107 protein-coding genes, 2 tRNA genes and 5 pseudogenes (1 of these 114 only partly in view) are annotated in these 111,262 nt (G+C 66.2%); 50 read left to right on the top strand and 64 right to left on the bottom strand.

The features are described 5' to 3' along the window. A protein-coding gene (locus BMY25_RS09270; RefSeq protein ID WP_092496379.1) for a DUF1674 domain-containing protein crosses the window boundary here: on the bottom strand, nt 1-61 show its start. 206 nt of this gene lie to the left of the window's left edge; only the first 61 of its 267 coding nucleotides appear in the window; it begins with the start codon at nt 59-61; the stop codon falls past the left edge of the window. 196 nt (nt 62-257) lie between these two features. On the opposite strand from BMY25_RS09270, the gene htpX reads away from it, so the two are divergent. The 4 genes from htpX (at nt 258) to purH (ending at nt 6,184) form a co-directional block, all read left to right on the top strand. Then, nucleotides 258-1,241 carry a zinc metalloprotease HtpX gene (gene htpX, locus BMY25_RS09265; protein ID WP_092496346.1) on the top strand — a complete coding sequence of 328 codons (984 nt, stop codon included), beginning with the start codon at nt 258-260 and terminating at the stop codon, nt 1,239-1,241. Continuing rightward, a complete protein-coding gene (gene rsmB / locus BMY25_RS09260; protein ID WP_428976950.1) occupies nt 1,238-2,713 on the top strand; it encodes a 16S rRNA (cytosine(967)-C(5))-methyltransferase RsmB in 1,476 nt (491 codons plus the stop codon). Before htpX ends, rsmB begins: the two co-directional genes overlap by 4 nt. A gap of 166 nt (nt 2,714-2,879) precedes the next feature. Continuing rightward, a complete protein-coding gene (locus tag BMY25_RS09255) occupies nt 2,880-4,472 on the top strand; it encodes a heparinase II/III family protein (protein WP_177176796.1) in 1,593 nt (530 codons plus the stop codon). A 98-nt stretch (nt 4,473-4,570) separates the two neighbouring features. Beyond that, nucleotides 4,571-6,184 (top strand): bifunctional phosphoribosylaminoimidazolecarboxamide formyltransferase/IMP cyclohydrolase, encoded by a 1,614-nt coding sequence (gene purH / locus BMY25_RS09250; RefSeq protein WP_092496344.1) that lies wholly within the window; start codon nt 4,571-4,573, stop codon nt 6,182-6,184. A 38-nt stretch (nt 6,185-6,222) separates the two neighbouring features. On the opposite strand, the gene BMY25_RS09245 is transcribed toward purH, so the two are convergent. The 10 genes from BMY25_RS09245 to BMY25_RS21125 form a co-directional block, all read right to left on the bottom strand. Further along, a complete protein-coding gene (locus BMY25_RS09245) occupies nt 6,223-6,852 on the bottom strand; it encodes a TPM domain-containing protein (RefSeq protein ID WP_092496343.1) in 630 nt (209 codons plus the stop codon). 18 nt (nt 6,853-6,870) lie between these two features. After that, nucleotides 6,871-7,686 carry a TPM domain-containing protein gene (locus BMY25_RS09240; protein ID WP_092496342.1) on the bottom strand — a complete coding sequence of 272 codons (816 nt, stop codon included), beginning with the start codon at nt 7,684-7,686 and terminating at the stop codon, nt 6,871-6,873. A gap of 37 nt (nt 7,687-7,723) precedes the next feature. After that, the gene (locus BMY25_RS09235; RefSeq protein ID WP_092496377.1) at nt 7,724-8,320 is read right to left on the bottom strand and encodes a LemA family protein; all 597 of its coding nucleotides are present in this window, start codon (nt 8,318-8,320) and stop codon (nt 7,724-7,726) included. Nucleotides 8,321-8,404: 84 nt separating this feature from the next. After that, nucleotides 8,405-8,839, bottom strand: coding sequence for a hypothetical protein (locus BMY25_RS09230; RefSeq protein WP_092496341.1), 435 nt, complete (start codon nt 8,837-8,839; stop codon nt 8,405-8,407). Between the two features lie 19 nt (nt 8,840-8,858). Continuing rightward, nucleotides 8,859-10,094, bottom strand: coding sequence for a dual-specificity RNA methyltransferase RlmN (gene rlmN, locus BMY25_RS09225; protein ID WP_092496340.1), 1,236 nt, complete (start codon nt 10,092-10,094; stop codon nt 8,859-8,861). A 131-nt stretch (nt 10,095-10,225) separates the two neighbouring features. Beyond that, nucleotides 10,226-10,729, bottom strand: a complete 504-nt coding sequence (locus BMY25_RS09220; protein ID WP_092496339.1) for an invasion associated locus B family protein — start codon at nt 10,727-10,729, stop codon at nt 10,226-10,228. 202 nt (nt 10,730-10,931) lie between these two features. Further along, nucleotides 10,932-11,312: a YkvA family protein gene (locus BMY25_RS09215; protein ID WP_092496338.1), complete on the bottom strand. Its 381-nt coding sequence runs from the start codon at nt 11,310-11,312 to the stop codon at nt 10,932-10,934. A gap of 125 nt (nt 11,313-11,437) precedes the next feature. Next, the gene (gene panS / locus BMY25_RS09210) at nt 11,438-12,391 is read right to left on the bottom strand and encodes a ketopantoate/pantoate/pantothenate transporter PanS (RefSeq protein ID WP_092496337.1); all 954 of its coding nucleotides are present in this window, start codon (nt 12,389-12,391) and stop codon (nt 11,438-11,440) included. A gap of 172 nt (nt 12,392-12,563) precedes the next feature. After that, entirely contained in the window at nt 12,564-13,970 is a 1,407-nt protein-coding gene (locus BMY25_RS09205; RefSeq protein WP_177176795.1) for an MATE family efflux transporter, read from the bottom strand. 114 nt (nt 13,971-14,084) lie between these two features. After that, nucleotides 14,085-14,534 (bottom strand): class I SAM-dependent methyltransferase, encoded by a 450-nt coding sequence (locus tag BMY25_RS21125; RefSeq protein WP_428976949.1) that lies wholly within the window; start codon nt 14,532-14,534, stop codon nt 14,085-14,087. Between the two features lie 22 nt (nt 14,535-14,556). Here BMY25_RS21125 and BMY25_RS21120 point away from each other — a divergent pair. The 3 genes and pseudogenes from BMY25_RS21120 to BMY25_RS09185 all read left to right on the top strand — a co-directional run. Then, nucleotides 14,557-15,098: pseudogene (locus BMY25_RS21120) on the top strand (SDR family NAD(P)-dependent oxidoreductase); the annotation flags it as partial. A gap of 21 nt (nt 15,099-15,119) precedes the next feature. Continuing rightward, nucleotides 15,120-15,233, top strand: a pseudogene (locus BMY25_RS09190) (tautomerase family protein); the annotation flags it as partial. Nucleotides 15,234-15,358: 125 nt separating this feature from the next. Next, nucleotides 15,359-16,354, top strand: coding sequence for an MBL fold metallo-hydrolase (locus BMY25_RS09185; RefSeq protein ID WP_092496334.1), 996 nt, complete (start codon nt 15,359-15,361; stop codon nt 16,352-16,354). A gap of 320 nt (nt 16,355-16,674) precedes the next feature. Here the strand turns inward: BMY25_RS09185 and BMY25_RS09180 are convergent, their stop codons facing one another. The 6 genes from BMY25_RS09180 to BMY25_RS09155 all read right to left on the bottom strand — a co-directional run bounded on the left by BMY25_RS09180 (nt 16,675) and on the right by BMY25_RS09155 (nt 23,653). After that, entirely contained in the window at nt 16,675-18,729 is a 2,055-nt protein-coding gene (locus BMY25_RS09180) for an alpha-amylase family protein (RefSeq protein WP_238858240.1), read from the bottom strand. Between the two features lie 42 nt (nt 18,730-18,771). Then, a complete protein-coding gene (locus BMY25_RS09175) occupies nt 18,772-19,635 on the bottom strand; it encodes a carbohydrate ABC transporter permease (RefSeq protein WP_092496332.1) in 864 nt (287 codons plus the stop codon). Beyond that, nucleotides 19,632-20,636: a carbohydrate ABC transporter permease gene (locus BMY25_RS09170; RefSeq protein ID WP_092496331.1), complete on the bottom strand. Its 1,005-nt coding sequence runs from the start codon at nt 20,634-20,636 to the stop codon at nt 19,632-19,634. The genes BMY25_RS09175 and BMY25_RS09170 overlap by 4 nt, the downstream gene beginning before the upstream one ends. Before the next feature lie 6 nt (nt 20,637-20,642). Further along, a complete protein-coding gene (locus BMY25_RS09165; protein WP_238858239.1) occupies nt 20,643-21,860 on the bottom strand; it encodes an ABC transporter substrate-binding protein in 1,218 nt (405 codons plus the stop codon). Between the two features lie 131 nt (nt 21,861-21,991). After that, complete coding sequence (locus tag BMY25_RS09160; protein WP_238858238.1) at nt 21,992-22,972, bottom strand: LacI family DNA-binding transcriptional regulator; 981 nt, start codon at nt 22,970-22,972, stop codon at nt 21,992-21,994. A 606-nt stretch (nt 22,973-23,578) separates the two neighbouring features. After that, nucleotides 23,579-23,653, bottom strand: a tRNA-Thr gene (locus tag BMY25_RS09155). A 308-nt stretch (nt 23,654-23,961) separates the two neighbouring features. On the opposite strand from BMY25_RS09155, the gene rpmI reads away from it, so the two are divergent. Next, a complete protein-coding gene (gene rpmI, locus BMY25_RS09150) occupies nt 23,962-24,159 on the top strand; it encodes a 50S ribosomal protein L35 (RefSeq protein ID WP_092496328.1) in 198 nt (65 codons plus the stop codon). Nucleotides 24,160-24,177: 18 nt separating this feature from the next. Then, nucleotides 24,178-24,579, top strand: a complete 402-nt coding sequence (gene rplT, locus BMY25_RS09145) for a 50S ribosomal protein L20 (RefSeq protein WP_092496327.1) — start codon at nt 24,178-24,180, stop codon at nt 24,577-24,579. Nucleotides 24,580-24,657: 78 nt separating this feature from the next. Here the strand turns inward: rplT and BMY25_RS09140 are convergent, their stop codons facing one another. Continuing rightward, entirely contained in the window at nt 24,658-25,530 is an 873-nt protein-coding gene (locus BMY25_RS09140; RefSeq protein WP_092496326.1) for an alpha/beta hydrolase, read from the bottom strand. Between the two features lie 224 nt (nt 25,531-25,754). Between BMY25_RS09140 and BMY25_RS09135 the strand changes: the two genes are divergently transcribed. Further along, nucleotides 25,755-26,816 carry an aromatic ring-hydroxylating oxygenase subunit alpha gene (locus BMY25_RS09135; protein ID WP_092496325.1) on the top strand — a complete coding sequence of 354 codons (1,062 nt, stop codon included), beginning with the start codon at nt 25,755-25,757 and terminating at the stop codon, nt 26,814-26,816. A 54-nt stretch (nt 26,817-26,870) separates the two neighbouring features. Here BMY25_RS09135 and BMY25_RS09130 read toward each other — a convergent pair whose 3' ends face one another. Continuing rightward, nucleotides 26,871-28,058, bottom strand: coding sequence for a glycosyltransferase family 61 protein (locus BMY25_RS09130; protein ID WP_177176794.1), 1,188 nt, complete (start codon nt 28,056-28,058; stop codon nt 26,871-26,873). Nucleotides 28,059-28,250: 192 nt separating this feature from the next. Between BMY25_RS09130 and pheS the strand changes: the two genes are divergently transcribed. Together pheS and pheT are read left to right on the top strand one after the other, a co-directional pair. Continuing rightward, nucleotides 28,251-29,327, top strand: coding sequence for a phenylalanine--tRNA ligase subunit alpha (pheS, locus tag BMY25_RS09125; RefSeq protein WP_092496323.1), 1,077 nt, complete (start codon nt 28,251-28,253; stop codon nt 29,325-29,327). Beyond that, a complete protein-coding gene (pheT, locus tag BMY25_RS09120; protein ID WP_092496322.1) occupies nt 29,324-31,738 on the top strand; it encodes a phenylalanine--tRNA ligase subunit beta in 2,415 nt (804 codons plus the stop codon). Before pheS ends, pheT begins: the two co-directional genes overlap by 4 nt. A 192-nt stretch (nt 31,739-31,930) precedes the next feature. Here pheT and grpE read toward each other — a convergent pair whose 3' ends face one another. Further along, nucleotides 31,931-32,605, bottom strand: a complete 675-nt coding sequence (grpE, locus tag BMY25_RS09115; RefSeq protein WP_092496321.1) for a nucleotide exchange factor GrpE — start codon at nt 32,603-32,605, stop codon at nt 31,931-31,933. Nucleotides 32,606-32,692: 87 nt separating this feature from the next. Beyond that, complete coding sequence (hrcA, locus tag BMY25_RS09110) at nt 32,693-33,760, bottom strand: heat-inducible transcriptional repressor HrcA (protein WP_092496320.1); 1,068 nt, start codon at nt 33,758-33,760, stop codon at nt 32,693-32,695. Between the two features lie 126 nt (nt 33,761-33,886). Between hrcA and rph the strand changes: the two genes are divergently transcribed. The 5 genes from rph (at nt 33,887) to BMY25_RS09085 (ending at nt 37,670) form a co-directional block, all read left to right on the top strand. Beyond that, complete coding sequence (rph, locus tag BMY25_RS09105; RefSeq protein WP_092496319.1) at nt 33,887-34,600, top strand: ribonuclease PH; 714 nt, start codon at nt 33,887-33,889, stop codon at nt 34,598-34,600. 4 nt (nt 34,601-34,604) lie between these two features. Then, nucleotides 34,605-35,273: an RdgB/HAM1 family non-canonical purine NTP pyrophosphatase gene (rdgB, locus tag BMY25_RS09100; protein WP_092496318.1), complete on the top strand. Its 669-nt coding sequence runs from the start codon at nt 34,605-34,607 to the stop codon at nt 35,271-35,273. Further along, the gene (gene hemW / locus BMY25_RS09095; protein WP_092496317.1) at nt 35,270-36,442 is read left to right on the top strand and encodes a radical SAM family heme chaperone HemW; all 1,173 of its coding nucleotides are present in this window, start codon (nt 35,270-35,272) and stop codon (nt 36,440-36,442) included. Before rdgB ends, hemW begins: the two co-directional genes overlap by 4 nt. Before the next feature lie 74 nt (nt 36,443-36,516). Further along, nucleotides 36,517-36,939 (top strand): hypothetical protein, encoded by a 423-nt coding sequence (locus BMY25_RS09090; protein WP_177176793.1) that lies wholly within the window; start codon nt 36,517-36,519, stop codon nt 36,937-36,939. Nucleotides 36,940-36,951: 12 nt separating this feature from the next. After that, nucleotides 36,952-37,670, top strand: a protein-coding gene (locus BMY25_RS09085; protein ID WP_238858237.1) for an IS5 family transposase whose coding sequence is annotated in 2 segments (ribosomal slippage) — nt 36,952-37,248 and nt 37,251-37,670 — 717 coding nt in all. Because the reading frame shifts where the segments join, the coding sequence is not laid out codon by codon here. Between the two features lie 22 nt (nt 37,671-37,692). Here BMY25_RS09085 and BMY25_RS09080 read toward each other — a convergent pair. Then, complete coding sequence (locus BMY25_RS09080; RefSeq protein ID WP_092496315.1) at nt 37,693-38,913, bottom strand: penicillin-binding protein activator; 1,221 nt, start codon at nt 38,911-38,913, stop codon at nt 37,693-37,695. Nucleotides 38,914-39,008: 95 nt separating this feature from the next. Here BMY25_RS09080 and rsmI point away from each other — a divergent pair, with 95 nt between their 5' ends. The 5 genes from rsmI to olsB all read left to right on the top strand — a co-directional run bounded on the left by rsmI (nt 39,009) and on the right by olsB (nt 44,067). Then, nucleotides 39,009-39,938 carry a 16S rRNA (cytidine(1402)-2'-O)-methyltransferase gene (gene rsmI / locus BMY25_RS09075; protein WP_092496314.1) on the top strand — a complete coding sequence of 310 codons (930 nt, stop codon included), beginning with the start codon at nt 39,009-39,011 and terminating at the stop codon, nt 39,936-39,938. Beyond that, nucleotides 39,931-40,299: a YraN family protein gene (locus tag BMY25_RS09070; RefSeq protein ID WP_092496313.1), complete on the top strand. Its 369-nt coding sequence runs from the start codon at nt 39,931-39,933 to the stop codon at nt 40,297-40,299. The genes rsmI and BMY25_RS09070 overlap by 8 nt, the downstream gene beginning before the upstream one ends. Nucleotides 40,300-40,480: 181 nt before the next feature. Then, a complete protein-coding gene (gene gshB, locus BMY25_RS09065) occupies nt 40,481-41,425 on the top strand; it encodes a glutathione synthase (protein WP_092496312.1) in 945 nt (314 codons plus the stop codon). Between the two features lie 82 nt (nt 41,426-41,507). Further along, nucleotides 41,508-43,037: a YifB family Mg chelatase-like AAA ATPase gene (locus tag BMY25_RS09060; RefSeq protein WP_092496311.1), complete on the top strand. Its 1,530-nt coding sequence runs from the start codon at nt 41,508-41,510 to the stop codon at nt 43,035-43,037. Nucleotides 43,038-43,125: 88 nt separating this feature from the next. Then, nucleotides 43,126-44,067 (top strand): l-ornithine N(alpha)-acyltransferase, encoded by a 942-nt coding sequence (gene olsB / locus BMY25_RS09055; protein ID WP_238858236.1) that lies wholly within the window; start codon nt 43,126-43,128, stop codon nt 44,065-44,067. Here olsB and BMY25_RS09050 read toward each other — a convergent pair. From BMY25_RS09050 to BMY25_RS09040, 3 genes are read right to left on the bottom strand one after another with little or no spacing between them, the layout of a single operon-like run. Beyond that, nucleotides 44,064-44,633 (bottom strand): Smr/MutS family protein, encoded by a 570-nt coding sequence (locus tag BMY25_RS09050; RefSeq protein WP_092496309.1) that lies wholly within the window; start codon nt 44,631-44,633, stop codon nt 44,064-44,066. The genes olsB and BMY25_RS09050 overlap by 4 nt on opposite strands. Beyond that, a complete protein-coding gene (gene mltA, locus BMY25_RS09045; RefSeq protein ID WP_092496308.1) occupies nt 44,630-45,754 on the bottom strand; it encodes a murein transglycosylase A in 1,125 nt (374 codons plus the stop codon). The genes BMY25_RS09050 and mltA overlap by 4 nt, the downstream gene beginning before the upstream one ends. 23 nt (nt 45,755-45,777) lie before the next feature. Then, nucleotides 45,778-46,509 (bottom strand): Tim44/TimA family putative adaptor protein, encoded by a 732-nt coding sequence (locus BMY25_RS09040; RefSeq protein ID WP_092496307.1) that lies wholly within the window; start codon nt 46,507-46,509, stop codon nt 45,778-45,780. A 128-nt stretch (nt 46,510-46,637) separates the two neighbouring features. On the opposite strand from BMY25_RS09040, the gene BMY25_RS09035 reads away from it, so the two are divergent. Beyond that, nucleotides 46,638-47,150: an FxsA family protein gene (locus tag BMY25_RS09035; protein WP_092496306.1), complete on the top strand. Its 513-nt coding sequence runs from the start codon at nt 46,638-46,640 to the stop codon at nt 47,148-47,150. 111 nt (nt 47,151-47,261) lie between these two features. Continuing rightward, a complete protein-coding gene (secB, locus tag BMY25_RS09030; protein WP_092496305.1) occupies nt 47,262-47,756 on the top strand; it encodes a protein-export chaperone SecB in 495 nt (164 codons plus the stop codon). A gap of 25 nt (nt 47,757-47,781) precedes the next feature. Here secB and dnaQ read toward each other — a convergent pair whose 3' ends face one another. The 5 genes from dnaQ to BMY25_RS09005 are packed head-to-tail and all read right to left on the bottom strand — an operon-like array spanning nt 47,782 to nt 51,407. After that, nucleotides 47,782-48,495: a DNA polymerase III subunit epsilon gene (gene dnaQ, locus BMY25_RS09025; protein WP_092496304.1), complete on the bottom strand. Its 714-nt coding sequence runs from the start codon at nt 48,493-48,495 to the stop codon at nt 47,782-47,784. Between the two features lie 48 nt (nt 48,496-48,543). Continuing rightward, nucleotides 48,544-49,134: a dephospho-CoA kinase gene (gene coaE / locus BMY25_RS09020; RefSeq protein WP_092496303.1), complete on the bottom strand. Its 591-nt coding sequence runs from the start codon at nt 49,132-49,134 to the stop codon at nt 48,544-48,546. Nucleotides 49,135-49,144: 10 nt separating this feature from the next. After that, on the bottom strand, nt 49,145-49,981 hold the full coding sequence (locus BMY25_RS09015) for a shikimate dehydrogenase (protein WP_092496302.1): 837 nt from the start codon (nt 49,979-49,981) through the stop codon (nt 49,145-49,147). Beyond that, the gene (locus BMY25_RS09010) at nt 49,978-50,568 is read right to left on the bottom strand and encodes a Maf family protein (protein ID WP_092496301.1); all 591 of its coding nucleotides are present in this window, start codon (nt 50,566-50,568) and stop codon (nt 49,978-49,980) included. Before BMY25_RS09010 ends, BMY25_RS09015 begins: the two co-directional genes overlap by 4 nt. Further along, a complete protein-coding gene (locus tag BMY25_RS09005; RefSeq protein WP_092496300.1) occupies nt 50,565-51,407 on the bottom strand; it encodes a pyruvate, water dikinase regulatory protein in 843 nt (280 codons plus the stop codon). Before BMY25_RS09005 ends, BMY25_RS09010 begins: the two co-directional genes overlap by 4 nt. Before the next feature lie 442 nt (nt 51,408-51,849). Here BMY25_RS09005 and hemE point away from each other — a divergent pair, with 442 nt between their 5' ends. The 3 genes from hemE to rho all read left to right on the top strand — a co-directional run bounded on the left by hemE (nt 51,850) and on the right by rho (nt 54,779). Beyond that, nucleotides 51,850-52,881, top strand: coding sequence for a uroporphyrinogen decarboxylase (gene hemE / locus BMY25_RS09000; RefSeq protein ID WP_092496299.1), 1,032 nt, complete (start codon nt 51,850-51,852; stop codon nt 52,879-52,881). Continuing rightward, complete coding sequence (gene hemJ, locus BMY25_RS08995) at nt 52,881-53,300, top strand: protoporphyrinogen oxidase HemJ (RefSeq protein WP_092496298.1); 420 nt, start codon at nt 52,881-52,883, stop codon at nt 53,298-53,300. The genes hemE and hemJ overlap by 1 nt, the downstream gene beginning before the upstream one ends. A gap of 213 nt (nt 53,301-53,513) precedes the next feature. Continuing rightward, entirely contained in the window at nt 53,514-54,779 is a 1,266-nt protein-coding gene (rho, locus tag BMY25_RS08990; protein WP_092496297.1) for a transcription termination factor Rho, read from the top strand. Between the two features lie 5 nt (nt 54,780-54,784). Here the strand turns inward: rho and BMY25_RS08985 are convergent, their stop codons facing one another. After that, entirely contained in the window at nt 54,785-56,809 is a 2,025-nt protein-coding gene (locus tag BMY25_RS08985; RefSeq protein WP_092496296.1) for a thioredoxin domain-containing protein, read from the bottom strand. Nucleotides 56,810-56,826: 17 nt separating this feature from the next. On the opposite strand from BMY25_RS08985, the gene mnmE reads away from it, so the two are divergent. From mnmE to BMY25_RS20420, 6 genes are all read left to right on the top strand, one after another. Next, on the top strand, nt 56,827-58,131 hold the full coding sequence (gene mnmE, locus BMY25_RS08980) for a tRNA uridine-5-carboxymethylaminomethyl(34) synthesis GTPase MnmE (RefSeq protein WP_092496295.1): 1,305 nt from the start codon (nt 56,827-56,829) through the stop codon (nt 58,129-58,131). Between the two features lie 33 nt (nt 58,132-58,164). Next, complete coding sequence (gene mnmG, locus BMY25_RS08975; RefSeq protein ID WP_092496294.1) at nt 58,165-60,045, top strand: tRNA uridine-5-carboxymethylaminomethyl(34) synthesis enzyme MnmG; 1,881 nt, start codon at nt 58,165-58,167, stop codon at nt 60,043-60,045. Next, on the top strand, nt 60,035-60,691 hold the full coding sequence (gene rsmG / locus BMY25_RS08970) for a 16S rRNA (guanine(527)-N(7))-methyltransferase RsmG (RefSeq protein ID WP_092496293.1): 657 nt from the start codon (nt 60,035-60,037) through the stop codon (nt 60,689-60,691). The genes mnmG and rsmG overlap by 11 nt, the downstream gene beginning before the upstream one ends. Then, entirely contained in the window at nt 60,688-61,512 is an 825-nt protein-coding gene (locus BMY25_RS08965; RefSeq protein WP_092496292.1) for a ParA family protein, read from the top strand. The genes rsmG and BMY25_RS08965 overlap by 4 nt, the downstream gene beginning before the upstream one ends. A gap of 25 nt (nt 61,513-61,537) precedes the next feature. Continuing rightward, nucleotides 61,538-62,416, top strand: coding sequence for a ParB/RepB/Spo0J family partition protein (locus tag BMY25_RS08960; protein WP_092496291.1), 879 nt, complete (start codon nt 61,538-61,540; stop codon nt 62,414-62,416). 405 nt (nt 62,417-62,821) lie between these two features. Then, entirely contained in the window at nt 62,822-63,007 is a 186-nt protein-coding gene (locus BMY25_RS20420; protein WP_143061921.1) for a transposase, read from the top strand. A 500-nt stretch (nt 63,008-63,507) separates the two neighbouring features. Here the strand turns inward: BMY25_RS20420 and BMY25_RS21115 are convergent. From BMY25_RS21115 to leuS, 4 genes and pseudogenes are all read right to left on the bottom strand, one after another. After that, a pseudogene (locus BMY25_RS21115) lies at nt 63,508-63,615 on the bottom strand (IS5-like element ISNeu3 family transposase); the annotation flags it as partial. Nucleotides 63,616-64,013: 398 nt separating this feature from the next. Further along, nucleotides 64,014-65,057, bottom strand: coding sequence for a DNA polymerase III subunit delta (gene holA / locus BMY25_RS08950; protein ID WP_092496290.1), 1,044 nt, complete (start codon nt 65,055-65,057; stop codon nt 64,014-64,016). After that, nucleotides 65,054-65,575: a hypothetical protein gene (locus BMY25_RS08945; RefSeq protein WP_143061920.1), complete on the bottom strand. Its 522-nt coding sequence runs from the start codon at nt 65,573-65,575 to the stop codon at nt 65,054-65,056. The genes holA and BMY25_RS08945 overlap by 4 nt, the downstream gene beginning before the upstream one ends. After that, the gene (gene leuS, locus BMY25_RS08940; protein WP_092496288.1) at nt 65,562-68,165 is read right to left on the bottom strand and encodes a leucine--tRNA ligase; all 2,604 of its coding nucleotides are present in this window, start codon (nt 68,163-68,165) and stop codon (nt 65,562-65,564) included. Before leuS ends, BMY25_RS08945 begins: the two co-directional genes overlap by 14 nt. Before the next feature lie 98 nt (nt 68,166-68,263). Between leuS and BMY25_RS08935 the strand changes: the two genes are divergently transcribed. Further along, complete coding sequence (locus BMY25_RS08935) at nt 68,264-68,950, top strand: YggS family pyridoxal phosphate-dependent enzyme (protein WP_092496287.1); 687 nt, start codon at nt 68,264-68,266, stop codon at nt 68,948-68,950. Here BMY25_RS08935 and BMY25_RS08930 read toward each other — a convergent pair. Then, nucleotides 68,934-69,494, bottom strand: a complete 561-nt coding sequence (locus BMY25_RS08930) for a L,D-transpeptidase family protein (RefSeq protein ID WP_092496286.1) — start codon at nt 69,492-69,494, stop codon at nt 68,934-68,936. The genes BMY25_RS08935 and BMY25_RS08930 overlap by 17 nt on opposite strands. Nucleotides 69,495-69,624: 130 nt before the next feature. Between BMY25_RS08930 and BMY25_RS08925 the strand changes: the two genes are divergently transcribed. Together BMY25_RS08925 and BMY25_RS08920 are read left to right on the top strand one after the other, a co-directional pair. After that, a complete protein-coding gene (locus tag BMY25_RS08925) occupies nt 69,625-70,308 on the top strand; it encodes a response regulator transcription factor (RefSeq protein ID WP_092496285.1) in 684 nt (227 codons plus the stop codon). 12 nt (nt 70,309-70,320) lie between these two features. Beyond that, the gene (locus BMY25_RS08920) at nt 70,321-70,779 is read left to right on the top strand and encodes a cyclic nucleotide-binding domain-containing protein (RefSeq protein ID WP_092496284.1); all 459 of its coding nucleotides are present in this window, start codon (nt 70,321-70,323) and stop codon (nt 70,777-70,779) included. A 42-nt stretch (nt 70,780-70,821) separates the two neighbouring features. Here BMY25_RS08920 and BMY25_RS08915 read toward each other — a convergent pair whose 3' ends face one another. From BMY25_RS08915 to BMY25_RS08890, 6 genes are all read right to left on the bottom strand, one after another. Next, nucleotides 70,822-71,619 carry an exodeoxyribonuclease III gene (locus tag BMY25_RS08915; RefSeq protein ID WP_092496283.1) on the bottom strand — a complete coding sequence of 266 codons (798 nt, stop codon included), beginning with the start codon at nt 71,617-71,619 and terminating at the stop codon, nt 70,822-70,824. Between the two features lie 254 nt (nt 71,620-71,873). Continuing rightward, nucleotides 71,874-72,530, bottom strand: a complete 657-nt coding sequence (locus tag BMY25_RS08910; RefSeq protein WP_092496282.1) for a LolA family protein — start codon at nt 72,528-72,530, stop codon at nt 71,874-71,876. A gap of 96 nt (nt 72,531-72,626) precedes the next feature. Next, on the bottom strand, nt 72,627-75,596 hold the full coding sequence (locus BMY25_RS08905) for an FtsK/SpoIIIE family DNA translocase (RefSeq protein WP_092496281.1): 2,970 nt from the start codon (nt 75,594-75,596) through the stop codon (nt 72,627-72,629). Nucleotides 75,597-75,767: 171 nt separating this feature from the next. Beyond that, the gene (locus BMY25_RS08900) at nt 75,768-77,078 is read right to left on the bottom strand and encodes an ammonium transporter (protein WP_092496280.1); all 1,311 of its coding nucleotides are present in this window, start codon (nt 77,076-77,078) and stop codon (nt 75,768-75,770) included. A gap of 74 nt (nt 77,079-77,152) precedes the next feature. After that, the gene (locus BMY25_RS08895) at nt 77,153-77,491 is read right to left on the bottom strand and encodes a P-II family nitrogen regulator (protein WP_092496279.1); all 339 of its coding nucleotides are present in this window, start codon (nt 77,489-77,491) and stop codon (nt 77,153-77,155) included. A 205-nt stretch (nt 77,492-77,696) separates the two neighbouring features. Then, nucleotides 77,697-78,596: an acyl-CoA thioesterase gene (locus BMY25_RS08890; protein WP_092496278.1), complete on the bottom strand. Its 900-nt coding sequence runs from the start codon at nt 78,594-78,596 to the stop codon at nt 77,697-77,699. Between the two features lie 90 nt (nt 78,597-78,686). Between BMY25_RS08890 and BMY25_RS08885 the strand changes: the two genes are divergently transcribed. Beyond that, the gene (locus BMY25_RS08885) at nt 78,687-79,940 is read left to right on the top strand and encodes a ubiquinone biosynthesis hydroxylase (RefSeq protein ID WP_238858233.1); all 1,254 of its coding nucleotides are present in this window, start codon (nt 78,687-78,689) and stop codon (nt 79,938-79,940) included. Between the two features lie 82 nt (nt 79,941-80,022). Beyond that, a protein-coding gene (locus tag BMY25_RS08880; RefSeq protein ID WP_428976948.1) for an IS5 family transposase occupies nt 80,023-80,789 on the top strand; the annotation gives its coding sequence in 2 pieces (ribosomal slippage) (nt 80,023-80,344 and nt 80,344-80,789; 768 coding nt in all). 54 nt (nt 80,790-80,843) lie between these two features. On the opposite strand, the gene BMY25_RS08875 is transcribed toward BMY25_RS08880, so the two are convergent. From BMY25_RS08875 to BMY25_RS08850, 6 genes are all read right to left on the bottom strand, one after another. Continuing rightward, complete coding sequence (locus BMY25_RS08875; RefSeq protein ID WP_238858243.1) at nt 80,844-82,418, bottom strand: DHA2 family efflux MFS transporter permease subunit; 1,575 nt, start codon at nt 82,416-82,418, stop codon at nt 80,844-80,846. Between the two features lie 133 nt (nt 82,419-82,551). Further along, a complete protein-coding gene (locus tag BMY25_RS08870) occupies nt 82,552-83,850 on the bottom strand; it encodes an HlyD family secretion protein (protein WP_238858231.1) in 1,299 nt (432 codons plus the stop codon). A 90-nt stretch (nt 83,851-83,940) separates the two neighbouring features. After that, nucleotides 83,941-84,201, bottom strand: coding sequence for a Trm112 family protein (locus BMY25_RS08865; protein WP_092496275.1), 261 nt, complete (start codon nt 84,199-84,201; stop codon nt 83,941-83,943). A 58-nt stretch (nt 84,202-84,259) separates the two neighbouring features. Beyond that, nucleotides 84,260-84,937: an LON peptidase substrate-binding domain-containing protein gene (locus BMY25_RS08860; protein ID WP_428976952.1), complete on the bottom strand. Its 678-nt coding sequence runs from the start codon at nt 84,935-84,937 to the stop codon at nt 84,260-84,262. Between the two features lie 21 nt (nt 84,938-84,958). Then, nucleotides 84,959-85,963: a thioredoxin gene (trxA, locus tag BMY25_RS08855; protein WP_092496274.1), complete on the bottom strand. Its 1,005-nt coding sequence runs from the start codon at nt 85,961-85,963 to the stop codon at nt 84,959-84,961. Between the two features lie 88 nt (nt 85,964-86,051). Next, nucleotides 86,052-86,591, bottom strand: a complete 540-nt coding sequence (locus BMY25_RS08850; protein ID WP_092496273.1) for a prolyl-tRNA synthetase associated domain-containing protein — start codon at nt 86,589-86,591, stop codon at nt 86,052-86,054. Between the two features lie 129 nt (nt 86,592-86,720). On the opposite strand from BMY25_RS08850, the gene BMY25_RS08845 reads away from it, so the two are divergent. The 4 genes and pseudogenes from BMY25_RS08845 (at nt 86,721) to BMY25_RS08830 (ending at nt 89,392) form a co-directional block, all read left to right on the top strand. Further along, a tRNA-Gly gene (locus tag BMY25_RS08845) sits at nt 86,721-86,795 on the top strand. 226 nt (nt 86,796-87,021) lie between these two features. Next, the gene (locus tag BMY25_RS08840) at nt 87,022-87,825 is read left to right on the top strand and encodes a helix-turn-helix transcriptional regulator (RefSeq protein ID WP_092496272.1); all 804 of its coding nucleotides are present in this window, start codon (nt 87,022-87,024) and stop codon (nt 87,823-87,825) included. A 94-nt stretch (nt 87,826-87,919) separates the two neighbouring features. After that, a pseudogene (locus BMY25_RS08835) lies at nt 87,920-88,682 on the top strand (class I SAM-dependent methyltransferase). Between the two features lie 2 nt (nt 88,683-88,684). Beyond that, nucleotides 88,685-89,392: an SAM-dependent methyltransferase gene (locus tag BMY25_RS08830; RefSeq protein WP_092496271.1), complete on the top strand. Its 708-nt coding sequence runs from the start codon at nt 88,685-88,687 to the stop codon at nt 89,390-89,392. A gap of 24 nt (nt 89,393-89,416) precedes the next feature. Here BMY25_RS08830 and BMY25_RS08825 read toward each other — a convergent pair whose 3' ends face one another. From BMY25_RS08825 to BMY25_RS08780, 10 genes are all read right to left on the bottom strand, one after another. Next, nucleotides 89,417-90,256, bottom strand: coding sequence for a carbohydrate ABC transporter permease (locus BMY25_RS08825; protein WP_092496373.1), 840 nt, complete (start codon nt 90,254-90,256; stop codon nt 89,417-89,419). Continuing rightward, nucleotides 90,256-91,143, bottom strand: a complete 888-nt coding sequence (locus BMY25_RS08820; RefSeq protein ID WP_428976951.1) for a carbohydrate ABC transporter permease — start codon at nt 91,141-91,143, stop codon at nt 90,256-90,258. Before BMY25_RS08820 ends, BMY25_RS08825 begins: the two co-directional genes overlap by 1 nt. A gap of 115 nt (nt 91,144-91,258) precedes the next feature. Further along, nucleotides 91,259-92,524: an ABC transporter substrate-binding protein gene (locus tag BMY25_RS08815; RefSeq protein WP_428976947.1), complete on the bottom strand. Its 1,266-nt coding sequence runs from the start codon at nt 92,522-92,524 to the stop codon at nt 91,259-91,261. Nucleotides 92,525-92,614: 90 nt separating this feature from the next. Continuing rightward, nucleotides 92,615-93,802 carry a PLP-dependent transferase gene (locus BMY25_RS08810; protein ID WP_092496270.1) on the bottom strand — a complete coding sequence of 396 codons (1,188 nt, stop codon included), beginning with the start codon at nt 93,800-93,802 and terminating at the stop codon, nt 92,615-92,617. Continuing rightward, nucleotides 93,799-94,509 (bottom strand): FadR/GntR family transcriptional regulator, encoded by a 711-nt coding sequence (locus BMY25_RS08805; RefSeq protein WP_428976946.1) that lies wholly within the window; start codon nt 94,507-94,509, stop codon nt 93,799-93,801. Before BMY25_RS08805 ends, BMY25_RS08810 begins: the two co-directional genes overlap by 4 nt. A 377-nt stretch (nt 94,510-94,886) precedes the next feature. Beyond that, nucleotides 94,887-95,300 (bottom strand): DUF3830 family protein, encoded by a 414-nt coding sequence (locus BMY25_RS08800; RefSeq protein WP_092496269.1) that lies wholly within the window; start codon nt 95,298-95,300, stop codon nt 94,887-94,889. Nucleotides 95,301-95,435: 135 nt separating this feature from the next. Further along, nucleotides 95,436-96,278, bottom strand: coding sequence for an NAD(P)-dependent oxidoreductase (locus BMY25_RS08795; protein WP_092496268.1), 843 nt, complete (start codon nt 96,276-96,278; stop codon nt 95,436-95,438). 165 nt (nt 96,279-96,443) lie between these two features. Then, the gene (locus BMY25_RS08790; RefSeq protein WP_092496267.1) at nt 96,444-97,727 is read right to left on the bottom strand and encodes a DUF763 domain-containing protein; all 1,284 of its coding nucleotides are present in this window, start codon (nt 97,725-97,727) and stop codon (nt 96,444-96,446) included. A 52-nt stretch (nt 97,728-97,779) separates the two neighbouring features. Next, nucleotides 97,780-98,757 (bottom strand): DUF5996 family protein, encoded by a 978-nt coding sequence (locus BMY25_RS08785; RefSeq protein WP_092496266.1) that lies wholly within the window; start codon nt 98,755-98,757, stop codon nt 97,780-97,782. Between the two features lie 91 nt (nt 98,758-98,848). After that, nucleotides 98,849-100,195, bottom strand: a complete 1,347-nt coding sequence (locus tag BMY25_RS08780) for a dihydrolipoyl dehydrogenase family protein (RefSeq protein WP_092496265.1) — start codon at nt 100,193-100,195, stop codon at nt 98,849-98,851. Nucleotides 100,196-100,386: 191 nt separating this feature from the next. On the opposite strand from BMY25_RS08780, the gene BMY25_RS08775 reads away from it, so the two are divergent. From BMY25_RS08775 to BMY25_RS08765, 3 genes are all read left to right on the top strand, one after another. Continuing rightward, nucleotides 100,387-100,629, top strand: coding sequence for a hypothetical protein (locus BMY25_RS08775; RefSeq protein ID WP_092496264.1), 243 nt, complete (start codon nt 100,387-100,389; stop codon nt 100,627-100,629). Nucleotides 100,630-100,642: 13 nt separating this feature from the next. Beyond that, nucleotides 100,643-100,819 (top strand): hypothetical protein, encoded by a 177-nt coding sequence (locus tag BMY25_RS20765; protein WP_092496263.1) that lies wholly within the window; start codon nt 100,643-100,645, stop codon nt 100,817-100,819. 65 nt (nt 100,820-100,884) lie between these two features. After that, a complete protein-coding gene (locus BMY25_RS08765; protein ID WP_092496262.1) occupies nt 100,885-101,286 on the top strand; it encodes a nuclear transport factor 2 family protein in 402 nt (133 codons plus the stop codon). A gap of 15 nt (nt 101,287-101,301) precedes the next feature. Here the strand turns inward: BMY25_RS08765 and lepA are convergent, their stop codons facing one another. Beyond that, on the bottom strand, nt 101,302-103,104 hold the full coding sequence (gene lepA, locus BMY25_RS08760) for a translation elongation factor 4 (protein ID WP_092496369.1): 1,803 nt from the start codon (nt 103,102-103,104) through the stop codon (nt 101,302-101,304). A gap of 74 nt (nt 103,105-103,178) precedes the next feature. Beyond that, nucleotides 103,179-104,087: a LysR family transcriptional regulator gene (locus BMY25_RS08755; protein ID WP_092496261.1), complete on the bottom strand. Its 909-nt coding sequence runs from the start codon at nt 104,085-104,087 to the stop codon at nt 103,179-103,181. Between the two features lie 92 nt (nt 104,088-104,179). Here BMY25_RS08755 and BMY25_RS08750 point away from each other — a divergent pair, with 92 nt between their 5' ends. From BMY25_RS08750 to mbfA, 5 genes and pseudogenes are all read left to right on the top strand, one after another. Then, a complete protein-coding gene (locus BMY25_RS08750; protein WP_092496260.1) occupies nt 104,180-104,725 on the top strand; it encodes a GNAT family N-acetyltransferase in 546 nt (181 codons plus the stop codon). Then, complete coding sequence (locus BMY25_RS08745) at nt 104,722-105,228, top strand: GNAT family N-acetyltransferase (protein ID WP_092496259.1); 507 nt, start codon at nt 104,722-104,724, stop codon at nt 105,226-105,228. Before BMY25_RS08750 ends, BMY25_RS08745 begins: the two co-directional genes overlap by 4 nt. Before the next feature lie 183 nt (nt 105,229-105,411). Then, nucleotides 105,412-105,978 (top strand): annotated as a pseudogene (locus BMY25_RS08740) (UdgX family uracil-DNA binding protein); the annotation flags it as partial. 73 nt (nt 105,979-106,051) lie between these two features. Beyond that, the gene (locus tag BMY25_RS20760) at nt 106,052-106,198 is read left to right on the top strand and encodes a hypothetical protein (protein WP_177176792.1); all 147 of its coding nucleotides are present in this window, start codon (nt 106,052-106,054) and stop codon (nt 106,196-106,198) included. Between the two features lie 120 nt (nt 106,199-106,318). Next, nucleotides 106,319-107,296 carry an iron exporter MbfA gene (gene mbfA / locus BMY25_RS08735; RefSeq protein ID WP_092496257.1) on the top strand — a complete coding sequence of 326 codons (978 nt, stop codon included), beginning with the start codon at nt 106,319-106,321 and terminating at the stop codon, nt 107,294-107,296. A gap of 6 nt (nt 107,297-107,302) precedes the next feature. Here mbfA and BMY25_RS08730 read toward each other — a convergent pair whose 3' ends face one another. The 4 genes from BMY25_RS08730 to dapB form a co-directional block, all read right to left on the bottom strand. Then, nucleotides 107,303-108,139 carry an RDD family protein gene (locus BMY25_RS08730; protein WP_092496256.1) on the bottom strand — a complete coding sequence of 279 codons (837 nt, stop codon included), beginning with the start codon at nt 108,137-108,139 and terminating at the stop codon, nt 107,303-107,305. 173 nt (nt 108,140-108,312) lie between these two features. Then, nucleotides 108,313-109,635, bottom strand: coding sequence for an esterase-like activity of phytase family protein (locus BMY25_RS08725; protein ID WP_092496255.1), 1,323 nt, complete (start codon nt 109,633-109,635; stop codon nt 108,313-108,315). A gap of 93 nt (nt 109,636-109,728) precedes the next feature. Further along, a complete protein-coding gene (locus BMY25_RS08720) occupies nt 109,729-110,349 on the bottom strand; it encodes a 2,3-bisphosphoglycerate-dependent phosphoglycerate mutase (RefSeq protein WP_092496254.1) in 621 nt (206 codons plus the stop codon). Nucleotides 110,350-110,360: 11 nt separating this feature from the next. Then, nucleotides 110,361-111,173, bottom strand: coding sequence for a 4-hydroxy-tetrahydrodipicolinate reductase (gene dapB / locus BMY25_RS08715; RefSeq protein WP_177176791.1), 813 nt, complete (start codon nt 111,171-111,173; stop codon nt 110,361-110,363). Nucleotides 111,174-111,262 lie beyond the last annotated feature (89 nt).

Below are 111,262 nucleotides of genomic sequence, written 5' to 3'. Positions count from 1 at the left end.
CCGTGCCGCCTGCCGCGCTTTGGGCCGCCGGTGCGCCTGCCTTTGCCGTTTCGTCCGTCATGCCGTCACTCCTGGTTTCTGCCTGCATCCGGCGTTCGTCGCCGGGGTCCGCGTGAACGCCGGCCTGCCCGGTTGCGGGTCGCATCGCCGTTGAACGCCGTCTCCGGCTTTCCCATCATAATATCCGGGCCCATCATAATGTTCGGGGCCGATGTTGGAAGGGCCGCACCCAAAGGCAAGGCGGCAAGGAGAACGGCTTGAACTCACTGAAGACGACGGTGCTCCTGGCGGCGATGACCGCCATCTTCACCGGAGCCGGCTATCTCATCGGCGGAACCGGCGGCATGGGCATCGCCTTTCTGGTTGCCGCCGCGATGAACGTGTTCAGCTACTGGAACGCCGACAAGCTCGTGCTGCGCATGCACAATGCCACCGAGGTCGACGCCCGCACCGCACCCGGTCTCCATGGCCTCGTGGCCGAACTCGCGGGCCGCGCGGGCATGCCGATGCCGCGGGTCTACCTGATCGATGATCATCAGCCCAACGCCTTCGCCACCGGGCGCGACCCGGAGCACGCGGCGGTCGCCGCCACGACGGGCATCACCGCGCAGCTTCCGCGCGAGGAACTGGCCGGCGTCATCGCGCATGAACTGGCCCACATCCGCCACCGCGATACGCTGACCATGACGATCACCGCGACGCTCGCCGGCGCGATCTCCATGCTCGCCAATTTCGCTTTCTTCTTCGGCGGTTCGCGCGACAGCCGCAACAATCCGCTGGGCACCGTCGGCGTGCTGCTGGCAGCAATCACCGCGCCGCTCGCCGCCATGGTGGTGCAGATGGCCGTCAGCCGTTCGCGCGAATATGCCGCCGACCGGGGCGGCGCGGAAATCTGCGGCAATCCGCTGTGGCTTGCATCCGCGCTGCAAAAGATCGACAACGCGGCCCGACGGACGCCGATGGCGTCGGCGGAAGGTAACCCGGCGACGGCGCATCTTTTTATCATCAATCCCCTGTCCGGAGCGCGGATGGACAATCTCTTTTCCACCCACCCCGCCACGGCGAACCGCGTCGAGGCCCTCCGGCAGATGGCGGGCGAAGGCGGCTTTGCGGCCGCGCCCGTTTCGCCAAAGGCTCCCCTCGATCAGGGCGGCTCCTTTTCCGGCCCCTGGTCTCGTTCGGGGGCGCGTTCGGGCCAGTCGTCGAATGGCACTTCCGCCCATCGCGGGCCCTGGGGATGAGCGATCCCGTGGAACAGAAGCCCGGCCGCCGCGAAGGCAGCCGCAAGCGCCCGGCCAAGGGCGCGGACGCGCAGCAGCGCCCCGATTCCCGACCTGATTCCCGAGCTGATGTTCGGCCGGGGCCGCGCGCTGACAAGGCCGACATGCCGCGCCGCGGTCGCGAAGGACTCGCCAGCCGCAAGACGGCGGCCTCGATCCTCGAGCGCGTGCTGGAAAAGCGCGTGCCGCTCGATGCGCTCCTGGACGAGCATCACGGCATTCCGCATTTCCGCGATCTCGACGCGCGCGACCGGGCGCTGGTGCGCGCCATCGTCGGCGCGGTGCTGCGCCATCGCGGCGAGCTGGAAGCGGCGCTCGACCGCTGCATCGAGCACAAGCTGCCCGCCAATGCCGAGGCGCTCCGCATCCTGCTCATGGTCGGCGCGGCGCAGATCCTGTTTCTCGACGTGCCGGACCATGCCGCCGTCAGCATCGCCGTCACGGTCGCCGCCGAAAACCGGCGTACCCGCGACGCGCGCGGACTGGTCAACGGCGTGCTCCGCCGCATCGCCCGCGAGCGCGAGCTTCTGGCCGGCCGCACGGATGCCGCGCGGCTGAACACGCCGGACTGGCTCTTCGCCAGCTGGACCGAAGCTTACGGCGAGGACACCGCGACCGCGATCGCCACCGCGCACGCGCAACAGCCGGGCCTCGACCTGACGCCCAAGCGCGACGCCGAAGCGGTCGCCGCCGCCGTGGAAGGCGTGGTGCTCTCCACCGGCACGGTCCGCCTTGCCGAAACGCGGCGCGTCTCGCTGCTGCCGGGCTTCGCCGAGGGCGACTGGTGGGTGCAGGACGCAGCCGCCGCCCTTCCCGCGCGCCTCCTCGGCGATGTCGCGGGGCTGCATGTCGCCGATCTCTGCGCCGCGCCCGGCGGCAAGACGGCGGAGCTCGCGGCGGCCGGCGCCGACGTCACGGCGATCGATCTTTCCGAAAACCGGCTGAAGCGGCTGGCGCAGAACCTCGACCGCCTCGGCCTTTCCGCCACGCTGAAAGCCGCCGACGTGCTGGCCTACGAGCCGGAAGCGCCGTTCGACGCAATCCTCCTCGATGCGCCCTGCTCGGCAACGGGCACGATCCGCCGCCATCCCGACGTCGCCTGGCTGAAGACGCCGGAGGACGTGGCAACCCTTTCCGCGCTGCAGGCGAAGATGCTGGACCGCGTGGCGGGCTGGGTGAAGCCCGGCGGCCGGCTCGTCTTCTGCACCTGCTCGCTGGAGCCGCAGGAGGGCGAGGCGCATATCGAGCCGTTCCTGCGCGCTCATCCTGAGTTCCGGCTGGAGCCGGTGCTCCCGGCGGAAGTGGGCGGCCTCGCCCACGTCGTCACCGGTTCCGGCACGCTCCGCACCCTGCCCTGCCACGATGCGGGCACGGCCAACGCGGAGCCCGGCATGGATGGCTTCTTCGCCGCCCGTTTCGTCCGCCAGGGCTGAGAACGGCCGCTCCCGATCAGATCTGTTGAGGGCCGGCGCCCGCGCCGGCCTTTTTCTTGCCAATCTCCGCGAACAGGGTTACCCGCGATCCATGTCAACATTCGCGCCGGGTGAACGGTTTCGGTTTGCTCTCCAACGAGCGGGCCGCTTCGTGCCGGTCGGCGGCGTGGTTGAAGGCCTGGGGCATCTCCGGCCCGGCCGCAGCGGCGGCTCGCAGCTCCTCATCGCACCCCCCGATCTGCGCACCGCCGATCCCGTGCTGGCGCTGGACATCTATGCCGGCCGCTTCGTTTTTGCCGGGCGGGCGGTGGAGACGGCGGGCGCATCCCCCTTCGAGATCGAGCCGCCGTCGGAGGATTGGCTGCGCGAGCTGCATTCCTTCCGCTGGCTTCGCCATCTGAAGGCGGCCGACACGCCGCTCGCCCGCTCCAACGCCCGGGCGATCACCGAGGACTGGATCCGCATCTATCGTCGCGGCGCGCCCATCGTCTGGGACACCGATATCACCGCGCAGCGCACGCTGTCGTTCCTCGCGCAGTCGCGGCTGATCCTCGACGGCGCGGACCACGAGGTCTATCGCCGCTTCGTGCAGACGCTGGTGCGCCATGCCGTGTTCCTGCGCACGCGGATCGGCACGGCCAAGCCCGGCCTGCCGCGCCTGCAGGCGGCGATCGCGATCGCCATGACCGGCATCTCGCTGTCCGGGCAGGCGCGGCTCGCCCGCGCCGGGCTCGACCGGCTGGATCAGGAACTCAAGAAGCAGATCCTGCCGGATGGCGGGCATATCTCGCGCAATCCCGCGATCCTCGTGCAGGCGCTGATCGACCTGTTGCCGCTCAGGCAGGCGCTGATCGCCCGCGGCGAGCTGCCATCCGAACTCCTGATCGGTTCCATCGACCGCATGATGCCGATGCTGCGTTTCTTCCGGCACGGCGACGGCGCGTTCGCGCATTTCAACGGCGCCTCGTCCTCGTCGCGCGATCTCGTGGCGACCGTGCTCTCCTATGACGAGACGCTGGGGATGCCGATCTCCACCGCTTCCTATTCCGGCTTCGAGCGGGTGCAGCATGGGGAAAGCCTGCTGCTGGTCGATGCCGGCGCACCGCCGCTGCCGCCTTTCAGCACCGAGGCGCATGCGGGAACGCTCTCCTTCGAATTCTCCAGCCGCAACCAGCGGATCTTCATCAATTGCGGCGCGCCGAGTGCCCGCCACCTGGCGCTTCGCCGCGCCGCGCGGCTGACGGCTGCCCATTGCACGGCCGTTCTCGCCGACGAATCCTCCAGCGAGTTCGCCGGCCCGACGGCGGACGCCCGCATCGTTTCGGGTCCCAAGGTCGTGACCTCCAAGCGCGAGGGCGGGAAGGAGAACCGCACCGCCCTGCATCTCAGCCATGACGGCTACGTCAAGCGCTTCGGGCTCATTCACCGGCGCGGGCTGCGGCTGGCAGCCGACGGCGCGATGCTGGAAGGCACCGACCAGTTCGCCGGGCCGGCCGATGCGCAGATCCGGATCTTCGAGCTCCGCTTCCATCTGCACCACGACATCGTCGCCACGCTGGAGCAGGACGAGGACGCGATGGAACTCGCGACGCCTGACGGGACGCGCTGGCGATTCTCGGCGAATTACCCGCTGGAACTGGAAGAGAGCATCGAGTTCTCCGACGTCTTCCCGAGCCGACCGACGACGCAGATCGTGATCGCGGCGGAAACCGGCGCCGCGCCCGCGGTGAAGTGGCGGTTGGCCCGCATCGACGAATAGAGCGTCACGCTCCGGCCACTGATGCTTTGCGCGGTGGCCCGGCCGTGCTAGTGCGCGCGGGAGCCCTTTCCTCCCCGCTTGCAGTTTAAAGGCGATCCATGAGCGTCTCCGCCGTTTCCCACCGCCCCGGTCCCGAGCGCACGGCGATCCGCCGCGCCTTGATCTCCGTTTCCGACAAGACCGGCATCGAGGACCTCGCGCGGGCGCTGGTCGAGCGTGGGGTTGAACTCGTCTCCACCGGTGGCACGCTGGCGCTGTTCCGCAAGGCCGGCATTCCCGTCACCGAGGTCAGCGCCGTCACCGGCATGCCGGAGATGATGGACGGCCGCGTGAAGACGCTGCATCCCAGGATCCACGGTGGGCTTCTCGCGGTGCGCGACGACGAAGGCCATCAGGCGGCGATGCAGGAGCATGGCATCACCGGCATCGACTGCCTCGTCGTCAACCTCTACCCCTTCGAGGAGACGGTCGCTTCCGGCGCGGACGCGTTCACGGCAGTGGAGAACATCGACATCGGCGGCCCCGCCATGATCCGCGCCGGGGCGAAGAACGCGGAATACGTGACGGTGCTGACCGACCCCGCCGATTACGCCACGGTACTGGCCGAGATCGACGCGGGCGGCGTGACGCGCCCGACCCGCCGCACGCTCGCCGCCAAGGCTTTCGCCCGTACCGCCGCCTATGATTCCGCCGTCTCCGGCTGGTATCAGCGCGAACTCGGCGACGGCATGCCGGAGCGCTTCTCCGTTGCCGGCAAGCTGGCGGAAAGCCTCCGCTACGGCGAGAACCCGCACCAGCAGGCCGGCCTCTATCTCACCGGCGACACACGCCCCTCCGTCGCCACGGCGCGTCGCGTGCAGGGCAAGTCGCTCTCCTTCAACAATATCAACGATGCCGATGCGGCCTTCGAGCTCGCCAGCGAGTTCGACCCGGAAGAAGGCCCCGCAGTCGCGATCATCAAGCACGCCAACCCCTGCGGCGTCGGCACCGGTTCCAGCCTCGTCGAGGCCTATCGCAAGGCGCTCCGCTGCGATCCGGTCTCCGCCTTCGGTGGCATCGTCGCGCTGAACGGTCATCTCGATGCTGAAGCTGCGCAGGCGATCACGGAGATCTTCACCGAGGTCGTGGTCGCGCCAAGCGCCGATGACGATGCGATCGAGCTGTTCAAGAAGAAGCCGAACCTCCGCCTGCTCCTAACCGGCGCGCTGGCCGATCCGGCTGCGCCCGGCCTCACGGTGCGCAGCGTCGGCGGCGGCCTTCTGGTGCAGAGCCGCGACAATGGCCGTATCGGCGGCGGCCATCTCCGCGTCGTCACCCGGCGCGCGCCGACCGTGGGGGAAACGGCGGACCTCCTCTTCGCCTTCCGCGTCGCCAAGCATGTGAAGTCGAACGCCATCGTCTATGCCAAGGATGGCGCGACGGTGGGTGTCGGCGCTGGCCAGATGAGCCGGGTGGACTCCTCGCGCATCGCCGCGATCAAGGCCGCCGAGGCATCCAGCACGGCGGGCCTCGGGGAATCGCTGGCCAAGGGCGCGGTGGTCGCCTCCGACGCGTTCTTCCCCTTCGCCGACGGACTGCTGGCGGCGGTGGAAGCGGGAGCCACGGCGGTGATCCAGCCGGGCGGCTCCATGCGCGACCAGGAGGTCATCGATGCAGCCAACGAGGCCGGCATCGCCATGGTCTTCACCGGCATGCGCCACTTCCGCCACTAGGGCGAGAGCACGAGCATGCCCGGCGGCGGAAGAGCGGGCTAGAGCTCGACCAGCCGGTCGGGCAGTTCGTTCACATCGTCGGGCTGGCGCGGGAAATGCTGCGCCAGCACCGTCCCGCAGCTTTCGATCGCGTGAACGAAGCCATCGGTGATCGCCCCGCTCCGCACCTCGGTGATCAGCGCATCCAGGATCTCGTCCCAGACGCCCGCATCCACCTGCTCGTTGATGTTCTTGTCCGCCACGATCTCCGCATAGCGCTCGGCCAGCGACACGAAGATCAGGACCCCCGTCCGGTCCTCGGTCAGTTGCAGGCCCTGCGCAAGGAACTGGGCCATGGCGTTGCGGTGCGCCCGCTCGCTTTTCTGGTAATGCGGCACAAGATGCATGCGGAGAGGCCCGATGAAGCCGAGCCCCGCAAGGATGACGAAGACGACCGCCTGTCCCAGGGCGAGAGAGCCGGCCGCCATTCCAGGCCAGAGAATGGCGGTCGCGAAGCCCCCCACGAGCGAGACCAGGGCGGCCCAGAGCAGCGGCACGAGCCGATAGCTGTCGCTCTCATGGGCAAGAATGGTGAAGATCTCGCCAGCCGTGTGGGCTTCCGCCTGCTGCACGGCCGCGGCAATCCTGGCGTGATCCGCCTCGTCAAGGTATGCGCGTTTCGTGCTCATGGTCCTGTCCTCACGGAATTACCAGCTTCCCGAGGAGCCGCCGCCCCCGAAGGAGCCGCCACCGCCGGAAAACCCACCGCCCCCGCCACCACCGGACCAGCCACCTCCGCGACCGCCACCCCAGCCGCCGCCCATCGGGATGATCCATGGCAGAAAGCCGCCGCGACGGCGCCTGCGGCCGCCGAAGAACATCGGGCGGATGACGAAGAAGAAGATAAACAGCCAGAAGATCAGCGTCACGATGCCGGAGCCGACGGAATCCTTCGCCTGGACCGGGGCCGCCCTTCGCGCCTGCTCCTTGATCGCCTCGCCATTGCCGCCCAGCACGGAGACGATGTCCTCGGTGCCGCGCCGAATGCCGCCGGCCATGTCTCCGGCCTTGAAGCGGGGCAGGATGGAGGAATTGATGATGACGCTGGTCATCGCATCGGTCAGGTCGCCTTCCAGGCCGTAGCCGACCTCGATGCGGACCTTCCGCTCGTTGGGCGCGACCAGCAGGATCGCGCCGTTGTTCTTGTCCTTCTGGCCGATGCCCCAGGCACGACCGAGATCGACGCCATATTCCTCGATCGTCTCGCCGCCCAGGGAAGGCACCGTCGCGACCACGAGCTGATCGCCGTTCTTCGCCTCCAGATCGGCCAGCATCCCGTCGATCTCGGTCGCCTGCTGCGGCGGGAGGATGTTGGCGGCATCGACGACGCGGCCCGTCAGCGGCGGGAAAGTCGGCGCCGCGCGGCCGATCCCGGCGGGGCCGAACGCGAGGAGCAGACCGGCGACGAGCACCGCCAGCGCGGAACGAATCGGCACCGGGTCAGGAACGAACCGCTTGATCATGCTGCCCTCGTGCTGGCTGCCGGGACCATCCCCGAGTTCAGTCGAACTTCACCTGCGGCGCCTGGGCCGCCTTCTCGTCCGCGGTGAAGTTCTGCATGGGCTGCGCGCCGGAATAGAAGATCGCGGCGATCCAGCGCCCGGGAATGGTGCGCAGCTCCGTATTGTACTTCTGCACGGCGGCGATGTAGTCGCGCCGCGCCACGGCGATGCGGTTTTCCGTGCCTTCCAGCTGCGACTGCAGGGCGAGGAAGTTCTGGTTCGACTTCAAGTCGGGGTAGTTCTCGGTGATCGAGAGAAGCCGCGACAGCGCCGCCCCGAGCTGGCCCTGCACCTGCTGGTAGTTCTTGAAGGCTTCCGGATTGGTGAGAATGTCCGGCGGCAGCGTCATCTGCGTCGCCTTGGCGCGCGCCTCGGTCACCTGCGTCAGCACCTCGCGCTCCTGCTTGGCATAGCCCTGCACGGTGGCGACGAGGTTGGGGATCAGGTCGGCGCGGCGCTGGTACTGGTTCTGCACCTCGCTCCACGCGGCCTTGGCCTGCTCCTCATAGGTCGGCACGTTGTTGATGCCGCAACCGGCGATCAGGACGACCGCCACAAAGATGGCAGACAGGCGGGTGAAAAGCTTCAGGCGCATGAAATCCTCCGTCGGAAGCAAGGTGGCGTCGGTTATCCGGCTTACAAGGCCGGGAAGCGCCTGTTCGTTCCCGTGAAAGACGGTTCAGGTCTTCGATACCCGCTTTACACGGCCGGCTCCGGCCGTCGATCCAGCGACGATCCAGTAGAAGAGGCCGCCGACGCAACCGGCCCCGACGAAGATATGGACCTGCGCGGCAGCCGCTTCCGGCGAGCGGATGGCCAGTTCCGAGACGAGGCCCGTCAGGCCTCCGTAGACGAGGTAGAAGAGCACCGAGCGCCACGCGAAGATCTCGCCGAGCAGCGCGCCGATGAGGGAAGGCACGGCGGCAAGCCAGCCGATGCTGGCCGCGAGCCCGAGGGTCAGCAGCAAAAGCTGGCCGCCATATTCGCTGGTATAGGCGCCGACATCGTCGACGCTGCCATGCAGCACCGCCACGACCAGGAACACCGCCCCCGCCAGGCAGGCCACGACGAAGCCCAGCGGCAGGAGAAAGACGATCCGGAGAACGGTGACCACGAGACGGAAACGACGGGAGCTAGAGCGCGGCCGCCACCCCGCCGACGACGCTTGCCGCCTCGCGATCGACCTTGCGCATCCGCTCGGAAGCGGACTTGAGCTGGCCGCACGCGGCGAAGATATCGCGCCCGCGAGGCGTGCGGATCGGCGATGCGTAGCCGGCGCGATTCACCACGTCGGAGAAGGTCTCGATCTGCTCCCAGTCCGAGCACTCGTAGGCGGAGCCAGGCCACGGATTGAACGGGATCAGGTTGATCTTGGCGGGGATGCCTTTGAGCAGCCGCACCAGCTCGCGCGCGTCGGAGAGCGAGTCGTTGACGCCCTTCAGCATCACGTATTCGAAGGTGATGCGCTTGGCGTTGGAGAGGCCCGGATAGGCGCGGCAGGCGTCCAGCAGCTCGGCGATGGGATATTTCTTGTTGATCGGCACCAACTCGTCGCGCAGCTCGTCGCGCACCGCGTGCAGCGAGATCGCCAGCATGGAGCCGATCTCCTCGCCGGCACGCTGGATCATCGGCACGACGCCGGAAGTGGACAGCGTGATGCGGCGGCGCGAGAGGGCCAGCCCCTCGCCGTCGGCGGCGATATGGAGCGCCGTCTTCACGTTGTCGAAATTGTAGAGCGGCTCGCCCATGCCCATCATGACGATGTTGGAGACGAGACGGCCTTCGCCCGGAACAATGGCGCCGGCGGGCGTCGCGGCATCCGGGAAGTCGCCCAGCCGGTCGCGGGCGAGCAGCACCTGGCCGATGATTTCTTCCGGCGTCAGGTTGCGGACGAGCTTCTGCGTGCCGGTATGGCAAAAGGAGCAGGTGAGCGTGCAGCCGACCTGACTGGATACGCAAAGCGTGCCGCGGCCTTCCTCGGGAATGTAGACGGTTTCCACCTCGACCGGGCGACCGGCGCCGCGCGGGGGAAAGCGCAACAGCCACTTGCGGGTGCCATCGACGGAAATCTGCTCCGTCACGATCTCCGGCCGTGCCAGCGCGAAGCGCTCCGCAAGCGTTTCGCGCAGCGCCTTGGACATGTTGCTCATGGCGCCGAAATCGGTCGCGCCGCGCACATAGAGCCAGTGCCAGATCTGCGCGGAGCGCATCCGCACCTGCTTTTCCGGAATGCCGGCTTCCACCAGCGCCTGCCCGAGCTCCTCGCGCGACAACCCGATCAGCGACGGCTTTTCCGCCGTGAGGGCCGGTATGAGGGAGGGGCGCGCGGGCGCGACGGACGTTTCGGGGACGATGGCGAGGGCGGTCATGGCAGGCCTTTTACCAGAGAAGGCGTCGCAACGAAACGGACCGTCTTTCGAGGAGACGGTCCGTTCAACCCCCTAGATAGGGTCGCGGCGCGCGGAGTACCAGCACCGCCCTCGGCAGAGGGCGACGATGGCTACTTGCACTCGCCGTTGATCTTGCTCAGCGCGGCGGTGAGGCCGGACAGCGAGAACGTGTAGGTCGTTGGGTTGCCGCGGCCGGACTGCCCGCTCATGATGAGCTTCTTGCCTGCCTTCATGCCGGCGACGAGCTGCGGCTCCTCGCCGGCGTTCAGCAGCCAGGCGCTGTCGCCCTGGGTGAACATGGTGAACTTCTTGCCGTCGATATCGGCGGTGACCGTGGAGTTCTCCTTGAAGGGATAACCCACCACGAAGTTCGATTCGCTCTGGATTTTGTCGGCCGGGCTGCGGCGGATGAAGAAGGAAACGTCGCCGTGGTTCAGCCCGTCCGGCGCCTTGGTCTTCGGCACCGCATGGACGTAGCAGACCTTGCCCTTCTTGCCGGCATAGGTCCATGCCGTCCAGTCGTTGAAGGTGCCGAGCGAGGTCGGCGTCTGAGCAAAAGCCGCGGTTGCCGAGAAGAGCGAGAGGGCGCCGATCAGAAGTGTCCGGTACATCATGGGTGAGGCTGGTCCATCCTGTTCAGGGGGGTGCCGACCCTCGGCGGGCCGGCGTCGTCACTGTGGCGGAAACTGGGCGAACATGGTTACCAAACCATAAACGCTTTGCCGATTTGGCTGGAGTCCAAACGCGGCCATAGTTGGGCGGGGTCTCCGGCGGCCGGTGACGATCCGGTGATCGCGGACCCGGCCTTGCCGCCGCTCAGGACTTGGGTTTCGCGTCCTCGCCCTTCAGCGCCTCGCGCGCCGCCTGCCTGTGCTCGTCGGTGATCGACGAACGCACCGTGGCCAGGGCGGCTGCCAGCACCGAGGCGTCGTCCAGGAAACCCAGGCCGACGATGAAATCCGGGATCACGTCGAAGGGCGAGACGAAATAGGCGAGCGCGCCGATGATGATCAGCCGCGAGCGCATCGGAGTGGCGGGATCGAGCATCGCGTAATAGGCGGCAACGACCTCGTCCATGAACGGGATCTGCCGCAGCGCCTTCTTCACCGTCGGCCAGAAACGGGCCTTGATGCTGGCTTCCTTTTTCTCCGCGTCCTCGGGTCCGAGGATTTCGATATCGGCAATCCGTTTGACCATGCGCACCTCCCAGCCTCATTTGGGAAAGAACGTGCCCGCGCACAAGAGATGCAAGAAGGGCGCGCCGTTGCCGGCGCGCCCTCCGTGTTCCGGCTCAAGCGGGTGGAGCCCGCCTCGTCCGTCGCTCAGTGCACGATGTCGAGCGTCTCGCGCGGCGCGTCGCTGCGCTTCTGCGTCGGGCGCCCGGCCCAGAAGCCGGCGAGCAGCGAACCCGAAAGGTTGTGCCAGACGGAGAAGATCGCGCCGGGGAGCGCGGCCAGCGGCGAGAAGTAGATCTTGCCCAGCGTCGCCGCGAGGCCGGAATTCTGCATGCCGACTTCCAGCGCCAGCGTGCGGCAGACCGCCTCGTCGAAGCCGAGGAGACGGCCGCCCCAATAGCCGCTGAGCAGGCCGATACCGTTGTGCAGGACGACCGCGAGCAGCACCAGCGGGCCCACATTGGCGATATTGGCATGGCTGCCGGCGACCACCGCCGCGATGATCGCGAGGATGGCGACCATGGAGATCAGCGGCAGGGCCGGCTCGACGGTCCGCACGAAGCGGCGCAGGATCTGGTTGACGATCAGTCCCAGGACGACCGGGACGGCCACGATTTCCACGATGCTGAGCAGCAGGCCGCCGACATCGACCGCGATATCCGCGTCGACATAGAGCCGCGTCAGGAACGGCGTCGCCACCACGCCGACGATGGTGGACAGCGCGCTGATGGAGATGGACAGCGCCACGTCGCCCTTGGCCAGGTAGATCATCACGTTGGAGGCCGTGCCGCTGGCGACGCTGCCGACCAGGATCATGCCCGTGGCGAGGTCCGGCTCCATGCCGAAGACCTTGGCCAGCGCCCACGCCGCCAGCGGCATGACGATATAATGCAGCACCACGCCGGCGATGACGGGCGCCGGGCGGACGAGGACGCGACGGAAATCGTCGAAGGTGAGCGTCACGCCCATGGCGAACATGATGATCGCCAGGAGATAGGTGACGTAGGGGCCGATGCCGCTGAAAGCGCCCGGCGCGAAGAAGGCGGCGACGGCGACGATCAGGGCCCAGAGCGGGAACAGGCGGGTCACGGAGGAGAGCACGGGCGTTTCCGTTTATTATGGTTGCGTGACAATCCGCCTATCCGCGATCCCACCAGGCAACAAGCAGCGATTGCGGCCAAACCGTCGCAACCAGGCGGCGAGCGCCTCGCCGTGGCGGACGGGCCACAATTTCGCTGCGGGGAGCCGTCGAGAAACCGCCGCCCGGCTCGCGTCAACCTGCGGGAACGGAAGCGCGCGCGGCCAGGGCCGGGACGCGGAAGAGCGCGGTCAGGTGCTTCCAGCGCAGCACCATCATCAGCGCGACGGCGGTGAGCCCGACGGCCAGCCCGGCCCAGATGCCGAGGCCCTGCAGTCCGAAGGGCCCCGCCAGCACCAGACCGGTCGGCAGCCCGAGCACCCAGTAGCCGAGGGCAGCCAGCAGCATCGGGATCTTGGCGTCGCGATAGCCTCGCAACACGCCCGCCATGCCGCCCTGCACGGCGTCGGACACTTCGAAGATCCCGGCGAAGAACAGGAAGTGTCTTCCGTAGGAAACGACGGCGGCCGAAGCGGGATCTGACGTGTCGATGAAGAAGCCGATCAGCCAGGTGGGGGCGAGCAGCATCAGGCTCGCCACGATCAGCGCGAAGCAGATGGTGAGGACGAAGGTGGTGCGCCCCGCCCGCTCGGCGGCGGCGAAATTCATCGCGCCCCGCGCATGCGCCACCCGGATCGTCGCCGCTTGCCCCAACCCGACCGGCACCTTGAAGGCGAGCGACACCATCTGCATCGTGATGGAATGGGCCGCAAGCTGCGCCTCGCCGAAGAGCCCGGCCGAGATCATCGCGGCATAGAAGACGCCGTTTTCCAGAAGCATCGTCATCGAGATCGGAATGCTGAGGCCCAGAAGATCGCCGATGCTTCGCCGGTCCGGCGCGCTCCAGCGCCGGAACATCGCATAGCGCCGCATGCGCGGATCGAGGACCAGAACCAGCGCGAGCGCGCCGGCCATCACGGTGGAGGCGCTCAGCGTGGCAAGCCCCGCGCCGCGCAGGCCGAGATGGGCCGGGCCGTCGATGAGCACATAGCCGAGGCAGCCGTTCAGCAGCACGCCGCCGACCACCACGAAAAGCGGCCAGCGCTGCCGTCCATGCGCGCCGAGAAACGCCCGCATCATCTTGAACAGCGTATAGGGCAGGAGCGCCCACATCAACGTGCGGGTCGTCTCGCCCGCGCCGGCGGCGATATGCGGCTCCTGTCCGAAGCGGATGAGGATCGGCTCGCACCACCACAGCACGCTCCAGATCAGCGCGCAGGAGACAAGGCTGCAGAGGACGGCCTGGTGCATCGTGCCGCGAACCGCGCTGAAGATGCGGAAACGCTCGCCCCGCGCAGTGGCGATCATCGCCATAGCGGCGGAATCCAGCCCCGCGAGCAGGCTGAGGCTCAGCGTGAAGAGCCCATAGGCGAGCGCGCCGGAAGCGAGCGCCGTGGCGCTCTGGCGGCCGAGGAAGCCGAGATTGACGACCAGGAAGCCGAAGGGCGCGATGTTGCTCAGCGCCAGCGGGAAGGCGAGGCCAAGGATCGCCCGGGTCTCGGCCCGGAAGCCTTTCGCCACGCTCTTGTCGATTGCGATCAAAGCCAGTCTCAAGCCAGTGAAGATCTCGAACCGCATGCCGGCCGAAGCAGATCGCGGGGATCATTGCCTCAAATCGAAAAGCCGCGCCAGCTGGGAGCGTCGTGGCTCCGGTGCTCAGCCTGTCTTGCGATAGGCGAACATCGCCGTCTCGCAGGGAAAGGCGACCTCGTCCCGCCTGGACAGTCCGGGCGGGACGCCGACAAGCGCGCGGAGGCGGCGGGCTACCTCCTGGCGCTGCTCGTCATGGAGGGCGGCGATGAAGCTGACGGAAAGCGTGCGGTCCACGATCACCTGCTCGGGGCTGCCGACATGCGCATGACGCACGAACCGCTCGCCGATGGCCGTGAAGCCCGGGCCGGGAAGACCCGCCGCCACGTGCTCGTCCGGTAGCGGCGTGCCGGCCTCGAACGGGTCGGTGATGTCCGACAGCGACGCCACCCAGGGCACGTTTTCGTCACGAACGTTCCAGATCAGGCCGAGCACGCCGTCCGGCACGAGCACGCGACGGATCTCCGCCAGAGCCTCGGCCGAGGCGAACCAGTGGAAGGATTGCGCGCAGATCACCGCATCGAGCGAAGCGGCGGGAACGCAGCGGGTAAACCGCGCCGCGCTGCCGCATATGCGCTCTCTTCGCGCGGCGCAGACGGTGTGGGTCGGCTCCAGCAGCGCGCGCGGCGGCAGGCCGCCTTTCCCGGCGCCATATTTCGCGGCGAAGGGCGGCATGGATGCACTCGCCCAGAGCTATGCGCTGGAACTCGCCCGCTTCGGCATCGAGACCACGATCGTGGTGCCGGGCGCCGTCACGAAGGGCACCGAGCATTTCGCCAACGCCGGCCATCCCGGCGATGCCCGAAGCGCGCGGGACTCTACTGGTCGGGCCTCATGCCGGCGTGGGCGCCCAGGCGTCGCGGGGCCTCGCGGCGCTGGAGCCCGCCTATGCCGATCCGGCGGAGGTAGCGGAGGCGATCGCAAGGGTCCGTCGACCTCCGCACGGGAAGCAGCCCCTTCCGCATCCATGTCGATCCCTCCGAGGACGGCGCCAAAATCGTCAACGGCATGACCGACCGTGTCCGCGCGCAGCTCCTGGAGCGGATCGGGATCGCCGGCCTGCTCCATCCGGCGACCTGAAATCAATAGAGAGCAACAGGAGCAGAGAATGCGCGGCCGCATACCATGGTGCTGATCGAGGAGATCCCCGACGGCGGCTATGCCCGGGCCGACGAGGTCTTCGTCATTCCCGACGAATACCGCGCAAAGGGGTGACGAGAAGCGGGGCGTCCCCTTGCGCTTGGTCGTCCGGCATCCTTCATGGAAGGAAAGCGGCGACCGGCGACGCAGATCGCGCGTGCCGGCGCGACCGGCCCGGCCAATTGCCGACAAGGGAACAGATGCCAGCGAACAAGTACTATCAGGGCCCTCCGTCGGACCATTTCGACGACGGCCGCTTCTTCAATCCCCGGCATCCCAACACGGACCGCGGCCTCAAGGACCTCCTTCGCTGGCGCTTTGAAGGCGGTCGGCAGCCCTGGACAGAAGCGCCGCCGGTGCGCACGACCGTTCCGGAACCCCAGGTGGCCGGGCTCCGCGTCACCATGGTTGGGCATGCCTCCGTGCTGATCCAGCTGGCCGGCCGGAACCTCCTGGTCGATCCCGTCTGGTCGGAGCGCGTCAGTCCCGTTCGCTGGGCGGGTCCGCGCCGCGTCAATGCGCCCGGCATCCGCTTCGAGGACCTGCCGCCGATCCATGCGGTGCTCCTCACGCACGATCATTACGACCATCTAGACATCGACACACTGAAGCGACTTCAGCAGGCGCATCGCCCCCGCTTCGTCGCGCCGCTCGGCAACGATGCCGTCATCGCCGGGAAGGCGCCGGAAATCCGGGTGGATACGCTGGACTGGGGCCAGTCGCTCGACCTCGGAGCGGATATCACGGCCTGCCTGCAGCCGGCGAACCACTGGTCCGCGCGCAGCCTCGGCGATCGCCGCATGGCGCTCTGGGGCGGCTATGTCATCCGGTCGCCCGCCGGCACCGTCTATGTCGTCGGCGATACCGGATATGGCGACGGCGAAATCTTCCGCGAGGTGGGCGCGCGCTTTCCCGACATCGACTTCGCCGTGATCCCGATCGGCGCCTATGCGCCGCGCTGGTTCATGAAGGACCAGCACGTCGATCCGGCCGAGGCCGTGCGCATCATGGCGGATTGCGGCGCCCGCCGCGCCTTCGGCGTGCACTGGGGCACGTTCCGTCTGACCGACGAGGCCCGGACGGCCCCGAAGGAAGAACTGGCGGCGGAACTCCAAAAGCTCGGATTGCCGCCGGACGTCTTCGTCGCGGCCGAACCCGGCGACGTCTGGGACCGCGAGGCGTCGTTCGGTCCCTGAACCGCTCGGTTCTCAAGATCAGCGCAATCGACCGCCGGCTGCCGGTCCGCTCGGGAGCTGCTTCAAAGCACAAGCGGACCCGGCACTCACGGGCTGCGCCGAACAACCACCGCCTGACCACGGCTCCTGGTCGTTCTTCGTGTCCGACGAGGATCCGAGTCATTTCCAGTCGGCGAGCACGTCGATCCAGAGAATACAACGCCGCCAGTGCTGGGATCGGGCCTGAGCACCCGTGACCCTCAGCCGAAACATGGGTGATCAGCCCTGTTTCGGCCTCGGAATTTGCTCCTGATCCTACAGGAAGGTCGCCCCCGAAAGGGCTATCTCCCCTCCTGCTTGTGCTTGAGGGAGAGCATTTGATGCCCATGCACCTTGAGAACGTTGACTTCAATTCGGCCGTCTCGCTCTTCGAACGGGAGCTGCACTCGTTGCGGTTCCAAGGTGATCGTTTCGACCGGATGGTCACTCCGGATCGAGAGCTTGACACCGAACACCGGCAACACATCCTCGATGGTGTCGAACTCTGCTCCACGCCGTTCCGGCACGTAATGCAAGAGGTGTACGACATCCCGGTTCTCTTCGGCCTGGCGAAGAATCGAGACCTCAAGCGTGCTAGGACCCTCGTGTCTGACCAACGGGTCAGGCAGCAGGATGTCCACGGCATTAAGGAACAGTTGCCGCACCCAGAGCGGAGCGCATTGTTCATACTGCGTCGCGATCGGGCTGTTGAAGTAGATGACCGAGCCGTTCTGTACGACGGCCGGCTTGCCGACGTGGCCGGTCGAGGGCGCCTGCAGATGCGAGATGTAGTGCTGGTAGGTCCGGTCGAAATAGGGTTCGACGAGATCCGCCAGAACCGTTGAGCCCGGTTGGGCTGAAACGTCGGTTCCCCGGATGTAGATCGGCCGCTCGGCCGGCTTCATGTCCTTGGAGAGAGCTTCCCGCGGCTTCACGTATTGAGCGTAGTCATGCCGTTCGAAGACTTTGCCGCGCACGAGCTTGCCGGCGAGGTCGCGCGGGCCGTCGGAATCCAGACGCACTCCGAGTTCCGTCAGGATGAATTCGCTGCCGTCCTGTGAGAGACCGGATTCAAAGGAGGCGATGACCTTGCCCCCGTTGGCGATGAACGTCCGCAACCGTGAGGCCTGCTCATCTGTGAGACGGATATAGTCCGGCAGAACCACGAGCCTATAGGCGTCGAGATCATGCCATGACCCGACGAGGTCGAACTGGTGTCCGCCTTCCACCAGCATCCGGACCATGCCCTGAATGCCCTTCGGCAGATCCATGACGCCGCCGCCGAGTTGTTCTTCCGGGTTGTAGACGGCGATCTCGGTCAGCGGCTTCGCATTCGCCAGCCACGGCTCCTTTGCCCGAACGGCTTTGTAAACCGAGCCGACCAGTTCGTAGGTGTCCGGGTCGAGGGCGCCATTCGGATGAAGCTGATCCCCGATAGAGCAGCCCGCACCCTGGGCGATCATCCTGAACACTTCGTATTCCAGCGCCGCCTTGTTCTTGAGCGAATGGAAATCGCCCCAAGTGGAATGGAACTTGCCCGTGGTGCCGACAACGCCGGGACCGAGGGTGCGGGCATATCGTCCCGTTACCGGGAAATACATGTAGCCCCAGCCGCCGCTCGGCAGCGTTTCCAGCTCGAAATGCGTATAGGCGGGCGCGGCGTCGCGATGGCGCATGCCGATATGGCCGCCATTGAAGGTGACCGAGAGGTTCGGCTGAATGCTGCGGGCCAATTCCGCCAGTTCCATCTCGTAGCGGTTGGCATTCCAGTCGCCGAACGCCTCCTGATCCTCGCGCTTGGCGGGATCGAGCCCCTGCGCCCGCATCGTCTCCTGCGAATATTCCGACACGTCGCAGTCTGGACGAATGAAATCGAAATAGATGCCGTCCGGCTGGAAGTGCTTTAGGATATCCTTGAGGTGATCCTTGAAGACTTCCTGATAGGGAGAACTCAGGCTGAGCTTGCGATAGAAGCCGGCCTCGAACGGAGGCGTCCCTTCCAGCGACCCGTCATCGTGCATCACTCGCCATTCTGGATGCCGCGAAGCGGTGAGCACGTCCCACTGGACCGTGGTGTAGATCGAGACCTTGATGCCGAGCTTACGGCATGCAGCGAGCTGCTGGCCGAGAAGATCGAAATCGAGACCCGGATGGACCGGCCCCAGGATCGACTCGTCGCCAGGATAATAGAGATAGCCGTGATGGCAGCGGGCGAAGAGGATGATCGAGTTGACGTCAGCCTCTTGCAGGGTCCGCGCGAAGGTCTCGGGATTGAAGCTCTCGCCGACCTTCGGGATGTCCTTGCTGGTGTGGAAGTCGAGATGAATTTGGCGCAGCACGCCGTGCGAGATCGACATGATCTTCTCCTGAAAAGACGGAACGAGAGTTGAGGAGCGAGCTCAGCGGCCGCCCAGGCCGCTGAGCGCGATGCCGGAGACGAGGTAGCGTTGCAGGCAAAGGACCATGATCACGCTCGGCACGATCGAGATCGTCGCGGCGGCCATCAGCATGTTCCACTGATTGCCCGTCTGGCCGAGAAACATGTTCAACCCGAGGGGGACAGTCGCCATCTTGACGTTACTGACGACGAGCAAGGGCCAGAGAAAGCTGTTCCAGTAGCCGACGAAGGTGAACACCGCGAGCGTTCCGAGTGCTGGAGCGGTCAGCGGCAGCAGGATACGCGAGAAGATGATCCACCGTCCTGCTCCATCGATCTTGGCCGCCTCTTCCAGTTCTCGGGGGAGGGTCAGGAAGAACTGGCGCAGCAGGAAGGTCCCAAAGGCGGAGAAGGCCCAGGGGATGATCAGCGCCTGGTAGCTGTTCACCCAGCCAAGCTTTCGCATCAGCATGAACATCGGCACGACCAGCACTTCCTGCGGGATCATCAGCGTCCCGAGATAAAGCAGGAAGATCCCGTCCCGCCCCCGCCAGTGGAGACGGGAGAAGGCATAGGCGGCCGACGCGGACGTCGCGACGACGACCATAGTGCCAAGTCCGGAGACGATCAGCCCGTTCAGCATGAAACGGGCGAAGGGAAGGTAGTGCCATGCCTTCGAGAAGTTGCCCCATTCGATGCTCGATCCGATCAGCCGTGGCGGATTGGCGAACACCTCCGAGGAAGGTTTGAGCGCGGTGCTTACCATCCAGATAAAGGGGGTCAGGATGATCAGCGCGGTGATGGCGAGAAGGATCTGCGATGCGATGGCAGGCAGTCGTTGGAGGATGGGCGTGCATTGTCGCCCCATGGTCCCGGCGAGGCTCATTCGTAGTGCACCCACTTTTTCTGGAACCAGAACTGCACGGCTGTCACGCCCATGATCAGGATGAACAGACTCCAGGCGATCGCCGAGGCATAGCCCATCTCGTAGTTCTGGAAGCCGTTCTGGTAGAGATAGTAGACGATGGTGGTGGTGGACGAGCCGGGGCCGCCGCCTGTCAGGATGTAGGGCTGTGCGAAAACCTGGAGCGAGGAGATGAGGGTCATCACCGTCGCGAAGAAGATGCTCGGTGTCAGCAGGGGTAGGGTGATGTGCCGGAAGCGCACCCAGGGTCCGGCGCCGTCGAGTCGGGCGGCCTCGTAGAGTGGCTTTGGGATGCCCTCGATGCCGGCGACGAAGATGATCATGTTGTAGCCGAAACCAGCCCAGACGGACATGATGATCAGCGCCGACATGGACCAGTCGGGCGAGCCCAGCCAGTTGGGACCGGGCGATCCTGTCAGCATGCGGAAGACTGCGACGATCAATCCGTCCGGATAGGCAAACAGCAGCCGCCAGACGACGGCGTTGGCCACCATCGGACTGAGGACGGGCAGGAAAAAGACGAAGCGAAAGAACCCCTTGGCCGGCACCCGCCCCGTCAGCCAGACGGCGATCCCGATCGAAATCAGGAGGTTCAGGATCAGGTAGCCCACGACAAAGTGCAACGTGTGGCCGACGATGCGCCAGAAGACGACGTCCCGGGTGAACAGCTTGACGAAGTTGCCCAGCCCCTTGAAGACCGGGGTGCCGATGATGGGCCACTCGTAGAAGCTGAGCACGAGGGATGCGACGATCGGGAGGACGGTGAAGCAGAGAAAACCGACCAGGTTCGGCGCAAGAAACGCGAGAGCGGCAAGGGTCTCTCCCCCCCGCCCCCCTTTTCGTGACGATCTTTTCGGCCGGTTGCCGGCGTGCGTCCCGGAATGCTCCGTTGCGCCCGCGGCTTCATGCTCTCCCGGACCGGGAACAGCTTCGTGCTTTGTCAGGGGAATGGTCGCGCTCATGAAAGGCTATTCGACCTGGTTCTGCACCTCGGTCAGAACAGCTTGCGGGCTGCTCGAACCGTTGAAGGCTTCCACGCCGTACTGCTGGAGCAAGGCGGCGATCCGATTCCACTTCGGCGTGGTCTTGTAGACGTTGACGGTCGCGAGAGCGGTATCGATCGCGCCCTTCGCGCCGTCCACGTCCGCGACGGAATACCAGTATGTCTGGGCGGCCTTGTAGGCAGGAAAGCCGCGACCCGCCTTGGCGATATAATTCTGCCCCTCCGGCCCGACGATGACGGAAATCGCCTTCCAGGCAGCATCGGGATCCTGACAGCTCTTGGTGATGCCGAAGCCGGTCCCGGACATGGTGGTGACCGACTTGCCCCCGAAGGATGGCACCGTCGTCAGGCCGATATCGAATTTGACGTTCTGCTTGGCGTTGATGAGTTGCCAAGGGCCGTCGATATACATTGCCGCGTTTCCGTTGCGGAACTGGTCGGCCGGGTAGTTGGAGGCACCGGTCGCCGGAATCTGAGGTGCGACTTTCTCCTTCGTCGCGAGATCGGTGACCCAGGTGAACCCCTGAACCATCTTGGCATTGTCGAGGTCCGGCGCTCCATCCTTCATGTAGTCGCCGCCGATGCTCAGGACGAAGGGGAGCCACATGTCCGGCGTGCCATCGGCGACGAAGCCGTGGTGGCCATCGGCCGTGAGCTTCTTCGCGTCAGCCAGGAACTCCTCGCTGGTCCAGCCCGGCTTCGGCAGTGCGAGGCCTGCCGCCTTGAACATCGTCTTGTTGTAATAGACGACGTAAGGGCCGAGATCGTATGGGATCGCCAGTTGCTTGCCGTCCTGCTTCAGCCCGTCGACGATCGACGACTGGTATTCCCCGATGTTCAGCCCCGACCCGAGCTTCGACGAAAGATCGATGAAGATCGATCCCACATCCGGAATGCGTTGGGCCTGAAGCCCGGCAATGCAGGGCAGGTCATCGGCCGCCGCCTCGGTTACCAGCTTGTTGTAGTAATCGGAGAATGCCGTGCTTTCGAACGTGACCGTGATATCGGGGTATTTCGCATGAACCATATCCGCGAGATGCTGCCAGACGCCGATCTCGGCCTGCGAATCGGCGGACATGGCCCAGCGCAGTGTGACAGGCGCTGTGAAACCAGCGCTGGATGATGCCAGCAGGGCGAGAACAGATGCGCCGAGGGTCACTCGGGCAGAGCGTGAGATCTTCATGATATTCCTCCCTGGGATCATCCGCTGTTCTTATGACAACGTTGTCATCCCAGATTAGACGGTCGGCGGAAATCGTCAAGATCGAAGATCGAATGCAGTGTTCGGCGTTGCTTCGCTGCTCTCGCGCGCCGTTAGGGGGCGAGTTCACCCGAACCGCGGACGATAAGGCGAGTCGCAAGCCTTATGGTCTGCGACCCTGTGTGGGCGCCGGAAAGGCGTTTGAACAAGAGTTCCGCCGCGAGTTCTCCCATCCTCGCTGCGTTCTGGGCGATAACGGTCACGGCTGGGTCGAGCAGGTCCGCCATGGCGAAATCATCGAATCCGATCAGAGCGGGTCTTCGCTTCTGGCCGGCGAGCCCATGAAGCACGGCAAACGTGCACAGTGCATTGCCGGTGATGATGGCGGTCGGAAAGTCTCGCAAATTCAGCATATCGGTCAGGGTGGCGGCGGCGGTCACCGGGTCCGGCCGTTGCATGGAGATCATCCGGTCGTCGACGGGAAGCCCTCTTTCCTGCAAAGCATGGCGGAAGGCATCGACCCGTTCCGTTTGAGTGAATAGATTTGGCTGGTCTCCTATGAAAGCGATCCGGCGGTGGCGATGGTTCGTCAGATGCTGAACCGCTGCATGGATGCCTCCGGCATTGTCCGCCAGAATGCAGTCACCGATCAGCCCAGGAGCAGGGCGGTCGACGAACACGACCGAACTATCCTTGGGAAGGGCCGTAGCCAAACGGCCGGGGTCGCTTCGCGCCGGAGTGATGATGAGGCCGCCAACCTGCCTTGAGCTCAGCGCCTGAACCGCCTCTTGTTCCCGGTCCGCATCGCCCGCCGACGAAGCGACAAAGAGCATATGGCCGTGCTTTATCGCGACCTCCTCGACCGCTCGGATCAAGCACGACTGAAAGGGCTCGGAGAGATCTTCGCAGACCAGGCCGAGGCTCTTCGTCTTGCCCTGTTTCAGATCGCGAGCGCTGATATTGGGACGGAACCCAAGGTCCGCGATGGCACAAAGAATGTGGGCCTTCGTGTCGTCGCTCACGCCCGGCTCTTTGTTCACGACACGCGAAACGGTCTTGATGCCGACACCAGCCCGTTTCGCAACATCGCGCATCGTGGGGCGGCTGCGAACCTGCCCCCGAGGCGGGTGCGCACTGTTTAGTTTGATCCCAAACTCTGACATCTACAAAGGTGCTCTGAAGCGCAATCTCTATATAGATAAAGAAGCCTGCCGTTACGGCAACGATTCGCCTGACCTTAATGAACGGCCTTTCGACGTGCGCCTCGACTTTGGACCGCCCGGCTTGGGAATTTCTGAGGCGCTCAGGCTGGCGCACCGCCGCCTGAAGATTTCGCCGATCCGATTGGCATCTTGTGGGCGATCGGACTATTCGCGGATCGATCGCCGGAGAGAAGCGCGGCAGATTCGAAAACGTCGGAATGCGCAACTTGCGGCCTGTGGCGGGCAGGCCTCAGAGCGCTCGTTGAAAGCGCGTCCTGCAACATTGCCTTAGGGGAGGGAGAGGTCAGCGACCAACGATGTCAGCCGGCGTTCTCATCCTCTGGGCGGCGTCGCTTTTTTCACCTCAGACGGCGAACAAGCCCCCTTGAACGCGCCCCCGTTCCCCGCCGAAAAGAACAATGCAGCTTCGCCCCTCCCCATGCTTGGGAAAACGGGACTGCTGATGCACTAAGCCGCTAATGCCAACAGGGGAAAGACTGGTGCTGCGAGAGAGGATTGAACTCTCGACCTCTCCCTTACCAAGGGAGTGCTCTACCACTGAGCTACCGCAGCGCTGATCGGGTGGATCGGGCGCGTCAATGCCACAGGTTCGGCGCCTGTGCAACCGCTGTGTTGCCCTGCCCGACTTTTGCGCCCAGGAAAGCGGTACGGCGACCGGTTTCCGCAGGCCGGCTGCTTGCGTGCGGGCGCCGTCCGGGCTATAGGAGCCGCCTCGGATCGCCCGGCCAAGGACTGGCAGAGGTGCGAGCTTCCGCTTGTCCGGACAAGGGCATGCCGTGGCGATCCAGAATGCTCAATTCAGAGCGGCGATGCGGCGGCTCCGTTCCAGCGGGGCCTTGTCGCGTTTCAAGGAGAGCAGAATGCCCAAGATGAAGACGAAGTCGGGCGCTAAAAAGCGCTTCAAGTTCACGGGATCGGGACACGTGAAGGCGGGCCAGGCCGGCAAGCGGCACGGCATGATCAAGCGGACCACCAAGTTCATCCGAAAGGCGCGCGGCACCACCGTGCTCGCCGAGCCGGATGCCCGGATCGTCCGCAAATTCATGCCCTACAACTAAGGCCGAGGAGACCGCACCATGGCACGTGTCAAAAGAGGCGTGACGGCTCACGCCAAGCACAAAAAAGTTCTGAAGCAGGCGAAGGGCTTTTACGGCCGTCGCAAGAACACCATCCGCATTGCCAAGCAGGCTGTGGAAAAGGCGAACCAGTACGCCTACCGCGACCGCCGCAATCGCAAGCGCAACTTCCGCGCCCTGTGGATCCAGCGCATCAACGCCGCCGCCCGCGAGCATGGCCTGAGCTACGGCCGCCTGATCGACGGCCTGAACAAGGCCGGCATCGAGGTCGACCGCAAGGTGCTCTCGGATATCGCGATCCACGAGCCCGCCGCTTTCGCCGCCATCGCCGAGCAGGCGAAGACGGCTCTGGCCTACCTCAAGGAGGCCACCACCGGCGAATACGAGGCCGTAATCGGCTGAGCCGGCGCTTTCGCTGATTGATGAGAAAGGCGGCTTCGGCCGCCTTTTTCTGTTTCCGACCGAGGTTTCAGCGACAGATCAGCGACAGAACGGAGCGGACTTGCCCGCCTGCGCCTTGATGAAGGCGTCGATGTCGTCCAGCGTGGGGGCGACATGGCGGAGCGGGGCGGCGAGCGTGCCCACCAACTCGGCGTGGCCCACGCCCTTGTACTCCTTCAACTCCACCCGACCGCCCTTTTCGCGGATGCGATCTGCGAGACGGCGGCTGTTGCCGGGATCGACCGTGGTGTCGCCCGTGCCGGCCTGCAGCAGCACCGGCGGTTCGTCCCGCGAGGCGAAGGCGATCGCCTGGCTGGCGGGCCGCGTCTTCTCGGGGAACACCTTCTTGTAGCGCTCCTGCTTGAGCGGCAGGAAATCGTATGGCCCGGCCATCCCCACCACGCCCATTACCGTATTGCAGACCGGCGTTTCCTGCCGGGCGAGATAATGCTTGTCGAGCGCCAGCAGCATGGCGATCTGCGCGCCGGCGGAATGGCCGACCAGGATGATCGGCCGGGGCTTGCCGTCCGGCGTCTTCTCGTGCTGCGCCACCCAGGCGACCGCCTCGGCCGCGTCGTCCATGAAATCCGGGAAACGGACCTCGGGGTAGACGCGGTAGTCCGGCACGGCGGTGATGTAGCCGCGCGAAGCGAAGGCCTGGCCGGCGAAGAGGTATGTTTGCTTGTCCCCGGAAACCCAACCACCGCCATAGATGAAGACGACAACCGGCGCATCGGGCGCCACCGTGTCCGGAACATAGAGGTCGAGCCCGTGGCGCGGGCCCGGCGCATAGGCCTGATGCTGCACCTCGTAGCCGCTGCGGCTTGTCGCGGCATTCACGAGATCGGCGGCGGAACAGCCGCCGCAGCAGAGCATCAGCACAAGGGCTGTTGACCGGAAGATCGAGAGCATGCGCAACCTGGGTTGGATGTGCCGCAACGGCCCGGTGCGGCGCGGGATAATTCGGACCACGGGGCGAACGCCGGCTGCCGCGCGCTTGTTCCTCCGCCCTGGGCCGCCTGGGGTGCGACACGGTTGCCGCGGGCATTTGCCGCCACCGGCGTTGCCGCAGCCTTGACTTGACCCGCCGGCCCGGGATCGCTCAATGGAGCCGGAACGATCGTGGAGAACGGGCGATGCAGGGACTGAAGGCCGAGCTCCTGAAGGGCTGCTGGTACATGGCGGCCGAGGGTGCATCGCTGAAGACGGGCGCGCTGAAGGGCATGACGCTCGCCGGCGAGCCGGTGCTCTTGGCACGCGGCACCTCCGGCGAGGTCTTCGCCATGCGCGACACCTGTCCCCATCGCGGCATTCCGCTCCGCTACGGCTCGGTGCAGGGCGACACGGTGCAGTGCTGCTACCACGGCTGGCGCTTCGGCTCCGACGGCACCTGCGTGGACATTCCCTCCATGCGCGAGGGCCAGCAGATCGACCTCTCCAAGATCCGCTGCTCAAGCTATCCGGCAATCGAGCGCTACGGCCTGATCTGGGTCTACGTTTCCCAGGCCGGGGAGGATCCTTCCGCAAGCGAGACGCCGGAGCCGCCGGCGCTTCCCGACATCCCGTTCGGCGAGGTGCCCAAGGCGGCCGTGGCGATGGACTTCCCCTGCTCGGCCGACCATGCCGCCTTCGGGCTGATGGACCCGACCCACGCGGCCTTCGTGCACACGTCCTGGTGGTTCAAGAAGGATGCCTCCAAGCTGCGGCCCAAGGAAAAGGCCTTTGAGCCCTCGCCCTTCGGCTTTCGCATGAAGCGGCACCGCATCCCGCCGCAGAACGTCATCTACAAGCGCCTTCTGGGCGACAACGTTTCCACCGAGATCAGCTACATGCTGCCGGGCTACCGGATCGAGCACATCCGCGGCGACAAGCACTGGGTGGTGGGGTTGACCTCCATCACGCCGACCACCGACGAGGAGACGATCGTCTCGCAGATCTTCTGGTCGTCGATCGGCTGGCTTTCGCCGGTGGCGCCGATCGCCCGGCACTTCATGCGCGTCTTCGTCAGGCAGGACCGCGACGTTGTGGTGCAGCAGCGCGAGGGACTGAAGACGCAGCCGAAGCTGATGCTGATCAACGACGCCGATACGCAGGCGCGCTGGTGGATGCGGCTCAAGGACGAGTGGATGAGCGCGCAGGCGAACGGCCGCGCCTTCGTCAATCCGCTGAAGGAGCACACGCTTCGCTGGCGGAGTTGATCGGGCGCTGCCAGAGCTAGCCCGGCCCAGGCGCCACGCCGGTTCAGCGCCGGTTCAAACGTCCGTGCGGTCGAGCCGGCGCGTGACTTCGGCCACGTCGATCTCGAAGCGTTCGGTGCCGTCGCCCTCGCTGCCGACCACGAAATCATGGGCCACGCCCTTCAGCGCCGCCATCCAGATGTAGGGGCTGATCATGTGGCTGCCGTTGAACATCTCCAGCACGCGGGAGCCCGGCGGCATGAACATGATGTTGGTGAGCGCCGCCCCGTGCGTCGCGACCACCAGGTCGGCCGACGAAAAGAGCTCCACCTGCTCGCGGTGCGAGAGGTCCGACGGGCAGATCACCTCGAAGCCGCGCTTTGCAAGTTCCGCCAGCAGTTCCGGCTCGTTGGCGAGGCTGCGCAGGCGCACGTCGCGGCGGCTGATATAGATGCGTCGCCCCTCGTTGCGAGCCGGGCCGAGGCCGTATTCGTCGCGATAGAGCGCCTCGATGTCGCCGAGGATCTCCGGCGTCGGCGGACTGCGCATCAGCGAGTTGATGCGGTAGCGATAGAAAAGCGTGCGTTCAGGCAGGGCGCGTTCGCCGTCGCCCACGGTCACCACCTCCACGCCGGGATGCGCCTTCTCCACGGCTGCGAAGAAGGCGCGCTGGTACTTCGTCAGATCCGGGCGCACCAGCACCTTCAGGCTCTGCCCCGGCCGATGGTCGCGCCGGAGAAAGGTGACGAGCTGCGCCGCCGTTTCCGCGTGGAACTTGTAGTAATGCTTGTGGCCCTTGCGCAGGCCCAGAAGCGGCAGGCAATCGCCCTTGATCGGACGATCCACGAGGCGGCGCCACAGCATCGTGTTGCGGGTGCCGCGATCGGCGACCTTGGCGCGGCGGGCCGGGCTGACGACCGTGCCGGTATGACCGAGGACGGCGAGGCCCTTCGCGGCGGCGAGCGTCCAGCTCACCTTGCCCGTGCGGGCGATCTCGCGGTGAAACTTCCGCTCCAGCGCGAAGTGCTCGCCGATCGCGGCCACCGTTTCGTCCGGCAGCGTCACGTCGGTTTCGATGACCGCTTCGTCGAGGATCTCGTCGGCCGCGTCTTCCACCGTCAGCGTTGTGGCATAGGCGTTGAAGCGTTCCGCCAGCGCCGGCAGCGTCGCCGTCAGCCCGGAAAACACCTTGAAGCGGAACTCCCGCCCTGTCGGGATCCAGCTCCGCCACTTCGGCCGCTCGCGCATCTTCTTCTTGGGCAAGGTCTGATCTCCTGACGCCCGCATCCCTATGGTGCCGGTTCTCTCCCGGCAAGGGGGCCCGATAACGAGGGTGAAGGCCGGAATTCCGCTCGCCGGAGGGTCACACGGGCCGATTCCCGCTCTTCCGCTCCGCGTTCGGTCTGCTAAAAGGCAGCCAGGATTGCGCCCCGCCGGGCGAGCACAGGCATTGCAATGACCGATCTTGAGGAACTGGAACAGGAAATCCTGGGCGCCGTCGCCGCGGCCGAGGACGAGCGCGGGCTGGAAGCCGTCCGCCTCGGCGCGCTCGGCAAGAAGGGCTGGATCTCCGAGCGCATGAAGAGCCTGGGCACGATGAGCCCGGAAGAGCGCAAGGAAGCCGGTCCGGCGCTGAACGGCCTCAAGGACCGCGTGACCCGCGCGCTGGAAGCCCAGCGTGGGATCCTGCGCGAGGCGGCGCTGGAGGAGCGGCTGCGCACCGAGCGTGTCGACGTCACCCTCCCCGCGCGGCCGGAGAGCTTTGGCACCATCCATCCCGTCACGCAGGTGATGGAAGAGGTGATCGCGATCTTCGGCGACATGGGTTTCTCGGTGGCCGAAGGCCCGCATATCGAGACCGACTGGTACAATTTCGGCGCGCTGAACATCCCGCCGGAGCATCCCGCCCGGCAGGAGCACGACACCTTCTACCTTCGCGAGAAGGAAGACGGCTCGCGCATGGTGTTGCGCACGCACACTTCGCCGGTGCAGATCCGCACCATGGAAGGGACCAAGCCGCCGATCCGCATCATCGCGCCCGGCCGCACCTTCCGCTCGGATTCCGACCAGACGCACACGCCGATGTTCCACCAGGTGGAAGGCCTCGTCATCGACGAGACGGCGAGCCTCGCCAACCTGAAGGGCACGCTGGAGGCCTTCTGCAAGGCCTTCTTCGAGGTGGACGAAGTGAAGATGCGCTTCCGTCCATCCTATTTCCCCTTCACCGAGCCGTCGATGGAAGTGGATATCGGCTGCTCGTGGGAAGGCGGGGAACTGAAGATCGGCGTCGGCGACAGCTGGCTTGAGATTCTGGGCTCCGGCATGGTGCACCCCAACGTGATCCGCGCCGGCGGCCTCGATCCGGACAAGGTGCAGGGCTTCGCCTTCGGCATGGGCATCGACCGCATCGCCATGCTGAAATACGGCATCCCCGATCTCCGCGCATTTTTCGAGGCCGATCTCCGCTGGCTGCGCCATTACGGCTTCTCCAGCGTCGCGATGCCGAGCCTCGCCGAAGGACTGACGACATGAAGTTCACCCTGTCCTGGCTGAAGGACCACCTCGACACCGACGCTTCCGCCGCCGACATTGCCGAGGCGCTGACGCATCTGGGCCTGGAGCTGGAAGAGATCCAGAACCCGGCCGAGGCGCTGCGTCCCTTCACCATCGTCCATGTGCTGGAAGCCGTGCAGCACCCGAATGCCGACCGGCTCCGCGTCTGCAAGGTGGATACCGGCTCCGGCGAGCCGTTGCAGGTGGTCTGCGGCGCACCCAACGCGCGGGCCGGCATGAAGACCGTCTTCGCCCCGCCCGGCACCTATGTTCCCGGCATCGACACGACCCTGAAGGTCGGCGTGATCCGTGGCGTGGAATCCAACGGCATGATGTGCTCGGAGCGGGAACTCCTGCTTTCCGAGGAGCATAACGGCATCATCGACCTGCCCGAAGACGCGCCCGTCGGCGCCTCCTATGCGGCATGGATCGGCCTCGACGATCCGGTGATCGATGTCGGCGTGACGCCGAACCGGCCGGATGCGCTCGGCGTCTACGGGATCGCCCGCGACCTCGCGGCCAAGGGCATCGGCACGCTGAAGCCGATTGCCGCCGAACCCGTGGCCGGTACGTTCGCCAGCCCGATCTCGGTGGAACTCTCCTTCGGCGGCGACAACAAGCCCTGCCCGCATTTCGTCGGCCGGACCATTCGCGGCGTCAAGAACGGCCCCTCGCCGGACTGGATGCAGAAGCGGCTTCGCGCCATCGGCCTCCGCCCGATCTCGGCGCTGGTCGACATCACGAACTACATGACCTTCGCCTATGGCAGGCCGCTGCATGTCTTCGATGCCGACAAGCTCGCGGGCACCAGGCTGACCGTGCGCTCCGCCACACCGATCGAGCCGCTGCAGGCGCTGAACGGCAAGCTCTACATGCTGCACCCCGGCATGACGGTGATTGCCGACGACGATCGCGGGAATGGCGTGGAAAGCCTCGGCGGCATCATGGGCGGCGAAGCTTCCGGCTGCTCGGACGAGACCACGACGGTCTTCCTGGAAGCCGCCTATTTCGACCCGATCCGCACGGCTGAAACCGGCCGCAAGCTCGGCATCCATTCCGATGCGCGCTACCGCTTCGAGCGCGGCATCGATCCGGCCTTCACGCAGGCCGGCGCCGAGATCGCCACGCGGATGATCCTGGATCTGTGCGGCGGCGAGGCTTCCGAGCTGGTGATCGCCGGGGAAGCACCCGTTCGCGATGCGCGTTATTCGCTGCGGCTGGAACGCACGAAGACGCTGGCCGGCGTCGACGTGCCGGCCGACGAGCAGGTCCGCATTCTCCGCGCCCTCGGCTTCACGGTCGATGAGGCCGGCGACCGGCTCGATGTCGGCGTGCCCTCGTGGCGGCCGGATGTCGATGGCGAGGCGGATCTCGTGGAAGAGGTGATCCGCGTCCACGGCCTCGACAACATCGAGAGCCTGCCGCTGCCGCGTCTGGAAACAGTCACCGGCCGGCGCATCAATACCGCGCAGCGCCGCCGCTTCCTGGCCGCCCGCACGCTCGCCGCGCGTGGCATGAACGAGGCGGTGACCTGGTCCTTCCTGTCCACGCCCCGCGCCGAACTCTTCGGCGGCGGCCAGACCGGGCTGCAGCTCGCCAATCCGATCTCGTCGGAACTGACCGACATGCGGCCCTCGCTGGTGCCGAACCTGATCGCGGCCGTGGGCCGCAACGTGGCGCGCGGCTTTGCCAACGTCTCCCTCTTCGAGGCGGGCCAGGTCTATGGCGGCGACCGTCCGAAGGACGAGCGCATCAACGTCACCGGCGTGCGCCGTGGCGACACCGGCCCGCGGCACTGGGAAGCCAAGCCCCGCGCCTATGACGTGTTCGATGCCAAGGCGGATGCGCTCGCCGTTTTGCAAGCGGCCGGCGCGCCGATCGACCGGCTGCAGATCGTCGCCGAAGGTCCGTCCTGGTACCATCCCGGTCGCGTCGGCTCGCTGATGCTCGGGCCGAAGAACCGCCTCGCCACCTTCGGCGAGATCCATCCCCGCGTGCTGGATGCCCTGGACGTGACCGGCCCGCTGGTCGCCTTCGAGGTGGATCTCGACGCGATCCCACTGCCGAAGTCCACCCGCACCGCGCGCCCGGCGCTGAACGCTTCCGACCTGCAAGCCGTAACGCGCGATTTCGCCTTCGCGGTGGAAACGACAGTCACGGCCGACCAGATCGCCCGCGCCGCCAGGGGCGCCGACAAGGCGCTCATCACCGATGCAGTCGTTTTCGACGTGTTCGAGGGTGCGTCGCTGGGCGAAGGCCGCAAGTCCGTCGCGATCGAGGTGACGCTGCAGCCGCGTGATCGCACGCTGACGGACGAGGAAATCGAAGGCGTGACCAAGGCCGTCGTCGCGGCCGTGGAGAAGGCGACGGGCGGCACGCTGCGCAGCTAGCAACGTCCTGCACAAGCTGTGGACAGGCTGTGGATTGTCACCGCCTGTTCACGAAATCCCACCTTGTTCATCAAGGTGTTGGCACTAGTTCCTGATCTGTACTCTACAGTCGATGAATTCCGGTACGGATCAGGAACATGGGACCATGTTCCTGATCGCCGGAATCGATTCGATTGGCCGAGCCTGACAGGCTCAGCTCTGGGCCGCCGCGCTCTGGTCCTTCGCTCCACCGGCAGCGTCGGCCTTGGGTCCGCCGCGCGAAACGCCGACCATGGCGGCGCGCAGCACGCGGTCGCCGATCGTGTATCCGGCCTGCATCACCTGCATCACCGTGCCATTCGGCACATCGGCGTTCGGGATCTCGAACATGGCCTGGTGCCGGTTCGGGTCGAACCGCTCGCCTTCCGCGGCGATGACCTGGATGCCGTGCTTGGCGAGCGTACGGTCGAGCTCGCGCGCCGTCATCTCCACGCCGTCGAGCAGCGCCTTGAGGCCCTCGTCGGCAGCGGAGCGCGTGTCGGCCGGAAGAGCCTCCAGCGCCCGGCGAAGATTGTCGCCGACCGTCAGCATGTCGCCGGCGAACTTGGTCACGGCATAGCGCCGCGCGTCGGCAACATCGCGCTCGGTGCGCCGACGGAGGTTCTCCATCTCGGCGACCGTGCGGACGAGGCGGTCCGTCAGGTCGGCCTTTTCCGCTTCCAGGCGAGCGATCTCCCCGGCGAAGTCGTCGCCCTGGGTTTCGTCTTCCGCGCTATCGTAGGTCTGGTGCTGCCTGGCGATATCCTCGGCGGCAGCGTGCTTGGCTTCACCGTCGGTCGCCGCGGTGGCGGCGTGAACGTCGGTGTTCTTGTCTTCCGTGGACGTCATCTCTCTGTGCCCCAGGTTTTGACTTTGCGCCCGATATCGAGACTCAAGCGGCGGAAATCAAGCACGCGCCTTGCGTATGGGTGCTCTTCATCGTCGGGAATGACTGAGAAACTGGCTGATAAGCTGCGCCGTGTAGTCGACCGCCGGCACCACGCGGGCATAGTTGAGCCGCGTCGGTCCGATCACGCCCAGGACGCCGACGATCTGATCGCCGCCGTCGCGGAACGGCGCCACCACCAGCGAGGATCCGGAAAGCGAGAAGAGCTTGTTCTCCGATCCGATGAAGATCCGCACGCCCTCCCCCTGCTCCGCCAGCCCCAGAAGCTGGATCAGGTCCGTCTTGCTTTCCAGATCGTCGAAGAGCAGGCGGATGCGCTCCAGATCGTCCAGCGCGCGCACGTCGCCGATCAGGTTCGACATGCCGCGCACGATCAGCGTGTTCGCATCCTCGCGCGGGCCGGACCACGTGGCGAAGCCCGCGGCGATCATCTTTTCGGAAAGCTCGTCGATCTCGCGCCGGCGCACGTCGCGGAGCCGTTGCAGTTCCACCCGCGCTTCCGTCAGCGTGCGGCCGAGGACATGGGCGTTCAGGTAATTCGACGCTTCCGTCATCGCCGACGTCGGCAGCTCGCGCGGGACCTCGATGATGCGGTTCTCCACCGAACCCTGCTCGCCGACCAGCACGACCAGCGCGCGGGTCGGCTCGATGCGCACGAACTCCACATGCTTCAGCCGCACGTCCTGCTTGGCGGCCAGCACGACGCCCGCGCCATGCGAAAGGCCGGAGAGCATCTGGCTGGCTTCGGTCAAAAGCGTTTCCACGCCGGAGCGCCGCCCCTGCGCCATGACCTCGTTCTCGATGCGCTTGCGCTCGTCGCCGCCGAGATCGCCGACCTGCATCAGGGAATCGATGAAGAAGCGCAGCCCCAGTTCCGTCGGCAAGCGACCGGCGCTGGTGTGCGGGGCGTAGATCAGCCCCATATGTTCCAGATCCGCCATGACATTGCGGACGGAGGCCGGCGACAGCGCGGTCGCGAGAATGCGGCTGAGGTTGCGGGAACCGACGGGCGAGCCGGTTTCCAGGTAGGATTCGACAATTCGCCTGAATATTTCCCGGGAACGATCGTCAAGAGCAGCGAGGCTGTCGGCGGGCATCGATGGGACATAACTCCATGGCTTCAGGTTCGGAATATCGGGAGATCGGGGCAGGATGGCAAGACGCAGCGCTTTACCGCGGCCCCGACGCGGCGTAACAGACGCTCAATTCCAAGGAGCCAATGAATGAGACCGTCCAAAAGGGCGCCCGACGAGCTGCGATCCGTATCTCTGGAGCGCGCTGTTTCCAAACACGCGGAGGGGTCCTGCCTGGTTCGCTTCGGCGACACGCAGGTGCTGTGCACGGCAAGCCTTTCGGAAGGCGTTCCGGGCTGGCTGCGCGGCGGCGGCAAGGGCTGGGTGACGGCGGAATACGGCATGCTCCCCCGCTCCACCAACGAGCGCATGCGCCGCGAGGCCGCACAGGGCCGGCAGGGCGGCCGCACGCATGAGATCCAGCGTCTGATCGGCCGCTCGCTTCGCGCCGTCGTGGACCTGAAGGCGCTCGGCGAGAAGCAGATCACGGTGGATTGCGACGTGATCCAGGCGGATGGCGGCACGCGGACCGCGTCCATCACCGGTGCCTGGGTGGCGCTGCACGATGCGCTGGCCTGGATGCGGGCCCGCAACATGGTGGGCGACAACGTGCTGGTCGATCATGTCGCCGCGATCTCCTGCGGCATCCATCAAAGCGAGCCTGTGCTCGATCTCGACTATGCCGAGGATTCGCAGGCCGGCACGGACGCCAACTTCGTGATCACCGGCAAGGGCGGCCTCGTGGAAGTGCAGGCCACCGCCGAGGGCACGCCCTTCAGCGAGGACGAGTTCAACCAGCTGCTCGGACTGGCCCGCAAGGGCATCGGCCGCCTCGTCGACCTGCAGAAGATGGCGGTGAGCTGAGGCCATGACGACCAGCGTTCACCTCCAGCCGGGCCCCCTCGTCGTCGCCAGCCATAACGCGGGCAAGATCCGCGAGATCGTGGATCTCCTCGGCCCCTATGGCTTCGACGTCCGTTCCGCCGGCGAACTCGGTTTGCCGGAGCCGGAAGAAACCGGCACCACCTTCGAGGAGAACGCGATCCTGAAGGCGGTCGCCGCCTGCCAGGCTTCGGGCATGCCGGCGATCGCCGACGATTCCGGCATCTGCGTCGATGCCATGGGCGGCGAGCCCGGCATCTATTCCGCCCGCTTCGCCGGTCCCTCAAAGGATTTCGCGCAGGCCATGCGCAACATCGAGGAAGCCGTACAGGCAGCGGGCGCGAAGACGCCGGCAGAGCGCGGCGCGGAGTTCGTCTCCGTCATCGCGCTGGCGCTTCCGGGCGGCGCGGTGGAAACCTTCAAGGGCGTCGTCCGCGGCACGCTCGCCTGGCCGCCGCGCGGCACCGAGGGCTTCGGCTACGATCCGATGTTCCAGCCGGAAGGCCACGACCGCACGTTCGGGGAGATGAGCGCGGAGGAAAAGCACGGCTGGAAGCCCGGGGAGGCAAGCGCGCTCTCCCATCGCGCCCGCGCCTTCAAGGCCTTCGCCGAAGCCTGCCTGCAGCCGAACGCTCCGCAGCAAGAGCCTCGATGACCGAAGCGGCGCGCCTGCCGGAGACCGGGACGGCCTTCGGCATCTACCTGCATTGGCCGTTCTGCGCGGCCAAGTGCCCCTATTGCGACTTCAACTCGCATGTTCGGCATCAACCAGTAGATCAGGCGCGCTACGCCCGCGCCTTCGTGCGCGAGCTGGAGCACTTCGCCGCCCGGACGCCGGGCCGCGAGGTCAGCAGCATCTTTCTCGGCGGCGGCACGCCCTCGCTGATGGAACCCGAGACGGTCGGCACCCTGCTCGATACGGTCGCGCGGCTCTGGACGGTGTCGCCCGATGCCGAGATCACGCTGGAAGCCAACCCGACCAGCGTCGAGGCCGATCGCTTTCGCGGTTATCGCGCGGCGGGTGTCAACCGCGTCTCCCTCGGCGTGCAGTCGCTGCACGACCACGACCTCAAGCGGCTCGGTCGCCTTCACGACGCGGCCACGGCGCGCCGTGCCATCGGGCTCGCCCGCGAGATCTTCCCCCGCCTCTCCTTCGACCTGATCTATACCCGGCCCGACCAGACGCTGGCCGGCTGGGCGACGGAGCTGGAAGAGGCGATCGGCATGGCCGCCGATCATCTCTCGCTCTACCAGCTCACCATCGAGGAAGGCACGCCGTTCCACGCGCTGCACGCGGCGGGCAAGCTCGTCGTGCCCGACGAGGATCTTGCGGCGGACTTCTATTCGCTGACGCAGGAGATCACGGCCAAGCACGGCCTGCCGGCCTACGAGATCTCCAACCACGCCGCGCCCGGCGCGGAAAGCCGCCATAACATGACTTATTGGCGCTATAACGACTATGTCGGCTCCGGACCCGGCGCGCATGGCCGCATCACCGAGCGCAAGGTCAAGCACGCGACCATTGCGGAGCGAAATCCCGAGGCGTGGCTGGCGGCCGTGGAAGCCGACGGCCACGGCACCATCGCCGATGATGTGCTGGGCCGCGACGAAGTCGCCGACGAGATGCTGCTGATGGGGCTGCGGCTGCGCGAAGGAATATCCGTCTCGCGCTATCACGCGCTGAGCGGACGTTCCTTCGATCCCGACCGGTTCGAATATCTCGTCCGGGACGGACTGGTGGAGCGCGTCGGCAACGACCGCGTCCGCGTCACCTCCGCCGGCTGGCTGGTGCTGAACGCCGTCATCGCCGAACTCGCGACCTAGGTCGTGAACCCATAAACTGATCCCGCCGACCCGGTCTGGTTGCGACGGGCAGCATCGTGCGGCAGTGTGGCAAAATGCCTAGATATGAACCACTGGATGCGGGCGTTCCGCTCAAAGCAAGCGGCAGCGATCTTGTCGCCTTTCAGTGGCAGATCAATGGCATAAGCGCAGATTTCAGCATGGCTGATGATGAGGCACATCTGCTTCGGGTCTCGTTCCATCGCCCCTGCATTGTTCGCCTGCTGGACGAGCTGCCGCTGAGCACCGAAGAAGACGAGACACCGAAGGAGGGCTTGGTGCCCGAGCATTTCGCTTATCGGTTGGACGGAGCGCGATTTGCGCGCCATCAGTCGGAGGCATGGAAGTACGTCTTTGGACCGGTAGCTCACTATCAGTTTGTCACCGGCGATACGTGTATGGACATGTTGAGCGGCGGCAGTCCTTCGTTTTCGATCGTAGATCGAGCGGGCGGACTTTCGCTACCTGCCCAGACGTGATTCAGCGTCGGCATGAGCCGATATGATCTGACCGACTTCGAATGGCGCGTGATCGCGCCGCTCTTGCCCAACAAACCGCGGGGCGTGCCGCGCGTCGATGATCGCCGAGTGCTGAATGGCATCTTCTGGGTGCTGCGATCAGGTGCGCCGTGGCGCGACCTGCCTGATCGCTACGGCCCCCGCACCACCTGCTATAACCGCTTCGTGCGATGGCGGAAGGCGGGCGTGTGGGACCGGCTGATGAACGCTATCCGCGCGCACCAGCAGGCTGCGACGGCAAAAAGGGGGGTCCAGATCATTGTCTCGGTCGAAGCCGAGGCGGGCTCACGACCAAGATCCACGTCGTCGTCGATGCGCAGGGCCTCCCGGTCCGGCTCGCCCTCCCCGCAGGGCAGACGCACGACGGTCAGATCGTAGACAGCCTGCTCGATCACCTTGGCCCGCGCACCATCGTGCTTGCGGACAAGGCTTACGACGCCGACCGCATCCGCGAGCTGATCCAAGACCAGGGTGCCACGCCCAACATCCCGCCCAAAAGCAATCGGCGCTGGAAGCCGTGCTTCAGCAAGCGGCTATACCGCGAACGCAACCTGATCGAGCGGTTCTTCTCCAAGCTGAAGCACTTCCGCCGTGTCGCAACCCGCTACGACAAGCTCGCCGCCAACTTCCTCGCTATGGTCCAGCTCGCCTCAATGCGACTATGGCTCCGCGCTTATGAGTCTACAGCCTAGGTGGCGGCCCGGCAGGGGCCGCTCAGCTATTGCCGCCGAAGCCTCGTGCCGCGGGCGAGACCACCTGCGATCCCGTGCCCGTCACCTGATAGATCGCCAGCGCCCGCTCCGTCGTGCCACCGTTCACGAAGCGGAACACGCCATCCACTCCGACGAAGCCGTTGGGATTGGTGAGCGTCGTGCTGTCGAAATGATCCGGGCCGAAGCGGCGGACGAGACCGGCGGCAAGCACCGTCCCGTCATAAGCGAGCGTCGCGTTACGCGGCGGCTGGGAGCCGAAGGCGGCCTGGTATTTCGAGGCGAAGGTCTCGAAGCCCTGCTTGGTGGGCGCGGGATACCACGCACCCGCGAGCGCCGCGTTGCTGAGGACGCGCGGATCGTCCCACTGGCCGCTGCCGAGAAGCTGAACCTGCCCCGGCCGCACGCCCGCATTTGCCAGCACGCTCGCGATCCGGGGGGCGAAGTCGCCGCTGTCCGGGATCAGCAGCGCGTCGTATTGCGAGGCCTGGGCGGCCATCGCCTGCGCCTTGGCCTGCAGGTCGGACCCATCGGGGCTGTAATGGTCGATGGCGATCACGCGGGCGCCGACATTGCCGGCCGTCTGCCGCAGCGCCGCTTCCACGACCGAACCATAGGCGGAGCTCGGCAGCAGCGCGGCGAAGGATTTCTTTCCCTGGCTGGCGGCGTAGGTGACGATTCGGCGGATGTCCTCCGACGGCAGGAAGCTCAGCAGATAAACGCCCTGCCCCGCCACGCTGGCGTCGGAAGAAAAGGCAACGACCGGCACTCCGGCCGTGCGCGCCTTGGCCGCCACCGTCGGCACGGACGCCCCGAAGACCGGTCCCAGCACGATGCCGGAGTGATCCGCCAGCGCCGCATCCATGGCGGCGGAGGCGCCCAGCGCCGTTCCGCCATCGTCGTAGATGGTGAGCTGGATGCCGCTGTTCGGGAAATCCCGCATCGCGAGATCGGCGGCGTTGCGGAATGCCGTGCCGGTTGCGGCCGCATTGCCGCTGCCCCTCTTCGGCAGGAGCATGGCGACGTGCACATCGCCGGAGCCCAGTGTTTCACGTGCAACATCCGCCCCTGCGGAAGCCGTGGGTGCCACGGTTGTCGGCAACGCCGCCACGGGCGGAGGCGTCGGCCGGCTCTGCGTGCAGGCGGCAAGCAGCAAGGCAGCCGCCAGCGTCAAGAATGCGCCGCCTCGCTTGCGTCCGGCCTGCTGGACTGCCCTGATGCTCAATTCGCTCTCCCGGATTCATTCGAGCAGGCATATTCGCGCCTCGACAAAACCTATGGAGAATTGCCCGGAGCGGCAAGCCGGAGCATGGTGCCGGGATGAAAACCGAAAACGAGATGCCCGAAGCGCACGAGCGGAGCGGGCGCGATTATTTCATCCGGGGCCAGGCGCTCTCGGCCCCGTCGCTGGAGCCCGCGCTTTACATCGTGGCGACGCCCGTGGGTCACCTCGCCGATATCACGATCCGCGCGCTGGATACGCTCGCCGGAGCCGATCTCGTCGCCTGCGAGGATACGCGCGTCACCCGCAAGCTCCTGCAGCGCTACGGCATCCAGGCGGAAACCACCGCCTTTCACGACCATAGCGGCCCGCGCGTGGCGGAGCGCATCGTCGAGCGCCTCGGCCAGGGCAAGGCCGTCGCGCTTGTCTCCGACGCCGGCACCCCGCTGGTTTCCGACCCCGGTTATCCGCTGGTGAAGGAGGTCCTGGCCGCCGGGCACAAGGTGGTCCCCATTCCAGGCGCCTCTTCCGTGCTGACGGCGCTCTCCGCCGGCGGCTTGCCGACCGACGCTTTTCTCTTCGCCGGTTTCCTGCCCAACAAGGAGAAGGCGCGCCGAAGCCGCCTCGCCGAACTGGGCAAGGTGCCCGCCACGCTGGTGCTGCTGGAATCGCCGAACCGCGTCGGCGCGTTGCTCGCCGATGCCGTGGCCGAGCTCGGGCCGGACCGCGAGGCCGTGGTGTGCCGCGAAATGACCAAGCTGCACGAGACTTTCGATCGCGGCACGCTGTCCGTCCTCGCCGAACGTTATGCCGACGGGCCCGCGAGAGGCGAGATCGTCGTGCTCATCGCGCCGCCTTCCTCCGAGCGGGCCGAGATCGCCGGGGACGACATGGACGCAATGCTGCGTGAAGCGCTCGCGACCATGCGGGTTCGCGACGCCGCCGATAAGGTCGCGGAGAAGACGGGCCTATCGCGCCGCGATCTCTACCAGCGTGCCCTCGCCCTGAAGTCGTCCGGCGATGCCTGATCCGGGCCGAACGAGACGCGGCGCCGCCTACCGCAAGGGACACGCCGCCGAGCTGATCGCCGCCGTCTTTCTTGCGGCCAAGGGGTACAAGCTTCTCGCCCGGCGCTATCGCACACCCTCCGGCGAGATCGATCTCGTGGCCCGCCGCGGCCGGACGATCGTCTTCGTCGAGGTGAAGGCGCGTCCCACGGTGACGCAAGCCCTGGAGGCGGTGGACCGGACGGCCGAACGACGCATCGGCGCGGCCGCCGACCTCTGGCTGGCGCGCCATCCTCGCGCAGCCAACCTGTCGCTTCGCTTCGACATGGTGCTCATCGTGCCCTGGCGCCTGCCCGTCCACCTCCGCAACGCTTTCGCCTGACGCCTATTGCTCTTCGGAGACGGCTTGGGGGGACAGCTTGGGGCGAAGGCTTCGGGGCTATGCCTGGAGGGCGATTGGCTCGGGGTGATTGCCTAGCCGGAGCGGTGCGTTTAACCCTTCCGCGACACGAAGGCCGGGCCGCAGCGCTCCGGTCGTTCCCGCAGGTTCGGACGAGGCAGGCATGGCACTCAAGGTTGCGGTCCAGATGGACCATATTTCCGGCATCAGCATTCGCGGCGATACGACCTTCGCGCTGATGCTGGAAGCCCAGCTGCGCGGCCACGAACTGCTGCATTACACGACCAACACGCTGGCCATGCGCAACGGCGTCGTTTCCGCCCGCGTCGAGCCGGTCGTGGTCACCGACGAGGTCGGCAGGCACTTCGAACTCGGCCCGATGCACTCCATGGACCTGTCGGAGGCCGACGTGGTGCTGATGCGGCAGGATCCGCCCTTCGACATGGGCTACATTTCCGCCACCCACATGCTGGAGCGCATCCACCCGAAGACGCTGGTGGTCAACGACCCGGCCGAAGTGCGGAACGCCCCGGAGAAGATCTTCGTCACCCTCTTCCCCGATCTGATGCCGGAAACGCTGATCACCGCCGATCCTCAGACGATCCGCGAATTCCGCGCCGAGTTCGGCGACATCATCCTGAAGCCGCTCTACGGCAATGGTGGCGCCGGCGTCTTCCGCATCCGGGAAGGCGACGAGAACATGTCCTCGCTGCTGGAAATGTTCACGCTCCACTCGCGCGAGCCGCTTGTCGTGCAGCGCTATCTCCCGGCCGTGCGCCAGGGCGACAAGCGCGTGATCCTCGTCAACGGCGAAGGCGTCGCCGCCATCAACCGCGTGCCGGCCGAGGGCGACGCCCGCTCCAACATGCATGCCGGGGGCCAGGCGGTCGCCTCGGAGCTGACGGACCGCGATCGCGAGATCTGCGAGCGCATCGGGCCGGAGCTGAAGAAGCGCGGCTTCCTGCTGGTCGGCATCGACATCATCGGCGGCGTGATGACGGAGATCAACGTGACCTCCCCCACGGGCGTGCGCGAGGTGCGCCGCTTCGGCGGGCCGGATATTTCGGCCATGCTCTGGGACGTGATCGAGGAGAAGCGCGGGATCTGAACCGCGTTTCCTTTCTGTTCTTGCCTGTTGCGAGAGTTCCCTCTACGTTCTCCTTCATCAGGGGAGACCGCGCGGGGGCGTGATGGTCGCGAGAGTTACGACGGTCGCCTTTCAGGGCATCGAGGCTATCCCGGTGGACGTGCAGGTGCTGATCGCGCCGGGCAAGCCGGTCTTCAACATCGTGGGTCTGGCCGACAAGGCCGTGGCGGAAAGCCGGGAGCGCGTCCATGCGGCGCTGCATGCCTCCGGGCTGGCCCTGCCCCCCAAGCGCATCACCGTGAATCTCGCCCCGGCGGACCTGCCCAAGGAAGGCAGCCATTACGACCTGCCGATCGCGCTGGGCGTCATGGTCGCGATGGGTGCGGTCGGGGCCGATGCGGTTGCCGATCAGGTGGTGCTGGGCGAACTGGCGCTTGATGGCCGGATCACCGAGGTCGCCGGCGTCCTGCCAGCGGCGATCGGCGCCAACGGACTGGGCAAGGGGCTGATCTGCCCGGCCGCCTGCGGCGCGGAAGCGGCCTGGGCCAGCGGCGACATGTCGATCCTCGCGCCCGAGAACCTTATAGGCCTCGCCAATCATTTCCGCGGCACGCAGCTGCTGTCCCGTCCGGCTCCGGCGCTCCGCGAACCGGCCTCCGGCCTGCCCGACATGCGCGACATCAAGGGACAGGAAAGCGCCAAGCGGGCGCTGGAGATCGCGGCCGCCGGCGGCCATAACATGCTGATGATGGGGCCGCCGGGCGCCGGCAAATCCATGCTGGCGAGCCGCCTGCCCTCCATCCTTCCGCCGCTCGTGCCGCGCGAGCTGCTCGAAGTTTCCATGGTGGCTTCCATTGCCGGTGCCCTGTCGGAGGGGCGGTTGTCCGACCGGCGTCCGTTCCGCGCGCCCCACCATTCCGCCTCCATGGCGGCGCTGGTGGGTGGTGGGCTTCGGGCGCGCCCGGGCGAAGTGTCGCTCGCCCATCACGGCGTGCTCTTTTTGGACGAATTGCCGGAGTTCGCGCCGGCGGTTCTGGATTCGCTGCGCCAGCCGCTGGAAACTGGCGAGGCCGTCATCGCGCGGGCGAATCATCGCGTGTCGTATCCCGCCAAGTTCCAGCTGATCGCCGCGATGAACCCCTGCAAGTGCGGTCGCGCCGGCGAGCCGGGCCACAGCTGCGCCCGGGGGGCGCGCTGCGCTTCCGATTACCAGGGGCGGATTTCCGGTCCGTTCCTCGACCGCATCGATATCCGTATCGAGGTGCCGGCGGTCACGGCGGTAGACCTGATCCGTCCGTCCATCGGCGAAACCAGCGCGGAAGTGGCGGAGCGAGTGGCCGTCGCGCGCGCGGTCCAGACCGCCCGATACGCCGCGCTCGACATGCCGGATATCCGCTGCAATGCGCAGGCGACGCCGGATCTGATCGAGAAGGTCGCGCAACCGGACGCGGCCGGCGGACGCCTGCTGGCGGATGCCGCCGAAAGCATGAAGCTATCGGCCCGGGGTTATCATCGCATTCTGAAGGTCGCGCGCACGCTCGCCGATCTCGACGGGCTTCCATCGGTCGGACGGGTGCATATCGCGGAGGCTCTGGGATACCGCATGACGTCAGCCGAAAGGGCGCTCGCGTAGCGCCTCCTTTGTCATGCTAGGTTTGCAAACGCGGATGATGTAAAGGAGTTCCCATCCGACGGAGGGAAATCGTCCGGAGATGACTAAGATGGAACTTGCCCGCCTGTCTCCCCGACATCTGGTCCGGCGCTTTACGCCGGGCATGATCGACAGGCCCGGTTTCGGCATTCGGCCTTTCAGGCGCGGAAATCGCGCGCCGTGGCGTGCCAACCAGCATCTCGCCGCGCTCGGCCATATTGGCGATCTCGAAGTTCGGCTGGCCCGTACCGCCGCCGAAGTCCGGCGGTCGCAGGCGCTGCGCTACAATGTCTTTTACGAGGAAATGTCCGCGATCGCCTCCCCCGAGGCGGAACTGATTCGCCGTGACGTCGATCCCTTCGACCTCATCTGCGATCATCTGCTGGTGGTCGACCAATCCGCCCCGAAGCGACCTTTCATGCGCAACAAAGCCGGCATCGTCGGCACGTACCGCATGTTGCGTCAGGAGATCGCGGAGGCGAATGGCGGCTTCTACACCGCCGGTGAATACGACATCAGCCCGCTTCTGGAGCGTCACGACCACCTGAACTTCCTGGAACTCGGCCGCTCCTGCGTGTTGAAGCCGTACCGCGACAAGCGGACGGTGGAACTCCTGTGGCACGGCATCTGGGCTTACGTGCTGATGCACGGCGTGGACGTGATGATCGGCTGCGCCAGCCTGGAAGGCACCGATCCGGACAAGCTCGCCTTGCCCCTGAGCTTCCTGCATCACAATGCCCGGCCGCCGGAGGCCTGGGACGTTCGTGCCCACGACCACCTTTATGTCGATATGAACCGCATGCCGGCCGAGGCGATCGACATGAAGCAGGCGATGCGAGCGTTGCCGCCGCTGATCAAGGGTTATCTCCGCATCGGCGCCTATATCGGCGATGGCGCCGTCGTGGATCACCAGTTCGGCACGACCGACGTCATGATCATCATGCCGGTTTCCGCGATGAATGCCCGTTACGTCAATTATTACGGCGGCGGCAACGGGCGCTACGCCAGCTAGTCGCTCCGCCGGCGCAAACGAACGTAAAGCGCCCCCGCGCCGCCATGGCGCCGGGACGCTTCCTCGAAGCCCAGCACCAGCCTGCGCAGTTCCGGCTGCGAAAGCCAATGCGGAACGCTCCGGCGAAGCACGCCGCGATCCGCGTCGTCCTCCCGGCCCTTGCCGGTAATCACCAGCACAAGCCGATCCCCGTTGCCGCGCGCGAGATGCAGGAAACCGATCAGCGCGGAATGAGCCTGCGCCTGCGTCATGCCATGGAGGTCGATGCGGCGGTCGACGCCGGTCTGGCCGCGTGCAAGCCGGCGGCGCGCCTTTGTTTCCAACGCCGCCATGGAGGGCAGCGGCGGCGAATAGGCCTTGGGCCTGCTTCCCACCGGCCTTTGCGGCGGTTTGGCTGCCGCTTCCACCTTCTCGGAGCGGGCAGCGACGGCTTCCGGAACAACCTCTGCCACCGGGGCAGCCAACGCCGGCTTCAGGCGTCGGGTGCCGGACCGGAGAAGGGGTTTGGCGCTCTGGCGCACGCGGTCCCAGAGTTCCCGCTCCTCGTTCGACAGCCGGCGCTTCATGTGGCCGGTCCCGGACGGGGCACGAGCAGAACCATTTCCGCAGCATGGCGGACGCGGCCTGCCTGCCGACCGGCCGCGTCACCGGAGCCGAAGAACAGATCCCCGCGCGAGGGGCCGACGATGGCGGATCCCGTATCCTGTGCGATCATCAGCCGGCGGAACGGCTTCTCCGTCCGCTCCGGATCGGCGACGCCGGACACGGTGACAAAGACAGGGGTATGGAAGGTTCCGAGCATCCGGTCCACGGCCAAGCTCCGACCGGGCGTCAGCGACACGCCGGCAGCACCGAGCGGACCATCGGAGGGGGCAAGACCGTCGTTGACCGCGAAGAAGATGAAGGACCGGTTCTCGCGCATAAGGTCGCGCGCCCGGTCCGGATAGGTCCGAAGCCACGCTTCGAGCCCCGACTTGTCGGCCTTGTCCTCCAGCAGCAGACCGCGTGCGATCGCCAGCTTGCCGATCGATGTATAGGCGTGGCCCGATTTGCCGGCGAAGCTGACGCGCAGCAACCGGCCATCCTGCAGGGACAAGCGGGCGGAACCCTGGATGTGGACGAAATAGGCATCCACCGGATCGCGCAGCCAGGCAATCTCCAGGTCGAGACCGGCAAGAGCGCCTTCCTCGATCGCACGCCGGTCGGAGAACATCTCCAGCCCGTTCGTCGTCTGCCGGGCGAAGCGGATCTCCCGGTCCCAACCGGCCGGGCGATCGGTGTCGGTAACGTTCACCAGATCCGGCGGCCGGCAATAGAGCGGCACGGGGAAATTCGGCGTCCGGATGGCCGATGCATCGACCTCCGGCTCGTAATAGCCGGTGACGAAACCCGGCTCGGCGACCGAAAACGGCGCGAACCAGCGCTCGAAGAAGGCTCTAGCCTGTTCCGCCAGAAGGGTCGGACCGGTTTGCAGGGCGCGGCGAGCAATGGCGACAAGATCCGTGCCGTCGACGCCGAGCCCCTTTGTGCTGGGCGGATCGATAACCGCGCGTTCGGCGCTCCGGTGAAAAGCCCTGTAGGCGGCGGCGTGGTCGTCCTCCGCCCAACCCGGAAGCGTGTCGAACCGAACCGGCCGCAGGAGGTCCGCGCCCGGCGAAACAGTCTTTTCCGGCCTGGCAGAGATCATCGCCGCGAGACGCTGGACCGCACTCAGGCGCTCTCGGTAGCCGAAAGAGCCCAGTTGGGATCGCGGCTGCGAATATCGCGCGAGAAGGTCCAGAGATCTCGGACGATCTGCACGTCGTCGGGATCGCCCTCGATCACGGCGCCCTGTGCGTCGCGCGTCACGCTGACGAGATGGCTGGTCAAGAGCAGCGAAATGCGTGTGTCGCGGCCCTCCAGGGACGCGGCCTTGATCTCCGGCTGGTCGACGCCGATCAGGCTGAGCTCGGTGTGGTGCCCCTGCTTCTCCCGCTCGTTGATCGCGGCGGAAAAGCCCTGGAACACGTCGGCGGCCAGCAAGCCCTTCAACGTGTCGCGATCACCTGACGCGAAGGCCATCACGATCATCTCGTAGGCCTTCCTGGCTCCGACGAGGAACTCGTCCACATCGAAGCGGCCGGAGGCGCGCGCGACCGCGACCAGCCCCTCGTGGACGGCGGAGCCCGGTCCGAAGCGATCCAGCGCAGCCAGATCGAGCGTGTCGGCCGGCGCAACGTCCTTGCGCCCGGTCGGCAGCATCACGACATTGTCATTACGCGGTTCGTTGCGCATGCCGGGCCGGGCATTCGGGCCCGATTCCGGCATTCGGCGGAAGTTCTGGTCCTGCCGTGGCGCGGGCTCGTTCCCTGTACGGCGGCCGAGCACGCTGCCCAGCCGGACAAAGATGACGACAGCGATCACCAGAAAGATAATGGAGTAGACATCGAAGAAGCCGCTCATTCCCGCTCTGGACCTTTCGCCTGCGCCCGGGGCACCCATATCATGAAGATGTAGGCATACGCTCCACCCGTTCCAACGGGAGAGAGTCACGCCCCGGATGACCTTACAGGGATCGAACACTCGTTAACATGCCTGTCGCTCTTGCAATCCTGTTTCTTCCCGTGGCCGAGATCGCCGTGTTCATCGCCGTCGGCCGCCATATCGGGATCGCCGCGACGCTGCTTCTAGTGGTGCTCTCCGCGCTCGCCGGTTCGATCCTCCTGCGCAATAACGGCCTGATGACCGTCCGCCGCATGCGGAGCGACCTCGCGGGCGGGCGCATTCCGGGCCCGTCCCTTCTTGACGGCATGACCAGCGCGCTGGCCGGCGTTCTGCTGCTGGTCCCCGGTTTCATCACCGACGTTCTCGGGATCGCAATCCTGATCCCCTTCACCCGCGCGCTGGTGTTCCGCGCCGTCGCGAGCCGCATCCGCGTTCGTACGGCCGGCGCGATGCGGCCGCGCGGCAGGGCTCCCGATCCTTTCCGCCCGGGCGGCCAGCAAACGCTGGACCTCGACGAGACGGATTTCCGCGTGAAGCGCCCCGGCCCGGATTCCCGGGGTTCCGGCACCCCCTGGCGTTCTCCCGACGAGCGGCGCTGATTCACCCGGCGGCGGCGTCCGATCTCGCCCGCCGCCTCCCCAACCATGCTCGTTGTGGCGGATTCATCTCCGTGCTAGGCGGGCTTAGCAACTCTTGAGAGCCGGTAGGTCATGAGCATCAACGGACAAGCGGACGCCCAGTCCGACGAGCAGGCACAGCCGGGAATCCACGTTCTCGGCCAGTATGTGAAGGACCTGTCCTTCGAAAACCCGAACACGCCTGCTTCGTTGCGGCCGAGCGAAAAGGCGCCGGACCTCGAAGTCAACGTGAACGTCAATGCCCGGCCGATCTCCGAGACGGAGTTCGAGATCGAGCTGAAGCTGGATGCCAACGCCCGCCGGGGCGGCGAGCCACTTTTCGTCGCGGAAGTCACCTATGCCGGGCTGTTCCAGATCCAGAACGTGCCGCAGGAGCACCTGCATCCGTTCGTGCTGATCGAGTGCCCCCGGCTGCTTTTCCCCTTCGCCCGGCAGATCCTCGCGGATGCGACCCGACAGGGCGGTTTCCCGCCGCTGCTGATCGATCCGGTCGATTTCGCGCAGCTTTACCGCCAGCGCATGTCGGAAATCGACGTGCAGCGCCAGGCTGCCAACCAGCCGATGTAAGATCGGCCGGTTCTCCCGAGAAAGATCAGGCGGCGGCTTCGGCCGCCGCTTCTTCGTTGTAGCGCGCCCAGAGCGGTGTCCCGCCCATGCCCGCGAGGAAAGCCCCATGCGCGGCCAGTTCCTCGGGCGTCAGGCGCGGCGCGAGCGGCTTCGGGCGCTGGCGGACCATCCGGGCCTCGCGGCGCGAGGCGCTCGAATGCCCGGCCGAGCCCAGTTCGAAGGTTGCCTGCCGGCCGCCCAGCAGCTCGATGTAGACTTCCGACAGGATCATCGCGTCGAGAAGCGCGCCGTGCTTGGTACGGTTGCTGTTGTCGATCCCATAGCGCGAACAAAGCGCGTCGAGGCTGTTCGGGCCGTTCGGATGGCGGCGCCGGGCCAGCATCAGCGTATCGACGAAGCGGTGATCCTCGATGATCAGCCGGCCGCAGAGCTTCAGCTCCATGTTGATGAAGCCGCGGTCGAAGGAAGAATTATGCGCGACGAGCGGACTGTCGCCAACGAATTCCATGAACTCGTCGACGATGTGCTCGAAGCACGGCTTGTCGCTGAGGAACTCGTCGGTGATGCCGTGGACCTGCACGGCTTCCGGGTGCACGGTCCGCTTCGGATTGATGTAGATGTGGTGGGTCCGCCCGGTCGGGATCCTGTTCAGGATCTCCACGCAGCCGATTTCGATCAGCCGATCGCCGTTGAGGCAATCCAGGCCGGTGGTTTCGGTGTCGAAGACGATCTCGCGCATGGTCTCTGATTCGCTCCAAACCGCGTCCGACGCAAGATACCGCGGACGCTAATCCCCTGCACGGACAAGATCGGCGAGGATTTCGTCGACCCCCGCCCGTGCCGCCTCGAGGCCGTGCCCGGTGTCGATGAGGTAGTCGGCGCGGCGGCGTTTTTCCACGTCCGGCATCTGTCGCGCCAGGATCTGCGCGAACTTTTCCTCCGTCATTCCCGGTCGCGCCAGCACGCGGGCACGCTGCACCGCCGGATCGGTCGTCACCACGGCGATCCTGTCGACGCGCGCCTCGGCGCCGGTTTCGAAGAGCAGCGGAATATCGAGCACCACGATGGGTGCGCCCTCCGCTCGCGCCCGTTCGAGAAAAGCGGCTTCGCCGGCGCGCACCAGCGGATGGACGATTTCTTCAAGCTGTTTCAGCGCAGGCGCGTTGCCGAGCACACGCTGGCCCAGCAATCGCCGGTCCACCGCACCCTCCCGCGTCGTGCCGGGAAAGGCGGCCTCGACCAGCGGAACGGCGGCGCCCCCGTAAAGCGCATGGACGAAGGCGTCGGCGTCATGCACCGGGACGCCTCGGGCGCGAAACATGCCGGCGGTGGTCGACTTGCCCATGCCGATCGATCCGGTGAGCCCGAGGACGATCATCGCGGGCGCGTCAGCGGCGCTCGATGTCGGCGAGGACGAGACGGCGGAGCTCATCGGTCACCTCCGGCCGCCCGCCGAACCAACGCTCGAACCCGGGCGCCGCCTGGTGCAGCAGCATGCCGAGACCGTCCGAAACGCGAAACCCCGCGTCTTTCGCGCCCTGCAGGAAGGGCGTGAGCAGCGGGACGTAGACGATATCGGCGACCATGGCGCCCTTCGGCGCACGGCTCCAGTCCACCGATACCGGCTGCTCGCCGGAAAGACCGGCGGAAATCGTGTTGACGAAAAGCTCGGTCGAGGGCGCCAGACCCGCGACATCGGCGAGCGCTCCGGCCACGACACGCGGACCGAAATGGCGAGCGAGATCGGCCGCCCGTTCGACGGTGCGGTTCAGCAGGGCGATCCGCTCGACACCCGCTTCCAGCAAGGAGTGGATCACGGCGCGCGCCGCGCCGCCGGCACCCAGCACGAGAGCGCTGCGCGCATCGCGCCAGCCCGCAAGCTGATCGTCGAGATTGGCGGAAAAGCCGTGCGCGTCCGTGTTGTCGCCGCAGAGTTCGCCGTCTTCCAGCCAGAGCGTGTTGACCGCGCCGAGACGGGCCGCGACGTCCGTCTTCCGCGCGCAGGCCCGGAACGCGCTCTCCTTGTGAGGCAGCGTAACGTTGCCGCCGACGAAATCCCGGTCCTTGAAGGTGCGCAGAAAGACTTCGAACTCCTCCACCGGCACGGGCACGGCGTCATAGCTGCCGGCAAGACCGGCACGGGCGAGCCAATAGCGATGGATGATCGGCGACCGCGAATGGTTGATCGGCCAGCCGATGACGAAGGCCTTGGGCGATGCGGTCAAGAAAGGACCCCGTAGGCACGCAGGAATTGAAGGAGCGGCAGCAATGGCAGCCCCTGGATGGTGAAGAAGTCTCCCTCGATCCGGTCGAAGAGCTGAATGCCGCGCCCTTCCACATGATAGGCGCCGACGCTGCCAAGAATCTCCGGCCCGGCTGCGGAGAGATAGTGCCCGACAAAGGCGGGCGGCAGATCGCGCATGGTCAGCGACGCCGTCGCGACATGCTGCCAGACGATCTCTTCGCCTATCGTGACCGCGACGGCGGAATGAAGCTGATGGGTGCGACCGGAGAGGGCGAGAAGCTGGCGGCGCGCCGCCTCCATGTCCTCCGGCTTGGAAAAGTGTTCGCCGTCGAGGTCGAGCACCTGGTCGGAGCCAATCACGAGATCCTCGGGAAAGCGGGCGCTCACGTCGCCGGCCTTCACCGCGGCCAGGAGTGCCGCCAGATCTTCCGGCGCGGCTCCGGCTTCGGCCAGCGGCGCTTCCGCGGCGCGCTCGTCGATGTCGGCCGGATGCACTGCGAAGTCGAGGCCGGCATTGCGGAGCATGCGCTGCCGGGCGGCACTGCCGGAGGCGAGGATCAGCTTCACGTCAGGCGCTCGCGATGTGCGCTCAGAAGCGCCACGACGGCCGCTGCCGTTTCCTCGATGGAGCGGCGGCTGACGTCGATCAGCGGCCAGCCCTGCCGGGCACAGAGCTTGCGGCTCCAGGCGATTTCCTCGGTGACCGTCGCCCGGTCGACATAGGATTCCATGGTTTCGTCCGTGCTCAGCATCATCAGCCGGTGCTGCCGGATCTGCACGATGCGGTCCGGGCTGGCGATCAGACCGACGACCAGCGGCTTCTTCGCCTTCAGGAGCGCTTCGGAAAGGGGGGTCGCGGGGATCAGCGGCACGTTTGCGGTCCGCACGCCCCGATTGGCGAGATAGATCGAGGTCGGCGTCTTGGAGGTGCGGCTGACGCCGACGAGGATGACCTCCGCGTCCTCCACGTCGTCCGGCAGCTGCCCGTCATCATGGGCGAGCGTGAAATTCAAGGCGTCGATGCGGCGGAAATAATCGGCGTCCAGCACGTGCTGCGCGCCGACGCGGCCCGAGGAGCGCGTTCCGAGGTAGGACTGGAAGGCGTTCAGCACGGGGTCCAGAACGGACACGCAGGGAATGCCCAGTTCCTCGCAGCCGGCCTGGAGCTTACGGGCGAGTTCCGCGTCCACGATCGTATAAAGCACGATGCCCGGCGCCTGCTCGACATCGCGCAGGCAGCGATCCACCTGCGCCGGCGTGCGGAGCAGGGAATGGATGTGCTCGATCGCGTGGGTCTGCTTGTACTGGACCGCGGCTGCCCGGCCGACATTGATCAGCGTCTCGCCGGTGGAATCGGAGATCAGGTGCAGATGGAAGTAGCGCGGACTGGCGTTCGACTGGGGCATCGGATCAGGGCGTTCGCGGGCTGGAACGCGCCTGAAGGCAGCCTGGGGAAAGTCCGGGATCTGCGGGGATAAAACGCCCCGGATCGGAGTTGTCGGCCGCTCTGCCCATTGCCCGTCCCGCTTCCGTCCAAAACGATCAACAGCCTCGCTGCCCCGGGACAACTTTCCGGCGTCTCTCGCGACGGTCGAATAACCCGGAAGCTATTAATACTCTGTTAACAGTTCGCCAAATCGGAGCTTGCCCGCTTGGTCCGCCGATTCCGGTTCGCGTTTCCAGGCTTTCTTCCCGACAGGCCGCCGACATATCCACAACGCTGGCGCGGCCCGGGATCACAGGATAAGGGTGTGGGCTAATTGGGGACGACGGCTAATTCCAGCAATTCACCCCCAAACAAAAGAAACAGACTCTCTCTAAGAGTCTCTCTTTTAGGAGATATGGGGATTGCCGAGAGCCGACGCGAAACTCCTCAGAGCCCTGAAGGGCGAAGCCTTCGAGGTGCCGCCGATCTGGATCATGCGACAGGCGGGCCGGTATCTCCCCGAGTACCGTGAAACGCGCAAGCGAGCCGGTTCGTTCCTGGATCTTTGCTACTCCCCGAAGCTTGCCACGGAAGTGACCCTGCAGCCGATCAGCCGGTTCGATCTGGATGCGGCCATCCTGTTCTCCGACATCCTCGTCATTCCCCAGGCGCTTGGCTATTCGGTCGAGTTCATCGAGGGCAAGGGACCGCAGGTCGAAACCGTGGATCTCGCGAAGATCCGCTTCGAAGACGCCGATCGGACCGTGGCGAAGCTGGAGCGGGTGCTGGAGGCGGTCGACCGTATCCGTGGGGTGCTTCCCGACGAGAAGCCGCTGATCGGCTTCTGCGGGGCTCCCTGGACGGTGGCGACCTATATGATCGCCGGTCATGGCACGCCGGACCAGGCTCCGGCGCGACTGGCCGCCTATCGCGACGAGGCAGGCTTCTCCCGCCTGATCGACATTCTGGTCGACGCTTCCGCCGCTTACCTGATCGCGCAGCTTCGCGCCGGCGCCGATTGCGTGCAGATCTTCGACAGCTGGGCGGGCGTTCTCGACGACGACCAGTTCCGGAAGTGGTCGGTGGAGCCGGCAAGGCGGATCATCGCCCGGGTTCGCGAGGCCGTGCCCGGTGCGCCGGTGATCGCCTTCGCCCGTGGGGCCGGCGCGCGTCTTGGCGATTATGCACGCGAAACCGGGGCGGAAGGCATAGGCGTCGACTGGACCGTGCCGCCGCAGATCGCGGCTTCCGTGGTCGGGCCGAAGCAGGCGGTGCAGGGAAACCTCGATCCGCTCCGGCTGATCGCGGGCGGCACGGCACTCGATAGGGGCGTCGACGACGTCCTCCTCGCCATGCGCGGCCGTCCACACATCTTCAACCTCGGCCATGGCATCACGCCGGACACGCCGATTTCCCACGTCGAACAACTGATCCGCCGGATCCGGAAAACCTGATGCTGACCGTCAAGGCCCTTCACATCATCTCGCTGGTCGCCTGGATGGCGGCCCTGTTCTATCTGCCCCGCCTGATGGTCTACCACGCCGACGTGCCCCCGGGTTCGCCGCAATCGGAGACCTTCAAGGTGATGGAGCGCCGGCTCCTCAAGGCGATCGCCAATCCCGCGATGATCGCCACCTGGATCTTCGGCATCACGCTCGCCACGATGGAGCATGCCTGGCCGGAGCACTGGCTGCACGCCAAGCTTCTCTGCGTCGTCATCCTCTCCGCCGTCCACATGGGCCTGGCCCGCTGGGTGCGGCTCTTCGGGGCGGACCGGAACCCGCATTCGGCGCGGTTCTACCGGATCGTCAACGAGATCCCGACGCTGCTTCTGGTGATCATCGTGTTCCTGGTCGTCCTGAAGCCGTTCTGAGCGGATTTTCATTCCCCCACGCCCCGGATCGGCTCCGATCAGGGACCCCTGAGGACGTGGGGGCTTGAGAATTCCTCGGGAGAGGCTTATCTAGGTCACAACTGGATCGCCGCGCCGCCCGGCGCGCTCCTCTCTCAGCGAGGCCCTCCCAGGGTTTCTTTGCGGAATTCCGGTTTCCTCCCCCAGACCTCTTTTCCCGACCGGGAACGATCGATGAATGAAATCAAACTTCAGGACTTGAAAGAAAAGTCCCCGACCGAACTCCTGAGCTTTGCGGAGGAGCACGAGGTCGAGAATGCGAGCACGCTCCGCAAGCAGGAGCTGATGTTCGCAATCCTGAAGCGGCTCGCCGAGCAGGATATCGAGATCATCGGGCAGGGCGTGGTCGAAGTGCTGCAGGACGGCTTCGGCTTCCTGCGCTCGCCCGACGCGAACTACCTGCCGGGTCCCGACGACATCTACGTCTCTCCCTCTCAGATCCGCCGCTTCTCGCTGCGCACCGGCGACACGGTCGAGGGCGAGATCCGCAGCCCCAAGGAAGGCGAACGCTATTTCGCGCTTCTGAAGGTCAACACGATCAATTTCGAGGATCCGGAGAAGACCCGTCACAAGGTCCACTTCGACAACCTCACGCCGCTCTACCCGAATTCGCGCTTCCAGATGGAAGTACAGGATCCGACCATCAAGGATCATTCCGGTCGCGTGATCGATCTGGTCGCGCCGCTCGGCAAGGGCCAGCGCGCGCTGATCGTGGCGCCGCCGCGTACCGGCAAGACCGTGCTTCTCCAGAACATCGCGCGGTCGATCACCACCAATCACCCCGAGTGCTATCTGATCGTTCTCTTGATCGACGAGCGCCCGGAAGAAGTGACGGACATGCAGCGCACCGTGCGCGGCGAGGTGATTTCCTCCACCTTCGACGAGCCGGCGCAGCGCCACGTTCAGGTCGCCGAAATGGTAATCGAAAAGGCCAAGCGCCTGGTAGAGCATGGCCGCGACGTGGTGATCCTCCTGGATTCCATCACCCGCCTCGGCCGCGCCTACAACACCGTCGTTCCGTCGTCCGGCAAGGTGCTGACCGGCGGTGTCGATGCCAACGCCCTGCAGCGTCCCAAGCGCTTCTTCGGCGCGGCGCGTAACATCGAGGAAGGCGGCTCGCTGTCCATCATCGCGACCGCGCTGATCGATACCGGCAGCCGCATGGACGAAGTGATCTTCGAAGAGTTCAAGGGCACCGGCAATTCCGAGCTCGTGCTCGACCGCAAGGTTGCGGACAAGCGCGTGTTCCCGTCCATGGACATCCTCAAGTCCGGCACCCGCAAGGAAGAACTGCTCGTCCAGCGTTCCGATCTTCAGAAGGTCTTCGTGCTTCGCCGTATCCTGTCCTCGATGGGCGTCGTCGATGCGATCGAGTTCCTTCTGGACAAGCTGAAGCAGACGAAGAGCAACAGCGACTTCTTCGACAGCATGAACACCTGACTTTGTCAGGCTGAGGCAAATCCCCGGCGGGTTTGCCTCAGCACCTCATCAAGGCTCCCGGCGTCCGTCGCCGGCGGCAGGCATCGGAAGGCGTCGCAGACGAAAGTCGCGGCGCCTTTCGCGTATGAAACCTTGGATAGCAGCGGATCACCCGCGGGAAGATCGTCAGGGTCGCCCACGGCAATGGCAAGCAGCGCCGGATCGCCTTCTCCGACCAGTCTCGCAAAGGTTTCCGCATCCGCGCGGATTGCTACGGCAAGGCGCCCGCGCAGGAGTTCGTCGAACCCGGATTGCAGGCTCGCGGTGCTGATCGGATCCGCCGCGATCTGTGCTGTGGCGGCTTTCAGAATGGCCTCGGCCCGGTCGCGGTAGAGATCCTTGGCCGTGATGTTGAAGAGCCGCGCCGCGTTCTGCAGCATGATGCCGCTGGCCGAAGGGGTGGCCTCGTCGCGATTGGAAAGGGCGGTGGCGAAGAGCGCCGCAGCGTCACGGGCGGGCAGTGAATAGGCGCCTTTCTCCGCATCGAAGTGAAAGCCGTCGGCGGCCGTGAACCATCGCTCCGCATCGGCGAGATAGACGGGATCGGCCTCCACCCCGTAAAGCGCCAGGGCCGCCGCGATCATCTGGGCGTAATCTGTCGCCATGCCGACGGGGAGGCGCGTGCCTTCGCGCCATGAATGAAGGAGGCGGTCGCCATCGGTCATTTCCGTCCGGACAAACCGGTAGCAGTGCCGCGCAAGTTCGATCCAATCCGGTCGGGAGCAGGCGAGGGCGGCCGCTGCGAGGCCGCGAATGGTCATGCCGTTCCAGTCGGCCAGAATCTTGTCGTCGCGGCCCGGCTGAGGACGCCGGTCGCGCGCCTCCAGCAGGATCGCGCGCGCGCGCCGAAGCCGGTCCTCGGTTTCGGCGTCCATCTCTCCGAAGGACGATGGTTGCAACCGATTGAGAACGTTGGTGCCTTCCCAATTGCCTCCCGCAGAGGCGTCGTAGACTTCAGCGAAGAGCTGGGCATCCTCCGCCGGGAGCAACGACTGTATCTCGCCGAGGCTCCAGACATATGTCAGGCCTTCCTCGTGCTCTGTATCGGCGTCGAGCCCGGAAGCGAAACCTCCGCCGGGCAGTTGCATCTCGCGGACGAGCCAGTCAATCGTTTCCGCGATGCGGGCCCGGAACAACCCGGATGGTGCCGTCGCTTCGGCCCAGGACATGAGGGCCAGCAACTGCGCATTGTCGTAGAGCATTTTCTCGAAATGCGGCACCCGCCATTGCGCGTCGACCGCATAGCGCGCCCAACCGCCGCCGACATGATCGTAGATGCCGCCCTGACAGAGATGACGCAACGTCGTGAGGACCGCCTGCCGGGCGTCGTCGTCGTCGTCGCGGATCGAGGCCCGCCAAAGCGCTTCCAGAACGGGAGCATTCGGGAACTTCGGGCCGCCCTGGAAGGAGCCGTGCTCGCGGTCCCAGATTTCGAGGGTTCGGCGGGTCGATTGCGCAAGCGTCTCGGCACCCGGTACGGCGTTGCCGGAACGCGCGCTTCGGTTGAGATGGTCGGTCAAGGCTTGGCTGTTCTGCAGCACAGCCTCGTCCTGCCGCTTCCAGGCATCGGAAACGCCTTCCAGAACCTGCCGGAAGCTCGGCATGCCGTGCATGGGCCTCGGCGGAAAGTACGTTCCGCCCCAGAAGGGCTTGCCGTCCGGCTTCAGGAACATGGTAAGCGGCCATCCGCCTTGCTGGCCAAGCGCATGCAGAGCCGACATGTAGACCTGGTCGATATCCGGCCGTTCCTCGCGGTCGACTTTGATGTTGACAAAATGGTCGTTCAGGACGGAAGCAGTCTCGCGGTCGCTGAAGCTTTCGCGGGCCAGGACATGGCACCAGTGGCAGGCTGAATAGCCGATCGAAAGATGGATCGGCACATTTCGTGCCCGCGCCTCGGCAAGAGCCTCGTCGGACCACTCCCACCAATCGACGGGATTGTCCGCATGCTGTCGCAGATAGGGGCTCGTCGCATTCTCAAGTCTGTTCAAGGGCGGCCTCTATCGGAATGGATACCATCTATGCACTGTCGAGCGGCGGACTTCCTTCCGGAGTCGCGATCATCCGGATTTCCGGCCCGCGCACCCGCGAGATCCTGACCGCCACCTGTGGTTCTCTAGCGGAACCCCGCCATGCCGCGCTGGTTCCGTTCCGCAATCTTGGGAACGGGGAGGAACTCGATCGCGGTCTCTGCCTCTGGTTTCCCGGTCCGGCAAGCTTTACCGGCGAGGATTGCGGCGAACTGCATGTGCATGGAAGTCGCGCCGTTGTGCAGGCTCTTTTCGCGTCGCTGTCTGGAGCCGGTTGTCGTCCGGCGGAGGCGGGCGAGTTCACACGCCGTGCGTTTGCCAACGGAAAGCTCGATTTGACCGAGGTCGAGGGGTTGGCCGACCTTCTCGCCGCCGAAACCGAGATGCAGAGAAGGCAGGCTGCGCAGCAAGCGTCAGGCGCACTCAGCCGCCTTTGCCTCGCCTGGCGCGAGCGGTTGATCGGCTTACGTGCGGAAGTCGAGGCGCGGCTGGATTTCTCCGACGAGGACGATGTGGGGGGAGAGACACTGCCGCTCGGTTTCGTGGACGAACTCCGCCGTTTGACCGACGAAGTGAAAAGAGCGCTGGCGGCAGGATCTACCGCCGAGCGAATCCGCAATGGCGTCCGAGTTGCTTTGCTGGGCAGGCCTAACGTCGGCAAATCGACCCTGCTGAACGCGCTCGCTGCGCGCGACGTTGCGATCGTCTCTGAGGAAGCCGGGACGACGCGGGACGTCATCGAGGTTCCGCTCGATCTGCGCGGCTATCCGGTGATCGTCTTCGACACGGCCGGCATTCGGGAGACCTCATCCGCTGTCGAGCAGGAGGGAATTGCGCGGGGTCGCCGAGTGGCGGCGAACTCCGATCTGGTGCTTTGGCTGGTGGACGGAGATGACGACGATCCGGCTCCGGAACTGGGCGAGGTGCCGTGCTGGCGTTTGCAGACAAAGGGAGATCTGAAGGCTAAGACTGCTCCGTCGGATATCTCGATTTCTGCCGCGAGCGGGCAGGGGATGTCGGAGCTTCTTGACCGGATCGAGGAGTTCGCCAGGTCCGTGAGCCCTCCCACAAATGAGGCCGTCTTCGTGAGGGAGCGCCAGCGGAGAGTTCTTGCAGATCTCTCGGAAACTCTCCAGCTATGCGTTGCCGGCAGTCAGCGTTCCGATGAGGTGCTCGCGCACTTGCTCCGGCAAGCCACGGATTGTATCGGACGGCTTACCGGCCGCGTGGACGTCGAGGCTGTCCTCGACCGGCTGTTTATGGAATTCTGCATCGGCAAGTGATTCGTCGATGTTTCACGTGAAACATGGATCAGCATGACTGAAACCCTGAATGCAGACGTGGTGGTGGTTGGTGGTGGACATGCTGGCTGTGAAGCCGCTGCCGCTTCCGCACGATTCGGCGCCAAGACGATCCTGCTGACCCATCGCTTCGCGACAGTAGGTGAAATGTCCTGCAACCCCGCGATCGGCGGGCTTGGCAAAGGTCATCTTGTCCGCGAGATCGACGCGCTGGACGGCTTGATGGGTCGGGTTGCCGATGTGGCAGGTATTCAGTTTCGCGTGCTGAACCGCCGCAAAGGTCCCGCCGTGCGCGGACCTCGTGCTCAAGCCGATCGCCGCCTCTACCGGGAAGCGATGCAAGCCGCCATCACGGAACAGGAGAACCTGACGGTCGTCGAAGGCGAGGCCGCCGACCTGCTGACGGTTGAGGGCAAGGTTGCCGGGGTGCATCTGGCGGATGGACGGGAAATAGTCTGTGCCGCCGTCGTGCTCACGACGGGCACATTTCTTCGCGGTCTGATCCATCTCGGTGAGAAGACGACACCCGCCGGTCGCTTCGGCGAAGCGCCCGCGCTTGGTCTCTCCGATACGCTTGCGCGAGCCGGTTTGCGTCTCGGACGGCTGAAGACGGGCACGCCACCCCGGCTTGACGGACGTACCATCGATTTCCCGAGCCTTGAACGTCAGCGGGGAGACGATCCGCCCGAGCCCTTCTCGGCACTGACGAAAAGCATCGACACGCCTCAGGTCGATTGTTTCGTCACCCGGACGACCGCTGAAACGCATCGGGTCATCCAGGAAAACCTGCACCGCTCCGCCATGTATTCCGGTCGGATTGAAGGCCGGGGGCCGCGTTACTGCCCGTCGATCGAGGACAAGATCGTCCGCTTTGCAGATCGCGAAAGCCATCAGATCTTCCTGGAGCCGGAAGGCCTCGACGATCCCACGATATATCCCAATGGCATCTCGACCTCTCTGCCCGAAGACGTCCAACTTCGGATCGTGCGCAGTATGCCGGGACTGGAGCGCGTCGAAGTCCTGCGCTGGGGTTATGCCATCGAATACGACCATGTCGATCCGCGCGAACTCGGACCCGATCTGGGTTGCCTGAAACTGCCTGGTCTCTACCTCGCCGGTCAGATCAACGGCACGACCGGCTATGAGGAAGCGGCAGCGCAGGGCTTGCTCGCCGGCCTCAACGCCGCACGCCGTGCCGGAGATACCGATCCGCTGATCCTCTCGCGCGCCGACGCCTATATGGGGGTCATGGTCGATGACCTCGTAACGCGCGGCGTTAGCGAGCCTTATCGGATGTTCACGTCCCGCGCCGAGTATCGGCTGTCGCTTCGCGCCGACAACGCCGATCAGCGTCTGACGCCCCTTGGGCTGGCCGCCGGCATCGTCGGCGAAGAGCGTCAGCGGGTGTTCGAGGTGCGAACGGACGCGCTCAAGGCAACGAGCGCGCATCTGCGCGAGCTCAGCCTAACCCCTAGTGAAGCGCGGCGAAATGGTCTCGCCGTCAACCAGGATGGTGTACGCCGAAGCGCCTATGACCTGCTTGCGCTCACCGACATGACGATCGCGAAGCTCGCGAGCGTCTGGCCCGAACTTGGCGATATTCCCGCGGACATTGCCGGCCAGGTGGAAACGGATGCGCAGTACGCCGTTTACCTCGACCGACAGCAGGCCGATATCGAAGCTCTGCGCCGCGACGAGCAGCTCACGCTGCCGGCCGAACTTGATTACTCCGGCATCGGCGGGCTCTCGAACGAAATTCGGCAGAAGCTCAGCACCGTACGTCCAGCCACGCTCGCCCAGGCGGCGGCCATGGAAGGCATGACGCCAGCGGCGCTCACCCGGCTGCTCTCCCACGTCAAGCGCGGACAGCACGTCAGGTTCGCCGATGCCGGTTGACATCTTGCCCGGCGATGCACGCAACGTTCTCTCCCGATTCGAAATCGAACCGGCCGCCGGAGAGCGCCTGAGCGTCTATGTGGAGCTGCTACGGAAGTGGCAGGCGACGCATAATCTGGTTTCGCACTCGACGCTTCCGGAAGTCTGGACCCGGCATGTCGCCGACAGCCTGCAACTTGTCTCCGACCTTCCGGAGCGGGGCCTGTGGATGGATGTCGGCAGCGGCGGCGGTTTTCCGGGGCTGGTCCTTGCGGTAGTCGCTGCCGATAAGCCGGATCTCCGGTTCGTGCTGGTGGAATCCAACGGCAAGAAGTGCGCCTTTCTCCGCACGGTCGCACGAGAAACCGGTGCACGGGCCGAGATCGTGCTCGGCCGGATCGAGGATCAGGCCGAGCGGTTCGGAGGCCGCGCCGACGTGGTTTCCGCTCGCGCTCTGGCGCCGCTCGACGATCTCTGCCGTCTCACCAAACCGTTGCTGACACCGAAAGGCGCGCTACTGGCGATGAAGGGGCAGGACTTCGCGGCCGAGGAGGCGGAGGCGGCCAGGAATTGGACTTACGATCTGGCCACCCGGCCAAGCCTCATCGATCCCGCCGGCTGCGTCGCCACCCTCCGTCATCTGCAAGCCAGGACATCACCGTCATGACCATTCCCGTGCCCGGCCTGCCCATCCGTCCTCGAGTTCTTGCCGTCGCTAACCAGAAAGGCGGGGTGGGGAAGACGACAACTGCAATCAACCTCGGCACTGCGCTGGCGGCCATCGGGGAAACCGTCCTCATCATAGACCTGGACCCGCAGGGCAACGCCTCGACCGGCCTCGGCATCGACCGCCACAGCCGCAGCACGTCGACTTACGACGTGCTGGTCGGCGACGAGACGCTCGCCGGCGTCACGCAACCCACTGCTGTGCCACGCCTTTTCGTCGCGCCATCGACGCTGGACCTGCTCGGCGTAGAGCTTGAGATCGCCGCGATGAAGGACCGGACTTACCGGCTCCGTTCGGCTCTCTCCGAACTCGCCGACGATGCCGAGGCTCCGGCCTTCACCTACGTTCTGGTGGATTGCCCGCCTTCGCTGAACCTACTCACGGTGAACGCGATGAGCGCGAGCCACGCCGTACTGGTGCCTTTGCAGTGCGAGTTCTTCGCCCTGGAGGGCTTGAGCCAGCTTCTGAGCACCGTGGAGCGTGTCCGCACGGGGCTGAACCCGCAGCTTTCCATCCACGGCATTGTGCTCACCATGTTCGACGGGCGCAACAAGCTGGCGGGGCAGGTCGTCGACGATGTCCGAGCGCATCTGGGCGACAAGGTCTACAAGACCATCATCCCCCGCAACGTCCGCATTTCCGAGGCGCCGTCGCACGGCAAGCCGGCGCTTCTGTACGATCTGAAATGCGCTGGAAGCCAAGCCTACCTGAAGCTCGCCAGCGAAGTGATCCAGCGCGAGCGCGCGCTGCGCGCCGCCTGAACTCGAACCGTCCGGAACAAGCACAATGGCACTGGAAACCCGCAAACGCCTCGGACGCGGCCTCGACGCTCTCCTCGGTGACTATCCCATCGCTGCCGTCGAAGCGGCGCCGCTGCCGGACGCCAGCCGGCGAACCGTGCCGGTCGGGTCCATTCATCCCAATCCGCGTAATCCTCGCCGCGAGTTTCTGGAGCGGGATCTGGAGGATCTGGCAGCCTCCATTCGCGCCCACGGCATCGTGCAGCCGATCGTCGTGCGCCCGATGGCCGGTCCGCGCGAAGGTTACGAGATTATCGCCGGCGAACGGCGCTGGCGCGCCTCGCAGCTGGCAAGCCTGCACGAAGTGCCGGTCCACATCATCGAAGTGTCGGACCGCGAAGCGCTCGAACTTGCGATCGTCGAAAACGTCCAGCGCAGCGACCTCAACCCGGTCGAAGAGGCGATGGGTTACCAGGCGCTGATGAGCGAGTTCGGCTATACGCAGGCCGATCTGGGCGCGACGATCGGCAAGAGCCGCGTCCACGTCACGAATACGCTGCGGCTCCTGAAGCTGCCCCGCGCCGTGCTCTCGCGGCTGGAATCGGGCGAACTGTCCGCCGGCCATGGTCGCGCGCTGATCACGGCGCCGGACCCGGAAAAGCTCGCCCGCGTGGTCGTCGACAAGGGACTTTCCGTGCGTGAGACGGAGAAGCTGGCGCAGACCGCGCCCGAAACCCTGCCGGCCGTCAGGTCCCGCGCCCCAGCGGAGAAGGACGCCGATACTCGCGCCGTCGAGCAGGAGCTGTCGGAGCATCTCGGACTAAGCGTCGATCTCCGCCACAGGGCGGCCGGCAAGGGCGAGATTCGGATCAGCTACAGCAACCTGGAGCAACTCGAGGCGCTCTGCCGCAAGCTTCGCGCCTAGGGTGCGTACTTGCTAACACTTGAGGAGGTGAGCGAAGGCTGATTTCAGACTTCCGAAAGAAGCTTGAGCATGGCGCGCTACGATCTGAGCGAAGCGGAGTGGCGGATTGCTGAGCTGCTGCTTTCGCCAGTTGGCAAAGGTAAGCTCCGGGAAACGACCGACATGTCGTGAATGGCATCTTCTACGTTCTACGGACCGGTTAGCCCTGCGGGACCTGCCGGAGCGCTACGGCCCGTACACGATTGGTTATAACCGGTTCGAACGGGTGGACGAAAAAGGGCGTGTGGCTGGCCGTGTTCAAGGTCTTGAGGGAGCGTTCGCCGCAGAGCCTGCAGTTGGTCGACAGCTCGATCGTCCGAGCGCACCAGCGCGCCACGGGCGGTAAAAAGGGCTCCTGATCGCGCAATTGGCCGTTCTCGTGGCGGACTGCGCACCAAGATCCACGCTGTCGTGGACCAGGACGGCTTGCCGGTTCGGCTGCTGATCACGCCGGGCCAAGCCTCGGACAAGGCGGCGTTCCCGGAACTGCTCGCCGGACTGCCGCAAGCCACGGTCGACGTCGCCGATCGGGCTACGACAGCCGCGCCCTGATCGAACTGGTCGCCGCGCGAGGCGGAACGGCGCAAACCTCGACCCGACGTGAAGTCAAGTTCGGCGCTCCAGTCGAGCCCCGCCTCTATCGACGGCGCAACCTCGTCGAGCGCTAGTTCTGCAACCTCAACAGTTTCGCCGAGTCGCCACCCGCTTCGAGAAGCTCGCCCGGAACTCCCTCCCGGCCGTCGCCCTCGCCTCAGCGCGCATCTGGCTGCGCCCTCTTGAGTCCACGCCCTAGGGGCAGATCGGCATTCAGCGTAGCCAGATCATGATGGCGGCGAGATAGACGAAGCCGGTAAAGTGGATAGTGCGGTGATCGTAGGGGCGGCAAAGCCGCGAAGTGCTTGAGTTTGCGGAAGAACCCCTCGATGAGATCCCGGTGCTTGTAGGCGATGGCATCGCGGGGTTGGAAGTCTTGCGGCAGCAATTGGAGGGGACCACCGCTTGGGCGTTCATGCTGACGATGCTGGCGCGTAAGGCATTGCTGTCATAGGCTTGGTGATGTCGTCGGTCTGGCTTGCGGTGATGATGAACCGCAGTGGCCGACTTATCGTGTCGGTCAGCATGTGGATCTTGGTGGTCAGTCCGACTCGGGAACGCCCCAGCCCCCTTTTGTACTCGCTGCCTGCTGGAGCGGGCGAAGGATGGTGCTGTCGATCCTGAGGTATTGGTTGTCGCGATCGGCCGTCAGTGCCTCGAAGACCGGCTCCCACACCCGGCATGGCCACAACGGCCCGAGGCGGCGATGCGCCATCTTCCGCTTGCCGTAGATGTTCCGGCGTCACATCAATGCGTGCCTGAGCGCAGCACCCACAAACATCCACTCACGAACAAGGTAGTCCGACCCGGATCCCAGCCTTCCCCGGCGGCAACGGTGCGATCCGTGCCCACTTCCTGTGATCTGCCCCACCGCTTGCTCGTCATAATCCGCTCCGCGCTCCCGCACAGGAACCCTGTGAATCAGCACTCAACCCGTTTCGGAATCCTGGAAGTCGATCCGCGCCTAGCGGCCCCGGCCCGCGCGGCGGGCGAACCCGGCGATCCTGTAGAGCGCGTCCGAGACCGCGGGCATTTCCAGCGCAGGCTGGCGGCGCGCCGTGGAAACGGCCTCGCCGACGATGGAGCGGGCGCGCCGGAGATCCGGCAGAGACCAGCGTGAGAGCGTTTCCTCCACCGCGCCGCGGCGCTTGAAGAAGATTGGGGGACGGGCGCGGGAAACGACGTCACGGGCCCTCGCCCCCGTTTCCATCTCCGTCCGCAGGCCGTGCAGCGTCAGGAGATGACGGAGCGCCTGCGCCGCCAGCGCGGACGGCGATGAACCGTCCAGCCTGAGCCGCTCCAGCGAGGCTTCCAGAACCTCCGCGCGCCCTAGCATGGCGGCGTCGATGATCTGGTCGGTCCGCGATTCCAGGCTGTCGCGGATCACGGCTTCGACGTGTTCCAGGCGGATCGGGCTTTCCTCGCCGGCATAGGTCAGGAGCTTGGCTACCTCCGAGCGCGTCACCAGCCGATCGCCGCCGAGGCTGCCGGCAACGAGTTCCAGCGCATCCGGCTCGATCGTCTGTCCGGCCTCCGCGATCTGTTGCTGGACCTGCTGGGTGACGCCGCGGGCGTCGCTCTCGTAGCAGGGAATGGCGGCGGCGTGTCCCGAACCTTCCACGCCCTTGCGCAAGGGGCTGGTGTTCTTGAGATCGCCGGCCTCGATGATGACGTAGCCCTGCTCCAGCGGCTGCTTCAGGAGTGGTTCGACGGCGGGCTGCAGGTTCACGCGGCCATCCGAGAGCCGCACCGTGACGATTGGCTCGCCGCCGAACAGCGACACCGCGAAGATTTCATCGGCCAGGCGACCGGGATTGCCGGAGATCTCGTCGGTCCCGATCCGTACGACCGACCCACCGGCCGGATCGCGCAAGCGCGCGACGGCCTCCAGCACGCGTGCCCTCTCGGTCACGGCTCCGGCGTCCGGACCGTAGAGCAGAAAGATACGGATGCCGGGCGGGGGCGACGCCACATAGCGATCCGCCCCCGCCGCGTCGACCGTGGTCATCCTCCGTGCGTCGCGAAGTAGGCGGCGATGCGGACCTGGGCGAGGCTCGCGAGCGCCGCTGCCGCGCGTTCCTGCGCGTCCTTGTCGGCGCGCGCGTTCGCGAAGCTCTGCGAGGAGTGGTTGTAGGAGGTCTGCGTCGTCACATGGTCGGCGATCAGGGCCTTGTTCGTCTGCTTGTCCTCCACGAGGAAGGAGAGCTCGCCGATGATCAGGACTACCGAGGCGGTGCCGGTCACGGGGGCGACGGCCGCGTCCTGCTCGTGCAGGTTCAGCTGATAGGTCATGTGGTAGCGTGTCTCAGGCGCCTCGGCGCCGCCACGAATGCCGAAGAGCAAGGTGTTGCGGAACACCTGCTCGACCCGGTTGCCCGGCGCGTCGACCTGGATCGCCGGCATGTTGGCGGCCGCACCCGACTTGCCGTCCGGGCCCGCCGCATAGAGCGGCCGGACCTGGCATCCGCCGAGAGCAACCATCAAACATAGGGCGGGAACCGCCCATTTCGCGTTACGCCACGACATTGACGATCCTATTCGGCACGATGATTACCTTGCGCGGGACACGCCCTTCGAGGAACCGCTGAACGGATTCCAGAGCGAGCGCTTCCGTTTCGATCTCAGCGTTGGAGGCGTCGGCGGCGATTGTCAATTCACCTCGCTTCTTGCCGTTGACCTGGACCGGCAGCAGCACCGTGTCCCGGGCGAGCAGATCCTGCTGCACGTCCGGCCACGCGGTTTCGCCGACAAGCTGCTCGTGGCCCAGAACACGCCAGAGCTCTTCCGCCAGATGCGGCATCATGGGGGCGATCATCAGCACCAGGAAATCGGCTGCCTCGCGACGCGCCCACGCGGCGCTTCCGTCCTCTGAACCCGTTGCCGCGCTGATCGCGTTGGTGAGTTCGTAGAGCTGGGCCACGGCACGGTTGAAGCGGAGGCGCTCGATATCGGAGATGACGGCATCGAGCGTCCGGTGCGTCTTGCGGCGAAGGTCCAGAGCGTCGGTTCCGAACTCCGCCGGACGGGTGACGTTCGCGGGCACGGTCTCGGCGATGCGGCCGATCAGCCGCCACAGGCGCTGGACGAAGCGATGCGCGCCTTCCACGCCCGCTTCCGTCCAGATCACGTCGCGATCGGGCGGCGAGTCGGAAAGCATGAACCAGCGGGCGGTGTCGGCCCCGTAGGTGCCGATGATCTCGCTGGGATCGACGGTGTTGCGCTTCGACTTCGACATCTTTTCGATGGAGCCGATCGTCACTTCCTCGCCGTTCTCGATCAGAAAGGCGGTGCGCTTTTCCTCATCGACCACGAAGCGGATCTCGTGCGGCGCGATCCAGCGGCCATCCTCGGCGCGATAGGTCTCGTGCACCACCATGCCCTGCGTGAACAGACCGGCGAAAGGCTCGTCGACGTTGGACTTGCCGATCCGGTGCAGCGCGCGGGTGAAGAAGCGGGAATACAGAAGGTGCAGGATCGCGTGCTCGACGCCGCCGATATACTGGTCGACGGCCATCCAGCGCGACAGAGCTTCCGGCACCGTCGGCTCGTCGGCATGCGGGGCGGTGAAGCGGATGAAGTACCACGAGGAATCCACGAAGGTGTCCATCGTGTCCGTCTCGCGCCGCGCCGGGGCACCGCAGGAAGGGCAGGCCACGTGCCGCCAGGTCGGGTGCCGGTCCAGGGGATTGCCCGGACGGTCGAACTCGATGTCGTCGGGCAGCACGACCGGCAGGTCGGCGTCCGGCACCGGCTGGGCACCGCACGTCTCGCAATGGATTATCGGGATCGGGCAGCCCCAGTAGCGCTGCCGGGAGATACCCCAGTCGCGGAGGCGGAAGTTCACCTCGCGCTCGGCCATCGGCTTGCCGTCCACGGTGCGACCTTCGAGGCGCCTGGCGACTTCGTCCTTGGCTTCGTCAACGCCCATCCCGTCCAGGAAGGCGGAATGGATGTGAACGCCGTCGCCGGTATAGGCCTCCGCACCGACGCCGAACGTCTCCGGGTTCTCGCCTTCCGGCATCACCACGGGGAGGACTGGCAGGTCGTAGGCCCGCGCGAAGTCGAGATCGCGCTGGTCATGGGCCGGGCAGCCGAAGATCGCGCCGGTGCCGTAGTCCATCAGGATGAAGTTCGCGACATAGACCGGCAGCGTACGGCTCTCGTCGAAGGGATGACGGGCGCGGATACCGGTATCGTAGCCGCGCTTCTCCGCCGTCTCCAGGTCCGCCGTGGCGGTGCCCATGCGGCGGCACTCCTCGATGAAGGCCGAGAGCCCGGCATTGCCCGCTGCGGCCGCGGCGGCGAGCGGATGGTCCGGTGCCACTGCCAGGAAGGCCGCGCCGAACAACGTGTCCGGGCGGGTGGTGAAGATCTCCAGCGTGTCCTGGCCGGCCGCGTTCGCCTCCAGCTCGAAATGCACGCGCAGTCCTTCCGAGCGGCCGATCCAGTTGCGCTGCATCAGGCGCACTTTTTCCGGCCAGCGATCCAGCGTCTCCAGTCCGTCCAGCAGGTCCTGCGCGAAATCGGTGATCGTGAAGAACCACTGCGTCAGTTCGCGCTGCTCGACAGGCGCGCCGGAGCGCCAGCCGCGGCCGTCGATCACCTGCTCGTTGGCCAGCACCGTCTGGTCCACCGGATCCCAGTTCACCTTGGCGGTCTTCCGGCGGACGAAACCCGCCTTCAGGAAATCCAGGAAGAGCTTCTGCTGCCGGGCGTAATAGTCGACGTCGCAGGTGGCGAATTCCCGCGACCAGTCCAGCGAAAGGCCCATGGACTTCAGCTGCGCCCGCATCGCGGCGATGTTCTCGTAGGTCCAGGCCTTCGGATGCACCTTGTTCTGCATCGCCGCGTTTTCCGCCGGCATGCCGAAAGCGTCCCACCCCATCGGATGCAGCACGCTGAAGCCCTTGGCGCGCTTGTAGCGGGCGATCACGTCACCCATCGCGTAGTTGCGGACGTGGCCCATATGGATGCGGCCCGACGGATACGGGAACATCTCCAGCACGTAGTATTTCGGGCGGGGATCCTCGTCGCGGGCCTCGAACAGGCGCTTCTCGGCCCAGACGGATTGCCAGTGCGCCTCGACGGGGCGAGGATCGTATCTTTCGGTCGACATGGAATGCAGACTGTTCTTATGGGGGATGTGGACAGACCTTCATCATGATTGACCGGTAGGGTCAACCATCACGAACCCGGCGAATCAGAACGGACGGCATGAACGCGGAAACCCGGCTGAACGAAATCCTGCAACGCATCTCGGCCGCGAACGAACATGCCCGGCAACAGGCAAGCGGGCGTGCCGGGCGCGCGAGGCTGGTGGCGGTATCCAAGACCTTTGTCGCGGAAGACGTTCTCCCGGTGCTTCAGGCCGGGCAGCGCGAGTTCGGCGAGAACCGGGTACAGGAAGCGCAGGCGAAATGGCCGGAACTCAAGGGGGATTTCGACGGTGTGCGCCTGCACCTGATCGGTCCCTTGCAGACCAACAAGGTTCGCGAAGCGGTCGCGCTTTTCGATGTCATCCACACGCTCGACCGGGAGAAGCTCGCCGCCGAGCTGGCGCGCGAATTCAGCCGGCAGGAGCGGCGACCGGAACTCCTGGTGCAGGTGAACACCGGTCGCGAGCCGCAGAAGGCCGGAATCGATCCAGAGGAGGCGGAGGCCTTCGTGGAGCGCTGCCGCTCCGTGCACGGGCTCGCGATCCGCGGACTTATGTGCATCCCGCCGGCGGACGAGGATCCGCGCCCGCACTTCGATTCCCTGTCCGCCCTGGCGGTTCGGTTCGGTCTCCCGGAGCTCTCCATGGGGATGAGCGGAGACTTCGAGGCGGCGGTCGAGGCGGGTGCGACGCTGGTGCGGGTGGGGAGCGCGATCTTCGGCGGCCGGCCTAAGCCGATCGCCTGAGGTCCGAGCGCGCACGGCGCTTTCGTGGCGCGGCGTCGATGGCGAACTCCGGGTTCGGCCCGAGTACAGCCAGCAGCCGCAGCAGGGCACGCCGCTCCAGAGCGACGCAGCCCTCCGTCGGCTTTCCCTCGGGTCGCCTGATGTGAAGGAAGATGGCGCTCCCGGCCCGCCGTATGCGCGGGCGGAGATTGTAGTTCAGGATGCCGACCAGGTCGTAGAGGCCGTCCTCCCGCCACATGCGCTCGTGCGAGGAAGCGGGGGCCCGGCGCAGCGGCCTATTATACCGCCCGTCCAGCGGGTCGTCGCACCAGACGTCTCCCGGGCGCAGCGTTTGCTGCGGAATCCGGGTCGCCGGTCCCACGATGCGGTCACCGCGCACCCGCAATTGCAGCAAACGAAATCGACCTGACGGGGTCGCCCCGTCGCCTTCGCGCTTGATCCGCGTCACCCCGCCCTTGCCGAGCGCGCAATCGAACACCAGATTCCCGCAACAGAGCTGTCCGGTGCCGCGGCGGCCCGGGCGGCTTCGGACGTTAACCAGCATCGAGTAAATAGTACGCTTCCGTTCCCGATGCCTCACCCCTGCCGTATTCATACCGCCACTCCCTAACCGCGACATTTGATGCTTGGGCGCGGGCACCGATGTCCTCAACCTGTTGAAACGACGACAATTCATGGCCGCTTCCCGTACCATCCTGCTTGTCGATGACGATGCCGATCTCGTGGAGATCCTGAGCGAACAGCTCAAGCTCTACAACGAGTTCGAGCTTGCCCATGCCGGAACGGCGGCGGCAGGCATCAAGACCGCGCAGGAAATCAAGCCCGACCTCATCATCATGGATGTCGGCCTGCCCGATCTCGACGGCCGCGAGGCCGTGAAGCATCTCCGCAAGTCCGGCGTCAACGTGCCCATCCTCATGCTGACCGGGCATGATTCGGATTCCGACGCCGTTCTGGGGCTGGAGGCCGGCGCCAACGATTATGTCGTGAAGCCTTTCCGCTTCGCCGTCCTCGTCGCCCGCATCCGCGCCCATCTTCGCCAGCACGAGCAAAGCGAGGACGCGACCTTCAATATCGGTCCCTACGTCTTCAAGCCCTCCTCGAAGATGCTGATGAACGACGCCACCAAGATCCGGCTGACCGAGAAGGAAACCGCGATCCTGAAGTTCCTCTATCGTGCGACCGATCGAATCGTGACGCGGGACGTTCTTCTTTCCGAGGTTTGGGGCTACAATTCCGGCGTGACCACGCATACGCTGGAAACACACATCTACCGCCTCCGTCAGAAGATCGAGCGGGACCCCTCCAATGCGGAGATCCTGGTGACCGACGGCGGGGGCTACAAACTCGTCCACTGAGCGGAGTCGCCCTTGTCACTTGCCTCGGATATCGACAGCCTCCGGCAGACGGCGTTCTTCGAGGGATTTCCGGACGAGCATCTTCGCTTCATCGCGCTGGCGGCCGAGCCTCGGACTTTTCGTGCGGGCCAGCGGATCTATCAGGCGGGATCGCTGATCGGCAGCACCTATGCCATCACGTCCGGCAATCTCGTCGCCATTCTCGGGCGCGGGCAATTCGCCACCCGTCGCCAGATCGGCGCCGGCAACCTGATCGGCGAAACGGCGCTGCTGGTGGAAAGCCGCGCCACCGAGACGATCGAGGCGGAAACCGAGGTACGTGCGATGCAGCTGCAGCGCGCGGTCTTCCGCCGTCTCCTGGAAGAGTATCCGGAGCTCGCCCGCGATCTCCGTGCGAAATTCACGGCCACGCTGCAGACGGCACTGGGGCAGTACACCGCCGGCGCATCCTCCATGATGCTGGAAGACTGAGCGCGAGCTCCCGCTTGCCCTTACAGCGCCTCGCGATGCTGCTCAGGCGAACCTGACGAGCACAGGCACATGGTCCGACGGGCGCGGCCAGTTCCGGGCTTCCCGCAGCACTGTCATCTCCTGAGCCTCCGCCGCCAGATCCGGCGTCGCCCAGACATGGTCCAGCCGGCGACCGCGATCGTTGGTTTCCCAGTTCGGCGAACGATAGCTCCACCAGGTGAAGAGCTTTTCCTCCGGCGGCACGAAGTTGCGCATCACGTCCACCCAGGGACCGGCGACGCGCATCCGCTCGAAGCGCTCCGTTTCCGGCGGGGTGTGGCTGACGACCTTCAGAAGCTGCTTGTGCGACCAGACGTCGGTTTCCAGCGGCGCGACGTTGAGGTCGCCCACCAGCACGGAACGCGGGCCGGCGAGTCCCGCCGCGCAAGCCTCCATCTCTTCCAGGAAGGACAGCTTGTGGGCGAATTTCCAGTTCGCTTCCGGGTCCGGCTCGTCGCCACCGGCGGGAATGTAGACGTTGTGGATCGTCACCGGGCGATCCTCGTAATCCACCTTCACCGAGATGTGCCGGGCGTCTTCGCGGCCGCAGAACAGGCGCTTGTCCGTGTCGCTCAGGGGCAGGCGCGAGGCGATGGCGACGCCGTGATAGCCCTTCTGCCCGTGCATGGCGATGTGGGTGTAGCCGGCATCGCGGAAGGCGCCCGACGGAAAGTTCGCGTCGGGGCACTTCGTTTCCTGCAGGCAGATGACGTCCGGCGCATGCTCGGCGAGAAGCCGGGCGACGAGGTCGATGCGGAGGCGAACGGAATTGATGTTCCAGGTGGCGATGGTCAGAGGCATGGCGTCTTTAAGGACGAAGCGCGACCGATGTCGAGCCTTGCCTGACGGGATTGCTCCGACGGATGGAATGAAGAGGGGGAGAGACGGGCCTGAAAAGGCGAGACGTCCAGTCCGGGCAGACTGGACGTCTCTTGCGGAAGCTGCCGATCGTCTCGGCGCAACGAGATCCGGAGCGAGACGGGGGGCATGTTTCGGTCGGACCTGTCGCGTTCCGCACCGTTAAGATGGGGCGTCCCCGACCCGTTTCAAGCGTCCTACTTGCGTTCCCGCGCCGCGTTCGTGACGGAGGTGTAGCTGATCTTGAAGGTCTGGTCCGGGATCGGCATGCCATACTTGATGTTGAAGAGATCGACCGACGTATCGAGCCCCTGCTGATCCGTCACGGTCCAGTGGCGGAGCTCGTCCGTCTGCTTGTCGAAGACGAGGCTGAGCTTGCCGCCGCCGAAGCGGCGATCGTCGGAAATGACGACCTGGATGAGGTCCGGTTCGATTTCCACGCCGGTCACCTTGCTGGAGCTGGACAGGTCGAGCTGCGAATCCAGCAGGAATTTCAGCGGCGTCTGCGACAGCGGCCAGAGATCGTAAGTGACGAGGCGACGGTCATGGACCAGCACCGACTTGCCGTCGGAGACGACGTCCAGCGTCGACGGCGCGGCATAGTCGAAACGGATCCGGCCCGGCCGGGAGATATAGAACCGGCCCTGCGTCTTTGAGCCGTCCGGCCCGTACTGCACGAAATCGCCGGACATGGTGGTGTAGGCGGTGAACTTGCGCGAGACGAGCTGCAGCGCCTGCACCTGCTGGGCGGTGAAGGCAAAGCCGGCGCTCGGGAGCATGACCAGGGCGACGCCCGCGGCCATCATCAGGCGCCGGGCAAGCGAGGTCGGCTTCTTGGGTACTCTGGACGTCATCTCTGATCCTTTCGTCCCTCCCCAGTTAAGTCGGCTTCACGTCCAAACAAGGGCGTGAAGCCGAAGGGAAGGGGCGCATGGCGGGAAGGCTGCGGCTCAGGCGGCGCTGTCCTCGCCCACCAGGATCTCGCGCTTGCCGGCATGGTTGGCGGGGCTGATCAGCCCTTCCTTCTCCATGCGCTCGATCAGCGAGGCGGCGCGATTGTAGCCGATCGACAGGCGGCGCTGGATGTAGCTGGTGGAAACCTTGCGGTCGCGCAGCACCACGGCAACGGCCTTGTCGTAGAGGTCGTTGGACTCGTCCAGCGTGTCGGCCACGGCCTCCACGTTGCCGCCATCCATCTCCTCGTCGGTGATCGCGTCCAGGTAGTCCGGCATGCCCTGGCTCTTCAGGTGCGCCACGATCTCCTCGACCTCCTCGTCGGAGACGAAGGGCCCGTGCACGCGCTGGATGCGGCCGCCGCCGGCCATGTAGAGCATGTCGCCCTGGCCCAGCAGCTGCTCGGCGCCCTGCTCGCCCAGGATGGTGCGGCTGTCGATCTTCGACGTCACCTGGAAGGAGATGCGGGTGGGGAAGTTGGCCTTGATCGTGCCGGTGATGACGTCGACGGACGGACGCTGCGTCGCCATCACGACATGGATGCCGGCGGCGCGCGCCATCTGCGCCAGACGCTGCACCGCGCCTTCGATCTCCTTGCCCGCGACCATCATCAGGTCGGCCATCTCGTCGATGATGACGACGATGTAGGGCATCGGCTCCAGGTCGAGTTCCTCGGTTTCGAAGATCGGTTCGCCGGTGTGCTGGTTGAAGCCCACCTGCACCGTGCGGGTGATCATCTCGCCCTTTTTGGCGGCCTGGCCGATGCGCTGGTTGTAGCCGTCGATGTTGCGGACGCCGACCTTCGACATCTTCTTGTAGCGGTCCTCCATCTCGCGGACCGTCCACTTCAGCGCGACGACGGCCTTCTTGGGGTCCGTCACGACGGGGGTCAGCAGGTGCGGGATGCCGTCGTAGATGGAGAGTTCCAGCATCTTCGGGTCGATCATGATCAGCCGGCACTGCTGCGGCGTCAGCCGGTAGATCAGCGACAGGATCATGGTGTTGATCGACACCGACTTGCCCGAACCGGTGGTGCCGGCCACCAGCAGGTGGGGCATCTTGGCGAGGTCGGCGATGACGGGCTCGCCGCCGATCGTCTTGCCAAGCGTCAGCGCCAGGCGCGCCTTGCTGGTCTCGAAGTCCTCCGAGCCGATCATTTCGCGCAGGAACACGGTTTCGCGCTGAGCATTCGGCAGCTCGATGCCGATGACGTTGCGGCCGGGCACCACGGCGACACGCGCGGCGATGGCGCTCATGGAGCGGGCGATGTCGTCGGCGAGACCGATGACGCGGGAGGACTTGATGCCGGGCGCGGGCTCCAGCTCATAAAGCGTGACCACGGGGCCGGGGCGAACGTTGATGATCTCGCCGCGCACGCCGAAATCGTCCAGCACGCCTTCCAGGAGCCGCGCATTGTGCTCAAGCGCGGCCTTGTCCACGGAGGGATCGCGGCGGCGCACGCCCGGCTCGCGGAGAAGCTCCACCGGGGGCAGTTCGAACTCGCCGGCAGACTGCGGGCGGCGCACATGCGGCGGGGCCGGACGGGCGGCAGCCTTGGGGCTGATCGCCGGCGCCTCGACGGTCGGGGCGGCGCGCTCGGGAGCGCGCCGCTCCGGCATTGGACGTTCGGCGCGCTGGACGATTCCCCGCGTGGGCATCTGGAAGTCGGTCATCTCCGGCTCGGAGGCGGCGGCTTCAGCCCGCGCAGCGGCGGCGGCAGCAGCCTTCGCCGGAGCGTTCTGGGCGAGGCGGCGGAGCAGCAGGCGGGGCGTGAAGGACGGCGTCCGGGCGGGTTCGCGGGGCTGGATCGCCGGGCGGGACGGACCCTGTTCCCGAGACTGGGCTGTTTCGCGGGACTGGCCCTGCTCGCGGGACTGAACGGGGGCAGCGATGCCGATCGGGCCGGAGAACCCGGACTGCCGGTCGTCGTCGAACCCGTCGTCGAAATCATCATCCTCGGCCCCATGCGCCTGGGCGTAAGCGGGCTGGTGGTCCTCGGCGAAATCGTCCTCGTATTCCGGCTGCTCGTATTCCGCTTCCGCATATTCCGGCTCGAAGGCGGGTTCCGCACGACCCTGCTGCGCGCCGAAGACAGGCTCGCGACGGCGCGGAGCGGGCACTTCGCGGATGGCCGCGGCGGGATTGGCGGGCAGGTCGGCAACCCGGCCGGAGCGGCGGCTCATTCCCGGCTCACGCAGCGCCGGGCGAGACGTGCCGGCCCGGAGCGCCGGCGTCGGCAGCTTGCGGATCCGCCGCTTCAGCATGGAGCGGGCGGTGAGGCCCCAATGGGCGGCAAGGCCGGCAAGCACGCCGAAGCGGCTGCCTTTTTCCTCTTCCTCGATCTCCGCCTCGTCCTCGTAGAAGCTTTCCGGATCGACCGTGGCGGCTTCGGGAACGACACGGGCGCGCAGGCACGACGCGATCAGGAGACCGAGGGCGAAACCGGCCGAGATCACGAAGAAGGCGGCATAGAAGCCGTCGGAAAGCTCGCCGGTGCGAGTGAAGCTGCGCGGCAGGCGCAGGATGAGGTCGCCCGTGGCGCCGCCGAGATCGCTTTCCAGCGGCCAGTTGCCGAAGCGGGGAAGGCAGGCCAGCGCCGCGGCAAGCAGGATGGTGCCGCCCAGCCAGAACAGGACCTGAAAGCCGGGTTGGCGCGGCAGGCGCAGGCGGAACATGTTCCAGCCGACGACGAGCAGCGGCAGTACGAGACCGACGACGGCCAGTCCCAGCCCCTGCATGGCAAGATCCGCGAAGACCGCGCCGGGGTGACCGAGCAGGTTGTGCGCGGCCCGCTCAGACGAATAGCTGAGGCTCGGGTCGTCCACATGCCAGGTGACGAGGCTCAGCACCATGGCGCCGGCGAGCGCGATCATGGCCAGACCGCCTGCACCGGCCGCATGGCGGGTCACGAAGCTGCGGATCGGATTTTCGGAGCCGTGATAGGATTCCGTCGCGGTGTAGGCCATGCTCGCAATCGTCTCGCAAGTGTCAAACGTCCATCTCGGGACGAAGTTAGGGCGGGGAAGTTAAGACGCTACTAACCACACCGGCGAGTTAACGGCTCCGTTGACCGTTCAGGCAAAAGAAAGGCCCGGCCGCATGGCGGCCGGGCCCGGATTTCAGCGAGGCTGACGCGGTCAGACGTGCAGCAATTCGCCGTGCTGGTTGATGTCGAGGCCTTCTTCCTCTTCCGCCGGCGTGACGCGCAGGCCCGTCACCACGCGGCAGATCATCAGGATGATGAAGGTCATGACACCGGTATAGACGATGGTGACGACCACGCCCTCGACCTGGGCCAGGAGGCTGGCATTGGCGCCGGCCGGGTTGATGCCGGCATCGGCGAAGACGCCGGTCAGGAGGGCGCCCACGATGCCGCCGATGCCGTGCACGCCGAAGGCGTCCAGCGAATCGTCATAGCCGAGGGCCTTCTTCAGGTGGACGGCGGCGAAGTAGCAGACCAGTCCGGCGATGATGCCCAGGAAGAAAGCGCCCATCGGGTTGACGAAGCCGGCGGCCGGGGTGACCGCGACGAGGCCGGCGACGGCACCGGACAGGATGCCGAGCACGCTGGGCTTCTTGATGACCATCCACTCGATGAACATCCAGGCGAGCGCCGCGGCTGCGGTGGCGATCTGGGTGTTGATCATGGCGGCGCCCGCGAGGGCGTTGGAGCCCACGGCCGAACCCGCGTTGAAGCCGAACCAGCCGACCCACAGGAGCGAGGCGCCGATCAGCGTCAGGATGAGGTTGTGCGGGGCCATGTTGACCTGGCCGTAGCCGAGGCGCTTGCCCAGAACGAGGCAGCAGACGAGGCCCGCGACGCCGGCATTGATGTGGACCACCGTGCCGCCCGCGAAGTCGAGAACGCCCCAGCTGCCGAGGAAGCCGCCGCCCCACACCCAGTGGGCGATCGGGCAATAGACGAGGATCGACCACAACGTCATGAACAGCAGCATCGCCGAGAACTTCATGCGTTCAGCGAAGGCGCCGGTGATCAGGGCCGGGGTGATGATCGCGAAGGTCATCTGGAACATGATGAACACATATTCCGGAATCGTGCCCGCCAGCGGGCTGATGGACCCGACGCCGATGCCGCGCAGGAACATGTGCGAGAAGCTGCCGATATAGGCGCCGGGAGCCGCCGGATCGTTGTTGGTGAAGGCCATGGAATAGCCGACCACGAACCAGATCACCGTCATGAGGCAGGTGATCGCGAAGCTCTGCATGGTGGTCGCCAGCACGTTCTTGCGACGGACCATGCCGCCGTAGAAGAGCGCGAGACCGGGAATCGTCATCATCAGGACGAGGCAGACCGACGTCAGCATCCAGGCGGTGTCGCCGGTGCTGATGGCGGATGCCGCGGTTGCGGCGGCGGCCGGAGCGGCAGCTGCGGCGGGAGCGGCCGTGGTGGCGTCCTGCGCGAAAGCCGGAGCGGAAAAGGCCGCCATGGTGGCGGCGGCGGTCAATAACTTACCTGCGGACCAGCGCATCGGTTGTCTCCTGGAAATAAGTGTGACGGCGCTCACAGCGCGTCGGAATCGGTTTCGCCGGTGCGGATGCGCACGGCATGTTCGATGGAGGTGACGAAGATCTTGCCGTCGCCGATCTGCCCCGTCTTGGCCGCGGCGGAGATGGTGTCGACGACGCGCTCCACCTCGATGGCCGGAACCACGACCTCGATCTTCAGCTTCGGCAGGAAGCTCACGGCATATTCGGCGCCGCGATAGATCTCGGTGTGGCCCTTCTGCCGGCCGTAGCCCTTCACTTCCGTCACCGTCAGACCCTGCACGCCAAGGCCGGTCAGCGCATCGCGCACCTCCTCCAGCTTGAAAGGCTTGATGATCGCCATGATCAATTTCATCAGCTTCTTCCTCCTTCCCCAGCCGCAAAGCGGCCCCCGGCCAGCCGAAGCCGGCCGCCATTGTCACCTGATCTCCAAAATTCGTGCCAAGTGTCGGATAAGAGGAAGCAGCCCGTTTAACGGGCATCCTGAGGATTCGCTGCGCAGGCGCCACAAAGCTGCCTGATGGGCCGCCTATTAAATAATCATACTGCCTGATCGGGCATCATTTTGAGGTGACGCGGATCAATCCTTCCTGTGCGACGGAGGCGACGAGCACCCCGTCGGCCGTGAAGATCTCGCCCCGGCTGAAGCCGCGTGCTCCGGAGGAGGACGGCGTTTCCATCGCATAGAGGAGCCAACCGTCGAGAGGGCAGGGGCGGTGGAACCAGATGGCGTGGTCGAGGCTCGCCACCTGCATGGCGGGATCGAAGAGCGCCTTGCCGTGCGGGAAGAGCGCCGTGTCGAGCAGCGTCAGATCGGAGGCATAGGCCAGCACGCACTGGCTGGCGAAGCGCGGCGAAATTCCGCCCCCCGCGATCGGCGTTTCGGACGGGGCCGGAACCGGGCCGGTGGCACGGAACCAGACATGCTGCCGCATCTCGCGCCCCTCTCGCCGGAGATAAAGGTCCATGTCGACGGGCCGGATCTCGATCGGCCGCTCGCGGCTCCAGAAGGCGCGGAGCAGCGGGCTCGCTTCCTCCAGCATGACGCGCTTCAGATCATCCTGCGTCGGCAGCGTTTCGGGCGCCGGCACGTCCGGCATCGTTGCCGCGAAATCGAGGCCCGGCTCCTCCACCTGGAACGAGGCGGAAGCCGCGAAGATCGCCTTGCCGTGCTGGATCGCGGTGACGCGCCGGGTGCTGAAGCTTCGCCCGTCGCGCAGCCGGTCCACCTCGTAGACGATGGGAACCGTCGGATCGCCCATCAGCATGAAATAGGCATGCAGCGAGTGCGGGCTCCGCTCTTCCGCCACGGTGCGGCAAGCGGCCGCCAGGGACTGCGCCACCACCTGGCCGCCGAAGACGCGCTGCCAGCCATCCTGTGGGCTCCGGCCCCGAAAGAGATCGGCCTCGATCTGCTCAAGATCCAGAAGTTGCAGGAGGTTTTCCATGGCAGTCGTCATGCTCACTCGCTTTCGCACGCCGATCCCAATATGATCGCGCGACGCGGGAACGTCGACAGAGCGCGCTCCCAAGTCAAGCGAGGCGAGTTCGTGAACGCAAGATCCGAAGCAGCAGAACCGGATATCCTGATCGCCGGAGGCGGCAGCAACGGGGTCGGGGCGGCTCTCGCCATCGCTTCCGCCGCGCCGGATCTGCGCGTCCAGATCGTCGATGCGGCGCCGCCGGTTTCTCTTTCCGAGCGCGGCGCGAAGGACGAACGCGCTTCCGCCATCGCCGCCGCCGCGCGGCGCATGCTGCAGCAGCTCGGTGCCTGGAACGAAATCGAGCCGCATTCGCAGCCGATCCTCTCCATGGAAGTCACCGACAGCCGCACCAGCGACGTGGCGCGCCCGGTGTTCCTTACCTTCGGCGGCGAAGTCACCGAGGGCGAGCCCTTCGGCCATATGGTGCCGAACGGAGTCATGGCGCGGGCGCTGCAGTCGCGCGCCGAAGCGGCGGGTGTCGTCTTCACCGCGCCGGACCGCGTTTCTTCCTTCACCAGCGGGCCCGGACGGGTGGAGGTGAAGCTTGCTTCCGGCGAGACGCGGCGGCCGAGGCTCCTGATCGCCGCCGACGGCGTGCGCTCGCGGCTTCGCACGCTGGCCGGCATCAAGACTGTCTCCTGGCAATACGGCCAGACCGCCATCGTCTGCACCGTGCGGCACGAGCGGCCGCACAATGGCGTGGCGATCGAGCATTTCCTGCCCTCCGGTCCCTTCGCCATCCTGCCGCTCACCGGCAATCGCTCCTCGCTGGTGTGGAGCGAACGGGCCGAGGAAGCCCGCCGCCTGATCGAAGGCGACGAGTTCGTCTTCCAGATCGAACTGGAGCGGCGCTTCGGCCATCGCCTCGGCGCCATCGAGGTGGAAGGTCCGCGCCAGGGCTTCCCGCTCGGCCTGACGATCGCCCGCGATTTCGTTCGCCCGCGCTTCGCGCTGCTGGGCGACGCGGCGCACGGAATTCATCCGATCGCCGGCCAGGGTCTCAATCTCGGTCTTCGCGACGTGGCGGCACTGGCGGAGACGCTGGTGGAAGCGCATCGGCTTGGACTGGACCTCGGCTCGCTCGACGTGCTGAAGCGCTACGAGCGGTGGCGCCGTTTCGACACCTTCCAGATGGGCGTCACCACGGACGTGCTGAACCGCCTGTTCTCCAACGATTCCGCCCCTGTGCGGGCGGTGCGCGACTTCGGTCTTTCGGTCGTCGATCGCCTGCCCCGCATGAAGCGCATGTTCATCGGGGAGGCCGCCGGCCTCGGCGCCTCCGGTGACCTGCCGCGCCTGTTGCAGGGCGAAGCGATCTAGAAGTTAGTCTAGGCCGCAGACCCATAAACAGGGTTTCCAAACCCGCTGATGCGTGAATCAGTTCTCCTGCAAGGAGACGAGCATGGCGCGGTTTGATCTCACGGATTTCGAGTGGTCGGTGATCGAGCCGCTGCTGCCGACGAAGGTACGTGGGGTGAAACGGGTGGATGACCGGCGGGTGCTGAACGGCATCTTCTGGCGGCTGCGGACGGGCGCTCCCTGGGCGGACATCCCGGCGCGCTATGGTCCGCATACGACGTGCGTGAACCGCTTCAACCGCTGGCGGCGGGCGGGGCACTGGCAAAGAATATTGGAAGCGGTGTCAGCAGCTTACGAGGGCGATGTCCAGATGATCGACTCCTCATCGATCCGGGTTCACCAGCACGCCGCCAACGGCAGTAAAAAGGGGGACCCGGTTGCATGGGTCGCTCGCGCGGCGGCCTGACCACCAAGATCCACGCTCTGGTGGATGCCAACGGATTGCCGATCGCGCTCAAGCTCACCGCGGGTCAGGCACACGATGGCCGCAGTGCCGCCGACATGCTCACCACTCTCGGCGATGGCGACGTGCTCCTCGCCGACCGCGCCTACGACAGCGACGCGCTCAGGATCGAGATGGCGGCACGCGGCGCTTGGGCCAACATCAAGCCCATGCCGAACCGCAAGCGTCGACCGCTCTTCAGCACCTTCCTCTATCGCTACCGCAACCTCGTCGAGCGCTTCTTCAACAAACTCAAGCAGTTCCGTGCCGTCGCCACCCGATACGACAAGCGCGATGACAACTTCCTCGCCTCAGTCCAACTCGCCAGCATCCGCATCTGGCTGCGACATAATGAGTCGGTGGCCTAGAACTTAGTCCGGGAAGCGGCGTCTGCCGCCGCTTCCGTTTCCGCCGGAGCGGGCTCAGCCCGCGTGCGACTTGTTCATGTCCACGTGGCGCATGACGATCAGCGTCAGCACCGAAGCGATGGCGGCGATCACGCCCAGCATCATGAACACATCGAAATAGGACAGCAGCGACGCCTGCGTCTGGACCGTCTGCCCGATCAGCGCGATGGCGCGGCTGTTGGCATCCCCGGCGCCCCCGGGCTGGTGATTGAAGTAGCTCGTCATCGCGTTCAGCGTGTTCTGGTAGGTGAGGGACGTACTGGCGATATGCTCCGACAGGCGCGACTGGTGGAACTGCTCGCGCCGGTCCAGCACGGTCGTGGCCATGGAGATGCCGATGCTGCCGCCGAGATTACGCGCAACATTGATAAGCGAGGCCGCCTGCCCGGTCTTTTCCGGCGGCAGGCCGTCATAGGAAGCCGCGGTGATCGGGATGAAGATGAAGGGCAGGCCAATCGTCTGGTAGATCCGCGCCCAGGCGAAGGTGGAATAGTTCGCCTCCGGCGTCAGATGCGCCATGTGGTAGAGCGACAGAGCGATTACCGCCATGCCGAAGGTGATCAGGTATTTCGGCTGGATGACGCTGGTCAGCCGCCCTGCCAGCATGACCAGGAACAGCATCACGACGCCTCCCGGCATCAGCGCGAGGCCGGACCACGTGGCGTTGTAGCCGTAATTCTCCTGCAGGAGCTGCGGGATGAACTGGGTGGAGCCGAACAGGATCATGCCGACGGCCAGCATCACGAAGCATGAGGTGCCGAACTGGCGACGGAAGATCAGCCCGACATCGAAGATCGGGTCCTTCCGCAAGAGTTCCCACGGGATCAGCAGGATCAGCGCGAGCGCCGAGAGGATGGAGAACACCACGATGAAGGGGGAACTGAACCAGTCGTCGATCTGGCCCCGGTCGAGCACGACCTCCAGGCAACCGAGCCAAAGCGCCACCAGCGCGAAGCCGATGTAGTCCACCTTGATGCCGTTGCGGACGAGCGCCTTGCGTTCCTTTTCCAGAACGGCCGGCTCATGCACCAGCCACTGCACCAGCAGGAGCGAGGCGATGCCGACAGGAATGTTGATGAGGAAGATCCAGTGCCAGCTGGAATGGTCGGTGATCCAGCCGCCCAGCGTCGGCCCGATGGTCGGGGCCACGATCACCGCGACGCCGTAGACGGCAAAAGCCAGTCCGCGCTTGGCGGGCGGGAAGCTGTCGGCCAGCATGGATTGCTCGCTGGGCGCCAGCCCGCCGCCGCCGAGGCCCTGCAGCACGCGGAAGCCGATCAGCATGCCGAGGCTCGTGGAAAGCGCGCAGCCGAGCGAGCTGACCGTGAAGAGCGCCACCGACATCATGTAGAAGCGCTTGCGGCCGATCACGCTGGAAAGCCAGCCGCTGACCGGCAGGATGACCGCGTTGGAGACGAGATAGCTGGTGAGAACCCAGCTGCTCTCGTCCTGGCTGGCGGCCAGACCGCCGGCGATGTGGCGCAAAGCGACATTGGCGATGGAGGTGTCCAGCACCTCCATGAAGGTGGCGATGGAGATGACCACCGCGATGATCCAGGGATTGCGGCCGCCCGCGGCGGAGCGCTCCATGCCGCCGGCGGCTCCTTTGTCGTTACCCTTGCGCTTGCCCCTGCCGGATGACTTGCCGGACGCCTGGGCTGGCGTCTTGCGGGGCTTCGCCTTGCCCCCGCCTGCAGTGGCCGCAGCGCCGTTCGCCATGCCGCTACCGGACGGTCACGGTCGGCACGACCGACATGCCGGGGCCGAGCTCGACATCGGGCGCCTCGTCGAAGACGATCTTCACCGGCACGCGCTGCACGATCTTCACGTAATTGCCCGTGGCGTTCTCGGCAGGGAGCAGGCTGAAGGCCGTGCCGCTGCCGGCCTGGATGCTGTCCACATGACCGTTGAAGTGGCGAGCGGGGTAGGCATCGATCTTGATCGTCACCGGCTGGCCCGGACGCATCAGGTCGAGCTGCGTTTCCTTGAAATTGGCCGTGACCCAGACCGTGTTCGGCACGATCGTCATCAGCGCCGTGCCGCCGGCGGCATAGGCGCCGATCGCGCCGGAGAGATTGGCGACGCGCCCGTCGACCGGAGAGGTGAGAATGGCGCGGGAAAGGTTCGCTTCGGCCTGTGCCTTCTGCGCCTGGGCGCTTTCAAGCTGGGCCTGCGAGCTCTTCTTCTGGGCCTGCAGCACCTGGACCTGCTTCTGCTGCGCGACGACGGCGGCTTGCGAACTGGCAAGGGCAGCCTGCTTCTGCGTCAGGTCGGACACCGCCTGCTGGGCCCGCTGGGCCGAGCCGGCGCCGGTCTTCACCAGCTCCTGGTAACGCGAATTTTCCTGCTGGGAAAAGGTGAGAGCCGCCTGCGATTCCGTCACCTGCTTCTGCGCCTGATCGATACTGGCCTGCTGCGCCTCGATCTGCGCCTGCAGGTTGGTGATCGAAGCGTTCGCCTGGTCGATCTGCGCATCGGCCTGCGCCAGCGACGACTGGTAATCGCGCGGATCGATCTTGGCGAGAACGTCGCCCTTCTTCACCTGCTGGTTGTCGTTGACGAGAACGGCCGTGACCGCGCCCGCGACCTGCGCGCTGATCGTCACCGAGCGCGTATCGATGAAGGCGTCGTCGGTGTTCTCATAGTTGCGCGCGTGCAGCCACCAGAGGACCGCGCCGACGATCAGCGCGATGACGAGGATGACGACCGCGGCGACGATGATGGGATGGCGCCGGACGATCCCGCCCACCTTTTCGCGGGCGCCGCCCTCGTCCTCGCCTTCGCCCTCATCCTTGTCGTCGTCGTTCGAGCCTTCGTCCTCGCCGTCGTCATCCGAGGCGGAGCGGCCGCGCTCGTACCCGTCGCGCCAGATGTCCTGTTCGCGCTGGGCGTCGGGAGAGGGGTGATAGGACGTTCGGAGGGTCTGGCCAGCCGGTTCCGGCTCTGATTGGGTCGGGCGCTCGAGCTTTTCGCGCTCATCCCGCTCCGGGATGCCGTGCCGGTCCAGATCCTCGTCCGCCAAGACATGCTCCCATGTTCAACCGGTGCCGAACGGTCGAAACCGTCCGAAGTTCCCGAAGGAGTCCCCCGGCGGCGTCACGGCAGCGTTGCGTCAGTCTTCCGCCAGCGGGCGAGCCTCTTCCTCCAGGAGGATCGGGATGCCGTCGCGGATGGGGAAAGCAAGCTTGGCCGCGCGACTGATCAGCTCCTGCGCCTCGCGGTCGTATTCCAGCGTGGTCTTGGTCAGCGGACAGACCAGGATCTCCAGAAGCTTGGGATCGACCTGACGATTCTGTCGCCCGAAACTGGCGGGCGCGGCACTCTCCGGCCCGGAAGCTTCGGAAGGGGCGGCGTCCGGGGTGTGATCGCTCATGGGTTCCTCATGGGTTTGCGATTGGGGCCGCCGCGGTCGCACGCGAGCGCGATGGCGCTCACTGAAGCGCCGCGCCCTCTTCCCCGCCGGCCAGCGCGAACTGCGTCATCGCGATCAAGGCGTTCGCCCGGGCGGCATGATCGGGCGCCTCCAGAAGCACCTGCTTGTCCGCCGGGCCCCACGGACTCATCATGGAAAGCGCGGTGACCAGGCCGGCATTGGATGCGCGGTCGACGCTTTCCCAATCCGCCTCGAGGCCTTCGGAATCGAGATAGGCGCGGAACGTGGCCAGCAGCAGCGGCCGGTTCACCTTGTCCTCGCCCTCGCGCGGCTCTTCCAGGTCGCGGAACCCGTCCGTGGATACCTTGAAGCAGCGGAAAGGCCGGCCCGAGGCGACCTCGCCGCGAAGCCGGAAGCGGGTGACGCCGGAAAGCGTCACGAGATAGCGGCCGTCGCCGCTTTCCGCCAGTTGCGTGATGCGGCCGAGACAGCCGATCTCGCAGAGCTCACCCGCAACGCCCCCGCCTCCGGCGGGAGCGCGCCCGAGCCGGGGCTGCACCATGCCGATCAGCCGTTCGCCCGCCATCACCGTGTCGATCATCTCGACATAGCGCGGCTCGAAGACGTTCAGCGGCATCTGCCCGTTCGGCAGCAGCAAGGCTCCGGACAGGGGAAAGACGGGCACCTCGGCCGGAAGGTCCGTGGGGTGCTCGTAGCGCTTGTTGCCGGCCATCACCGTCATGGCTGCTGGAGATCCTCAGGCAAACAGCAGGGACGACAGGCGCTGGCGCCCCTTCAGGGTTGCGGGATCCTTCGGGCCCCACGCCTCGAACAGGGTGACGAGCTGCTTGCGGGCGGCCTCGTCGTTCCAGGCGCGGTCGCGACGGATGATGGTGAGCAGCTGGTCGGCCGCTTCCGTCCGGTTGCCGTGGGCGTTCAGGGCGAGGGCGAGATCGTAGCGGGTCTGGTGGTCGTCGGGATCGGCCTCGAGCCGGCGCTGGAGATCGGCGGGCAGGCCGAGATGGGCCGCGCCCTCCGCCAGTTCCAGCGCGGTGCGGGCGGCGATCAGCGAAGGATCCTTGTCGGACCCCTCCGGGGCCTGCGAAAGCAGCGCGCTTGCCTGTTCCAGTTCGCCCAGCGCGATGAAGCAGCGGACGAGGCCGGCCAGCGCCCCGGTGTTTTCCGGATCGGCCTGCAGGATGCCTCCGAAGAGGCCGGCGGCATTCGGGTAGTCCTTGGCGGCCAGGAGATCGGACGCCTGCTGCAGCGCCGCCTCGATATCGGCCGACCCGTCGGCTTCGCCGGGCCCGGAAATGCGGTCGATGAAGGCGCTGACCTGGCTTTCCGGCAGGGCGCCCATGAAGCCGTCGAGCGGCTGCCCGTCCTTGAAGGCGATGACGGCGGGAATCGACTGGATGCCGAGCTGCCCGGCGATTTCCGGGTGATCGTCGATGTTCATCTTAACCAGCCGCACGCGGCCCCCAGCGGCCTTCACGGCCTTTTCGATGACCGGCGTGAGCTGCCGGCAAGGTCCGCACCAGGGCGCCCAGAAATCGACAAGCACCGGCACGCTCATCGACGGCTCCAGCACGTCGGCGCGGAAGCTCTGCGTGGTGGTTTCGCGGATGAGATCGCCACCCGCACCGCCGGCGGGAGCGGCAGCGCCGGTTTGCCCCGGCCGCGCACCGAAGCCGGCGGGGGCGGAAGCGGTCGCTCCGCCCGGCTTCCTGTTCTGCCCGAAGATCAAATCGTCGACGCCCATCGCGGTCCCCTGAAATCCTGTGACCCTTATTTGGCGTGCCTTGCCGGCAAAGCAAACCCTTTCCGTCCGCCCGGGGCGGTTGAACCGTTCAGATCTCGGTGGAGACGTCGACGATGTGGGGCTCGTGGCCCGTCGCCCGCAGGAACGCCAGGAGATCGTCGCGGCGGATGGTGGTGGTCGCGGTGTTCTCCAGCGGGTGGAAGTTCATGACCTCATGCGCCATGAGGCCCGCTTCCAGAAAGATCGTGACGCGCTTTTCCGTGTCGCAGAGCGCCGCGAAGGGCGTCACGGACCCCGGCTGCACGCCCAGCACTTCCGCCATCAGCTCCGGCTTGCCGAAGGAAAGCCGCGCCGAACCGATGCGCTTGTGCAGCGTCTTCATGTCGATCGGCCGGTCCTCCTCCGCGACCAGCAGAAAGAGTTCGCCCTTGGCGTCCTTGAGAAACAGGTTCTTGGAATGACCGCCGGAGATCGTGCCGCGAAGCGCCTGCGATTCGGCCACGGTGTGGAGCGGCGGATGCTCGATCGTGCTGGTCGAAATCCCGAGGCGATCGAGAAAGGCGAAGAGGCCGGCTCTTGTCGCAAGGGCCGGAGAGGTCGGCGCGCCGGTCGTGAGGGTGTCTGTCATGCGGTCTCCTTGGCGGCGCGGGCGAAAATCGCCCTCGTGAAAAAATCCACAATCAGGGCTCAACAACCCTGTTGCAATCCCGTCCGGCTTGCGTCATATACAGCCGCGCTGGCCGAGAGGCTGGTTCGAGCGGGTGTAGCTCAGGGGTAGAGCACAACCTTGCCAAGGTTGGGGTCGAGGGTTCGAATCCCTTCGCCCGCTCCAGTTTACTTCCACAAAGGCCGCGGTTCACCGCGGCTTTTGTCGTTTTCGGGCTTTGTTATTTCGATCCGGGCCGGTGCGGCCCTTCTTCCATTCAGCGAGCGTATAAGTCCCGCCTGCGCGTAACCGCGTGATGCGGATGGCTCCATCGTCCATGTTTCTCCGGACGCTTCTCCCGCCCGGGTTCCGGGAGTAGGAAGTTCCGGGCAGCCGAGATGCGGAGGGCGGCATGACGGGAGTTCTGACGCCCCGGCAGCGGCGCGAGTTGGGGGAGTTCGTCCGGGCGCAGCGGGAGAAGTGCGCGCCCGAGATGGTGGGCATCGCTCCGGGCGGACGACGGCGCACGCCGGGCCTGCGGCGGGAGGAGGCGGCGCAGCTCTGCGGCCTCAGCGTCACGTGGTACACATGGATCGAGCAGGGGCGCGATGTTGCCGCTTCAGCCCCCGCCCTGGCGCGGCTGGCGCGGGCGCTTCGCCTCAGCCGGGCCGAACGCGCCTATCTCTTCGAGATTGCGGGCAGGCGCGACCCGGATCACGACGGTCAGCCCGGCGAGCCGCTGCCGGAAGCGGCGGCGGCTGCCGTCCATGCCATATCGTGCCCGGCCTATATTCTCGACCGCGAGTGGAATGCGCGGGCCTGGAATGCGGGAGCGGGGCGTCTCTTTCCCGGCTGGCTGGACCGGCCGGAGCAGCCGAACCTCCTGCGCTTCCTGTTCCTGGAGCCCACCGCACGGTCGCTGATCGACGACTGGGAGCGGCGGGCGCGGCGCATCACGGCGGAGTTTCGCGCCGCCTGCGGTCTGCATCCCGATGACCGGGCATTGCGGGCGCAGATCGAGGCGCTGCATCGGGAAAGCCCGGAATTCGCGCAGTTCTGGGCCGAGCACGGCGTGCTCGCCCGCGAAGGCGGCGCACGCACGTTCCGTCATCCGGTCGATGGTTTTCTCCGCTTCGAGCAGGTGACGTTCGAACTCGCCGGCCACGAGGACTTCCGGCTGACCATGCTGGTGTCGCCCTCGCGAAAGGAGGGGTAAGCGGCAGCCGGGTGTCGGTTATACCAGCATAAATGCGCATCTTGTAAGGGGCTTCGGGTCGGGCATTCTCCGCTGAGACGTGGAGGAAACAGCTTTGTCCAGACAACATCGCACCCTGGTGCAGGAACAATTCGGGCCGCAGGCGCGGGCCTATGTGGAGAGCGCGGTCCATGCCGGCGGCGCGGATCTCGACGCGCTGGCGGCGATCGTCGAGAGGGCGGCTCCGGCGCGGGCGCTCGACCTGGGCACCGGCGGCGGCCATGTCGCCTACCTCCTGGCGCGGCATGCGCGAGAGGTGACGGCAGCCGACCTTTCGCCCGACATGCTGGCGGCCGTCGCGGACACGGCGGCGGAGCGCGGACTGACCAATCTCCGCACCGCGGAGGCTCCGGCCGAGAGATTGCCCTTCGGCGACGGCGCGTTCGACTTCCTCGCCTGCCGCTATTCCGCCCATCACTGGCGCGATTTCGAGGGAGGACTGCGGCAGGCTCGCCGCGTGCTGGGGCCGGGAGCGCCCGCCGTCTTTATCGATGCCTGCGCTCCGGCCGCCGCTTCTCGACACGTATCTGCAGGCGGTGGAACTGCTGCGGGATACCTCGCATGCCCGCGATTATTCGGCGGCGGAATGGCAGGCGGCGCTCGGTCGCTGCGGCTTCGAGGTGCGGACCTGCCGGACCTGGCAGGTGCGCATGGATTTCCCTGTCTGGGTCGCCCGCATCCGGACGCCGGAACTGCATGTCGCCGCCATCCGTGCCCTGCAGGCGGCCGCGTCGGCGGAGGTCCGCGCGCATTTCGCCATTGAGGAGGACGGTTCCTTCATGCTCGACGTCGTCATGATCGAGGCGGTGGCGGCGTGAGCATGGCGGACGCGTCCGCGGCTAAGTTCGATACGGGACGCGCGGCCGAATATGCCGTGCAGAGCCGTATCGCGCTGGCCGGCTACGATGCCTGTCACGAACTGGCCGCCTGCATTCTCGCCGCAGCGCTGGGGCGAGGCGGCGAGGCACGCATCCTCATCGGCGGCGCCGGCGGGACCGCGCAGGAGATCCTGACCGCCGCGCCGCAGCAACAGGGCTGGCGCTTCACCGCCGTCGACCCTGCCCCGGCCATGCTCGGCCTCGCGCGTGAGGCGGTCGGGGAGGCGGGGCTCGACGAGCGCGTGACGTTTCACGCGGGCCGGATCGAAGATCTGGGTGCGGCGGAGCGTTTCGATGCCGCGACGCTGATCGGCGTACTCCACCATCTGCCGGGCCGGGCGGCGAAACTGGAGATCCTCAAGGCGCTCGCCGCGCGACTGCCGGCCGGTGCGCCGCTGATCCTGGCCGGAAATCGCGGTGCCTACGCCTCGCGGCCGCTGCTTCTGGCGGCTTGGGGCGAGCGCTGGCGCATGCACGGCGCGGACGAGGAGGCCGTGAAGGCGAAGCTCGGCCGCATCCTGCAGGGCGCGGATCCGCCCGCCTCCGAGGAGGAGGTGGCGCACCTCCTGGACGAAGCGGGGTTCGCGCCGCCGCTCCTCTTCTTCTCAAGCCTGTTCTGGGGCGGGTGGATCACGACGCGAAAGCCGTGATCCGCACGTCAGCCCTCGGCCATGTCAGCCCTTGACCGCGCCGGCGGTGAGGCCCTGCACGAGATAGCGCTGGATCAGCAGGAAGGAGAGGCAGGCCGGGATCAAGGCAAGCACGCCTGCCGCCATCATCTGCCCGAAATCCACCGAGAACTTGGAGACGAAGCTCAGGAGCCCGACCGGGAAGGTGCTGGCATCCGTCTTGGAAATCAGCATCAGGGCGAAGAGCAATTCGCTCCAGGCGGCGGTGAAGACGAAGCCCAGCGTGGCCGCGATGCCCGGCAGCGTCAGCGGCAGGATGATCTGCCGGAAGGCGCGGAAGCGGGAGGCGCCGTCGATGCTGGCCGCTTCCTCCAGTTCCTTCGGGATGCCGTCGAAGAAGGACTGCATCAGGAAGGTCGCGAAGGGCACGTTGAAGGCGGTGTAGACGATGATCAGGCCGGTGAGGCTGTTGGTGAGGCCCAGCGGCGAGAACATCTTGAAGATCGGCGCGACCAGCATCACCAGAGGAAACATCTGGGTGATGAGCATCAGGCCGATGAACCAGAACTTGCCCCGAAACTGGAAGCGCGACATCGCGTAGCCGGAGAGCGAGGCGATGATCGCGACCGCTATGGCGGTTCCGGCGGAGACGATGACGCTGTTGCGGAAGAACAGCGGAAAGTCGCTATGGGCCAGCACGAAGCGGAAATGCTCCAGCGTCGCCCGCGAGGGCCAGAGCCGGATGCCCTCGCTGTAGAGGAGGTCGTTCGGCGTGACCGACACCTTCAGGAGCCAGAACAGCGGGAAGAGTGCCACGAAGAGATAGATGGCGAGCAGGCCGTAATGCAGCGTCCAGTAGGAGCCGCGGCGAAGGGCGGGGGCCATCATGACGGGATCCTCATCGCCTGGCGCAGCACCAGGATCGCGAAGGAGTAAAGGAGCAGCAGCACCAGCAGCACCACGGCAATGGCCGAGGCGTAGCCGAAATCGAGCTGCCGGAAGGCCTGGGTGAAGATGTAGCTGGAGATGATCTGCGTCCGGTCTGCCGGGCCGCCATTGGTCATCACCACGATCAGGTCGGCGAAGTTTGCGACCCAGACGGTGCGCAGCAGCACGGTGATGGCGATCGTGGGCGCCAGGAACGGCAGGGTGATGCGCGTGAAGCGCTGCCACGGACCCGCGCCGTCGATGGCGGCCGCCTCGTACATGTCCGACGGGATCGACTGCAAGGCGGCCAGCAAGGTGATCGCGAAAAACGGAATGCCCCACCAGACATTGGCGCAGATCGGGCCCCACATCGCGAGATCGGGATCCGACAGGATGTTCTCCGGCGAGGAGAGGATGCCGACCGCCGCCAGCCAGTGCGGCAGCGGGCCGACGACGGGGTTGAACATCCACGCCCAGTCGAGGCCGGAGAGGAAGCTCGGCACCGCCCAAGGCAGGAACACCAGAGCCTGGATCACCGGCCGGCCGGGAAACGGGCGGTTCAGGAGCTGGGCCAGGATCAGGCCGAACAGGAATTGCAGCGCGACGGACGCGAAGGTCCACAGCACCGTGTTCTTCATCGCCTGCCAGAAGGATTCGTCCGTCCAAAGCGTCCGGAAATGGTCCAGGCCGATGAAGCCGCCGCTGAACGGATCGAGCAGCTGGATATCGCGAAAGGCATAGGAAAGGCCGATCACCAGCGGCACCAGCATGATCAGGACGATCAGGATCACCGTCGGGGCGATATAGAGATAGGGCTCCGCGACGCGCGCCAGCCGGCGGCGCATCGGGGTTGCCGAACGGCGGACGGCATCCCTGTTCCAGGACGTCGTGGTCATCGGCTGCATTCCTTGAAAACGGAAGGTCGGGAAAGGCCGGCGGGCTGACCCGCCGGCCCGGGTCTCACTTGGTTTCGGCGAGTTGCTTCTTCTTCGCCTTGGTGAGATAGGCCGCCCACTGCTTGGCCATGGCATCGGGGGCGAGCGAGCCGAGCAGCGCCTGCTGGGTCGTCTTCACCGCCAGGGAATCGGCGAAGAAGGCGAATTCCTTCAGGTAGGTCGGCATAATCGTCGGCACGACGTCCTTGTCGGAAAGCTCCGCGAACCAGCCCCTGAACTGGTCGCCGGCATAGAAGGGGTCCTTCTCCGCCGCCTTGTAGATCGGCAGCGCGCCGGTGCGCTTGTTCCAGGCGATGTTGCCGTCGGGCCCGTCCAGCGTGGAGATCAGCTTCCAGGCGAGGTCCTTGTTCTTGCTGTTGGCGAACATCGACCAGCCGGCGTAGCCGAGCGTCGGGAAGGCCTTGCCCGAGGGACCCTTGGGCATGGGCGCGACGCCGAACTCGTCCGGCTTCATCCGTTCGGCGATGGCGATCAGCGCATCCGGGTCCTGGTCGAGCATCGCGCAGGTGCCGGAATAGAAGCCGGCGACGATCTCGTTGAAGCCCCAGTTCACGCTGTCCTTGGGCGCGTAGCCGTTCTTGTAGAGGTCGACGAGGAAGGCGAGGCCCTTCACCCAGTCCGGATCGGCGATGGTGGAGGTGCCGTCCGGCTTGAAGAAGGTGTTGTTGCCGGCGGTCGTCGCGCCGAACATGATCCAGCCGTTGAGGCCGCCGGGGCCGCCGCGCAGGCAGTAGCCCGATTTCCCGGGAATGGCGGAGACCTTCTTGGCCGCCTCACGGAACTCGTCCAGCGTCTTCGGCGGTTCCGTCACGCCGGCCTGCTGGAAGAGCTTCTTGTTGTAGAACATCGCCCGGAGATAGAAGCCGTAGGGCAGCATGTAGGCGGTGTTCTTGACGTAGCGGCCGACTTCCAGCGCGCGGTCGTTGAGGCCGGCCGTGTTGTCCCAGGTCTTGAGATAGGGCTCCAGGCTCTCCAGCGCCCCGTTATTGGCGTAGAGCGACAGCCAGCGATCGGGCATTTCCACCACGTCGGGCGTGTCGCCGGCCGAAACCATGGTGGCGAACTTCTCGAAGGCCTGCCCCCAGGGCAGCGACGTGATCTCCACGTGCACGCCGGGATTGGCGTCCTCGAAGCCCTTCACGATGCCTTTCAGCGTTTCCGTCCGCTCCGGGCTGGTGATGACTTCCGTCAATTTCAGCGTGGTGTCGGCATGAGCCGAGCCCAGCATGGCGGCGGTGACCGCCGTGGCAAGCAGCAAGCGTCTGATCATTGTTTTCCCCTCCAGTTGCTTGGTCTCTCAGCGGACGCCGTTCCCCCGGGCGCCCGCCTCCTCCCGTGCCGGCCCTCCCCAGGCCGGCTTTCAGTCCCTCCGCGCCTCCTCGATGGCGCGGGCGAGGTCGCTCCAGAGCGCGTCCTGTCCTTCCAGCCCGACATGCAGGCGCACGACGCGCTCCGAAACGCCGAAATCGATGGCGGAGTTCGGCCCGGCCGCCTGCACGCGGACGACCTGTGCCGGCACGACGAGGCTTTCGTGCCCGCCCCAGCTGACGCCAAGCTTGAAGAAGGTCAGCGCATCGGCGAAGCGGGCGATGTCGATGCTGTCGTCGAAGGCGAAGGCGAAGAGGCCCGACGTGCCGGAGAGGCCTTCCGGCAGCGTGTTGCCGAGGCCGGGATGGTAGACCTCCGTCACCGCCGGATGGAGGGCGAGCTGGCGGGCCACATGCAAGGCCGACGCCTCATGCGCCTTCATGCGGATCGGCAGGGTGCGCAGGCCGCGGAGCAACAGCCACGCGTCGAAGGGCGAAAGCTTGCCGCCGAGATAGGGATAGATGCGCGAGCGCACGGTGCCGACGAGCTCGCGGGAGCCGATCACGATGCCCGCTACCACGTCGCTGTGGCCGCCGATATATTTGGAGGCGGAATGCACGACGAGGTCGACGCCGAGCGCCAGTGGCTGCTGGAAGATCGGACTGGCCCAGCTGTTGTCGATGACCGAAAGCACGCCATGCTCGCGCGCGATACCGGCGAGCGTCGCGACGTCGTGCGTGTGCATCAGCCAGCTGGTCGGGCTTTCCATGTAGAAGAGCCGCGCGCCCGGCAAAGCGCGGCGGACGGCTTCCACGTCGCGGCCGTCGACGTAATCGACGCTGACCTTCATGCTCTTCAGATAGGTTTCGAAGAGGCGGTAGGCATCGGGATAGACGTGCTCGACGCAGACCACGCGATCGCCCGGCTGGACGAAGGCCAGGATGGCGGAGGATATCGCCGCCATGCCGCTGGCGAAACCGAGCGCGTCCTCGCCGCCTTCCAGCGCCGCCATCTTTTCCTCGAAGAGGCGGACGGTCGGGTTCAGCCCGCGCGTATACACCGGCCGTGTCTTCAGCCCGCGATAGGTCTCCTCCATCTCGGCGTAGGAGGCGAAGGTGAAGAGCGAGGTCTGCGCGATCGGCGGGACCACGGCCTCGTAAGCGTGCGTCTCGTCATGGGCGAGGATCTGCATCGCGCGGGCAACGGGATCGGCGATAGTTGCACGACCGGGGGCGTTCATCTCAGCATGTCCTTGATGTCTTCCTCGACGATGGCGAGGATCTTCAGCGTCTCGACGCGCGCGGCTTCCGCATTGCCGATGGCGATGGCGTTGAAGAGCGTGCGATGGAACGGAAAGGAGCGGGCGGCGAAGTCCACCCGGAGATCGGAGAGGGCGAACAGCGCCGACACGCTCTCGCGCATCTGCGAGAGAAGCTGTCCGAAGAGCGGGTTGCCGCAGGCCTCGTAGATGGAGAGGTGGAAGGCGAGGTCCTCGGGGCCGGCGCAGCCCTTCTCCAGATGCACCGCTTCCATGGCGTCCAACCGGTCCTCGATGATGCGGAGGGCGCCGGCTTGGCAGCGGGACGCCGCAAGCGCGCTCGCTTCCACTTCCAGCCCGCGCCGGACTTCCAGCATCTGCAGAAGGCCGCTTCGCCGCGCCTCGATGGCCAGCGGCACGTGCATGGTTTCCGGGGTGATGCGGCGCAGGAGATAGGTGCCGCTTCCCTGCCGGCTTTCCACCACGCCCAGCGCCTGCCAGTGGCGGATCACCTCGCGAATGGTGGAGCGGCCGACGGAGAGTTCGTCAACGAGGCGGCGCTCGGGCGGCAGGCGGTCGCCCGGGCGGAGATCGGACGCGGCGATGAAGGCGGCCATGGCCTGCATCGCGTCGCCCGTTCTGGCCGACGCGATCTCGGATTTTTCCTCGGTCCAGTCCGCCGGAACCATGCCTCTCCCCCGCCCGACCGCTTCCACTCGAATTGGTCTGACCAATTCATGGTTCGCGAAGGCAGCGTTCTTGTCAAGCGACTGTCATGCGGAGGGGCGGGGACGAATGAACCGAAGCGGGAGTATTCCGGGGCCGGGCTAACGGGCCGGGCGACCAGGATGGGCTAGCGGGATGGCCGTTACCGGTCCGACGGGACGGCCGTTCCGGCCGCCCTGGTGGGATGGAAGACGGGACGAGCCGTGCGGCTCGCCCGGGTAGATGGAAGGCGGGACGAGCCGTTCCGGCTCGCCCGGGTGGGATGGAAGACGGGACGAGCCGTTCCGGCTCGCCCGGGTGGGATGGAAGACGGGACGAGCCGTTCCGGCTCGCCCGGGGATCAAGCAGCCCTGAAGACGATTTTCTTGGCGCCGGTCTGCAGCGTTTCGCGGCCGAGTTCGGCGAGCTTGTCGAGATTGTCGGTGATGGTGATGAAGTGGTTGCCCGCCAGCGGCCCGGCCTTGGAGGCGAAGGCGACGGCGCCATAGCCCAGCAGGATTTCGGTTTCGCTGACGCCGCCGGGATACAGGATGATCTGGCCGGGCGCGGGATGACTGGTGGCGTTCTCGTAGCCGAGGCCGAAATCCGCGTCGCCGAGCGGGATCCAGCAGGCCTCGCCGCTCCAGCGGACATGGATGATGCGTTCCGAATAGGGCAGCACGGCGCGGAAGGCTGCCACGGTCTTCGGCGCGGCGGTTTCTTCGAAGCGGGCGGGGAAGCTGTGGCCGTCGATTTCGATGACGAGGTCGGTCATTCGGGAAAAGGTCCTTGTCGAGAGCAAAGGGCGGGGGACGTGCCCCCGCGCGTGATCCAGCGTGGCACGGAACCTTGCGGCGCGGTAGCCGGGGTGACGTGGCGGTCAACACGTTCGTTGCGGCGGCTGAGCCGCTCAGGCGATCCGCGAAATCACCTCGTCCAGCGCCGCGATCTGCTCGCGCTCGCCTCGCAGATCCTCGGCGATCTCGCGATAGAGCCGCGCCGCACCGGTATAGATAATGCCGGACCCGCGTTCACGGCCGGCGAAGGAGGCGATCTCCTCCATTTCGCCGTCCCAGCGATAGGCCTTCCCGTACATCCGGGGCACCTGCCGCTTCAGCCAGTCGGCGAGAACGGGCTGGCTCTCGTCGAGTTCGCTTGTCAGGTCTTCCGCCACGCCCGCTTCGTGGGCCGCCAGCATCATCGCGGCGCCCAGCGCCGTCAGGCCCTTGGTGATGCCGGAATAGGACATCTTCAGCGCCGAGGCGGCGCCGACCGGCTTGGGGAGGACCCGGATATCGATGCCGAGATCGCGCAGCGCCTCCAGCCGTCGCGCCGCCTCGCCGGAGGCATAGAAGGCAGGGCCGGAGGAATTGTCCTTCGGCGGTCCACCGATGATGCCGACATCCACGAAGGGGCAACCGGCGGAAGCGACGATCCCGCCGATACGCCCGACGGTTTCCGGCGAAACGGCGTTGCAATCGGCGTAAAGCGGCCGGGTGTCTGCCCGGGCGAGGATCGGGGCGAGCCGCCGGGCCAGCGCTTCCGCATCGCCCGGCGGCAGGATGGAAAGAATCGTGTCGGCGGCGGCAAGCGCCTCCTCGCCCACATCCTCCATGCCGGCATCCCGCGCGCGGTCGCGGCTGGCCTGGCTGCGGCCGGCGAGCGACGTCACCACGCGGGCGCCCGCATGGGTCAACCTCCTGGCGACGGCTGCTCCCATGTTGCCGGGGGCGATGATGGCAATGGTCGGCATCGTCTCTCCTTTGCCCCGTTCGGGGTCTCTTTCGATGCGTCACCGACCGGCACGACCTCGGAGGCGGCTGGTGGCGAACGTCTGATGTCGAGAACGACATAGAGCACCCGCCGGTGATTTCGACAGGCGCCCGGGAGCGCGTGTCGGAGCCGGTGCGGGGGTAAACTAGGAAGCGTTGCGGGTTTTTGCGTGGCCGGACGCGGCTTCGGCTTCCGGCGCGGGCTCCCAGCCGAAGACGCTGCGGCCGCCATAATCGTGCGAGCGCTCCCGTTCCTCGCGGATGAACTCCGGCAGGGAGGGGCCGGTGGCGGTGCGCTCCAGCCGGCGCGTCTGCTCGTCGAGCCGGCGGATCGCGTCGAGCTTTTCGTCGTTGCCGAGCTTCGCCTGCGTCACCGCCGATTTCAGCACCTCGATGGTCTTGTCGAAGACGATCGTGGGCACGGGATAGGGGTGCCGGTCCTTGCCGCCATGGGCGAGGGAGAAGCGGGCCGGATCGTCGAAACGGCAGGGCGCGCCATGCACCACTTCCGCCACCATCGCCAGCGAGCGCACCGTGCGCGCGCCGACACCGGGCACCAGCAGGAGATCGGCGAAATCGGTCGGACCGGCTTCCGCGGCAGCGGCCAGCGCGCCATGCAGGCGGCGGATGATCACGTCCTTCGGCCTGACATCGTGATGCGCCGGCATGATGAGATGCGGCAGCATGAACTGGTCCGTCGGAGGCGTTGGCGGATCGGTCCGGCCTTCCATCTCCGCCACTTCCGAGGCGATGCGGTCGGGGCCGAGATCGCGCAGAAGGTCGATCTGGCCGAGCCGGGACGCCTTTGCGCGCCTGTCGGTCAGGTTGACGATATTGCCCTGGTTGCGGCCGTCGATCGCCGCGTGGGGCGTGTCGACGAAGCTCTTCAGGTCTTCCGAAAGCCAGTGATAGCGGCGGGCCAGCCGGCTGTCGCCGTTCATGCCCTGCTGCACCACCACCCACTTTCCGTCATCGGTGACGATGAAACCGTGGAGGTAGAGGTCGAAGCCGTCCTGCACGGCGGCGCTGTCCACCTTGGCGACGAGGCGGCTCGCCTTTGCCAGCGCCGTCCCGTCGAAGCCGACGCGGTGGCTGATCGCGGCGAGTTCCGCCGGTGTCTCCCGCGAATGTCGCCCGCGACCGCCGCAGACATGAATGCCGAGTTCGCCCGAGAGGGGCGTGAGGCCGCGTTTCAGCGAGCGGATGACGCTGGTGGTGATGCCGGAGGAATGCCAGTCCATGCCCATTACGGCGCCGAAGGACTGGAACCAGAAAGGGTGGGCCAGGCGACGCAGGAACTCGTCGCGCCCGTAATGATGGACGATCGCCTGCGTGATCACCGCGCCCAGCCGCGTCATGCGCTGGCCGAGCCAGGCGGGCACGCGCCCGCCATGCAGGGGAAGATCGGCGCTGCCCGCGCGTCGAGCCACGACATACTCCGGAACGAATTGCGAACATTCTAGCATGCCCGCACCCGCACTTCTACGTCCGGGAAATGGCCGGCGCCGTATCCTCCACGTGTCGCGGCCGGCCAGCTTCGCCCAGCGAACATTCCAGGCCGCGCCGGTCCCAGCCCGCATTTTCCGCGGCGGCCTCATAGGTGGCGGTCAGGAATCGGAGGAGCAGGGCGTCCGGATCGGCGGCACTACGGACGGTGTCGTAGGGCAGGATGAACTCGCCGAGCTTCTCGTCGAAGCGCGCGCCCTCCGGCATCGGCCAGTCGCGAAAGCCGCCGGGTTCTGGCCATGAATAGGCGTAGAAGGCCGCTTCCGGAAAGGCGTCGCTGCCCGGCCAGAAACCGGCGCTGCTCACCTCGTGCGAATAGGCTTCGCGGGTGACGGGGTCGGGCAGGCCGGGCACGCCGCCGGGATGCAACGGCGCCCGCCGACCGGAAAAGCGGGTCACGGCCAGATCGAAGCTGCCCCAGAAGAAATGCACGGGGCTTACCTTGCCGAGAAACCCCGTGCGGAAGTGTTTCAGAACGGCATCGGCGCGGAGCAGAACGTGCCAGAAGCGCCGGGCGGCATCCGCGTCGTAGCTCGCATGGGCCCGATCCTCGGCGAAGGGCACCGGATCCGGCATCTCGCTCGGGGTGCCGCCGATCGCGACGGCGATACCGAGACCGGCCAGCACCTGCATGAGCTCGGCATGGAAATCGGCGACGGAGCGGGGCCGGAGTTCCAGAAAGCGCGTTTCGCCCGCGCTGGTGCGGCAAACGAGGCGATGGTCGATGAAGTCGAATTCCATCTCCAGGAAGACGTCGCCGGCGGGGATCGGCGTCGTGCCGAGACCGCGCGCGGTCACATAGAGCGGAACGTGCCAGCTATGATTGACCCAGGGCGTGAGCGCCAGCCGGACCTTGCCGACGATCTGCGTCCAGAGCTGCAGGGTAAGCGCCGTGTCGCGCCACTGGAGAAAGGGAAGTTCCGGCCACCGTTCCAAAGCTTTGCTGGGCGCCATCCAGTCTGCTCCTCAACTGAGGATTACGAAACTAGCATGCTGCACAGAAACCTTGCACGGCTTTGTTCCCGATTTCGCAGTGGGACAGCGATCAGCCCAGCATGCTCGTGATATTGGAAGCGCCGGACGGATAGGCGGAGAGGAGCTTGTCCAGTTCGCTCGCCTTCACGTCCAGCCGCACGGAAAGCGCGAAAAGGTTGATCACCTCCTGCGCGTCCGGGACGAACAGATGCGCGCCGACGATGCAGCCGGTTTGCCGGTCGACGATCACCTTGTAGGCGGTCCCGGCATCCTCGTGTCCGTCGCGGCGAACGGACTGGAAGCTGTCCATGGAACCGGTATGCACGTCGATCTCGCGACCGTTCTCCCGCGCCTTTTCCTCGGTGAGGCCGGTCATGGCGAGCGGGGGAATGGTGAAGACGACACTGGCGAAGCCGTTGTAATCGGGTTCGTGCGTGCAGTCTTGCAAGAGGTTCTGCGCCACGCATTCCGCGTCTTCCGTGGCGATCGGGGTCAGGGCGGCACCGTTAGATGCCGCGTCGCCGGCGGCAAAGACCGCCGGGTTCGAGGTGCTGCGAAGGTGCCTGTCGAGCTTGAGGCGTCCCTTCTCGCAGGCGACGTCGCCCGCTTCCAGATCGAGGCTGTCGAGGTTCGGCACGCGGCCGAGCCCGTGGATCGCGACATCCGCATCGAAGGCGCGCCCGTCCTTGACGCTGACGCGGAAGCCATCGCCGCGCTTCTCGATCTCGCTCACCTCCGCGTCGAGTTCGACCCGGATGCCGAGGCGGCGCGAATGCTCCACCAGCCGCTTCACCAGATCACCGTCGAAATGACCGAGCGGCTTCTGGTTCTTGTGGAGCAGCGTCACCTCCGCCCCGGCGCGCACCGCCATGTGGGCAAACTCGAATGAGATATAGCCGCCGCCCACCAGCACGATCCGGCGCGGCAGTTCCCCGAAGGCGAGAAAGTCGTCGGAAGTGAGCAGGTGCTCGAAGCCCTTCACCGGCAGCCGGACGGGCGTCGCGCCGGTGGCGATGACGATGTGGCGCGCGTCCAGCTCCCGGTCGCCCACCGCGATCGTGTTGGGGCCGACGAAGCGGGCCGTGCCCTGGACCGCCTCGATGCCGGCCTTCCGCAACTCTTCCGCCCGGTTTGCAGGCACGGGATCGGTGAAGCTGCGCTTGAAGGCCATCAGCGCCGGCCAATCGACCCGCGCGTCTTTTCCATCGGCGACCCCATGCTCGCCCAGCCGCCGCGCGCGATCCACCGCCTCGGTAATCGTCCAGATCACCTTCTTGGGCTCGCAGCCCCGCAGCGCGCAGGTGCCGCCGAACTCCCGCTCCTCGACCACGGCGACGCTCCAGCCGGCCTTCCGGCAGGTCTCGGCGATTCTGGTGGCGGCAGAGCCGCTTCCGAGCACGACCAGATCGAATGTCATGGAACAGTCCTTCGTATGTCGGGGCAGAACGCCGGAAGCGAAAGTTGGTTCGTTCGGCGGAGAAGCTTTGCGCGGCGGCATTGCGCGGGATCTGCCGGGCCGCTGCTGAATCTCGGCTGAACCCCAAGAAACCCTTGGCGGAAACCTCCGGCCGGCCTCTGTGTTGTTTCGAATGGATACGGAGAACGCCCATGCCGCCGGACCCGATGAACGAGGTGCTTCGCAATCTTCCGCTGCGGATCGGAACCTATGTTCCGGACGACCTGCTGCAAGCGTGGTTCGCGCCCGCAGCGGAGCCGCAGAATGGCAGCGGAGCTGTAAGCGAGGCGGCGCTGGATGCGGCGCGCGACTACGGCTGGAAATTCGAATGCGAATTCACCTACGACGCCGACCGCAAGGAGGGCGTTTTCTGGAAATGGGTTCCCGCGATCTGAGGGGGAGGACGACATGGACCTGCAGGATGAACTCCGCACCGCGATCATCGAGGAGCTGAAGCGCCAGGCGGAGAACAGCGCGTCGACGCTGAAGGTCTCGGTCGCGGAGGAAAAGCTCACGGTGAACGGCGAGCTCGATCTCGACGAACTCGTGATGGTGATCGCCGGCGCCATGGCCGGCGGCCCCTAATCGGGCCCCCTAACCGGGCCCTGACATATCCTGCCGAAAAGAGGAGCACTCGAAAGGAACACGGCATGACGGTGACACGCGAGCGCGTCCGCGAGATCTTCTCCGGGCTGGAGCAGGGAAACGGCGATGCCTTCTTCGCCCATGTGGCCGACGACGTGGACTGGCGCGTCATGGGCACGCATCCACTGGCCGGCCAATATCACGACCGGGACGAGTTCCGCGCCCGGACCTTCGCGCGCATCGCCAAGGCGCTGACGGGGCCGCCTGAGATGCGGGTCGGCGCCATCCTGATCGACGGCGACCGGGCGGCGGTGGAACTGCGGCTCGAAGCGGAGGGCCGCAATGGGCTCCGATTCGACAATCGTTATTGCTGGATCGTGCGCTTCCGTGGCGAGGAGATCGTCGAGGTGCGCGCCTATCTCGATTCCGCGCTGGTGCGCGATCTGCTGGGGGGAAACGAGGCGTAGGGCCGCCTCGACCGCTCAGTCGTCCATCTTGAGGGCGGCGATGAAGGCTTCCTGCGGGATTTCCACGCGCCCGAACTGGCGCATCCGCTTCTTGCCCTCTTTCTGCTTGTCGAGAAGCTTGCGCTTTCGTGTCGCGTCGCCGCCATAGCACTTGGCCGTCACGTCCTTGCGCAGCGCCGAGATGGTCTCGCGGGCGATGACCTTGGCACCGATCGCCGCCTGGATCGGGATCTTGAAGAGATGCTGCGGGATCAGTTCCTTCAGCTTCTCGCACATGGCGCGGCCGCGCCGGTCCGCCTGCGAGCGGTGGACCAGCATGGAGAGCGCGTCGACCGGCTCGGCGTTCACCAGCACCGACATCTTCACGAGGTCGCCCTCGCGATAGTCGGTGATGGCGTAGTCGAAGCTGGCATAGCCCTTGGAGACCGACTTCAGCCGGTCGTAGAAGTCGAACACCACTTCGTTCAGCGGCAGGTCGTACTGCACCATGGCACGGCTGCCGATATAGGACAGATCGACCTGGATGCCGCGCCGGTCCTGGCAGAGCTTCAGGATGGAGCCGAGATACTCGTCGGGCGTCAGGATCGTGGCGCGGATCCACGGCTCGCGGATCTCGGCGATCTTCACCACGTCCGGCATGTCGGCGGGGTTGTGGAGGTCGATCTCCGATCCGTCGTTCATGACGATCTGGTAGACGACGGAGGGCGCCGTCGCGATCAGGTCGAGATTGAACTCGCGCTCCAGCCGCTCCTGGATGATTTCCAGATGCAGCAGGCCGAGGAAGCCGCAGCGGAAGCCGAAGCCGAGGGCCGCGGAGGTTTCCATCTCGAAGGAGAAGCTGGCGTCGTTGAGGCGGAGCTTGCCCATCGCCGCGCGCAGATCCTCGAAATCCGCCGCATCGACGGGGAAGAGGCCGCAGAACACGACCGGCTGGGCCGGGCGGAAGCCTTCCAGCGCCTTTGCGGTCGGTCGCTTCTCGTCGGTGATCGTGTCGCCGACGCGTGTGTCGGCCACTTCCTTGATGGACGCGGTGATGAAGCCGATTTCGCCGGGGCCGAGCTCGGTGGTGTCGATCATCTTGGGCGTGAAGATGCCGATACGCTCCACGTCGTAACGGGCATTGGTGCCCATCATGCGGACCGATTGGCCCTTCTTCAACACGCCGTCGATGATGCGCACGAGCACGACGACGCCGAGATAGGTGTCGTACCAGCTGTCGACCAGCATCGCCTTCAGGGGCCCGTCGATGTCGCCCTTGGGCGGCGGCAGGCGGTGCACGATCGCTTCCAGCACGTCCTTGATGCCGAGGCCGGTCTTGGCGGAAATCGGCACGGCCTCGGAAGCGTCGATGCCGATCACTTCCTCGATCTGCGCCTTGATGCGCTCGGGCTCCGCGGCCGGAAGGTCGATCTTGTTGAGGACCGGGACGATCTCGTGATTGTTCTCGATCGCCTGATAGACGTTGGCCAGCGTCTGCGCTTCCACGCCCTGCGAGGCGTCGACCACCAGCAGCGAACCCTCGCAGGCGGCAAGCGAACGATTCACCTCATAGGCGAAGTCGACGTGGCCGGGCGTGTCGATCAGGTTCAGCTGATAGGTCTCGCCATTGTCCGCGACATAGGTCAGGTGGACCGTCTGCGCCTTGATGGTGATGCCGCGCTCGCGCTCGATATCCATGGAATCGAGCACCTGCTCCTTCATCTCGCGCTCTTGCAGACCTCCGGTGAGCTGGATCAGCCGGTCGGCGAGCGTGGACTTGCCATGGTCGATGTGGGCGACGATGGAGAAGTTGCGGATATGGTCGAGCGGGGTTGTCATGCGCGGCATTTAGCATTGCGCGGGCAAGCGGCAAAGCGGAATGCGGTGGGGGAGCGCGGTGGCGGGCGCCCGGCTCAGCGAAGAGCTTCGTGCAGGATTCCGAGTTCGCGCGCATGGGCGACGACGGCCTGCGCGAGATCGTCGACGAGGGGACGGTCGAGCGCGCCGGGCGCGGCGGCGACAAGCGCGGAATCGCGGTGCAGCACGGGGCCGTCCACGGGCCGGAGATCCACCAGTTCGCCGCTTGCCAGCTCGTCCCGGATCCGCGTCTCGATATAGTGCCCGATGCCCCGACCGGCGCGGATCAGCGACAGCGCCGGCTCGCCCGGCATATTGGAGGCGGCGCGGGCGCGCAGGCGGAGCGCGGACAGCGCTTCCGGCAGGACCTGCCACCAGCCCAGCAGCAGGAAGTGCGGCGCGGCGGCGAAGATGCGCTCCAGCGTCGGCTCCGGGCCGATCGCCTCCGCCAGCCGGCGCGAGGCGACAAGCGGCACCCGCTCGCGGAAGATGGCGATCGGCTTCATTTCGTCCAGCAGCGGATCGAGGTTGGGCCAGCCCATGATGGCGAGATCGATGCTGCGGTCGTGTACCCAGCCCGCGACATCGCGATGGTGCCCTTCGAGGATGTTGAACTCCACCAGGGGATGGCCATCGGTGAAGCGGACGAGGGGATCGCCGATCAGCGAGATGGAAAGGCTGCGGAGCGCGCCGACCGCGACACGGCCTCGCTCCGCCGAACGCAGTGCGTCCTCGCCTTCCAGGATCGCGGTCAGCACCCGCCGCGCATAGGGCAGGAACGTCATGCCCCGTTCCGTCAGCCGGATACGGCGGCCGCGCTCGAACAGCGAGCCGCCGAGCAGGTCCTCCAATGCGCGGATGCGCATGGAAACGGTTGCCTGCGTGACGTTGAGCCGGGCGGCGGCGCGCGTGAAGCTGCCTTCGCGGGCAATTCGGTCGAAGGTTCTAAGCTGGTCAATATCCATAAGGAAGTCTTATGCGAGCATTCGGGTTTTCCAATGAAGAAGATGTTAGCATACGGGTCAGTGATGCGAACGCGGAATGTGGGTGAGACGGCATGGCGGAAGGAGCCGGGGAAGACCTGACGATCGAGGCGCTCGAGCCTGAAGCGGCCGAGGCGGCGCTGCCGGATCTCGCGGCAGTGCTGGTCGATGCCGTCGCGGGCGGAGCGTCTGTCAATTTCATGGCCGGGTTCACGACGACGGAGGCGGAAACCTTCTGGCGCGGCCAGTTGCCGGGCGTCGCCGATGGAACGCGGACGATCCTCGTCGCCCGCGCTGCGGGCGGCCGGATTCTCGGCACCGTCGTGGTTACGCTCGCGCCGCAGCCCAATGCGCCGCACCGGGCGGAGATCGGCAAGATGCTGGTTCATTCCTCGGTCCGCCGCCGCGGGCTGGGCCGGCGACTGCTGGCCGCCGCCGAGGCTTCCGCGCTGGCCTCGGGACGCACGCTGCTGATCCTCGACACGCAGAGCGGCTCGCCCGGCGAAGCGCTTTATCGAAGCTGCGGCTGGACGGAGACCGGCGTTCTGCCGGGCCACAGCTTCACCCCCGAGGGCGTGCTTGCCTCGGCCACCTTTTTCTACAAGAAGATCGAGCCATGACCGCGATCCGCCACGCCACAGAAGCCGACCTCGCCGCGATCCGCGACATCTACAACCATGCCGTGGAGCACACGACGGCGATCTGGAACGAGGTCGTCGTGGATTGGGAGAACCGCCGCCAGTGGTGGCGGGCGCGGGTCGAGGCGGGTTTCCCCGTGCTCGTCGCGCTCGGAGGCGCGGACGAGGGCGAACCGGTGCTCGGTTATGCCAGCTACGGCGCCTTCCGTGCCTTCGACGGCTATCGCCACACGGTGGAGCATTCCGTCTATGTCGCGGAAAGCGCCCGCCGTCGCGGCGTCGCCACCTCCCTGATGCAGGCTCTGGAAGCGGAAGCGCGTCAGGCGGGCCTGCATGTGATGCTGGGCGGCATCGCCGGGGACAATCCGGGCTCGCTGGCGCTGCACAAGCGGCTCGGCTTCACCGAGACGGGGCGCATGCCGGAGGTCGGCCGCAAGTTCGATCGCTGGCTGGATCTCGTTTTCATGCAGAAGGTCCTCGCCTGAGCCGGGGCGAGGAGGGAACGGCGTTCCCCGCCCGGGCATTTCCACCCGGAGGAGAGCGCCATGTCCCGCAAGCAACACGCCACGCCAGACAGCTTTTCGCCCGATCTCTTCGGCGCGACGCCGGCTGCCGCCCGCAATCTCGATGTAGCCGATAGCGGCCTCGATATCGGCCCGAACACGACGATCGCGGCCTTGCGCGAGGATGCCGCGCATTGCACGCGCTGTGACCTCTACAAGGACGCGACGCAGACCGTCTTCGGCGTAGGTCCGTCGGACGCGCGGGTAATGCTGGTGGGCGAGCAGCCGGGCGACAAGGAGGATCTCGCCGGCCTGCCTTTCGTCGGCCCGGCGGGGCAGCTTCTCGACCGCGCGCTGGCCGAAGCGGGGATCGACCGCGATACGGTCTACGTCACCAATGCGGTGAAGCACTTCAAGTTCGAGCCGCGCGGCAAGCGGCGCATCCACAAGAAGCCGGACCGGCCGGAGATCGAGGCCTGCAAATGGTGGCTGGAGCGCGAACTTGCCGTGGTGCATCCGGAAGTCGTCATCGCGATGGGAGCGACGGCGGCTCAGGCCGTGTACGGTCGCGCGGTCAAGGTGATGAGCGAGCGCGGCCGGCCCTCCGACGATCCGCGCGGCTTCCGCGTGATGCTGACGGTGCATCCGTCCTTCCTGCTCCGCACGCCAGACCTGGAGCAGCGCGAGCGCGCCTATCGCGATTTCGTCGCCGATCTCCGCCACGCGCGATAACGCCGAGCTGCGAGGCACGCCGGGAACCGGTGACCCTTCTGTCGGTTCTTCGCGCAGACAGATGGAGGACGCCATGACCGCTCCCGACAATCTCGACGAGGAAAAGGCCGAGGGCTCGCGCAAGATCGTCGAGCACGAGCTTGAAAAGGCGCCGGAGGGCAAGGAGGCCCGCGAGGCGGAGAAGAAGCAGGGCGGCAAGGACGAAGGGCCGAAGGGCTGAACGCTTTTGCCGCGGCTTTCCGGCCGGGTGCTAACTCGACCGGACATCTCCTGATTTTATCGTCTTTGCCGCACCGGTTTCGCTCGCTACAGCTGGAAGGCTGATGGACGGAAGAGGCAGATGATCCCGGGTTTTCATCACCGGAAACGCTTTTCGGAACTGACCGAGGAGGAAATCGTCGCGCTTGCCATCTCCTCCGAGGAGGAAGACGGGCGCATCTACGCGACCTATGCGGAGAAGCTCCGGGCGGACTATCCCGAAAGCGCCGGTATCTTCGACGGCATGGCGGCCGAGGAGGACGAGCACCGCCGCCTCCTGATCGAGCGCTTTCGCGTGCGCTTCGGCGAAACGATCCCCGTCATTCGGCGCGAGCACGTCTCCGGTTTTTATCACCGGCGACCGTACTGGCTGATCAGCCAGCTCGGCCTCGACCGCGTCCGCAAGGAAGCGGAGGCGATGGAGGAGGACGCCGCCAATTTCTACACGCGGGCGGCTCAGCGAACCAAGGACGCGGAAACGCGCAAGCTCCTTGGCGATCTCGCGGCCGCGGAAGCCGGTCACGTCCAGAAGGCGGAAGCGCTGGAGGGTACCTCCCTGACCACGGACCGGCGCAGCACCGAGGACGCGCTGGCCCACCGCCGCTTCGTCATGACCTATGTGCAGCCGGGCCTCGCAGGCTTGATGGACGGCTCGGTTTCCACGCTGGCGCCCGTCTTCGCCGCGGCCTTCGCCACGCAGAATACCTGGAACACCTTTCTGGTCGGACTTGCGGCCGCCATCGGCGCCGGCATCTCCATGGGTTTCACCGAGGCGCTTTCGGACGACGGGGCGCTGACCGGGCGGGGCTCCCCGCTGGCGCGCGGCATCTCCTGTGGGCTGATGACCGCCATCGGCGGCCTCGGCCATGCGCTGCCCTACCTCATTCCGCAATTCTGGACGGCGACAGGGCTCGCCTTCATCGTTGTGATCTTCGAACTCGTCGCGATCGCCTGGATCCGGTGGCGCTTCATGGAAACGCCGTTCTTCCGGGCGGCCTTTCAGATCATCGTCGGCGGCGCTCTGGTCTTCGCCGTCGGCATCCTGATCGGCAGCGCGTAGCCGCCCTCAGTAGCTGGGCAAGGTCACCGGATTGCCGTCCATGTCCGTCCAGCCGTCGGATTCGCCCTCCAGCGTCTGCTCGCGCTGAAACACCGGCTTGCGCTTCAACTGCTCGCCGAGGTCCGCCAGGACCAGAGCGCCGGCAAGGAGCATGACCGGCACCAGAATTCCGGCGGCCATCCGCGCCTTTCCGATGGAGCTTGCCAAGACATCGGATCTCCCACGGTCATAGGGCGGCCGCTTCCCCGCGAGCATGCTGCGCAGGACCCGGAATGCGTAGATCTGCCCGAAAACACCTGGAACGGTGAAGGAGGTTGCCGCGAGGTAGATCGACAGCTCCCGCTTGACCATGCCGACAAGGCCAAGCCTGCCGCTTCCGTCGGAGCGAACGGGGCGCAGGCCAAGGATCTTCTTGCCGGGCGAGTTGCCGAAAATCGCAGCCAGAATGGCGTTGAACAGGTACGCCGAACAGAACAGCGCCATGTCGGGAAGCGGGTCGTAGGTCTCAAGCACCGGTTGGCTCGGGATCCAGCCACTTTTCTGCAGGACGACGAACAGAACCAGGACGGGGATCAATGCCAGTTCGATATCGAGCATGCGCGCGAACAACCGCAGGACTGGTCCACCTCTCTTCTCCTGCAACGCAGAAGCAGCAGGAAGGCGAGGCAGGATGGGCCGTTCTCCGGAAGCGTTGCTGATCTGGTAATATGGCTGCCAGTCCGGCCAGCCTTCCTGCCAGACCAGCGTCTGCCGATCGATCTCGCCGCGCGCGAAGAGCGCGTCGATGGTGTTACGGGATACCGGGCCGTGCGGCGCGCCGGCCTTGGCGTAATAGAAGTTCATGCACCTGCCCCCCGGAAGATGCTTGGCAAACAAGTCTTTGTTCTAGCCGGGATGGTCGACTGTGGAAGTCGATCCTGGCGGCGCGACGTTGAATTGTCCCCGGTGTGGCATCCGCGCCCAAGAAAAAGGGCGGCCCGGGAGCCGCCCTTCCGTACTTCTCTCGCGTGGAGAGTTCACTTCCCGGAGTAGACGTCCGGGTCGGGCGTCACGAGGCCCTTGACGATGGCGATCCTGGTGACTTCGCCGGTGATGCCGAAATCGTTGTCGTTGATCAGCGCCATGGAACCGTCGCCGAGGAAAGCGACGCCTTCCGTCTTGTCCGGCACACCCTTGCCGTCCTTGAACGAATCGTAGCGCAGCGTCTTGGTGACGGGCTTCACATCCGTCCCGGACAGATCGTTCCGCTGCTCCAGGCTGGGGCTGGTGGCGAGGTCGTCCCACGGCGTGGCGAGGATATTGGTCGCGCCGTCCAGCGCGATCTCGTGCAGCTTGGTGTCCTTGTCCGTCCGCTCCAGCACAAGCAGTCGGTCCGGGCCGAGAGCCGACATTTCGGAAACGCGCGGATTGTTCTGCTTCCGGGAGGGATCGGCCTCGAAGCTCATGGGATCGTCGAGCTGATAGACATACTCGCCGACGAGCGTCTCGGTCGCGCGGTCCATCTTGAAGATGCGGGTGTTCCTGGCCTTCTTGTAGACGTCCGCATCCGGGTTCGCGAGCGGGTTCTGGACCATGAAGTAGAGGAACTTCCCGTCCGGGGACACGGCCAGCGCTTCCGTGCCGCGATTCGGTTGCCGCTTCGACAGGATCGCCGGCAGGGTGGCGGAGATCTCCGCATCCGTTTTGGCGTAGTCGCCGGCGGCATCGGCGGGCACGAAGCGCTTCACCATGCGTCCGTCGGCGGTCAGGTGGATGATGGACGGGCCCATCTCCTCGGAGATCCAGAACGTGCCGTCGGAGAGGCGCACGAGGCCTTCGGAATCCACGGCATCCGGATCCAGGGGCAGCTTGTTGCCCTTGAGGTCGATCGGCTGATCGGTGATCGCGGCGGTCTGCGGATTGATCAGGCCGGAGACCGGCTTGCCCGAGCGCGTCTTGATGGCGATCACGTCCTTCACGGCGAAGGTGCCCGCCTGTCGGTCGAGCTGCACGTGGTAGATGGAGGGCGTATAGTCGGGCGTCGGGTAGAAGCGCGAGTTCTTGATGCCCTTGCACATCGCCTGGCTCGCCTCGCCCATGATGTCCCTGGCGTCGTCGCAGGTGAAGTTCGGGCCGCGATCGGACATGGTCCAGATCATGTCGGCGGGGTCGCCGGGAGCGCGGAAGGCGGCGGAGCCGATGCCGACCGTATAGGTCGCCTGCTTGCCGCCCGGATATTCGACGACCTTCCAGTCCTGCGTCGGATCGTCCGCTTTCAGGACCTGAAGGTCGGCGGCGACCGCCGGAGCGGAGATCGAGCAGGTGAGCGCAAGCACTGCCAGGCGAGACGATTTCTTCACAAGGAGCCCCCAATTCAGACGGCGAACTCCTATGGATGCCCTTTGACAGGTTGATGACGGCCGGGCGGCGAGGGCGCCCGGCCAAACCGGGCCTCAGCCCTTCAGGACCAGCTTCTCCGCCACGGTCGTATCCGCGTTGAGGCGGTAGACGACAGGGACGCCGGTGGCGAGTTCCAGATCGATCACCGTCTTCGGCGTCAGCTTGTCCAGCACCATCATCAGCGCTCGTAGCGAATTGCCGTGGGCGGCGACCAGCGTGCGCTTGCCGTTCATCACGCCCGGCAGGATGTCGGTCATGTAATAGGGCCAGACGCGGGCGCCGGTGTCGCGCAGGCTCTCGCCGCCGGGCGGGGGCACGTCATAGGAGCGGCGCCAGACATGGACCTGCTCCTCGCCCCATTTGGCGCGCGCGTCGTCCTTGTTGAGGCCGGAAAGCTCGCCGTAGTCGCGCTCGTTCAGCTCCTGCTTCTTGATCGTCTCCAGCCCGGTCTGGCCGAGTTCGTCCAGCACGAGGCCGAGCGTGCGCTGGGCGCGGCCGAGCATGCTGGTATAGGCGATGTCGAAGCCGAGGCCCGATGCGGCGAGGCGGCGGCCGGCAGCCTTGGCTTCCTCCACGCCCTTCTCCGTCAGGTCCGGGTCGCGCCAGCCGGTGAAGAGGTTCTGCAGGTTCCATTCGCTCTGGCCGTGGCGCACGAGCACGAGAAGGCGTTCCATGGTGTCTCCGTTCAGGTCGAAAGGCCGAGGACGTCGGCCATGCTGTAAAGGCCGGGCTTCTGCTCGTGGGCCCAGAGCGCGGCGCGGACGGCGCCGCGGGCGAAGATGGTGCGGTTTTCCGCGCGGTGGGTGAGTTCGATGCGCTCTCCCTCGCCGGCGAGGACGACCATGTGGTCGCCCACGACGGAGCCGCCGCGCAGCGTGGCAAAGCCGATCGTGCCGCGCTCGCGCGGCCCGGTATGGCCGTCGCGCACGCGCACGGAATGTTGCCCCAGCGCGATCTCGCGACCTTCCGCCGCCGCTTCGCCCAGAAGCAGCGCGGTGCCGGACGGCGCATCGACCTTGTGGCGGTGGTGCATTTCCAGGATTTCCAGGTCGAAGTCCGGCCCGAGCGCGGCGGCGGCCTGACGAACAAGACCCGCCAGCAGGTTGACCCCGAGGCTCATGTTGCCGGACTTGACGATGCGGGCGCCGTGGGAGGCCAGCCGCAGCGTTTCCTCGTCCTGCGCCTCGATGCCGGTCGTGCCGATCACGTGGACGAGGCCGCGCGTCCCGGCAAGCTCCGCATAGGCGAGCGTCGCGGCGGGCGAGGTGAAGTCGAGCACCGCGTCCGCCCCGTCGAAGAGATCGGAGGCGTGATCGGTGACGGCGACGCCCAGCGGCTCGATCCCGGCCAGAGTTCCCGCGTCCATTCCCAGCACGGCGGAGCCCGGACGCTCCAGCGCGCCGACCAGCCGCATCCGACTTTCGTCGGCCACGGCCCTGATCAGCGCCCGGCCCATGCGGCCTCCCGCTCCCACGACGACCACCCGCAATTCGGCCATTGAGCACTCCTTTGCTGCGGTTCTATAGCAATCGCACTTGCAACAGCAAACGGGGGCTGCGAACGCTAGGGCCCTTTCGCGGATCGACA

The sequence above is a fragment of the Faunimonas pinastri genome, from assembly GCF_900110915.1.
Lineage (GTDB): Bacteria > Pseudomonadota > Alphaproteobacteria > Rhizobiales > Afifellaceae > Faunimonas > Faunimonas pinastri.
This window is presented reverse-complemented; position numbering and strand designations above follow the sequence as displayed.

Bases quoted from the DNA above. Each gene is read 5' to 3' on its own strand.
- lepA (WP_092496369.1), bottom strand. From the start codon at position 103,104: ATGACAACCCCGCTCGACCATATCCGCAACTTCTCCATCGTCGCCCAC.
- purH (WP_092496344.1), top strand. From the start codon at position 4,571: ATGAGCGTCTCCGCCGTTTCCCACCGCCCCGGTCCCGAGCGCACGGCG.
- BMY25_RS09040 (WP_092496307.1), bottom strand. From the start codon at position 46,509: ATGAGCGGCTTCTTCGATGTCTACTCCATTATCTTTCTGGTGATCGCT.
- BMY25_RS20760 (WP_177176792.1), top strand. From the start codon at position 106,052: ATGACCGCTCCCGACAATCTCGACGAGGAAAAGGCCGAGGGCTCGCGC.
- BMY25_RS08850 (WP_092496273.1), bottom strand. From the start codon at position 86,591: ATGACAGACACCCTCACGACCGGCGCGCCGACCTCTCCGGCCCTTGCG.
- BMY25_RS08750 (WP_092496260.1), top strand. From the start codon at position 104,180: ATGGCGGAAGGAGCCGGGGAAGACCTGACGATCGAGGCGCTCGAGCCT.
- BMY25_RS08875 (WP_238858243.1), bottom strand. From the start codon at position 82,418: ATGGAGCGCTCCGCCGCGGGCGGCCGCAATCCCTGGATCATCGCGGTG.
- BMY25_RS09060 (WP_092496311.1), top strand. From the start codon at position 41,508: ATGGTCGCGAGAGTTACGACGGTCGCCTTTCAGGGCATCGAGGCTATC.
- BMY25_RS09180 (WP_238858240.1), bottom strand. From the start codon at position 18,729: ATGTCGATCTCGCACGGCGTGCTGCGCCAAATTCATCTCGACTTCCAC.
- rsmB (WP_428976950.1), top strand. From the start codon at position 1,238: ATGAGCGATCCCGTGGAACAGAAGCCCGGCCGCCGCGAAGGCAGCCGC.
- mnmG (WP_092496294.1), top strand. From the start codon at position 58,165: ATGACTGAAACCCTGAATGCAGACGTGGTGGTGGTTGGTGGTGGACAT.
- pheS (WP_092496323.1), top strand. From the start codon at position 28,251: ATGACCGATCTTGAGGAACTGGAACAGGAAATCCTGGGCGCCGTCGCC.
- rph (WP_092496319.1), top strand. From the start codon at position 33,887: ATGAGACCGTCCAAAAGGGCGCCCGACGAGCTGCGATCCGTATCTCTG.
- BMY25_RS08810 (WP_092496270.1), bottom strand. From the start codon at position 93,802: ATGAACGCCCCCGGTCGTGCAACTATCGCCGATCCCGTTGCCCGCGCG.
- BMY25_RS08925 (WP_092496285.1), top strand. From the start codon at position 69,625: ATGGCCGCTTCCCGTACCATCCTGCTTGTCGATGACGATGCCGATCTC.
- BMY25_RS20765 (WP_092496263.1), top strand. From the start codon at position 100,643: ATGGACCTGCAGGATGAACTCCGCACCGCGATCATCGAGGAGCTGAAG.
- rsmG (WP_092496293.1), top strand. From the start codon at position 60,035: ATGCCGGTTGACATCTTGCCCGGCGATGCACGCAACGTTCTCTCCCGA.
- BMY25_RS08915 (WP_092496283.1), bottom strand. From the start codon at position 71,619: ATGCCTCTGACCATCGCCACCTGGAACATCAATTCCGTTCGCCTCCGC.
- hemJ (WP_092496298.1), top strand. From the start codon at position 52,881: ATGCTGACCGTCAAGGCCCTTCACATCATCTCGCTGGTCGCCTGGATG.
- rpmI (WP_092496328.1), top strand. From the start codon at position 23,962: ATGCCCAAGATGAAGACGAAGTCGGGCGCTAAAAAGCGCTTCAAGTTC.
- BMY25_RS08785 (WP_092496266.1), bottom strand. From the start codon at position 98,757: ATGGCGCCCAGCAAAGCTTTGGAACGGTGGCCGGAACTTCCCTTTCTC.
- secB (WP_092496305.1), top strand. From the start codon at position 47,262: ATGAGCATCAACGGACAAGCGGACGCCCAGTCCGACGAGCAGGCACAG.
- rlmN (WP_092496340.1), bottom strand. From the start codon at position 10,094: ATGACCGCCCTCGCCATCGTCCCCGAAACGTCCGTCGCGCCCGCGCGC.
- BMY25_RS09090 (WP_177176793.1), top strand. From the start codon at position 36,517: ATGCCTAGATATGAACCACTGGATGCGGGCGTTCCGCTCAAAGCAAGC.
- BMY25_RS08780 (WP_092496265.1), bottom strand. From the start codon at position 100,195: ATGACATTCGATCTGGTCGTGCTCGGAAGCGGCTCTGCCGCCACCAGA.
- BMY25_RS09245 (WP_092496343.1), bottom strand. From the start codon at position 6,852: ATGAGCACGAAACGCGCATACCTTGACGAGGCGGATCACGCCAGGATT.
- BMY25_RS08745 (WP_092496259.1), top strand. From the start codon at position 104,722: ATGACCGCGATCCGCCACGCCACAGAAGCCGACCTCGCCGCGATCCGC.
- BMY25_RS08765 (WP_092496262.1), top strand. From the start codon at position 100,885: ATGACGGTGACACGCGAGCGCGTCCGCGAGATCTTCTCCGGGCTGGAG.
- BMY25_RS09140 (WP_092496326.1), bottom strand. From the start codon at position 25,530: ATGCTCTCGATCTTCCGGTCAACAGCCCTTGTGCTGATGCTCTGCTGC.
- BMY25_RS08755 (WP_092496261.1), bottom strand. From the start codon at position 104,087: ATGGATATTGACCAGCTTAGAACCTTCGACCGAATTGCCCGCGAAGGC.
- hemW (WP_092496317.1), top strand. From the start codon at position 35,270: ATGACCGAAGCGGCGCGCCTGCCGGAGACCGGGACGGCCTTCGGCATC.
- dnaQ (WP_092496304.1), bottom strand. From the start codon at position 48,495: ATGCGCGAGATCGTCTTCGACACCGAAACCACCGGCCTGGATTGCCTC.
- hrcA (WP_092496320.1), bottom strand. From the start codon at position 33,760: ATGCCCGCCGACAGCCTCGCTGCTCTTGACGATCGTTCCCGGGAAATA.
- BMY25_RS09175 (WP_092496332.1), bottom strand. From the start codon at position 19,635: ATGAGCCTCGCCGGGACCATGGGGCGACAATGCACGCCCATCCTCCAA.
- BMY25_RS09235 (WP_092496377.1), bottom strand. From the start codon at position 8,320: ATGCGCCTGAAGCTTTTCACCCGCCTGTCTGCCATCTTTGTGGCGGTC.
- BMY25_RS08830 (WP_092496271.1), top strand. From the start codon at position 88,685: ATGGCGGACGCGTCCGCGGCTAAGTTCGATACGGGACGCGCGGCCGAA.
- BMY25_RS08795 (WP_092496268.1), bottom strand. From the start codon at position 96,278: ATGCCGACCATTGCCATCATCGCCCCCGGCAACATGGGAGCAGCCGTC.
- BMY25_RS09050 (WP_092496309.1), bottom strand. From the start codon at position 44,633: ATGAAGCGCCGGCTGTCGAACGAGGAGCGGGAACTCTGGGACCGCGTG.
- mnmE (WP_092496295.1), top strand. From the start codon at position 56,827: ATGGATACCATCTATGCACTGTCGAGCGGCGGACTTCCTTCCGGAGTC.
- grpE (WP_092496321.1), bottom strand. From the start codon at position 32,605: ATGACGTCCACGGAAGACAAGAACACCGACGTTCACGCCGCCACCGCG.
- BMY25_RS08965 (WP_092496292.1), top strand. From the start codon at position 60,688: ATGACCATTCCCGTGCCCGGCCTGCCCATCCGTCCTCGAGTTCTTGCC.
- BMY25_RS08960 (WP_092496291.1), top strand. From the start codon at position 61,538: ATGGCACTGGAAACCCGCAAACGCCTCGGACGCGGCCTCGACGCTCTC.
- rho (WP_092496297.1), top strand. From the start codon at position 53,514: ATGAATGAAATCAAACTTCAGGACTTGAAAGAAAAGTCCCCGACCGAA.
- BMY25_RS09240 (WP_092496342.1), bottom strand. From the start codon at position 7,686: ATGATCAAGCGGTTCGTTCCTGACCCGGTGCCGATTCGTTCCGCGCTG.
- olsB (WP_238858236.1), top strand. From the start codon at position 43,126: ATGGAACTTGCCCGCCTGTCTCCCCGACATCTGGTCCGGCGCTTTACG.
- BMY25_RS09170 (WP_092496331.1), bottom strand. From the start codon at position 20,636: ATGAGCGCGACCATTCCCCTGACAAAGCACGAAGCTGTTCCCGGTCCG.
- gshB (WP_092496312.1), top strand. From the start codon at position 40,481: ATGGCACTCAAGGTTGCGGTCCAGATGGACCATATTTCCGGCATCAGC.
- BMY25_RS09165 (WP_238858239.1), bottom strand. From the start codon at position 21,860: ATGAAGATCTCACGCTCTGCCCGAGTGACCCTCGGCGCATCTGTTCTC.
- rplT (WP_092496327.1), top strand. From the start codon at position 24,178: ATGGCACGTGTCAAAAGAGGCGTGACGGCTCACGCCAAGCACAAAAAA.
- BMY25_RS08935 (WP_092496287.1), top strand. From the start codon at position 68,264: ATGAACGCGGAAACCCGGCTGAACGAAATCCTGCAACGCATCTCGGCC.
- BMY25_RS08720 (WP_092496254.1), bottom strand. From the start codon at position 110,349: ATGGAACGCCTTCTCGTGCTCGTGCGCCACGGCCAGAGCGAATGGAAC.
- rsmI (WP_092496314.1), top strand. From the start codon at position 39,009: ATGAAAACCGAAAACGAGATGCCCGAAGCGCACGAGCGGAGCGGGCGC.
- holA (WP_092496290.1), bottom strand. From the start codon at position 65,057: ATGACCACGGTCGACGCGGCGGGGGCGGATCGCTATGTGGCGTCGCCC.
- BMY25_RS08820 (WP_428976951.1), bottom strand. From the start codon at position 91,143: ATGCGCCGCCGGCTGGCGCGCGTCGCGGAGCCCTATCTCTATATCGCC.
- coaE (WP_092496303.1), bottom strand. From the start codon at position 49,134: ATGATCGTCCTCGGGCTCACCGGATCGATCGGCATGGGCAAGTCGACC.
- BMY25_RS09185 (WP_092496334.1), top strand. From the start codon at position 15,359: ATGCCAGCGAACAAGTACTATCAGGGCCCTCCGTCGGACCATTTCGAC.
- rdgB (WP_092496318.1), top strand. From the start codon at position 34,605: ATGACGACCAGCGTTCACCTCCAGCCGGGCCCCCTCGTCGTCGCCAGC.
- mbfA (WP_092496257.1), top strand. From the start codon at position 106,319: ATGATCCCGGGTTTTCATCACCGGAAACGCTTTTCGGAACTGACCGAG.
- mltA (WP_092496308.1), bottom strand. From the start codon at position 45,754: ATGATCTCTGCCAGGCCGGAAAAGACTGTTTCGCCGGGCGCGGACCTC.
- BMY25_RS08910 (WP_092496282.1), bottom strand. From the start codon at position 72,530: ATGACGTCCAGAGTACCCAAGAAGCCGACCTCGCTTGCCCGGCGCCTG.
- BMY25_RS09035 (WP_092496306.1), top strand. From the start codon at position 46,638: ATGCCTGTCGCTCTTGCAATCCTGTTTCTTCCCGTGGCCGAGATCGCC.
- BMY25_RS08905 (WP_092496281.1), bottom strand. From the start codon at position 75,596: ATGGCCTACACCGCGACGGAATCCTATCACGGCTCCGAAAATCCGATC.
- BMY25_RS08840 (WP_092496272.1), top strand. From the start codon at position 87,022: ATGACGGGAGTTCTGACGCCCCGGCAGCGGCGCGAGTTGGGGGAGTTC.
- BMY25_RS09005 (WP_092496300.1), bottom strand. From the start codon at position 51,407: ATGCCCCAGTCGAACGCCAGTCCGCGCTACTTCCATCTGCACCTGATC.
- BMY25_RS09070 (WP_092496313.1), top strand. From the start codon at position 39,931: ATGCCTGATCCGGGCCGAACGAGACGCGGCGCCGCCTACCGCAAGGGA.
- trxA (WP_092496274.1), bottom strand. From the start codon at position 85,963: ATGGGCGTCGACGATTTGATCTTCGGGCAGAACAGGAAGCCGGGCGGA.
- BMY25_RS09215 (WP_092496338.1), bottom strand. From the start codon at position 11,312: ATGGTCAAACGGATTGCCGATATCGAAATCCTCGGACCCGAGGACGCG.
- BMY25_RS09135 (WP_092496325.1), top strand. From the start codon at position 25,755: ATGCAGGGACTGAAGGCCGAGCTCCTGAAGGGCTGCTGGTACATGGCG.
- BMY25_RS08815 (WP_428976947.1), bottom strand. From the start codon at position 92,524: ATGATCAGACGCTTGCTGCTTGCCACGGCGGTCACCGCCGCCATGCTG.
- BMY25_RS08730 (WP_092496256.1), bottom strand. From the start codon at position 108,139: ATGAACTTCTATTACGCCAAGGCCGGCGCGCCGCACGGCCCGGTATCC.
- BMY25_RS09160 (WP_238858238.1), bottom strand. From the start codon at position 22,972: ATGCGCGATGTTGCGAAACGGGCTGGTGTCGGCATCAAGACCGTTTCG.
- BMY25_RS08890 (WP_092496278.1), bottom strand. From the start codon at position 78,596: ATGACGACTGCCATGGAAAACCTCCTGCAACTTCTGGATCTTGAGCAG.
- BMY25_RS08825 (WP_092496373.1), bottom strand. From the start codon at position 90,256: ATGGCCCCCGCCCTTCGCCGCGGCTCCTACTGGACGCTGCATTACGGC.
- BMY25_RS08945 (WP_143061920.1), bottom strand. From the start codon at position 65,575: ATGTCGTGGCGTAACGCGAAATGGGCGGTTCCCGCCCTATGTTTGATG.
- BMY25_RS09220 (WP_092496339.1), bottom strand. From the start codon at position 10,729: ATGATGTACCGGACACTTCTGATCGGCGCCCTCTCGCTCTTCTCGGCA.
- pheT (WP_092496322.1), top strand. From the start codon at position 29,324: ATGAAGTTCACCCTGTCCTGGCTGAAGGACCACCTCGACACCGACGCT.
- leuS (WP_092496288.1), bottom strand. From the start codon at position 68,165: ATGTCGACCGAAAGATACGATCCTCGCCCCGTCGAGGCGCACTGGCAA.
- BMY25_RS08775 (WP_092496264.1), top strand. From the start codon at position 100,387: ATGCCGCCGGACCCGATGAACGAGGTGCTTCGCAATCTTCCGCTGCGG.
- BMY25_RS08800 (WP_092496269.1), bottom strand. From the start codon at position 95,300: ATGACCGACCTCGTCATCGAAATCGACGGCCACAGCTTCCCCGCCCGC.
- dapB (WP_177176791.1), bottom strand. From the start codon at position 111,173: ATGGCCGAATTGCGGGTGGTCGTCGTGGGAGCGGGAGGCCGCATGGGC.
- BMY25_RS08900 (WP_092496280.1), bottom strand. From the start codon at position 77,078: ATGGCGGCCTTTTCCGCTCCGGCTTTCGCGCAGGACGCCACCACGGCC.
- BMY25_RS08805 (WP_428976946.1), bottom strand. From the start codon at position 94,509: ATGGTTCCGGCGGACTGGACCGAGGAAAAATCCGAGATCGCGTCGGCC.
- BMY25_RS08865 (WP_092496275.1), bottom strand. From the start codon at position 84,201: ATGAGCGATCACACCCCGGACGCCGCCCCTTCCGAAGCTTCCGGGCCG.
- BMY25_RS08895 (WP_092496279.1), bottom strand. From the start codon at position 77,491: ATGAAATTGATCATGGCGATCATCAAGCCTTTCAAGCTGGAGGAGGTG.
- BMY25_RS08930 (WP_092496286.1), bottom strand. From the start codon at position 69,494: ATGCTGGTTAACGTCCGAAGCCGCCCGGGCCGCCGCGGCACCGGACAG.